Genomic DNA, 115,343 nt, shown 5'->3' with positions numbered 1-115,343 from the left:
TCCGGGGTGCATCACGACCGCATCGGGTCGCGCCAGACGCAGGCGCTGAGGCGTGATCGCGTACAGCCGATGATATTCCGAAAGCGACGGCACGTACCCGCCCGCGGCCCGTTCCATCTGCATCCGCAGCGGCATCACGACGTCCGCCTCGCATAGGGCGTCTTCCAATCGGTGGGTGACCTCGACCCCCGGCCCTGCCAGATTCGGTGGGACGAGCGTCGACGGACCGCACAGCACGACGCTGGCCCCCAGGGTCGTCAGCCCGTACGTCGCGGAGCGGGCCACACGGCTGTGGGCGACGTCGCCCACGATCGCGACCCGCAATCCTCCGACGCCGCCCTTGGCCTCGCGGATCGTCAGCAGGTCGAGCAGCGCCTGCGTGGGGTGTTCGTGCATGCCGTCGCCCGCATTGACGACCGCGCACCGGACGTGGCGCGCGGCGAGGTGCGGAGCGCCCGAGTGGGGGTGGCGGATCACGATCGCGTCGGCTCCCATCGCCTCCAGCGTGCGGACCGTGTCGACCAGACACTCGCCCTTCTGGACCGCGCTTGTGGCGACGTCGAAGTTTACGACCGCAGCCCCAAGACGTCTGGCCGCGAGCTCGAAGGAGATACGCGTACGTGTGCTGGGCTCATAGAAGACGTTGACGACGGTACGCCCGCGCAACGCATCCCGGGGGATCTGGGCGTCGGTGGCAGCTAGGTCCAGCAGGGCATAGATCTGGGCTTCGGACATCCCGTGCAGGCCGAGCAGGTGCTTGCGGAGGATGCTCATCCGACACCTCCGAGGAAGGGATGAGGCGCCGGCCACGGGCGGCAGGCATCAAGAAAGCCTTCCTGCCGCCGGCAAGAAGGCTGGTCGCAGTCGTCGCGCCCCTTGCCGGCCTCTCCGGACCGACTTAAAGGTGCACCCATCAGGTCATTGCTACCACGGATCGCACGCCTTCGTCAAACGAGCCCCACGTCCCGTTCGGCTCCGTCGTTTCAGCAGGGCCGGTGAGTGGCGCCGCAAATACGACGGCCCCCGGTCTCCCGGGGGCCGTCGTGGGTCTAAGTGCTCTGGTTGCGGAGCGAGGCTCCGTCTACCAGCTGGTCGAGACGAACGCGCCCCAGTGGGTCAAGGTGGTGGCCCCCAGGGTCTGGCTGCCGTAGAACAGCCAGAGGTTCGAGCGCGCGGCGAAGGCCCAGCGGGCACCCACTTCCCATCCGGAGTACGCCAGGTTGGTGCTCTTCTGGTTACCCGTCTCGTACATGCCCCACATGGCGACGTTCTCGAACAGCGTCAGATCAAGCTGTCCGCCGAACGCCTGGATGTCCCCCACGAAGGACGGCGTGAGGCCGAGGATCGTGTCCACCGTCCGCGGGTTGGGCCGCGGCGCGCCAGCAGGGAACACGCCGGTCACAGGGTCGAGGTTCTTGTACCAGACCGTGAGCCTCGGTGCCAGCATCTCGATCCCGGCCAGCCGGCCGAGGTCGAGCGCGGCGCTGGCGAAGATGTAGTTCCGCGCGAAGGTGCCCGTCGGCGTGTAGCTCGCGTACTCGGCCGTCAGCGTCACCCCGGCCAGGACCGAAGCGCGCAGGTCGACGCTGAAGCCCAGTCCGCCGTAGGCGGCGACCCACGGGTCCGTGTCGCTGCGCACGTTCACGCCCAGCGTCCAGCCCGGGATCGGGTCGAACGAAGCGCGCGCAACCGCCATGTACGCCGTGGTGTTCTGGGCGAGAGTCGCCCACTGCACGGCCCCGAGTAGCGCAACCGGTCCGACCGTCCAGCGCGCCTGCAATCCCTCGCGCCGTTCGTTCCAGTAGACGGCGTCCAGCAGCAGACCGATCGGCCCCAGCGCGACCGCGTCGCGGCCCAGACGGAGGCTCAGACCGCTGACGCCGAGCGCGTTGCGCCAGTCGAGGTAGGCACGATCGAAGAAGATCGTGCCAGTGGTCGCAAGAACCGGCGGAACCGGCGTGCCAGGATCGCCGGTCGTGCCGGTGCCGGTGTTCGGGTTGCCGGCGGTCTGGTGGCGGACCCGCAGCGTGGCGCTCAGATCCGGCGTGATCGTCCCAGCGTAGGTCAACTGAACCCGATTCAGACCGTGCCGCGGAGCCTGAGCGGGCTCCTGCAGGCCCCAGTACAGGTACTGGAAGACGCCCGTGATGCGGGTGTTGTCCAGCCTGGCCCGCAGGGCGGCGAGTTCCTCCTCGAGTGCGGTAACCCGCACACCGAGGGCCTGCAGTTCGGCCCGGAACTCGTTGATCAGCCGCTGCAGCGTCTCGATGTCGCGCCGCGTGACCTGCGGCGGCGGCGGAGCCGGCGGCGGCGTGGGAGCAGGGATGGCCTCGATCCGCGCGATGATCCGCGCGACCACCATAGCCATCTCGTAGCGCGTCAGAGGCTGGTTGCCCTTGAACGTCCCGTCCGGATAGCCCTCGATCAGGCCCTTGGCGGCCAGCTCCGCGATCGCGTCGTACGCCCAGTGGTCGGTGGGCACGTCCGCGAAGGGCTGGGCAAAGACCGGGGCAACCAGAGCGAGGACGAGGGCCGCGACGATGCTTACTGCGACCTTCTTCGTCTGCAAGGTTGGATCCCCCTCTTGTCAGAGATGGGTTGCGAGCGTCCGACCTGGGGGATCGGCAGCAGAGTATCCTCGTTGCCTCCTCTACCTTCCCTTCGGCCTTCCGCTCTCTCGCGCGTTCCATCGTCTAGAACAGCCTTTGGCGGCTTGGGGGACACACCTCCTTTCCGCCCCGTCGGCCCTGTGTTGCGAGACGATGGCCGCCACGCCTTAGACGTGCAACTATGACAGAGTCCGCTCTTGCAGGATCGATTCTATGGATCCGCGGACCTCGTGTCAACGAAAAATACCATGAAATCGGCGCTTCTAGCCTCCCCGACCTGACGCGACCGTCGGGAGTCCAAGCAAGCGCCCGTGCTTGTTAGATACGCCGTACGGGCCACAAGTCCTGCCGGAGATCCGACCGGTACGCACCTACCCCCATTTGCCCTGGTGTTCCAGATACCGCTCGGCTAGCCAGACAGCCACGTAGTCGTCGTAGGGGACCGGGGGGACACGCATCCCGGGCGGCAACAATCGGGCGATGCCGCGGGGCGGGTGGTCCTGGAAGTAACGGCGCCGAGCCGCCAGCGTCGAGCCGCGCTCGGCCACGACCCTCACAGGCTTGCCGAGTCCCGACAGCGCAGCCACGACGGGCTCCGAGCCCGTCTGGTCGCCCACCAGGATCGCGTCGACCCCGTGGTGGCTGACCAACGAGCGCACGCGCTCGACCAGCTCTCCGGTCGGCAGGACCTCGCGGTGCAACACTTGTTCGGTGGTGCAGACCGCCAGCCCGCACTTGTCGCGGCCCGGATCGACGGCGAGCACCACCCGGGCCCGGCCGTCGACGGACCGTCCAGTACTGTCACGGATTCGACGTTCCCGGTCTTGGATCTCCATCCCCGCCCCGGCAGGCTATCGCCCGTCCTCCACGCGGAAGGTGACCCACACCAGGTAGTAGGCGTCGATCGGCACCCCGTCGCGGGTCGCGGGCGCAAACCGCCAGACCGCGAGAGCCGCGGCGGCGGCGCGGTCGAGCTCACCGTACCCCGACGAGACCACGATGTCCACCGCGCCGACGCTGCCGTCGGACAACACGAGCAACCGCAGGCGTACCCGGCCCTCCCGGACCGCCACCGCCGCACCCGTGCCCAGCTCGCCCCGCCGCACGACCACGGTGGCTGGGTCCGGATGGTCCGGTGAGAGGTGGAAGAGCGGACGCGGTGGCGTCAGGACAGGGGTGGGGTCCTGGCTTGCATCGACTGTCTGCTCCGTGTGAGGGGTGGTTTCCTCCCGGCTGGGGGGGGACGGGGGAGGGAGCTGCGGGTCGTCTTCTTCGGGCGCGGGCACCTTTCGGGCTTGCACCGGGCCTACCGTCCTGTCCCCGTCGGGAGGAAGAACCGAAGCGGGCGAGTTTGGGACAGACGGCATCCGACCACCCGCGGGCCGGGCGGACGGCGACGGCCGAGCGGTAACCGCGGCGGCCGATGGGGCCGATCCGACCGCCCCCGAAGACCGCGTGTGACCGGCGCGTCGCTCCTGTGGTGGTCGTGGGCTGCGCTGCATCCGTGGGGTGGAACCCGCGGCTGCCGGCTGTGGGGTCCGGATCTCGTCCGTCGTCCTCCGGCCCCACCACGGATCCCCTTCGTCCTCTGCGGTCGGCGCTCCGGTGCCGACCGGCGGCACCGTCGATCCGGCGTGCGGTGCCTGCACACGGTGGAAATGCGCCCATGCGAAGACGACCGCCAGACCGACCAGCACGACAACGAGCCGCCCCAGTCGGTGACCGGACACCTGCTTCGCGTTTCCTGCCGAAGGGTGCATGCCTCCCTCAAAACGACGACGATACGTACACGAAGTACGTACGCCCGGCAGCGGGATAGCCGCGCAGCGTCTCGTACCTCGCGTCGAACAGGTTGTCCACGCCCAGCCGCAGCGTCCACCCGGACCAGGAGTGCTCGTACCGCGCTCCGAACGTCCAGTAGCCGCCGAGCGTCACGCGCTTGGCCGGGAAGGTCGAGAAGTCAAGGTCGTCTCGCTCGCCGACATAGTGCGTGAGCAGGGACACCGCCGCGCCGCGGTCGATCTCGTAGCGCGCGATCAAGCTCGCCGTCCACCGGGGGAGCCGCAGCAGCGCCAGCCCGGTCTGCCGGTCGATGGCGTCGGACCAGGTCGCGTTCGCGCGGACCATCCATCGTTCGTCGATCCGGCCCACGACTTCGGCCGACAAACCCGCCACGCGCGCAGAGCCCACGTTGTGCGGGTCGCAGCCTCCAACGATGAGGTTCTGCGCGTCGGTGTAGAAGCCGTTCAGGCGGACCACCGCGCCCCATCCCGCCGGAGCGTACTCCAACCCGAGGTCCGCCGACCACGCCGTCTCAGGCTTGAGGTTCGGGTTGCTGCATCCGGGAAAGGTCAGCTCCCCGAACGTCGGGCCTCGGAAGGTGCGACCGATCCCGCCCCGCAGCCGCAGGTCGGCACCGAGGAAGTGGACGAACCCCAGGCGCGGGTTGAGTTGGGGCCCGTACAAGGAGTGCAGGTCGTACCGCAACCCGACGCCGACCAGGGTACGCCCATCCCACGGGAAGTCGTACTGCGCATAGGCCGTCCCGTTGTGCGACTCGGCGGCGAACCCGCCGAAGGTGCTGTCGAACCTGTACCGCGCCCACTGCCACTCCACACCCAAGGTGAGGATGCCCCCGCCTTCCAGGCGCGCCACCCGCTGCCACTGCGCACCGTGCGCGCTGCCCTCGCTGTCCGATGCATATCCGGGCGACGTGTAGCCTAATCTTTCATTAAACCACCAGACCCGCGCCTGCTGCTCAACCTCGCCGCCCCCAGCGTGCGTCCAGGTCAGCGTCACCACCGTGCGCCCGTCGGCCAACCGGTCGTCCGCGCTCGGGAAGTAGGTCGTGCCCGGCAGCCCGGCGCGGCCGGCCGTGTGGTGCACCGACAGGGTGAGGGTGCTGGGGCCGCTGTAGTTCAGCACGAACCGGCCCGCGGCAGTCCACCGGATGGCGTCGGAGTTGGGGCGATCGCCCGCGGTGGACAGGTACTCGGCACCGGCAGTGTACAGCAGGACCGGTCCGCCACCCCCCAACGTCAGCCCAGCGTGCGCGGTGCCGTGCGCGCCGAATGCACCGTAGGCGACGCGCTCCGCGCGGCGGCGCGTGACGATCTGGATCACCCCGCCCAGCGCGCCGCTGCCGTGGATCGCGGAGTACGGACCGCGCAGAACCTCGATCCGTTCGACTTCGGCCAGGGAGATCGTCGCGAGGTTCACGCCGAACTGCGCGGTGGCGTTCAGCAGCACCCCGTCCAGCAGCACGAGTACCTGCTGGGGCGTCGTCCCGCGTATCGAGGCCTGCTGCAATCCGCCGGGGCCCGCCACACTCGTCCGCACGTACACCTCGGCGAGAAACTCAAGTGCGTCTGCCACGGTGACGAACCCGAGGCGGCGCAGCTCGGTGCCGTCGATCACGGTCACGTACGCGGGGCTGGTGATCACCGGCTGCGGGCGCCGGCCGACGACGGTGACCTCGTCGCCCTCGAAGGCCGGTGGCGTGGGGGTTGGCTGTGGGGACTGAGCTGCTGCGGGGAGGGCCGGTCCGAGGAGGGCGGCCAACAGCAAAATGCCTCGGCAGAACCGAGGCAGATAAGACGGCATGATTTCCCACCTCCGCTTTCCACCCGAAGGGGTGTGGGATCTGCACAGGCAGGTCTTCTGGCTTCCGGGTCCTCACCGGCCTCCTCCCTTCCCAGGCCGCCGGCTGCGGACCTCTGCGGCCCAGTGGGTGATCCGAAGATCTGCGGAGGCAGGCTCGCCGGTTACAGCGGCGGGAACCGCGCCGGAGTCGCACCGGCTTCCCTGACGCCTGCGCGAGCACCAGTATAGCAGCGTCAGGCAAAGACCGACATCCGGATCCCGGCGCGCCACTGTCGGGGTTCGGCCTCCGACGGTATGCTGGAATCACATGGACATCGGCTTCATACTCGTCCCCATCCTGCTGGTCGTCAGCGGCCTGATCGCGTTCGTCGGAAACCTCGTCGGCCGCCGCGCGGGCAAGCAGCGACTCAGCCTGTTCGGCCTGCGGCCGCGGACCACCGCGCAGATCGTGACCGTACTGGCGGGGATCCTGATCAACGTCGTCACCGTAGGCGCCGTGCTCGCGTTCTCGCGCGACGCACGCATCGCGCTGTTCGAGCTGCGGGAAACGCTCGATGCCCTCGAGCGCCGTGCGGACGCCCTGCGGCGCGAGATCCGCGCGCTCGAGCAGGGTGACATCGCGGTGCTGCGTGGCCAAGAAGTCGCCCGCGGCATCGTGGACGGACGGGCTCCGCTGTCGACGATACGCAACGTCTTCTTCCGGGTGCGCCAGGAAGCGGTCGAGTTCGCCTCCAGCCAGGGTGCCGGGCCGGACGGCGCGGGCAACGTCATCCTGCCGGATCCGCCCGGGCAGACATGGGAAGCGTGGGAGCGGATCATCGGCCAGCGCAACCGTGAGGTCGTGGTGCGCCTGGTCAGTACGAAGAACGTCCTCGCCGGCACGCCGGTCCCGGTCGAGGTGATCCTGGTGAACAACGAGCTTGTCTATCCGCGCGGGAGGACGATCGCAGAGGGAACGGTGCGCCGCGGCTCACGGGAGGACATCCAGCACGCCCTGCTGGAACTTGCCGCGACCGCTGTTCGTGCCGCGGAGGGCAAGATCCTCTCCGCCCCGCGGCAGCGGGTCGGCGGACCGCCGTTCTTCGTGCTCGACCTCGACTCCGGCCGCCGGGTCACCGATCAGATCGCCGCCGGCCCCGCGCGCCAACACCGGGTGCGCGTCATCGCGCTGGCCGATACCTACACGAACGGGCCGCTGATCCTGGGGTTCGAGGCGCCGTGAGGGTCAAAGGGATCCCCGCTCCTTCCTCAGGCGCCACAGCAGCCGAAGGTAGTTGCACACCTCTGCCGGTCCCAGCTTGCTCGCCCCGCCCCGCCGATCGGTGAACGTGTACGGCACCTCGACGATGCGCGCGCCCCTGGCATGCGCGAGGACCTCCACGAGGATCTTGAAACCCAGCCCCCGCAGCCGCCTGTGTGCCAGGCACCGTCGGCGCGCGGCGAAGAAACCGGAGACCGGATCCCGCGTGGGCTCCCGCAGGATCGTCCTGGCCAGCCACACCGCAACCCGGCTCATCAGCCGGCGCCGCATCGGCCAATCCCGCACGGATCCGCCCGGGACGTAGCGCGAGCCGACCGCGATGTCGGCGCCGGTCCCGATGGTCGCGATCAGCGCCGGGACGGTCTCCGGAGGGTGTGACAGGTCTGCGTCCATCACGACGAGGATCTCGCCCCGGCTCGCCGCGACGCCCGCCAGGACGGCTGTCGCGAGTCCTTGCTTGTGTGGCCTTCGCACGACCCGAACCGGAACACCCTCGCGCGCCAGCTGCTCGGCGACCTCTGCGGTCCCATCCGGCGAGGCGTCGTCCACGACCACGATCTCGATGCCCGGCCCGGCAGCCGCCTGCAGACGAGCGACCAGCTCGGGCAGTGTGTCGTGCTCGTTGTATGTGGGAACGATGATGGAGACGGTGGGCGCGGTCCCTTCACGGGTCGAGAGCTGGGGGCCGACGGCCAGCGGTTCGGATTTCGGCGTTCGGCCTGTGGTCATCGGGTGCCGGCGCCGGCTGGCCTCACATGGCCTGTTCGAAGCCGCAGCGCGCGCTGCGTCCGTACGGCTTGCGCAGGATCACGTGGTCGGCCACGACGCGTTCGACGACGAGCGCTCGGCCGGCCAGGGGCCGGATGGATTCCTCCCAGGCCCAAAGCGGCATGACGACCACCGCGGTCTGACGAGGATGGACACGGCACAGCAGCCGGCGAAACTCGTATACGTCCCAGGCATACCGCCACTCCATGTTCCCGTAGTAGATCAGGCTGTTCCACGTCCACAGGCTGATCCGCACCTCGCCCGCCCGCGCCGCCGCGGCCGCCGCGCGGGCGACCTCCCTATGGAACCGCTGGCGCTCGATCTCGGGGGCGACCCGCACGATCAGCAGCAGCAAGAACGCCACCACCGACGCTCCCAGCACGGGGATCGCCGCCCGCTGCGAGCCCCGCAGTCCCAACACCGCCGACGTCGCGCCCCCTACAAGCAGCGCGCCGACCGTCGGAACCAACGCGGGGGCGACGCGGCGGAACTCCTGCGGGTACAGCACCAACCCGTAGGCGGCGACCCCGACGATCAGCAGGACGAACACCACGCCCAGCAGGGCCCACCCGGACCGCAGGGCCTGCGGGCGGTCGTCTGTGATCGCGACCTCCCACGTGCGGCCAATGGCGATCGCGGCGATCGGGTACACGCTGAGGACGTAGTTCGGGAGTTTGGTCCCCGCCAGCGAAAAGAACACCACCACGAAGACGCACCACGTGACGACCAGGTCGCTCGCCGCATCGGATCGGTGGCGGACGTGGTGTGCCCACGCGGCGGGGAAGAATGCCGCCCACGGAAGGGCACCGAGCAGCAGCACCGGCACGTAGTACCAGAGGGGACCCGACTGCCCCTCGACCACGCCGACGTAGCGGTTCACCGTGTAGTAGCCGAACACCGTCCGCGCGAACGGCTCCCCGTGGAGCGCGTAGCTGGCGGCGTACCACCCCAGGCCGAGCACGGCGTACAGGGTAAGCCCACTGCCCCACGGGATCTCGCGCAGCCGATCCAGCTGGCCGCGCCGCCACAGGAAGACCAACAGGCCCAACCCCGGCAGGACGGCTGCGACCGGTCCCTTGGTCATCGTCCCCAGCGCCGCGCAGACGAATGCCCAGAGGTAGGCGGCCCGCCGTCCCCGGTAGCCCAGCCAGAAGGCGTAGACCACGCCGAGGATCCAGAACGCCAGCATGGAGTCGAAGACCGCGATGCGGGCTTGGGCGAACCACTGCAGCGTCGTGGCGAGCACGAACCCCGCGAGCAGACCCGTCCGAGGTGAGAACATCGCCCGCCCGAGCACGGCCGTCAGACCGACGCCGGCTGCGGCGAAGAACGCCGACCAGAAGCGCGCGACGAACTCGCTGAAGCCCACCAGCGCGCCGGTGGCTGCCACCAGCCACATGTACAGCGGAGGATGGACGAACCACGGCTCGCCGTTCCAGTGTAGCGTGAGCCAGTCGCCGGTTCGGAGCATCGCCTGCGCGACGCCGGTGTACTTGGACTCGTCCTGGTCCCACAGCGCGGCCGCGCCCAGGTCGTAGAAGAATAGCAATCCGACCAGCACGGTCAGTGCTGCGGCCCACAGGCGCTCGTGGGCGGCCGCGGCGTTCGTGCCTTCCCGCGCGAGCGCGTTGCCTTCCGTCCGGGCCACCCAGGAACTCATCGCCGCCGGCGGATCAGCCAGACGCCGACCCCTGCGGTGACGGCGTTGGGGAGCCAGGCGGCCACGATCGAAGGCAGCTGGCCCGCCTGCCCCATGACTGTGCTTCCGGTCATCAGAGCATAATAGCCGAGCAGCGCCACGACGGTGAGCCCAAAGCCGATGCCACGCCGGCCCGCACGGTGAGGGAGCAGCGCGAGCGGAATCCCCAGCACGACGAACGCCACCGACGCTGCGGGCAGCGCTAACTTGCCGTGCAGGTCCACGTGCAGCCCCCGTGTGGGCTGGCCGTCCCGTTCCCGGCGAGCGATCTCGCGGCGGATCTCGGCCGTACTCATCTCCGCCGGCGTCCGGATCGGCGGGGCGACCTCGCGCGGGCTGCGTTCCAGGCGCAACCGCATCGTCTGGAAGTCGCTCATGACCGCCCCGTCCTGCACCACGATCAACCGGCCCCGTTCGAAGACCCAGCCGTCGCGGTCCCACCGAGCGTGCTCGGCCTCGATGATCCGGCTGAGCCGCTCGGAGACGTGCTGCTGGACGACCACGTTGCGCAGCGTTCCCTCCTCGAGGTCGAGGACCTGCGCGGTGACGACCACCTCACTGCCGTCCGCGGCCCGGTCGCGGAACAGGACGTTCCACCGCTGCCCCCAGTTCACGGGCTGGCCGGCGAAGCGCCCCCACGCCTCTCGGTAGCGGATCTCCGACGCCGGGACGATCGTCTCGTTCACCGCGAAGGCCGCGACCGACACCGCCGCGGCCAGGACGACGGCCGGGAGTGCGATGCGGTGCAACCCGATGCCGCTGGTCTGCATCGCCTCGATCTCGCGGCCCTCCGACAGCCGGCCGAACGACAGGATCGTCGCCAGCAGCATCGCCATCGGCAGGCTGAACGAGAGCAACACGGGCAACTTGTACACCATCAACGGCAGCAGCTGGGAGCTCGGGAAGTTGTATTCGATGACGACGCGCGCCAGGTAGAAGAACTGATTGGCGACCAGCAACAACCCGAACACCGCCACGCCGAAGGCGAGCGCCCCGATGAGTTCACCCGCCACGTACCGGTCGAGCAGGGTCGCACCGGGCCATATGCGGCCGGCGTCCCGGGCGCGCGACGCCACACCGCGTTCGGCGGAAGTCAGCGGAGACCCGGCCATCTCACATCCGGAAGCGATCGCCCAGGTAGAAGCGTCGGGCTTCCTCGCTGCGCGCCAGCTCCTCCGAGGTGCCCTCGAAGAGGATCTGCCCCTCGTAGATGATCGCTGCACGGTCGGTGATCGCCAGAGTCTCGCGCACGTTGTGGTCGGAGATCATGATCCCGATCCCCTGGCCGCGCAGGTAGGCGATCACGTCCTGGATGTCCTGGATCGCCTTCGGATCCACGCCGGTGAATGGCTCGTCGAGCAGCAGAAAGCGCGGCCGGTTGGCCAGCGCGCGCGCGATCTCCACCCGCCGGCGCTCTCCCCCGGAGAGGGTATAGGCGGGCTGGTCGCGCAGGTGCAGCACGTGGAACTCCGCGAGCAACTCGTCCGTCCTCTCCCTCCGGCGCGCCCTCGGCATCCCCTGCTGTTCGAGGATCAGTTCGATGTTCTCCCCCGCCGTGAGCTTTCGGAACACCGACGGTTCCTGCGCCAAATAGTTGATGCCCGCGCGCGCGCGGAGGTGGACCGGCAGGTGCGTAATCCGTCGACCGCCCAGGTAGACCTCTCCCGCGTTGGGCCTCACCAGGCCGACGATAATGTAGAACGAAGTGGTCTTGCCCGCGCCGTTCGGCCCCAGCAAACCCATCACTTCGCCCGGGCGGAGTTCCAGGTTCACACCGTTGACGACCGTGCGGGACCCGTAGCGCTTGACCAACCCCTCGGCGCGCAGCGTCGGGGCGACCTCGCCGGCCGCTGGGGCCACCGGCGGTCGCATCTGGCCGGTCGGTTCAGGGATGGACGACAACCCGTGGCCTCCCCGTCGCCACCATTCTTCCGGTTGCGAACTCGTAGCGCACCGCGGCGGCGCGCAGCACGTCGGGGCCGTGCCGCGCGACCACGTCGCCGCGCAGCATGGCGACGCGCTCCCCCCAGCCGATCTCCAGTTCGTGGGCGGTGGCGACGAGCCGCGGATCGGCAACCCGCACCCCGCCCGTACCGTAGAGCACTTGAGGCACCAGATCCGCCTGCATCCGATCTGCCTCCACGCGGACTCCCTCCACGATCGCCACCGGGCCCCCGGTCGCGGTGACGGTCTGCGCGCGCAGATCCGCGGCGGCGCTCTCGCAGCGCAACTCCACCCGGCCCCAGGTCGCATGCACCCCGCCCCGGGCCAGCACCCGTCCGACGCGCAGGTCCGCGTCGGCCGCCGGCGCCCGCAGCACCGCCAGACCCTCGGCCGTCTGGTATTCCAGCACGACGTTGCCTTCCAGCGCGACCGCCTGCTGAACCATGTCTGCACGCGCCCGGTCCGCAGTGACCGTCTGGCCCTTGTGCCGGGCCCGCACCCCGTCCTGGGCGATGGCCAGGCGCTCCTTCTCCCGGTACAGGATTCGGGCCGCGGCGATCTCGAAGTCCCCTCGGCGCACCCGCACCGGCCGGCCTTCCAGCAGCCAGGTCGCCGTCCCGGCGTCGTACTGTGCGCTGCGCGCGTCGCGGACTTCGATCGGGCCGGCAGGTTGCGCCACGGACGGGGCGGCCGGTACCGCCAGCATCCCCGCGCAGGCCAGTGACGCCACCAGGCGTGCTGCGCCCCTCACGGTCGTTCTCCCTCGCGCACCGTGGCGCGCACCGCACCCGTCAACCGTGCGCGGCGCAGCGCGACGTCCGCGCGCAACTCGCTGCCTTGGACCGTCATGGTACCGTACCGGAACCGGACGTTGCCGCTGGCCACGACCCGGTTGTCCGCAGCTACGTAGATCACACGGTCGGCTGCGAACCAGCGGTCGTCCGCCGCGACCGTACGCACCGCGCCCTCCAGCCGGATGACGCGGTCGGGAACGCTGTAGCTGGCGCGTGCGGCCTCGAAGCGCACGGCCAGCCCGTCCTCGGCGAAGAAGTACCCGCTCAGACGCTGGAGCGTCACGTTCTGCTGCGCGTCGTCTACGACCACGCCTTCGGCCTGCAGCTCCCACACCTTTCGCCCCTGCGCGTCCGTGCCGACCAGCCGACTCCCGCTCATTTCGAGGAAGGGTACCGGTGTCGGGGACGCGGCAGCCGGCGGCGGGGGCGTCTGCGCCGGCGCACCGGGGCCCGCGCACGCCGCAGCCGTCAGGAAGACCAGCGCCACGGTCAGCAGGACGCAGTGCGCGCGCATCGCTGTCATCGTAGCAGAGGCCGCTCATCGCCGAGCGTGGATCGCGGCCAGGACCTCGACGGCCGCCCGATGCAGGGCTCCCGGCGGGCCGAGGGCACGCGTCGCCTCCTTCATATCACGGCGCATTCGCTCGGCGCGTTCGCGGTCGGTAAGCAAGCCGACGAGTTCCTCGCAGACGCGATCGGCGCGGCAGTCTTCCTGCAGCAGCTCGGGGACGATGTACCGACCCGCTAGGATGTTGGGCATCCCGATCCACGGCAGCGTCGCCACCCGACGGGCAATCCACTCCGTCGCGCGGGACACGCGGTAGGCGATGACCATCGGTACGCCCAGCAGCGCCGCCTCCAGCGTGGCCGTGCCGGAGGCCACGACGGCCGCATCGGAGGCGGCCAACAGGTCGTAGGTGCGACCCCTGACCACCGGTGCGTCCACCCGCGTTGACCGCAGCGCCCCCAAGACGTGGGGCTCCAGCCGCTCCGATGCCAGCGCAACCGAGGTCTGCACGCCGGGCAGGCGCGCCGCCGCAACCTCCGCGGCCCGCAGCATCACCGGCAGCAGCGCCTCGACCTCTTGGCGGCGGCTGCCCGGCAACAGCGCCACGAGCGGCCGGAGGGGGTCCAACCCGACCTGCCGGCAGAACTCTTCGCGGGGGACTCCCGGGTGCACCAGATCCACAGCAGGGTGACCCACGAACGTAACATCCGCCCCCGCCGCCCGGTATCTCTCGAACTCGAACGCGAACGGCGCCAGCACGCGCACCGGCAGGCGGGCCAGCACGGCGGCGCGGTTGCCGCGTCGGCCGTGGGCCATCGGCGGGAAGTGGTACACGGTGGGGATGCGACGGCTCAGGCGCCCGGCGACCCGCAGGTTGAACCCCGGGAAGTCCACGAGCACCAAGACGTCGGGCCGGCTGTCCACGATCCGGCGGAGGATGACCCGCAGACGGCGGGCGAACAGGGGGATGCGTAGGTACGCCTCGAGATACCCGACGATACCCCACTGGGCAGTGTCCTCGAGGATCTCGACACCCGCCTCGGCCATGCGCGGTCCCCCCGCACCGAACAGGCGCGCGTGTGGGGCGAGCCTGCCGATGGCCCGCGCCAGATGCGCGGCCTGCACGTCGCCGGAGACCTCGCCGGCCAGCAAGAAGATGGTTGGAGCTGGGCCCGTGCCTGGCACCGCCCGGTCAGGATCGGAGCCCGATGACCGCGAGCCCCGCCGCCTCCGCCGTTCGGGCCAACGCGGCGCGGTCCACGATGATCGTCCGGCCGGCTTCCACGCCCAGCGCCACCGCACGGGCGTCCCGCATCGCGGTGACGGTGTCCGGTCCGACGGCCGGCAGGTCAAACCGCGGGTCCTGATCGGGGCGGCTGACCTTCGCCACGACCGCACCGCCGCCGAAGGCCGCGCAGCGCCGGATCATCTCGTCGGTGCCTTCCGCGGCCTCGACCGCCAGCACCACCCCGTCGCGCACCGCCACCGCCTGCCCGATGTCCAGCTCTGCCACACGCCGGGCCAACGCGAAGGCCAGCGTCAGGTCGTCTCGCTCGGCCGCAGAGGGATCCCGGCCACCGATCAAACCGGCCGGCGCGATCATCTCGGGGGCGAAGTGGCTCTGCGGGAGGATCCGAAAGCCCTCCTCCTCCAGCAGCCCGGCCACCAGACGCCATAGGGTACCGTCCCGTCGGTCCGGGGCCTGGCGGAGGATGTGGCGCGCGACGTCGTCCAGCGCCCCGCCCAGCGCGGCCAACTTGTCCACCTTGCCGGCCAGCACCAGGTGCCGAACCCCGGTTTCCCGCAGGGCTGCCATCGCGCGCGCGGCGTCGCCCGGTGCGAGCGGGATGTGCGCATCGCACACATCGATCAGCGGCCCGGGATCTCCGGCCACCTGGACGCAGACGATCCTGTGGCCGGCGCGGCGAATGCCCTCGGCGATCGCGCGCGGCAGCGCTCCGGCGCCGGCCACCAGACCCACCGGCTCGGCACCGCCGAGGCCGGTAGGCGTCCACCCGTGGTCTGGGAGGGGCAGGGATCCAGACATCAACGTGCTTCCCGGTGGAAGCGCGTCAGCCCGCGGCGCGACGTCTCGTTTTCGCGCAAGAACGCCAGGAGTTCGCCAACCAAGCCCTCCTCGCCGATCTCCGCTGCGATGCGCTCAGCGGCGCGGCGGGGGGTCAGACCCATCCGGTACAGGATGCGGAACGCGCCGCGCAGGCGCTCGATCTCCTCTTGCGCGATGCCCGCCCGCTGGAGGCCGATGCGGTTCAGTCCCCGCACGCGGGCCGGCACCCCGCTGGCGAGTAGGAACGGGGGCAGGTCTTGGGTCAGCGCGGTCTTGCCCCCCACCATCGCAAGCCGCCCGATCCGCACGTGCTGGTGCACGCCGGTGATCCCGCCGACCTGGGCACCGTCACCGACCTGTACGTGTCCGGCCAGCCCGGTGCCGGTCACAATCACGATGTCCGACCCGAGCCGGCAGTTGTGGGCGACGTGCACCGTGGACATGATGTAGTTGCGGTCGCCGACGACCGTCGCCGCGCCCTCTCCGGTGGCACGGCTGATCTGTGCGTACTCGCGCACCACGTTGTCGTCACCGATCAGGACGTGGCTGCGCTCGCCGCGAAAGGTCTTGTCCTGCGGCTCGCACCCAATCACCGCGCCGGTGCAGATGCGGTTCCGCCGCCCGATCCGCACGTACCTTTCGACCACGACGTGCGGGCCCACGACGGTGTCCTCGCCGATCTCCACGTCGGGGCCGATCACCGCGTACGGACCGATGCGCACGCTGGGATGGACACGCGCGCGGGGATCCACCAGCGCCGTGGGATGCACCCGCTCGTCGTCGACCACCCTGTTCAAGCTTCTTCCTCGTCGTTGCTCAAGGAGAAGGTCAGCGTCCCTTCGGCCGCCAGCTGGCCGTCCACCCGCGCGCGCCCCTGGACCCTCACGAGCCGCCCGCGGATCCAGTCCAGCGTGACTTCCAGGCGCAGCTGGTCGCCCGGGAGCACCGGCCGGCGAAACCGAAGACCGTCCACAGCAGCGAAGTACGCGACCCGACCCGGCTGGCCCAGCCTGTGCAGCGCCAGAATGCCGGCCGTCTGCGCCAGCGCTTCGATGATAAGCACCCCGGGCATGACCGGCCTGCCGGGGAGGTGGCCGGTGAAGAACTCCTCGTTGATCGTCACGTTCTTCAGGGCAACGATCCGGCCCGCCTCGACGTCCATCTCGACGATCCGGTCGACGAGCAGGAACGGGTAGCGGTGCGGCAGATATCGAAGGATCTCACGGATCGACAGCTCCATCGCCACCTCCGGACGGCCCCACGGTCGTATGCTGCGTACTGGTTACGACGCCGGGGGGCCGACCGCCTCTCGGATCTTCCGGGCCAGCGCCAGATGGAGCCCGTGCCCGCCGCGCAGACAGACGACGTGCGCCTCCAGCCCGGCGGCGAGCAGCGCGAGGTCGCCGATCAGGTCGACGACCTTGTGGCGGACCGGCTCGTCGGAAAAACGCGGCGCGTTCCGGTATCCGCCGCCCTCGAGGATCAAGGTGTTGTGTGCGTCGGCCCCGGTGGCCAGTCCGGCCGCCCGCAGCCCGTCGGCTTCGTCCGCATACCCCCATGTCCGCGCAGGTGCCAGGTCGTGCATGAAGGTCTGGGGTGTGATGTCCCCATCCCACACCTGGAAGCCCGCGTCGCGCAGCGCGACGACGTACGTGACACGCAACGCGTCCGCGGGGAACGCCGCCGCCAGGGCGTCACCCCGGGCCACCCACACGGGGCAGACCACACGCAGTCGCGGCATCACCTCCGGGAGGTCGCGGATACCGGCGTCGGCAAGGGCGTCGGCGAAGGGCTTCGCGCTGCCGTCGGCGATCGGGACCTCGTCGCCGGCGACTTCGACCCGCAGCGCGGTGATGCCCAGCGCGAACGCCGCGGCCATGAGGTGTTCCACTGTGGCCACACCGGCCAGCACAGTGCGACGAGAGGTCTCGGTCACAGCATCCAGATCCGCGCGCGTCTCGACGTGGCCGCGTACCAGCACGATGCCGGGCCGCTGCGAGGGATGGATCCGTACGCGCGCAGGCCGGCCGCTGTGGATGCCAACGCCAGAGATCTCCACCGCCCGGCGGATGGTCCTGTGCGGAACCCCGCCCTGCACGGCGTTGCGCGTCACCTCGCCCTCAACGTGATCTTCAGCGGATAAGACGACGCCGCCTCCGGCATCGTCAGCAGCTCCACCGGGACCGACTGCCCGGGAGCCAATCGGACCGACACCAGCGCCACCTCACGGTGGGGCGCCAGATAGGACAGATCGACCAAGCGCCCGTCGACGACGAACGTCGCGTAGGCGGGACCGCCGGCCGCACGCAACCACAGATCCGCCTCCACCTCCGTCTCCCCGGGGTTGTGGAGCTCCAGGCGCAGCCGGTACAGCACCCCGTAGTCGCCCGCGAGGAGCCTGCCGGTGCGCAGATCCGCAAGGCGCCCGCTGGACCCGATTTCGACCACTTCGTCAGACCCGACCGCCAGCGTCTTGCGGATCTCGACCTCCGGCGTGCAGAAGATACCCCGCGGGTGGCTCAGCGGCGTCGGATCGACGTCGCGCGTGACGGTGCGCTCCAGCAGGTATGCGGCGCGGACCGCGACCGCGATCTCCAACGGTCCACCGGCGAGCAGCTGCGCCTGGAGCAGACCCGACACGACGAATGCGGGTGGCATCCGCTGGGCGGTGAACGTGTGCTCCCCGCCGGCGGGGATCTCCAGGACGTATCCTGCACCCGAGATCAGCATCTCCAAAAAGCGGCGGGCCGCGGCGTGGCCGACGGCCATCGTGTCGTGCCATGCCCTCGGTGTGGCCACCTGGAGGTGCACCCGCGCGGGCTGTCCGTTCGGGTTGCGGATGCGGACGGTGACGACCTTGTCTTTGTCGGACCCGTTCTTGTGGTGGTACAGCATGCGGATCGCCGTATCGGGCTCGATCGTCTCGCGGAACACAGTACCGTCCATGGCGAGCCGCTCGGGGTTGTTGCTGACGTACAGGCGCGAGGGTTGCGCGAGAGTCGCGCGCTCGTTGTCGACCACGATCCGTACGATCCCCTCGACCGGCAACGCGAACGGGCTGCGGACACGCACCGGCACAGCCGCGACGTGCCGCCGACCCTCCGCCAGCGGTCCGGCCAGTACCGCCGGGACTTCTACGAACGCGCCCGGGCCCAGGTGGGCCTCCTGCTCGAGCCTGCGGGCGACGGCCTCCTGCACGACGTCGGCGCCCGCCGGATTGCCGGTGACGACGACACGGACCGAGGCGGGCAGGCCGCCGGCCAGCGGCCGCACGGAGACGACGAGTTCACGCCGTATCCCCTCGTAGGAGATCGGGACGCGGACCGTCCCGGCCGACACGCCCCGCACGACCAACCGGTCGGTGCCGTCGGCACGCACCTCTGCCACCCCGCGGTCGTGATCGCCGATGTGGACCGCGCCGCGCGGGACGGTCAGCACCTCGACCGTCGCCTCGGCTCCCGGCGCCACCGCCACGGCAGACGGGCGCAGCCACATCTGCCGGAAGTCCAGCGCTCGCCGCAGCGCCTTTGCCCAGGCCAGGGCTAGAAAGTACGGAGAGGTGTTGTTTGCCCGCGCCTGAGCGGTGTCCGCGGTCACCGCCCGGTGGCCGTTCACGACCAGGTGGACGCCGGTCCGATCCGGCTGCACCTCGATGCGCACCGGCGCGACGGAAAGCACAGCGCGCAGACGGTGCGCCACCGCCTGGGCACGGGATTCCGCGTCGGGGCCGTGCAGCCGCATCACGTGCATCCCGTTGACGGTGATGGCGGCCGACGAGGCGGCCGGAACAACCACGACCGTGGGCAGCTGCGCGTGCGCCGGGGGCAACCCCAGCGCCATCGGGACAATCACCCACAACCACCACGCCGATTTCGCCACCATCAGGACTCCATCGCGCACGGGCGGCCCCACGGGTCAAGGGCGCCGGCGCTGCTGCAGCAGGCGCAGCAGCTCGGGCAGGCGCCGGCGCATGGCCTGTTCGTGGAGTTCCTCGCGGTGCGCCCGGGCGGGAAAGCCGGAGACGGTCGCCCCCGGCGGGACGTCCTTCGTCACGCCCGCCTTCCCCAGCACCACCGCGCCGGCGCCGATCCGCACGTGATCGGAGACCCCCGCCTGGCCGGCGAGGACGACCCCGTCTTCGATCACAGAGCTGCCCGCGATCCCGACCTGAGCGGCGATCAGACAGCGCCGCCCGATCTGGACGTTGTGCGCGATCTGGACCAAGTTGTCGATCTTCGTCCCCTCACCGATTCGCGTCTCCCCCAGCGTGGCCCGATCGACCGTGGTGTTGGCCCCGATCTCCACGTCGTCTTCGACCACCACGGTGCCGACCTGCGGGATCTTGCGATGGCCGTGCGGCCCCGCCACGAACCCGAACCCGTCCGCTCCCAGGACCACACCTGCATGCAGGATCACGCGGTCGCCCACCCGCACGCGCTCGCCCACCACGACGTGTGGGTAGAGCACGCACCGCTCGCCGACGGTCGCCTCGGGGCCGACGCAGACGTGGGCGTGGATGACCGTGCCCGCGCCGACCCGCGCACCCTCGCCGATGGCCGCGTGGGCGCCGATCGCGACCTGCGGCCCGAGCTGCGCGGTGGGCGCGACCACCGCCGTGGGATGCACACCTAGGGGACGGTGCGGAGCGGGCCCGAACATCTCCAGCAGCACGGCCAGCGCCAGCCGGGTGTCGGCGACCCGGACCGAGGGAACCGGCAGTTCCTCCCCAGAACGCACCACAACCGCGCCCGCCCCAGCCGCGATCGCCTCGTCCAGCGCGCGCGGCGTGGCGCAGACCGCGATCGCGTCCGGTCCGGCTCGGTCCGGCTGGGCGACCCGGACGATCTCAATGTCACCGTCGCCCCGGAGTTCGCCGCCGAGCCGGCCTGCGATCTCGCTCAGCCTCATCGCCGCCCCCAGATATGCGAAAGGGGCCGCCACGGCGACCCCACCCCCGCGGAGTGCGCTGGGCCCGCTACTTCAACCTCTCGATCACCCGATTCGTCAGGTCCCTCCCGCCGTAGACCGAAGGGCCCTTCGCGAGGACCACGCGGATCCTCTCTTCGCGCGCGACCTCCTGGACCACCTCCCGCAGCCTTCGGTTCAGCCGCTCCTCGAAGTCGGCGCGCATCTGCTCGAGTTCGCGCAGGTACAGCAACCGCTGCTCCTCCAGCGCCCTGCGGTCCAGGCGCTGGGCGGCGACGGCCAGGTCGGCCGCCATCAACTTCTCGCGGTCGTTGAGTTGCTTTTGCAGCGACAGCGCCAGCACGCTCTCCTCCAGGATGCGCTGCGTGTCCACGACACCGATCTGGGGCCGCTGGCAGCCCACCGACACGAGCGCGACGATCAGCGCCGCCAACCCTCCGACGGCGAACCGGAGGCGACGGGTCGCGCGCACAGAGGACCGACGACCGACCGCAAACACACGGCGTCCGACACACGACATCCAGAACTACCTCTTGTTCCTCAATCGACGCAGCACCTGGTCGGTGATGTCGACGCCACCGATGTGGGAGACGTAGCGCACCAGCACAACGTCCAGGTTCTGCTCCAGAGCGATCGCGGCCACCTCTATGCGGACCTCCGCGAGGATCGCGGTCTCCAGGTTCGCCTGCTGGGTGCGCAGGGCCACCAGCTGGCTCTGCAACTGCTCCTGGCGCGCGCGTTCTTCTGCCACATACTTCGCGCGGGCCTCCTCGACGATCCGCTCCAGCTCGCGCCGCGCAGCCGCCACCGCGTCCCGGGCCTCTCCCTGCGCACCACTGACGAGCTCGCGCTCCCTGGCGCGCATGACCTCCCGGAACTGGCGCTCTCGCGCCGCCGCCGCCTCGCGCAGACGGTTGCGCACGATGGCCTCGCGCTCTTCGATGCGCCGACGCGCCTCGGCTTCCAGCTCCGCGCGGTAGGCTTCCATCTGCGAGCGCGCCTGCTCCTCGCTTTCCTTGACGAACGCCTCGAACTCCTTTTGCTGCTCGGCCTGGAAGGCAGCGACCTTCGCCTCGCGCTCTCGCTGCAGCCTCTCGTACTCGGCCACCAGCCTCTCGAACTGCTGCCGATCGGTGTGCTGCACGGCCTCGAGTTTCAGGCGCAGGTTGAGCAGCGGGATCCGGTACTCCCGCGCGACCTCCCCCTCGTAGGCGCGGAGCTTGGGCTCCATCTCCTTGCGCTTGGCCTCCGCACGCGCGTGGAGTTCCGCCTGCAGCGCCTCCTGCCGCTGGGTGAGCTTTTCCTGCTGCTCGGCCTGGACCTGCCGGGCGAACCGCTCGACCTCCTCTTTGCCCTGCCGCTCGAGCACGCGGAGTTCTTCCTGGTATGTCCGGCGGAGCTCCGCCGCCTGCTGTTCGAGCAGTTCCCGGGTGCGGGCCTGCAGGCGCGGTCCGAGGTCGCGGATCTGCGGCTGCGCGATCTGGGGCGGCGCGAGCGGGATGCGCATTGCCACCTCGGTCTCGGCGACCCTGCGGCGCAGCGCCGCCAGCTCCTGCGCCCGGGGATGCTGCTCGGCGACGCGGTCCAGGTCGACCAGTCCCACGCGCGTGGCGCGCGGGGTCGCCGCCACCGGGCTCGGCGAGGGTACCGACCGCGGGGTGCCGGCGCAACCGGTCAGCAAGAGCGCCGCCGACAGCGCAGCGGCGAGCCGAAGCACGTGCATCCGGATCAGTTCCCCTTCAGTTCCCGAATCACGGGTTCCGTCAGGTCCGTGCCTCCGTACAGCACGACGGAACGATCCAGGACGATCATGACGCCCGCTTCACGCGCCACCTTTTCGACCGCGGCCCGGATGTCCTTGTCCAGGGCCGACAGCAGCTCGGTCCGCCGGCGGAGGATCTCCTGCTGCGCCTGCTGCATCAGGCGCGTCTGCTCCGCCTGCGACCTGCCGCGCGCCTGCTGCTGCGCCTGCGTCATGCGCGCGCGAGCGAACTGATTCAGAGCTTCCTCCGAACTGGCCTTCCTCGGATGGCTGTCCAGCGCCCGCTGCATGTCCACGTACCCGATCGTGAGCTGCTGGCCGATCGCCGTTCCGCCCGTCACCATCAGACCCCACACGGCGAGCGCCACGGCGACGAGTGCTCCGACCGCGATCATGAGGATCTTGGTCTTGCGGTCCACCTTCGTCCCCTCCTCAGCCGGCCCGACCGGCTGCCCCGTAGATCTCAAGCACGCGCCCAGCGAATGCTATCACTGCCCGCTGTCGTCTTCAAAACGGATGCCCGAAGTACAGCCATGTCTGCGTCCGGCCGTTGGGGCCGAACGCGTAGTCGACGCGGATGGGACCGATCGGGGATCGGATCAGCACCCCGACGCCGTACGAGAACTGCACGGTCTCGACGAAGCCGAACCCCGACGCGGAGATGCCACCGGCGTCCGCGAACAGGATCGCGGTGATGTCCCGCAGGTCGGGGAAGACGGCCGCCAGCGGCAGGCGGTACTCGAGGGTGGCCAACGCCATGCTGTTGCCGCGAAACGCGCCGCCGGGCAGGCCGCGGACGCTGTTCTGGCCGCCCAGGAAATACTGCTCCTGCAGGGGCAAGAATCCGGTGGACGCGGCCGCGCGGATTCGCCCGACCAGCGTACCCTCCCACAGCGGGAAGTAGTGGACGTACTCGGCCTGGTACTTGAGGAACTCGAAGTCCCCCCCCAGGAACCGGAAGGCGTACTCGACCGACCCGCTGGCTCGGAAGCCCCGCCGGGCATCGCGCGGGTCGTCGCGCAGGTCGAACAGCGCGTCCACCTTCAGCGCGTTCACCAGACCCGGTGTCAGCGGCACCGGAGAGGTACCCTCGAGCACCGCGAAGCTGGTCTGCTCGGTGCGCAACGTGAGCGCCCCGCTGAGCTCGTTCGTCCACCTGCGCGAAAGCGTCGCCGAGCCGCCCAGTAGCGTCTGCGCGTACTTCACGCCCAGCACCGGATCATCGACGGTCTGCGTCGTGTCGTGCAGCTCGAGGGCCAGCGACTGGCCCCGCTCCAAGAACCACGGGTCACGGTACTGGATCACGATGTTCTCTGCCGGCTGCCCTGTGATCGGCGACTCCCCGATCCCTCCGATCAGCGAGCTGACGTTGCGGTTGTAAGACAGGGTGATCGTGCGGCCCATCCCGTGCAGGTTGCGCTCCGTGAACTGGACGTTGCCCAGGAATCCCGCCTCCGGGCTGTACCCGACGCCGAAACCGAACTCGCGGCTCTGGCGCTCTTCGAACTCGATGACCAGCAGGACTTTGTCCGGGTCCGAGCCCGGCTGCGGGGTCGCCCGAACGTTCTCGAACACGCCAGTCTCGAACACCTCCTGGAGGTCGCGGTTGACCCGGTTGATGTTGAAGACCTCGCCTTCCCGAATCGCCAGCACGCGGTGCACAAGTGCCGGCCGGGTCCTGCGCAGTCCGCGCAGTTCGATCCTCTCCAGCACGCCCTCCCGGATCTCCACCCGCAGCGTGCCGTCCGGCCGGAACTCCAGGTCGGACACCCGCACCAGGACGTAGCCCCGGTCCTGGTAGACCCTCTCGACGTTCCGCGCCCCGGCACGCAGGTCCACGGTGTTGAGGACCTCACCTTCCCTCACGCCCAGCACCCGTCGGATGTCTTCCGTGGAGACGACGGTGTTGCCCGTGATCTCGACCCGCTCGACCACCGGGTTCTCGATGACGATGAAGACGATCTGCACGCCCTCGGCGGTGGCCTCGATGCGCACGACGACGTCCGCGAACAGGCCGAGGGCCAGGATCTGCTCGACGTCCTGGCGCACACGGTCCCGATCCAGGAACTCACCCACGCGCGACCCGATCGCACCGAACACGACCTCCGGGGAGACGCGTTCGGTACCGCGGACGAGGATCTCGGTGATCCGCACCGGGCGCTCCGGCGTCGGCGCCGGCGTGGGGGTGGTCGCGGGCGTGGGCGACGGCGACGGGGTGGGTGCGGGTGAAGGGGTGGGCGCGGGCGTCTGCGCGAGCGCACCCTGGGCCGCCGCCACTGCGGCGATCACCAACCACGCGAACACGACCCGACGACTACGCCGCCACACGCGCACCTCCGCCAACACAACAGGTCTGGCCGCGGGACCCCATCCTGAGACCTAGGGCGTCTCCGTCCCCCCAGGGTCGGGGAGCCACCAGGGGAGCGAGGGTTCCCCAAAGCCGCCCCGCTCCAGGGTCCACCCGTCGCTGCCGACCAGGAGGGGGGTCAAAACGCCGTCCCGCCCGCCCAGCGGCGCCGGGCGCGGGTCGGAGGACAGGGCGTCGCGCGCGGGAGCGACGAGTCGGAGGACAACGCCGGGCACGTACCCCAGCGACAGCATCCGCGCCTCAGTAGGACGGGCGATCACGCCGCGGGCGGTCCCGTCGGAGTCGTCCCACTGCATGCCCGACCAGACACCGGCTCCGAGGATCCCGACCAGGGCCGCACAGGCCGCCGCGACGGCCAGCCGCGCCGCGGAGGTCCGACGGGTGGGCAGCGGTGCCGACAGCGCCTCCTGCCGCGCGACGCGCACCTCCGCTTCCGCCAGCGAGAGGGTGAGCAGCGTCCGCGCGCGCGCGCCCCGTCGCCACTCCCTCCGGGCGCGGCGCAGCCACGCCTCGGCATCCACCATGTGGAGCAGCACGCGCCCGGCGGGATCGACGGGATTCACGGTTTCTAGTATCCAGCCCCTGTCAAACCTGTTGCGGCCCCGGCGACGGCGGCGGGAAGAGGATCTCGCGAACGCGCGCGATCGCCTGCTTCTGCAGCCGGTACATGTGCGAGACGCTGATCTGCATCTCCTGTGCGACCACCTGCGGCTCTTTGGACTCGAAGAAGAACGCGTAGAGGATCGCGCGCTCACGGGCCGGCAAGCGGCCGATGGCTTGCAGGACCTGCTCAAGGAACACCCCGTCTTCCACCGCGCCCAGCGCCTCCAGGGCAGCCGGGTCCGCGAGCCGCGTCGCCACGGGCAGATCGGTGTGCGCCATCAGTTCCTGTTCCAGCGACAGCACCCCGCCCTTTTCCCTGCGCAGTGCGTTGAGCACGTTTCCTCGGATGCGGTAGGTGGCGAACGTCGAGAACCGAAAACCGCGCGCCGGATCGAAGCGCTCCACCGCCTCGATCAGCCCCACGGTACCCTCTTGGATCATGTCCATGAGCACCGCGGGCGGAAGGCGCAGCGCCATGACCGTCTTGAACACCAGCGGCTGGTACGCCTCGATGAGCCGCCTCCGCGCGCGGAGGTCGCCCCGCAGCTTGTACCGCTCCCACAGCCGACGTTCCTGTGGAGCGGTTAGGGTGCGGACCTTACGAAGCTCTTTCAGGTAGTCGTCGAACACCGCGACCTCCGGACTGTGCTTCCTACCATGCGAACCGGGCACGCAGCAAGAGCAGCCACAGACCTCGCTGGTCGTACGTGAACGCCAACGCGACGCTGGGAGAGAACCGGTACTCCAGCGCCCAGATGAACCGTGTCTGCGCATCGAAGATCGTCGTCAGGGTCAGGTACAGGTTCTCAACCAGCAACTGACCCAGCCGCAGCCGCAGCGGACTCTCGAAATCATACTCGATCCGCAGCTCGCTCAACCCCAGCGCCTGACGCAACCGCGCTTCGAACTCGCCGAACAGCAGGCGCGTCAACTGCTGACGCAGCAGCGCCTCGACGTTCCCCTCCAGTGCCTGAGAGATTCCCGTCTGCGCTGCCAGCAACGCCACGATGCGATCGTGCGGCAGCGGCGGATCGCTCGACAGCGACAGCTGCATGTCGCCCGGTGTGCCTCGGATGTGCACGAAGACCGTGGTGTCCCCCACGCGCGTCCGCGCCCGCGCCGTGATCATCGGCTCTACGCCGCGGAACTCCTGGAACGTGGCCGTGCCTTCCTCCAGCACGAACGTGGTCCCGAACGCGTGGAACTCCCCCGCTCCTGCAGACACGGTCCCGGCGAGCGTGGGCCGCGCCAGCGTGCCGCCCAACCGCAGCTGGCCGCTCACACCCAGCCGGACGGGACCAGCGACCACGAACAGGTCGTCGCCGGCGACCAGGTCGAGGGCGAATGAGAGCGGAAAGGCGGCCCGGTTCGCACTCGTGGTGGCGGCAGGCAGAGCCAGCAGCAACTCGCCTGCACCCAGCGTGATGCGGCCGCTCAGGCGCAAGGCGGATAGGGGGCCGTCCAACCGGATCTCGCCGTCGACCCGGCCTCGGTAGACGGGCGGGACCTCGATCCGGATCCCAGTTGCACCCATCCGCAGGTCCGCTGCATCCGGACGCAGGTCTCGGAACGTCACCTGCCCGTTGGCCGCCAGCCGCCCGCCGCCGACGTCTGCGTGCAGGCGCTCCAAGACGGCGCGGCTTTGGTCGAAGCGCAGATCGAGCTGGAGGTCCTCGATCGGCTGGTTCAGCCCGCCGATCCGCAACCCGCCCGAGCGCACGCGCGCGAACCCTGCCATCGCAGGCTCGGCGGTCGTGCCGGTCACGTCCACCTGGAACTCTAGGGTGCCGGTTGCCTCCTCCACGGAAGGGGTCAGTAGCCGGAGCAGGCTCAGGTCCGTCCCGTCCGCGGACAGCCGCAGGGACAGCGGCCGTGTCGGATCCAGCGACAGTCTGTCGGCGCGCGCGGGAATCTGGCCTTCGATCCGGGCCCGCTGTCCGTGCGCTTCGAGCAGGATCTGCTGGATGTTGATCGTTCCCTCCCGGTAGAAGACCTGTCCCAGCACGCGATCGACGGCCGGGGCGCCCACACCGAACTCCGCAGCCTGCAGCGAGAGTCCGACGACGGGCTCGGACAGCGGACCGGACATCTGCAGCGTAAAGTCCATGGTGCCGGCCAGCGGGTGGCGCAGACGCAGCACGGGTCGCAGCGCGTCGACCTCCAGTCCCTCGCCGCCGATTTCGATCTCGCTTGCACCGTCCAGGTCCACGAACCCCTCGGCCCGCAGGCGCCCCTGCTTGGGCACCACCTCCAGATCGCGGATCGTGATCCTCCGGTCGCTCAGGACCAACCGCCCGATCGCCGATCGAATCGGGTACCGGTTGTAATGTCCGTCGCGCATCGACAGGTTCAACTCCGCGCGCGGATTGGCCAGCGGTCCGGACAGCGCCAGGCGGCCCTCCAGCAGGCCGTCCATGTCCAGCGGGCTGTCGGAGATGGCCAGCAGTGTGGCCAGCCGTCCATCGCGGACATCCAACGAGAGCTGCGCCGTCGGCGTGCCCACAGGCCTCAACCAGCCCTCGGCGACGTAGGTGGAACGGCCTTGGTGCAGACGCAGCGGCAGCAGCGACAGCACACCCGACCGCCACCGCGCGCGCCCGTCGACGCCGTCGAAGACCTGCCCGTTCAAGACGATGCGGCTGGAGTTCACCCGGGCGTCGATCACCGGGTCGCCGACGGTTCCGGTCAGCGATCCTTCCAGGCTCACGTCGCCCCGGACGCGTAAGTACGGGTTGGCCAGTGCGCCAATCTCCTCCAGCCGGATGCGGTCGGCTAGCAGCGACAGCCGCAGCCCGCCCCGCTCGTCGACCGTGCCGGCCAGCCGCAGCGTGGAACTGTTGGCGCGCCCGGTCGCCTCCTGCAGGTGTAGCCGGCCGGATTGCCAGACGAAACGCGCGCGCGCTTCGTCTACCCGCTGGCCGGCGACCGCCCCGCGCAGCAGGCGCACGTCGCCGTCCACCCGTGGGCGTTGCGGCGTCCCCGTGACCCGCAGCGCCCCCTCCACGCGTCCGTCCACCGGGACGGGCAGCAGTGCCAGTTCGGCCAGGCGCGACGCGCGCACACCCTCGGTCCGCATCGTGAGGGCAAGCCGCGGGTCAGCACCCCAGCGCGCCTGACCGGCGATGCCGTACAGATCGGTGCCGTCGCGCAGGGTCGACCACCGCACGTCCAGTTGTGCAAAAGACAGGGTCAGCTCCCCCACCCAGTCGTCGAACGCAAGCGGACCCACGAAACCGTCGGTGAGGAGTACGGTGCCGTCGAGCACCGGCATCTGAGAACTGCCACGGATGCGCCCCGCGTAGCCGAGCGTTCCGCCGAGCTGGTCGGCACTCCCGATGCGGTCCGTCACCAGCCGCAGCGGCACGCCGCGTGCAACGGCGAAGACGTCCAGATCGCCGCCCTCGAAGACGGTCCCCGACGCCGCCAGTGACATCGGACCGCGCCGTGCCACGGCGCTGTGCAGACGCAGGCGGCCACCGTCGTAGGCGAAACTGGCGCGCAGGGTGTCGATCGGAAACCCGAATGCCGAACCGCCCTCGCCGGCGAGGGCACCGACCACCCGTTGACCATCGGGGCCGCCGCCCACAATGAGAGAGCCGCTCGCCCGTGTCTGCACCGGCAGCACCAAGCCGAACCCCCCGGCCAGATCGGTCGGCAGGCGCTCGACGGTCGCCGCCGCGAAGTACCGCGCGTCCTCGGTGCCCAAGACGAGGTCGGCGCGAAGCATCCCACCGGCGGCGGCCGCGTGCAGGTTCGTCAGCGCCAGCATGCCGCCGGCATAGTGCAGATCCGTCGCCACGTTGTGGACAGCAACCTCCTCGATCACCGCCCGAGGTGAGCGCACGCTGCCCTGGATGCGCACCGCGTCCATCGGTCCGAAAAGACGCAGCCTGCCAGTCGCCTCTCCCCGCATCGCCACGGCGTTCGGGAAGAACAGGCGGCGCACCACCGCCAGGTCGAGGCGCTGTGCGTCCACCTCCAGATCCAGCTGCCCCCTGCCGGCCAGCAGCACCTCACCCCGCACCCGGGCGGAGCCGCGGCCGGCCTGGACCCGCAGCGCATCCGTCCGCAGCGCCGTCGTTTCGACCTGCATGCGACCCACCAGCCCGGTCAGCGAAATCCCCTCCGGCAGCAGTCGCACTGCGGCGCCGTGCAAATCCACCGTACCCTGGAAGTCCAGGGTCGGTCCGGCGGCGTGCGGGACGCTGTACAGATGCAGCGCCGCCGACGCGGCGCCGCGTTCCCAGCGCACGCGCGGGCTCGGCAGCAAGTAGTTCCCCCACGTGCTCACCGGAAACCCGTCGGCGCGCAGGTCCACATCGAGTGTGCCGTCTTCGATCTGCACCCAGCCGCGCACCTCGACGTCCGAGGGCCCACCGGCAGCGGCGCGGCCGCGCCCGGCGACGCGCAGCAACGGGTTGTCGCGCAGCGAGAACGTCGCCTCGACGTTGGTCAGCAGGGCCCGGAAGTCGAGGTGCGGGCTGGTGAACCGATCCAGATAGTGCACCACGCCTTGGGCGATGTGGATCTCACCGCGAAACGCAGGTGGTGGCGGCGTCGGCGGGGCTTCGGGCGGTGGCGGACGGAAGAGGTCTTCCACGTTCCACCGACCGTCCGCCCCGCGCACCAGGGCGAGGATGGGAGCGTCCACGGCCACACGCCGGATCGCGGGGATGGTGGTGCGGCTGCCCGACCACAGGTCAACGAGCAGCGCGCCGAAGTCGAACGTGATGGTCGCCGAACGGGCGCGCAGCAACGCCCCCTCGGCCAGGTGCTCGTGGCGCGCGATCCGGATGTCCTCCAGGACGATCCCCCTCCACGGGTCGCCCCGCAGCCGCCCCACGGACACATCGCGGCCGAGCGCGTCTTGCAGGGCGCGCATCATTTCGCCGCGGATGCGGTCGGCGACTGCCCCGGTGCGCAGCAGGTACAGCGCCGTGGCGGTCGCGAGCAAGAGTGCGACGAAGAGTGCGAGTGCTGCGATCGAAATGGCCCTTCGCATGCGCACACGGCATCTGGTCGGCCCCGCCGACGCATGCAACGTCGCCCGGCAGGGGCCCGGTCCTGCCTGGTCCTACGGACCCATACGGGGGAAAGGTTCGCCCGTCTGCGCCATTCAGTCCACGACGATCGGGATCACCACTTCGCCCTTGACGACCCAGGGTGTCCGCACGAGCCGTCCCGCGAACTGGTCGAAGTAGATGAAGCGTTTGGTCGGATCGTCGCTGGGCGGCACCCCGAACGGGATCAGCTGGATCAGGATGTCGGTGTTGCGTCCGAACTCCTGGAAGAACCGCAGGGCGTCGTCGAGTTTGTCGAACGGCGACGCCGGCGGCTCGCTGCGCAGCTTCTGCACGAACTGGACGTCCGGGGGCACGTCGTCGCGCATGCTGCCGGCGCCGCTGACGACCAGCAGCGTCGGCCCCTTCGGGAAGTTGCGAGGGATTGCGACCTCAACGACGCGCGACAGCTGATCCTCCTCCTGGTAGGGTCGCACGCGCAGCCGCACCCGCAGCTGGCCGCCCTGCGGCACCGTACGGCTCTCGACCTGGGCCTCGGCGATCGTCGCCGTGACCCGGCGGCGCGTGAGCGTCACCTCCACCCTCAGGTCGGTCGCCCTGATGGGTGCGTACTCGTTGTTGAACAGCAGCCTGATGGCGTCCGGGATGTCGAGGACCGAGGCGACGGCCACGTCGCGGCCGCTGTAGAAGAGATTGGTGCGTTCCACCGGACGCGGCAAGCCGCCACCGCGCAGCGTAAGTTTGACCTCGGCGGTGCCGGCGCCGACTGCGTCCCACGCGCGGTCCAGCGCCGCCAGGGCGACCTGCGGCGCCAGCAGCTGCGCCAGGTCCTCTCGCCGGATCATCTGCGCGCTCAGCTCGACCCGACGACCGGTTTCCTGGTCGTTCACCGTCACCATGACGTTGAACACGCGCGGCAGCCGACCGACCTCCCCTCCGATGGCGGCGATCCGGTCTTGCGAGACCACACCGACGACCGAACCGATGTCGCCCTCCTTGAAGGGCAGTCGCTGGGCGCGCACAACGGTGTGCACGTAGGCGGTCGTCAGCATGTAGTCGGACTCCCCGAATCCGAACATCGGGTGGCCGAAGGCCAAGAACTCGCGACCCCTCCGGTAGGACAGCGTGCCGATCGAGGCGACCGTCAGGTCGCCCCGAACGAGTGCCACGCCGACCGCGCTGCCGGGCACCAGCGGTGCTTCGGGAAACGTGCGGGTGCCCCCGTAGCTCTGGATCGGGACGACGTTGGCCGAACGCAAAGTCTCTTCCAGCATGCGGAAAGCGCGCGGGCTGGCCCCCGAGACCAGCAGCGGGACGGCGACCGGCGCCATCGCCGCGACGGGTCCGCGCCCCGCCTCGATGCGCTGTGCTTCTTCGGCGCTGGCGGTGAGAGCGATCGCATGCACGACGCGTCCGCCGATGCGCTGCGGGCGATCCAGCGCCACCACCCCCGACGGCCGACCGGCGCCGCGACCGCCGCGCAGGACGGCGAGCATTGCCTCGATCGGCGTGAACAGCCCCAAGTCGCTGTCCGGTCCGGCGAAGACGTACCCGTACGAGAGCGCGCCGGCCATCCGCCCGCCGATGTACATCGGGCTGCCGCTCATGCCCGCAGCCGTGCCTCCGCTGCGGCGGATCACCTCACCGCCGGCCCGGAACAAAACCAGCTTGCCCGGCGGTCCCTGGGTGACGCCGAGCACCTCGAACGGGAACTCCTCGATGCGTGTGCCGCGAATCACGGTGCGGCCCACGCCCCGCATCCCTGGCCGAATCGCGTCCACGGGCAGGATCGCGGGGTCGTCCTGCGCCACCGCTGCGCTCGCTGGGAGCACGAGCGCGATGATCAGGACAGCGTAGGAAACCTGGACCCAGGCCTTCCGATTCATACAAGACACCCCTGCTACCCAGACTCGAACTTCGGGGAGCACGCGGAAACATGCTATCACAAGCAGTGTGCGCGCACCGTAACGATGTCGCGTGGAGTCCTCCTTGCCGGGCAGGCAAAGCCGCATGCCCGCGGCCGGAAGCCAGGGTCGGACGGGCTGGAGGCGCTACGGAGCGGTCAGGCGGACGACGGGGTCGCCAACCCGAATGCGCTCGCCCACGCGGACCAGCACGTCTGCGACCTCGGCGTCCCGTGGAGCGCGGGCGGCGACCTCCCGAGGCTTGGTGGCGGTTCGGACGAACACCAGGGGGACGCCCTCCTCGACGGCGTCTCCGACGGCGACCGTCTGGACGACCACGCCGCCGATCGTGGCGCGCACGAGGTTGGGGTCGGGCGCAGGAGCCGCCAGGACGGCAGCCCCCAGCGCCAGCAGCACGACAGCGGCAAGCGGCCAGTGGCGTCGCATCCCTACCGTCATGCTACCGCTACGTGCGGGAGGGCTCAAAAGGTTCCGCGAGGGGCAGGGGGATCGAACGCCTCGGGCGGTCCGGATGCGAGGCCGAAGTGAAAACGGAGCGCCTGCACGATGCGCGCGCTCGCGCGCCCGTCCCCGTAGGGATTCACGGCGTTCGCCATCGCCCGATGGGCCTCGGCGTCGCTTAGGAGCCGGGAGGCCTCTCGCACCAGTACCTCCTCGTCCGTGCCGACCACGCGCACGACGCCGGCGGCGACACCCTCTGGTCTTTCGGTCGTCTCCCGCATGACGAGCACCGGAGTCCCCAGCCCGGGCGCTTCTTCCTGCACGCCGCCGGAATCGGTGAGGATCAAGTAGGAGCGCTTTTGCAGGTGCACGAAGGGCCCGTAGTCAGGTGGCTCGATCAGGTGCACGCGCTGCAAGCCACCCAGCGCCTCGTATACGACCTCACGTACGATCGGGTTGCGGTGCACCGAAAACACCACCTCGATGTCGGGGAAGCGCTCCACGAGCGTCCGCAAGGCCGCGCAGATGCGGCGCATCGGCTCGCCCCAGTTCTCTCGCCGGTGCGCGGTCACCAAAACGATCCGGCGGTCTGATGGAACCTCCGGCAGGGCGTCGGCGGCAATCGGCCGAGCGGAGATTTGATGCAGCGCGTCGATGACGGTGTTGCCGGTGACGAAGATGCGGTCCGCGGGGATGCCCTCGCGCAGCAGGTTCTCGCGTGCCGCCGCCGTCGGGGCGAAGTGCAGGTCAGCCAGCACGCCGGTCATGTGCCGGTACATCTCCTCCGGGAACGGATGGTACTTGTCGTAGGTGCGCAGCCCGGCCTCGACGTGCCCGATGGCGACGCGGTGGTAGAAAGCGACGAGGGCGCCGCAGAAGCTCGGCGCCGCGTCCCCCTGCACGAGAACCATTTCCGGACGGGTCCTTGCGAACACCTCGTCGAGGCGGTCCAGCGTCCGCGTGGTGATTTCCGTGAGGGTTTGATGCGGGCGCATCACGTCCAGGTCGACGTCCGGAGCGAGATCGAACAGAGGGAGCACCTGGTCCAGCATCTCCCGGTGCTGGGCGGTAGCGACGAGGATGGTACGAAAGGCCGGATCGCCTCGCAGCGCCTGGACGACCGGCGCCATCTTGACGGCGTCCGGACGCGTGCCCACGATGGCGAGCACGGGGATCGCAGCGCTGCGGGTCACGGAGACGGAGGGCCGCCGGCGAGCGGACCGCGTGCGGGCGCCATCAGTCCCAGGCGGCGGGCGAAGACCAGCAGCGTCACCGTGAGGATGACCGCCAGGCCGACTGAGATGTGCCGGTCCACGCTGTCGGCGACGATCAGGGCCAGCGTCCCCAGCAGCCCCGTGGCGCCATAGAGCAAAAAGACGGTCTGCCGCTGCGTCAGGCCTCGATCCAGCAGTCGGTGGTGCAGGTGCCCGCGGTCCGGGTGGAAGATCGGCAGGCCGCGCCGCGCCCGCCGCAGGATCGCAAACGCCGTGTCGAAGATCGGCACGCCCATCGCCAGCAGGGGCACGGCCAGCGATAGGGCCGTGATGGTCTTGAACACGCCCAGCACCGACATCGCGCCCAGCAGGTAACCCAGCAGCATCGCGCCGCCGTCCCCCATGATGATGCGCGCTGGGTTGAAGTTGTAGCGCAGGAAGCCGACGGCGCTGCCGACCACCGCCGCGCACAGGATCATCATCGGCAGGTTCGGCCTGGCCAAAGTCGCCGCGAACAGCGTGGCGCTCACGATGGCCGCGATGCCGGCTGCCAGACCGTCCACGCCGTCGATCAGGTTCATCGCGATCGCCACCGAGCCGATCCACAGCACGGTGAAGATCTGCCCGTACACGCCCAGCGGCAGCAGCTGGCCGCTGATCGGGTTGGTGACGAACGAGGCGCTCACCCCGAACAGCGTCGGGATCGCCGCCGCCAGATAGATGAGGGGGAACTTCACCGCGCCGGACAGCGGACGGACGTCGTCGTACAGCCCCAGCAAGCTGATCGCCACGGCGCCCAGCAGCACCCCGACGTACTCCGGCGCGATCGCGGCGTAGGGGACAGCCAGAACCAGGTAGCGGGGTTCGCGCACGACGGCGATGTCGCCCCGGATCGGCAGCGTGAGCAGCGCGGCCCCGAGGATGCCCGCAAACAGGGCGATGCCGCCCAGACGCGGCAGGGGCCTGCGGTTGATTCGCCGGCCGCCGGGGAAGTCCACTGCGCCCACGCGCCGCGCGACCCAACGCGCGGTGGGCGTCGTCCAGTAGGTGACGAACCACGCGAGGACCGCGGCCAAGACGTAAGGCGGAATGAACATGGCAAATGGCGGTCGGCGGGCGAGGGCCCACCGTCAGCCATTCTAGCATCCGTGGGGCCGGTCAGCCCTCGACGACCTCCGCCACCAGGCGCTCGGTCACCAGTTCGCTCACCGACGTCTTCGCGTGCATCCGCGCGATCGCGTCGGCCAGCAGCCGCGCCACCGAGATCACGCGGATCTTGTCCAGCCGCCGGGACGGACGCAGGGGGATCGAGTCGGTGACCACGAGCTCGCGGATCGCCGACGCGGCGATGCGCTCCACCGCCGGACCGGACAGCACGGCGTGCGAGCAGCATGCATAGACCTCGACGACCCCGCGGCGCACCAGCGCCTGCGCCGCCATGACCAGCGTGCCCGCGGTGTCCACGATGTCGTCCACCAAAATCGCCGTCCGACGGTAGACCTTGCCGATCACGTGCACGACCTCCGCGACCTGGTTGGGCCGGTCCCGCCGTTTGTCGATGATCGCCAGCGGTGCGCCCAGCGCCTGGGCGAACTCGCGGGCCCTTCGGACGCCGCCGATGTCCGGCGAGACCACGACGGGGTTGTGCAGCTCCTTGTGCGCGAAGTAGTCGGCCAGCAGCATGCGGGCGCTGAGGTGGTCCAGTGGGATGTCAAAGAAGCCGGAGATCTGGCCAGCGTGCAGGTCCATGGCCAGGAGGTGGTCCACACCGGCACGCGTCAGGAGGTTGGCCACGAGCTTGGCGGTCACCGGCTCGCGCGGCCCGGCCTTGCGGTCCTGACGCGCGTACCCGAAGTAGGGGACGACCGCCGTGATGCTCGACGCCGACGCCCGGCGCAGCGCGTCGACGATCGCCAGCAGCTCGACCAGGTTCTCGTTCACCGGCGGGCAGGTGGGCTGCAGCACGAAGCAGTCCTGGCCGCGGACGCTCTCGTCCAGGCGCACCTCGATCTCGCCATCCGGATAGCGCGCGACGTGCGCCTCCGCCAGGGGGACGTCCAGGCACGCGGCCACCCTGCGCGCCAGCGGCGGGTTGGCGGTGCCGGCGAAGAGCTTGGGGGAGGTGTTCACGGCTGGCCCTCCCCATCCGGTTTGGCGGCGCGGATCACTCGGGCCGGCACCCCGACGGCGACCTTGCCGGCCGGTACGTCTTTGGTCACCACTGACCCTGCGCCCGTCACCGCGCCCGCGCCGATCCGCACCGGTGCCTGGAGCATCGTGTCGCTGCCGATGAACGCTCCGTCCTCGATCACCGTCGGTTGCTTGCCGCGCACCCCGTAGCGCAGGTTGCAGGTGATCGTGCCCGCGCCGATGTTGACCTCTCGGCCGACGGTCGCGTCGCCCAGATACGACACGTGGTGGATGCGGGTTCCGTCGCCCACCTGGGAGTTCTTGATCTCCGCGAAGTTTCCGACCTCTACCCTCCGACCCAGGCGAGTGCCGGGCCGCAGGTGAGCGTACGGGCCCACGTAGGAGCCTTCCCCGATCTCGCTGTGCTCGACGACCGACCACCGAATCTGCACGCCGTCGGCGACGCGCGCGCCGACAAGATGGGCGCCGGGCCCGATCGCGCACCCCCGGCCGATGGTGGTCTCCCCTTCGATCACGGTGAACGGGTGGAGCACGGTGTCGGGTTCGATCCGCGCTGCCGCATCCACGAACGTCGTGTCGGGATCGACGACCGTGACCCCTTCGTCCATCAGCCGCTGGAGGGTGCGCCGCCGCATCGCTGCTTCGGCGGAGGCGAGGTCGCGCCGCGAGTTGATGCCCATGATCTCCGTCACCTCCGTTGCGGACACAGTCCCGATGCGCGCGCCCGCCTGTTGCAGCAGGCGGAAGACGTCGGTCAGGTAGTATTCGCCCTGCGCGTTGTCCGGCCGCACGCGCGCCAGCGCGTTGTGCAGCATGTCGGCCCGGAAGCAGGCGATGCCCGTGTTGATCTCCTGGATGGCACGCTCGCGCTCGTCGCAGTCGGGCTCCTCGACGATGCGCACGAACGCTCCCGCCCCGTCCCGCACGATCCGGCCGTAGCCGTGGGGGTCGTGCAGCCGAGCGGTAACCAGCGTCGCGGCGTTGCCCTGATCTAGGTGCGCGGCGACGAGGGCCCGAAAGGTCTGCGCGCTGACCAGCGGCGTGTCCCCGAAGGCGACGACCACCGCGCCCTGAAAACCCTCCAGCAGCGGCATGGCCGCGCGGACGGCGTCCGCAGTCCCGCGCGGCTCGCCCTGGACCGCGACCTGGACATCCGCGGGCAACACGGCCCGTACCGCCTCCGCCCCGTGACCCACCACCACGATCGGCGAGCGCGTGGCGACGGCGCGCACGGCGTCGAGGACGTACAGGAGCATCGGGCGGCCCCCGACGGGATGCACGACCTTGGGGCGGGCCGATCGCATGCGCTTGCCCAGGCCTGCGGCGAGTACGACGGCCGCGACACTCATGGCCCGCGCCCCTCCCGTTTGACCGCACCGCCCGGTGCTGCTATGGTGGTGTCCGTCCCGGCCGCACCGGGACCGAGGGGAGTAACTGGCAGCCGACGACAGGCTGCGGGCAGGTCGTCAGTACGGTGAGCCGCACGAAGGGTGTGGCGACCCGGCCTGTCCTGAGGCACAGCCCCACGGTGAGACCTCCGAGCCACCACGCGCTGTGGGCGGGGGTCTTTTGTTGTGTCCGCCCAGGCCGATGCAAAGGGGTCAGGCACGATGGGCACCGAGGTCTGGCTGTGGATCGGCTTCCACGTTCTGGTCGCGGGCATGCTGGCGATCGACCTGGGGATCTTCCAGCGCCACGCGCACCGGATCTCCATCCGGGAGGCCGCGGTCTGGAGCGTGGTGTGGGTGGGCACGGCCCTGGTCTTCAACGCCGGCGTGTGGTGGCTGCGCGGGTCGCAGGCCGGACTGGAGTGGCTCACCGGCTACCTCATCGAGAAGGCGCTCAGCGTCGATAACCTCTTCGTTTTCCTGGTCATCTTCACCTACTTCGCCGTCCCGGCCCACCTGCAGCCGCGGGTGCTCAAGTGGGGGATCCTGGGCGCCGTGCTGATGCGGGCGAGCCTGATCGCGATTGGGGCTGTGCTGGTGCACCGGTTCCACTGGATCCTCTACCTGTTCGGTGCCTTCCTCGTCTACACGGGGTTCAAACTCCTGCGTCACACCCACGAGACGGTGGATCCGTCCAGAAACCGGGCCCTGCTGTTCGTCCGGCGCTTCTGGCCGGTAACCGAGGACTACGGGCGCGGCGCGTTCTTCGAGCAGCGGGGCGGGCGGCTTTGGGTGACTCCCCTGGTGCTGGTGCTGGTGGCCATCGAGACCACCGACCTGGTGTTCGCCCTGGACTCGATCCCCGCGATCTTCGCAATCACACGCGACCCGTTCATCGTCTACACCTCGAACATCTTCGCGATCTTGGGTCTGCGGGCGATGTTCTTCCTGCTGGCCGGGATCCTGGACATGTTCCGGTTCCTCAAGTACGGCCTGTCGGTCGTGCTGATGTTCATCGGAGCGAAGATGTTGATCTCCGACGTCTACAAGATCCACGTCGGCGTCTCGCTGGGCGTGGTGGCGCTGATCCTCGCGGTCAGCGTGCTCGCTTCGATCTTCGTCCCCAAACCGGCGGAGGCGACGCTCAACGTCCCGGAATCCGCGGACGCTCCCAAGACGGGTGGTTGAACGCGGCGTCGGCGCGTAACATACAAATGGGATGAACCGCATCCGGGCGACGCTTGAGATCACCGATACCGGAGAGGATTTGGACGCACTGCCCTGCCTCTTTGCCCTCGAAATCGACGGCAACCCCTTCTTGCTGCTGGGGGAGAGCGCGCGGCCGCTGGGGATCCCGTCCCATGATGCCTCCTACTCGGCGTACGCGCTGTTCGAAGGAGTCCAGGCAATGGTGCTCACGCTGCTGGCCGACCACCGGGAGCTGACCGACCCCGATGATCCTCACGCGGCCCCGCTGTTCGTCGCCGACTGCGGGATGGACTGCTGCGGCTTCCACGACTTCAGCGTCCAGCACCGCGACGGTCGGGTCGTCCTGCACACGCTGCAGGGCGCCAAACACTACGTGCTCGATCCGGCGAACTACGCCGAGGCCGTCACGTCCGCGGTGGGCGGATTCCTGAAGTTGGCGACGTCGGAGCAGCGCCTAAGGGACGACGACGCGTGGCACCTGTACGACCACCTCGCGTGGCTGCTGCGAAAGGCTGCTCACGACGGCATCCCCGGCGCCCGATCGGTGTGCCGCCGGTTTCTGGACGAGGCCGAAGAGCAGATCCAGCGGGCGACCCACCCCGTACCGGAAGCCCAGGGAACGCACTAGCGGGCGGACTACCGCCGATCCCAGATGGCCTGCGGTCGCAAAGTGCGAGACACGCCCAGCTGGGTGGCCATGCGGTTGGTCCAGGCGACGAAACCGTCGATGATTGCCAGGCACTCCTCTTCGACTTCGTCGGGCCCCAGGGGCCCGTACTGGAGCCGGGCCACCATGTCTCCGATCGCCACGCAGAACGCGCTCACGTCGTCCAGCAGCTCGCGACCGACCCGCATCCCGTGGGGGGTCACCCCCACGGGGCGCCGACCGCTGCGTGCGGCCAGTCGCCGCCGCTGCTGGGACGCCCACTCGTTGAGTTCGTCCAAGACGAAGAACGCGTCCTCGGGACCGCGCTCCATGACTACGGTGACGAACCCCTGGCAGGCGCGCCAGACCTGGTGGATGATCCCCGCCAGATAGCGCTTATCAGCCGCCTCGAGCCCCTTGCCTGCCGGCATCGCAACCCTCCTCGGTGACATTTCGACGCGCAACCCATCCTTCCCTCGTGCGGCGGCGCTACAATGAAATCGCGCAGGCGGTCGCGACTCGCCGGGGAGGTGGAGGGATGACGTGCCGGGAGCGTCTGGAGGCGTACTTCCGTGAGAACCACGTTCCGTTCCAGGTGACGTGGCACCCGATTGCCTACACCGCCCAAGAGGTGGCGGCGGCCGAGCACGTCTCGGGCTACCTCGTGGCCAAGCCCGTCATGGCGTGGGCGGGAGACCAGATGGTCATGGTCGTGCTGACCGCGCCGCAGCGGCTGGATCTGGCCAAGCTCCAACAGGCCACCGGCAAACCGACCCGCTTGGCCGAGGAGGCGGAGTTCGCGCCGGCCTTCCCGGACTGTGAGGTCGGCGCCCAGCCCCCTTTTGGCAACCTCTACGGCATCCCGGTCTACGCCGACCGCGCGCTGGAGGCCGACCCGGAGATCGTCTTCCGGTGCGGATCGCACCGCGAGACGATGCGGATCCCCTACACTGACTTCAAGCGGCTGGTCCAGCCGACCATCGGCGACTTCGCGCAGACGTAGCACACGCCCACCGCCGCGTTCATTTCGTCCGGCACACGAGCTGCCCGGGGCGGCCGGTGTCTTGGGGCACGGTTCTAGCTCAATCCCTTCGGTCGCGACTACCGGGTCGCCGCCTTGCCGGCGCAGGCCGCGATGGCCGAGCGCACGACGCGGGCAAGATCGGGATCCCGAATAGGATCCTCAACAAGGTCGGCCCCCTGACCGAGGAGGAGTACGCGGTCGTGCAGCAACACCCCGTCCAGGGTTACCAGATCGTCCGGGAGATCGCATCCCTGCGCGACGAGTTGCCCGGCGTACTGCACCACTACGAGTGGTACGACGGCGGCGGCTATCCGGCCGGCCTGTCCGGTACGCAGATCCCACTGCAGGCGCGGATCCTCGCGGTAGCTGACGTGTACGACGCGCTCACCTCGGACCGACCCTATCGCAGGCCCTCAGCCACCGGGAGGCCCTAGACCACATCCGCGCGATGGCGGGCACGCAGTTCGACCCCCTGTGCGTCGACGCCTTCCTGACGGTCGCCGACCGCTGGTTCGCCCGGTTGGCGAACGACGCCCCCGTCACCTCGAGTAGCGGGCGACCAACCGATCCACGGCTGGCAGGTACGCTTCGCCGAACAGGTTGAGGTGCACGAGCAGCGGATAGAGCTGATATAGCGGCCTGCGTTCCTCGTAGCCCGCCTCCAGCGGCCACGCCTCGCGGTAGGCGCGGTAGAAGGCATGCGGGAATGCGCCGAACAGTTCGGTGAAGGCAACTTCGACCTCCCGGTCGCCGTAGTAGACGGCCGGATCGAAAACCACCGGTTCGCCGCCGGAGGCCATCCAGTTCCCGCCCCACAGGTCGCCGTGCAGCAGCGACGGACCGCCTGCGGGCTCCGGTATCCATTCGTCGAGACGGTCGCAGATCCGCTACAGCCTGCGCAGCCGCCCGGCGTCCATCCGTCCGGACCGATGCGCCAGGTCGATCTGGAAGCGCAGGCGCGGCCTTCGGTAGAACTCGACCCAGGAAGGCGACGGCGCGTTGGGCTGGGGGAGCCGCCCGATGAAGTTGTCGTGGTCCAGACCGTAGGCGGGCGCGCGGACGGCGTGCAGCCGCGCCAGGCCGCGCCCCAGGCGCTCGGCGACCGCCGCCGTCGGGCGATCGGGTTGGATCCACTCCATGGCCACTGCGGCCCACCGCTCAGTCCGCACGACGCCCAACGGCTCGGGGATCCGCAGCGCGTCTGCCGACCGCAGCTTGTGCAGCCCCCGGACCTCACAGTCGAACATCGGCGCGGCATCGGACGCGTTCCACTTTACGAACACCGGGCCGCGGTCCGTTTCGACCCTCGCCGCCCGGTGGGTGTCGCCACCTGCCACCTCTTGGGCACCGTCGATGCACGCCGCGCCCAGCCGGTCGCGCAGCAGCACGAGGATGGGAGGCAGCAGGTCTGGGGGCAGGGTGGGCAAGGGTCCGCGGGATCAGTCTTGCGGACGCGCAGTCTGCCGGGCCAGGTGGCGGAGCAGACCGCGGCAGCAGGCTTCGATGTAGGGATATACCTGAGCGTGACTGCCGTCGTAGTACGGATCGGGTATGTCGACCGGGGTTGCGGGAGGGCCGAAGTCGGACAGCAGGCGGATCTTCGACTCCGTCCCCGGCGGTGCGATGGCGCGCAGCGCCGCCCGGTGGGAGCGGTCGAGCGCGACGACCAGGTCGAAGTCGGCCAGGTCTTCGGGACGGACCGCGCGCGCGCGGCGCGACAGTCGAATCCCTCGCTCGGCGAGCACGCGGAGGGTGCCGGGGTGCGGCGGCTCACCCAAGTGGTACCGGGAGGTGCCGGCCGAGTCGACCTCCACCGCGACGCCCTCCGCCTCGGCCATGTGCCGGAGGACGGCCTCCGCCATCGGAGAACGGCAGATGTTTCCCGTGCACACGAAGAGCACCCGCACGGGGGCGTTGGGGGGTCTGGGCATGGCGACGCACTGCCTCCGTCGGAACACTCACCCGCTGTTGGAACTCGGGGGTTACGTCACAGAACGACGACCCGGTCGGCGACCATGGCACCGAACAGCAGCGCGAGGTACAGGAGGGAGTAGCGGTAGACTCCCATCGCGCTCGCCGCCGGCTGCCCGCGCCACAGCCCCCAGACCCTGCGCAAGAATACCGTCCCCAGCGCCGCCGCCGCCACCGCGTACACCACACCCATCCGCGCCACCGGCACGAGCGCGATCGTGAGGGCCACCGTCACGAGCGCATACCAGAACATCTGCCGGTGTGTCTGTGCGGCGCCGCTGACCACCGGCAGCATCGGGATCCCCGCCGCCGCGTAGTCGTCCCGCAGGTTGAGGGCCAGCGCCCAGAAGTGCGGCGGCGTCCAAAAGAACACGATCGCAAACAGCAACACCGCCGGCCACTCCACCCGACCGGTGACCGCGGCCCAAGCGACCAGCGGCGGCACCGCGCCGGCCGCCCCGCCGATCACGATGTTCTGCGGCGTGGTGCGCTTCAACCACATCGTGTAGACGAAGACGTAGAACGCGATCCCGGCAAGGGCCAGCCAGGCACTCAGGGGATTCACCGCCCGGCTCAGCACCGCGAACGAAGCCGCAGCCAGCACCACCCCGAACAGCAGGGCCGACCGGACCGAGACGCGGCCGGCGGGGATGGGGCGGCGGCGGCGCGTCCTGCGCATGACCGCGTCGATGTCGCGGTCCAGCACGCAGTTGATCGCGTTGGCCGCCGCCGCTGCGAGCGCGCCGCCGAAGATGGTCGCCGCCACCAGTACGGCCGACGGCCGTCCGCCGGCGGCGACGAACATCGTGGCGGCCGTCGTGACGAGCAGCAACACGATGATCCGTGGCTTGGTGAGCGACACATAGTCGAACACCGTCTGCCGCACGCCGCGCTTGGGGGCTTCCGGTGCTGAGATCCGTTCGTTCACGGCCAGGGGCATGCCCGCGCCGACGTAGGCGGCGATGAGCAGGCCCCAGATCAGCGCCGCCAGGCCTAGGTGGGCGGAGACCACCGCCGGGTGGAGGAACGTGACGACGTTGAGCAGACCGACCAGGATCTGCAGTCCATACAGTCCGGCTGCCGCGTGCACCAGACTCCGCACATCGGGCCGGTCGCGTCGGGCGCGCACCACCACGATCCCCAGCAGCGCAGCCAGCAGCACCGCCCACAGGCGGTGCGCGTAGTGCACCGGCACCCCCGGCTCCAGAGGCGGGAAGACCTCACCGCGACACAGCGGCCAGTCGGGGCAGGCCAGCCCAGCACCCGACGCGCCCACGTACCCGCCGAGCAGGATCAAGGCGTACAGAGCGATCAGTGTGGTCAGCACCAGACTGCGGAACGCACGTTGCCGGCCGCCCGCGACGCCCTCCAGCACGGTCGGCTTCGTTCGGAAGTGCAAGGCCACCAACGCGGCGAAGAACAACAGGGCCGCCCCGAGGTGGGCGACGACCAGCCACGCCTGCAGTGACCGCAGGACGACGGCACCGCCCAACATCCCTTGGAACACGACCAGCCCCAGGGCCGTCCACGCCACGGGCCGCAGCGCGGCCCCGGCCGGCCCCAGCCGGTGCGTCCAGACCACTGCGCCGATCGTCAGCGCACCCACCCCGGCGGCCAACAACCGGTGGGACCACTCCACCCAGACCAGCGGGTCGGGCGGCGGGATCCAACGGCCGTGGCACAGCGGCCAGTCCGGGCAGGCGTCGCCCGCACCCGTCGTGCGCACGACGCCGCCGAGCACGATGAGCGCGAACGTCAGCACGATCAGCAACGAGACGTAACGCGAAAAGCGGCTCATGGTCCGCCGTGCGGCCTGCGCACGATCAGCCTCCCGTGCATGCCCAAGATCCGGTGGCCGGGGACGTTGCACCAGAACTCGAACACGCCGGGGTGCGCGGCCACGAAGGTGAACTCGTACGTCCCGCCCGGACGGACCAGCGGCGTGGCGAGCGCATACGGCCCCCCGATCTTGAGGTCGTGGGGCAGTCTCCCACGGTTGTGCAGCCGCACCGCGACACGAACGCCCTGGGGCAGGTCGACCACCTGCGGGCGGATGGTCCAGGGGCTGCCTGCTTCCTCACGGAGCACGATCTCGATGCGGTGCACGGCGGGCGCCGCCGCAACCACCGCGCCCCAAACGATCAACCCCACCGCGAGCAGGAGAGCGGCGGTTGCGACGCGAGAGGTCGGGCGGGCTGGGGTTAAGGTGTTCGGCACTTCGCCTCCCGTACGGCTTGGGTCCTTGCGCGGTACGGTCCTTTCCGACAAACTCCAAAGGGGACCGTTCCCCGCGGCGGGAACGTCCCCAACATCCATTGTAACGTCCGATTCCACGCGACGACGGAGGCCGGCGTTGACCGCACCTGCTACGAGTCAGGTTCACACGACACGACACATCGTCGTCATGGGGCTGGCCGCCACCGTCGCGGCCCTGTTCGTCTCGCTGCTGGTCCTGGCGTGGGGTCTGGGGCGCGCCGCATCCAATCCCCAGGGGGCGGATTTCCTGACGCGGTGGTTCGCCGGGCTGTGGGACAACCTTGTCGTCGACCGCACGCGCGGTGCGCTGGTGTACAGCGGCCTTGCGTTCCTCGTCACCGGGGTGGGCTACGCGTACCTGTACGCGGTGGCCGTGGCTCCCGTGCTCTACCGGGTGGAGGCGCTGGCCGCCCGGCCCTGGCTGTGCGGCGCGCTGTACGCGTTCTTGCCCTGGTCGATCACCGTGTTCGCCGTCCTACCGATGGTTGGGGCCGGAGTTCTGGGTTCGGCGCTGGCCGCCGGCGGTTTCGCCTGGCTTGCCCTAGCCGCCCATCTCCTACATGGCATCCTCGTCGCGGCCTGGACAGGCTGACACGCGGTCTGCCTCCTCCAGCTTCTTTATCCTCCGCATCGGAGGCAGGGAAGCCAGAAAGACGCTCCCGTAACGGCGGCGCAGGATCCGCCCATCTAGGATGACCACCAGCCCTCGGTCGGTACTGTGACGGATCAGCCGGCCCACGCCCTGCCGCAACCGCAGCACCGCCTGGGGCAGCTGGAAGTCCCAGAACGCGTCGCCGCCTTCGCGCACCACCGCCTGCATCCGCGCCTGCGTGACCGGGTCGTCGGGGACGTCGAACGGCAGCCTGTCGATGACGACGCAAGAGAGGGACTCCCCGGGGACGTCGACGCCCTGCCAGAACGACTCCGTGCCCAGCAGCACCGAGTCTGTGCGCTCGGCGAACTCACGCAGCAGCCGATCGCGCGGCGCGTCCCCCTGGCGCAGGAGCGGATAGGGCACGCGGCCGGACAGCGCCAGGTATGCGGAGTCCAGGTTGCGGTAGGAGGTGAACAGCACCAAGGTGCGTCCGCCGACGAACCGCAGCACGCGCTCGATCTCGTCGACCGCCGCTGGCAGGAAGTCCTCCGAAGAGGGATCCGGTAAATGCGGCGGAACGTACAGCGCGGCTTGCTCGCCGAAGGCGAACGGCGAGGGCGCAACCAGGGTGTCGAACTCGTCCGGGCCCAACCCGATGCGGGAGGCGAAGTGGGCGAGCGTCCCGGCGACGGCGAGGGTCGCACTGGTGAACACGGCGGTCGGGACGTGGGAGGCCAGCAGCGAGGCGAACCGATCGCCCACCCACACCAAAGAGGCGCGCAGGGCGGGGTTGCGCTCGTCCGGTGCCACCCACACGACGTACGCGTCACCCGACCCCTCGCGGATCTGGCGCAACTCGCGCACGACCCGCTCGGTGCGGCCGGCGAGCTTCCTCACCTCCTCGGAAGTTGCCTCGTCGTCGCCGACAACGTCCTCCAGGGCGTCGCGCACCGCCTTCAGCGCTGCGACGAGCGCGTCCGCAGCGGCCTGCGGCAGCGACGGCAGGACCGCCGGCCGGTGGGTGCCGACCTGGGCGAAGAACGCCTGCGAGGCGCTCAGCAGGGCATCGGTGATCCGTGCGCTCACCCACCCCCGGCGGGCCGCCTCGGCGGCGATCCGCTGCACGCGGACGTGGCCGATCTCCAGCCCGAAGACCTGTGTGGCCGCCTCCTCCAGCATGTGCGCTTCGTCGAACACCATGACCGAGTACGCCGGAAGAATGCCCCCGTTCGGTCCCATGGTGTCCTTGAGCAGCAAGTCGGCGAGTACGAGGTGGTGGTTGGCGACAACCACGTGCGCGGACGCCGCCGCACGGCGCGCCTCGATCATAAAGCAGCGCGGGACCCGGCAACGGTCCAGCCCGATGCAGTGGTCGGGATCCGCGTTGACCTGGTGCCATCCGCGCGCGACGAACGGCAGCTCGGAGCGGTCGCCCGTCTGCGTCGTCTGCGCCCAACGCGCGATCGCGTCGACGAACTCGTCGCGCGCGAACCCGAACCGCTCGATCTCGCGATCCAGCCGCCACACGCACAGGTAGTTCGCCAACCCCTTGATCGCGGCGAAGACCAGGTCGCCCCCGAGGAGGTCGCGCACCACCGGCAGGTCCTTGCGCATCAGCTGCTCTTGCAGGTTGTGGGTTGCGGTCGAGACGACGGCAACTTCCCCTTCCTGCAGCGCGTGCAGCGCGGCGGGCACCAGGTAGGCGAGGCTCTTGCCGGTGCCGGTTCCGGCCTCGGCGATTAGGTGCTGTCGGCGTTCGATCGCCCGTGCGACGCGGCCGGCCATCTCCACCTGCGCCGGCCGGGGCTCGTAACCCGCCAGCCGGGTCGGCAGGGCGCTGCCGAAGATCCCTTCCACCCGAACTGCCAGGCCGCCTCCCATTCCCTATCGCCTTGCCCTCTGATCTCCGTCCTCCACCAGATCCAACGCCATCCGCATGACGTTTCCGGCGGTGAACCCCAGCTCGCGGGCGATGCGCGCATAGGGGGCCGAGGCGCCGAACCGGTCGATCCCGAACACGCGCCCCTCGCACCCCGTGTAGCGTTCCCACCCCAGCGGGCGTGCGGCCTCGACCGCCAGGCGCTTGCGGATGCCCGGCGGCAGGACCGCATCCCGGTAGTCGCGGGGCTGTGCTTCGAACAACTCCCACGACGGGAAACTCACCACACGCGCGCGCACGCCGACTGAGCCCAACTTCTCGTAGGCTTCGACGCACAGCGCGACCTCGGAGCCGGAGGCCATCAGCACGACGTCCGGCTCACCCTCTGGCGGATCGGCAAGGACGTACGCCCCGCGGCGCAGCCCCTCGGCCGGTGCGTACCGCGTCCGGTCGAGGGTCGGCACCGCCTGCCGCGTGAGGATCAGCGCGACCGGGCCGTGCGTGTGCTCCATCGCGACCCGCCACGCCACCGCGGTCTCGTTCGCGTCGGCCGGGCGGATGACGACCAGGTTGGGGATCGCGCGCAGGGACGGCAGGTGCTCGACCGGCTGGTGGGTCGGGCCGTCTTCGCCCAAGAACACCGAATCGTGCGTGAACACGTGGATCACCGGGAGCTCCGACAGTGCGGCGATGCGCAGTGCCGGCCGCTCGTAGTCGGAGAACTGAAGAAACGTCGCGGCGTACGGCCTCAGCCCGCCGTGGTAGGCGATGCCGTTGCACGCCGCGCCCATCGCGTGCTCGCGCACACCGAAGTGCAAGTTTCTGCCGGTGTAGTCCAGCGGACCGCCGCTGGTGCCCTGACGATCGGAGATCCGGCGCCGCGGGCTCAGAAAGTCGCCCGCCCCCTTCAGCGCGGTGTTGGTCGAGGGGTTGAGGTCCGCCGATCCGCCCACCAGCCACGACACCCGTGCGGCGATCGCGTTCAGCACCCTGCCCGAAGCGACGCGCGTGGCGATCCTCTCACCCGGCTCGAAGGTCGGAACGTCCGCGTCCCAGTCCGGCGGCAAGTCGTTCGACCACGCGCGCCGCCACGTCTCGGCCAGCTCGGGATGCTCGCGCGCGTAGACCTCAAAGCGCGCGTTCCACTCGGCTTCCAGTTGCGCCCCACGTTCTACGGCCCTCCGGAAGTGGCGCAGGGCGTCTTCGGGGATCGCAAACGGCTCCGAGTACGGCCAGCCCAGGCGCTCCTTGGTCAGCCGCACTTCCTCTTCGCCCAGCGGCGAGCCGTGGGCCTGGTAGGTGCCCTGCTTGTGGGGACTGCCGTAGGCGATCTCGGTGCGCACGAGGATCAACGAGGGGCGGTCGATCTCTTCCCGGGCCCGCCGTATGGCCTGCTCGATGGCGTCCAGATCATTTCCGTCGTCCACGTCCTGGGTGTGCCAGCCCAACGCCTCGAAGCGTCTTGCGACGTCCTCGGTGAACGTCACGTCGACACCGGCCGCCAGCGTAACCCGATTGCGGTCGTACAGGTAGATGAGCTTCCCCAGCTGCAGGTGACCGGCCATCGACGCGGCTTCGGAGGAAACGCCTTCCATCAGGTCGCCGTCGGAGACCATCGCGTAGGTGTAGTGGTCGACGATCTCGTGCCCGGGACGGTTGAACGTCGCGGCCAGGTGCCGCTCGGCGATCGCCATCCCCACGCCGTTGGCGAACCCCTGGCCTAGGGGCCCCGTGGTCGCCTCCACACCGGGAGTCAGGCCGAACTCAGGGTGGCCCGGCGTGCGGCTGCCCCATTGCCGAAAGTTGCGGATCTCCTCCAGGGACAGGTCGTAGCCGGTGAGGTGCAGCAGCGCGTACAGCAGCATCGAAGCGTGGCCGGCCGACAGCACGAACCGGTCGCGGTCCACCCAGCGTGGGTTGCGCGGGTTGTGCCGCAAAAAGCGGGTCCATAGGACGTAGGCCGCCGGCGCGAAACCCATCGGCGCCCCGGGATGGCCGGAGTCGGCGTGCTGCACCGCGTCCATCGCCAGCGTACGGATCGTGTTGATGCACAGCTGGTCCAAAGACGTAGACTCTCGGGCCATCGAACCCTCCGGGGCTGCCGGGCTGCCGGACGGCGCGCGGGACGGCGTGCTCGTTCGTGTCCACGATAGCAGGATCCCCGCATACGGTCCAAGAACGCCGAGGGCGTGGACGCACCGCAGATGCTGGAGGCATGGATGCGCGCCGCGCGCCAGGGGTGGGGCGTGTCCTTCCTTCAAGGATGTCCGCCGCCCGACGGGACACTGATCGAGGCGCTTAAGTCGGCCGTCGACGACCTCGCGCACACCGCTCCGTCGGAGGCGATCGATCGCGCCCGTGAACTCGTGGTGTACGCGGACCGCTCCCCAGACCCTGAGCACCGGGCCGTGGCGCGGATCTGTCTGGGCAACGCGCTGTTGTGGAACGAACGATACGAAGATGCCTTGGAAGTCTACGACCAGGCCGAGCGGATCGCGCGCGAAGCCTCAGACCCCGTGCTGGCCGCGCGCTGCGGGATCGGCAGGATCGGTGCACTCGTGCGACTTTCTCGTTACGCCCAAGCGCTGGCGCTCGCCGACGCCATCCAACCGGTGCTGGCCGCCGACGGCGCGTCGCGGCTGCTGGCCGCCCGCGTCGACGGCCAGGCGGCGGTGGCCCTCCGCCACCTGGGGGACTACCCGGGTGCGCTCGCTCGGTACGAGTGTGCCGCGGCAGTCCTGCGACAGATCGGCGAGGCGGGTGTTGCCGACCTGGCGACGGTCCTCACCAACCAGGGCTTTCTGCTGGCGACGGTCGGGCGCCACCGCGAGGCCGTCGCCGTACTGGAGGGTGCGCGCGACGCAGCGTTGCGCGCCGGCCGACCGCTGGTGGCCGCTCGGGCGGAAGGAGCCGCGGGCCACGCCTACCTACGCACCGGCCGGTACACGCGGGCGCTGCACCACTTCGACCGCGCCGCAGACCTGTTCGAGCGCGCCGGTCTGATGGGCGAGGGCGCCGTGTTCAGGACGTGTTCTGTGGAGTGCTGGCTGTACCTGGGGCACGCGCGGCGCGTCCAGTTCGAAGCGCCACGGATCCTCGAGCGCGCCGGCCCGCACCTGTCGGCTGCGGAGTCCGGCGTCCTCACCTACCTGTTGGGGCTGGCACACCGGCAGGCCGGCGACCTGGCTTGCGCGAGAGAGTGCCTGCAGGAAGCGCTGGAGAGGTTCGAGGAGTCCGGGCGGCGCGACTGGGCGATCCGGGCGCGACTTGCGCTCGTGTCGGTCCACGTCCGGTCCGGTCAGCCCACCGTCGCCGAGCGGCTGCTGGTTCAGGCACAGGGTGCGCTGGCAGCGACGGAGGACACCGTCGACGGAGGACGCGCCTGGCTGATCGCCTCGGATCTGCACCGGATGGCCGGGGTGCCCGATCGGGCCATGCGTGCGGCGCGCCGCGGTTGGCGGGTGGCGCGGCGGCTGGGTTTGGACTGGCTGGCCGCCGCCGCCCACCGCCGGATGGCCGACCTCAGCACGGGCCGGCGTCGTCTGTGCCACCTGTTGTGCGGGGTTCGCGCGGCAGACAGGAACCTGGACGCGATTCCCGCGGATCTGCGGTCCGGTTACTTCTCCGAAACCCGCGCCCTCTTCGAGGGCGCGGTGGCCGCGTTGTGCGAGGCGAAGGAGACCGCCCGGGCGTGGGAGGCTGTCCAGCGCGCGAAGGGCCGCGGCATGGCGGAGATCGTAGCCGGGGCGGCGGCTGTGCAGCTGTCGGCTCGGTCTGCGGCCGACGAACCCCTGGTGGAGGAGATCAACCGCCTGCTGGACGCACATCGCCGCACGGTCCACCGGTCGGAGTTCCATCCGGACGGCCCCGACGATGCCCCGGCGCACGTCGCCGCTGTCCTCCAGGACCGGATCTGGCAGCTGCAGGCGCACAACGCCGCCTACGCAGAAGAGGCGTCGCTGCTGGGCGCCCGCTGGAAGCCCCAGCGGCCCGCCCTCGACCCGGACACCGCGCTCGTCGAGTGGTTCTGCGTCGGCGACGAGGTCGTCGCGTTCGTACTGACCTCCGACGGCCTGTGTGTCTTCCGAGAGGTGGCCTCGCTCGACCGGATCCACACCCGAGTCGGGCTCCTGGCCCTGGGGATGCGGGCCTACGCCGCCGGGAGGTCGGTCCCCGGGCAGGCAGAGCGCGCGGCCAACCGCGCGCTCGAACACCTCGGCGCCGCCCTCCTCGAACCTCTGCGCGACGCGATCGCCCAGCGCCCCCGCCTGATCGTGGCGCCCCACGGAGCGCTGCACGGCGTCCCGTTCCATGCGCTGACAGTCGGCGGCGAACCGGTGTGGAGTTCGCACCAGGTCTGCTACGTGCCTTCCGGTGCCGTGCTGTCACTGTTGCACAGCCGGCGCCGGCACACCCCCGCCCGTGCCGTGGCCGTCGCCGACACGCTCGGTGGAAGGCTGCCGGAGGCCCAGTCGGAGGCCGAGGAGATCGGGGCCCTCGTGGGAGCGGAGGTCCTCGTGTCCCCCGGTCGAGATCGGTTCCTGGCGGCGCTCGCCGGCGCGGGGGTGGTGCACGTGGCGGCGCACTGCCGGTTTGACCGCGACGTGCCGCTGCTGTCGGCCATCCACCTGACGGACGGGCCGGTCAGCGCGGCCGATTTGCTGGACGCGCGCACGCCGGCCTCACTCGTCGTCTGCAGCGGCTGCGAGACCGGCGCCCACCGCGTGCTGCCGGGCGACGAGCTGATGGGGTTCGCACGGGCGTGGTTCCACGCCGGTGCCCGTTCGCTCGTGCTCTCCCTGTGGCCGGTGGCCGACGCGAGCGCGCGGCGGCTGATGCGCAGTTTCTACCGGCTGCTGCGTGCCGGCGAAGCCGTGCCGGCGGCGTTGCGGGGTGCGGCGCTGTCGGTGCGGGACGAGGGCTACGCACACCCATTGCACTGGGCGCCGTTCGTCTACGTGGGAGATCCGGACGTACGGCCCTTCCGCTCAGCCCGAAGTCCGGAGGCCGAGCGATGAACGCCACCCAGAACTGTCTGGTGGGCCACGTGTTGCTGTGCGGTCCGGTTGAAGTCCTCGATGCGCTCGAACGGCGACACCGCATCCGCTGCGCGCCGGTGCCCTCGCCGCCCCGGGAGGTCTTCGTCTCCTATCGCCACGGTTCGGCGTTCGGTTGGGACCGCATCAGCGTGCCCGCGCCGCGGCCCGGCGCGGAAAGGATGGCGGCTCGGCGCTTCGTGGTCGAGGGCAGGCCGTCCGCGCGACACTTCCTGCGCACCCTGCGCGGTCGGGCGGACAGCCTGGCCTACGCGCTCGACTACGAGGTCAGAGGCCAGGACTTCCGGGAAGGACTGCACGGAGGGCCGACGCCGGATCGCGCAGTCCGCCTGGAGGCGGCCGCAGACGAAGACTACCTGCGCCAGGCAGCCTTCGAGCGCATCGGGCTGACCGCGCGGCGCCGACACCACCCGCGCGGAGAGGGCGTCACGGTGGCAATCTTCGACAGCGCGCCGGACCTAGAAGACGGGACACCGCCGGTGGATCCTGCGCTGATCGACGTGTGGGCGGAGTGGCCGCGCATCCCAGAGGGGTTTCCTCTGCTCGAGCCGGTGCACGTACCCGATGAGGAACCGGAATGCGGGATGGTCCTGCGGCGTCGGTTGGTCACCGCGTCTGCGCTGGCTGCGGACGATCGACAGATGGCCGCCTACCGCGCACACCACGGGCCCATGATCGCGAGCCTGGTACGGCAGGTGGCACCGGGCGCCCACATCATCCTCGTCCGTGTCCTCAACGGCGCCTTGGGGGCGCTCACGTACGAGCTGATCGAGGCGATGCGCTGGGTGGATGGGCTGCGACGTACGGGGGTCACGAACCCGCGGACGGGACGCCCGCTCGTCGCGGGCCCGCTCGTCTACAACCTCAGCCTGGGCTTGGACCGCTCGCAGCCGGAGACCGTCCAGTCGTGCGTCCTGCTCGCCGCCGCCGACGGGCTCGCGCGCCAGGGCACCGTACTCGTCTGCGCCGCCGGCAACCTCTCCGAGGGGCGGCCGGAGAACTGCCTCGAACCCGCCGCGTACGGCTACTTCGGTGACACGCTGGCCGCCAGCACGCAGGTGATCCCGGTGGGTGCGGCCTCCTCAGCCGCTGCCGACCGGTACGCGTGGTTCAGCAACGAATCCCACGTCGCCGCGCCCGGCGAGGATCTGGTCCTGGACTGCGGGAGAATTCTGTTCGGGTCGCGCTACGTGCGGTGGTCCGGCACGTCGTTCGCCGCGCCCCTGGTGGCCGGTGTGGCCGCACTGTGGCTGAGCGCCGGCCTGCCGGCCGCCGAGGTCAAGCAGCGGCTGTGGAACACCGCGCTCCGCCCCTCCCGCTGGGACGGCGTCCACCTGCTGCAGGCGTCCTCGTGAATCGGCCCGGGTGCGGAGGGTGTGGTGCCTGGGGACGGAGTCGAACCGCCGACACGGGGATTTTCAGTCCCCTGCTCTACCACCTGAGCTACCCAGGCAACGAGCGCCGCCTTGTATGGCGGGAGCGACGGGATTTGAACCCGCGATCTCCTGCGTGACAGGCAGGTGTGTTGACCGGGCTACACCACGCCCCCACGGATTGGACGGCACTCCCGCCGGAGTCCTAGTGTACGGACGGCGTGTCGAAAAGTCAAAAGCGGCGCGGTACGATTCCTGCGGAGCACACGGCGAGGTCCGATCCCCAGGAGGCACGCAGATGGACGATCGGGGCATGGGATTCGTATCCGAGCAGACGATGGCGATGCTGGTGGACCTGTACGAACTGACGATGGCGCAGAGCTACTTCCGCGAGGGTCGCAACGAGACCGCCACCTTCGACCTGTTCATCCGCCCGCTGCCCGCCCGAAACTTCCTCGTGAGCGCCGGGCTGGAGTCGGTGCTGGTGTACCTGGAGCGCATGCGCTTCCCCGAAGAGGGCCTCGCGTACCTTGAACGGCTCGGCCTGTTCGACCGCGCGTTCCTCGACCACCTGCGGGCGTTGCGGTTCACGGGTAACGTCCGCGCCATCCCCGAAGGCGAGATCTTCTTCGCCACCGAGCCGGTGCTGGAGGTGACGGCGCCGCGGATCCAGGCGCAGATCGTCGAGACGTTCCTGCTCAACCAGATCAACTGCCAGGTCACGGTCGCCAGCAAGGCCGCGCGCGTGGCGCTGGCGGCGCAGGGGAGGCCGGTGATCGAGATGTCGCCCCGGCGGACCCACGGAACCGACGCCGCGATGAAGGCCGCGCGCTCGGCGTACCTGGCCGGGTGCGCCGGCACGTCCAACGTGCTGGCCGGCATGACATACGGGATCCCCATCTACGGCACGATGGCGCACTCCTACGTGATGTCGTTCGACGACGAGCTCACCGCGTTCCGGACCTACGCCCGGCACTTCCCCGACAACTGCGTCCTGCTGATCGACACCTACGACACCGTGCAGGGCGCGCGGCAGGCCGCGATCGTGGCGGGCGAACTGCGCGAACGCGGACACCGGCTGCGGGCGGTGCGCATCGACAGCGGGGACATCGCCGACCTCAGCCGTCGCGTGCGCGCCGTACTCGACGAGGCGGGGTTCCCCGAAGTCCAGATCCTGGCAAGCGGCGACCTCAACGAGCACCGCATCCGAGCCCTGCTCGCCGACGGCGCGCCGATCGATGCGTTCGGCGTCGGCACCGAGATCGGGGTGCCTTCTGACGCACCGACGCTGGGCGGCGTGTACAAGCTTGTCGAGGACGAATCCGGCTTCCGCATCAAACGCAGCGCCGGCAAGATTACGCTCCCCGGCCGCAAGCAGGTGTGGCGGGTGCTGAGCGGCGGTCGGTGGGTCGAGGACGTGATCGCACTGGACGAAGAGCCCGCACCCCCCAACGGCACGCCCCTGCTGGTGGAGGTGATGCGCGACGGGCGCCGTCTCGCGTCGGAAACCCTCGTGCAGGCGCGGGAGCGCTGCCTGTCGCGCCTACGCGAGTTGCCCGCACCGTTGCTCGTCCCGGACGGCGGCACCCACCCCGTGCGTCGCAGCCCCGGTTTGGACGCCGTCTTCCACAGCATGGCGAGCGCCGCCTCCCTTTGAACGCCCAGGAGGGGTTTGCTTCGAACGAGCATAAAAGATACGGAAGCGGGACGCACGCAGCGCGCTCGGCCCACCGCCACTGCGGATCCGCGGGAACCTCATCGTCCCGCCGGGTCTACGACGATCTTGACTCCTGATGCCGGCCATACCAGCGACCCACCTGCGACGACCCCGCTCGGCGGGGGTGGAGGGTTGACGCGGCGCCAGGTCGTCGCCGTCGCCTGGACCGCCGCGCTGCTGGCGCTGCTGTTCGCCGCGGGCCGCCAGGCCGCGCAGCTGGCACGCTTCTCCTGGGATCAGGCCGTCGGGTACACCAGCGCATACCTGCGGCCGCTGCCCCACGGGCCATCGACGCCTCCGATGGCCCGGCGCGTCGTGCTCGTCGTCGTCGACGGCCTGCGCGAGGACACCTCCCGCCGGCTGCCGACGCTGAACGCGCTGCGTGCCAGGGGCGCGGACCTCGTCGCAGTCACCGGCGAACCCTCCCTGTCGTATCCCGGCTGGACGATGATCCTTACCGGAGCACCTCCGGAGATCAGCGGCGTCGTCACCAACGCGTTCACCGGCCCCATCCGGGCCAGCAACCTGTTCTCGGTGGCCCGGGCGCAGGGCATGCGCACCGCGCTGGCCGGCAGCGCGGGCTGGCAAAACCTCGTGGGCCCCTGGGTCACCGACGGCCACTACGTGCCCGATCCGGAAGCCTACGCAGACCCCGCACGGTCCGATGCGCAGGACCGCGCGATCGCCGAGGCTGCGCGCGCGCTGCTCCGCTCGGCCTCCGCCCCCCTGGTCGTCGTGCACTTCGCGTCGGTGGACCACATGGGTCACGCGTTCGGTGCGGCTTCGGCACAGTACGGCAACGCCGCACTCGCCGCCGACGCTCATCTGGCTTCGCTGCTCGCGATGGTCGACCTGGACGAGGACGTCGTCTTCATCACTGCCGATCACGGACACACCGACCGCGGCGGCCACGCCGGCTGGGAGCCGGTCGTCAAGCACGTGCCGCTGGTGGTTGCTGGCAGGGGCGTACGACAGCGCGCGAGCCTGACCGTCTCGTTGGCCGACGTCGCGCCGACGGTGGCCGCGTGGCTCGGGCTGCCCACTCCCACGCACAACACCGGACGCGTGCTGGTCGAGATCGGGAACGTGCCCTGGCAGGCCCTCGCCGGGTGGGCCCGCCAGTTGCAGGCGTTCAACGAACTTTACCTGCACCGGGTCCAGCCCGGTCAAGCCGCCCAAGCCGGTCCGCCGCCGGTCGCCGCAGACGACGTCGCCGCTTGGCACCGCCAGCTGACCGCACAGCGCGACGCCGCGCGCGCCGCCCAGCTCCGACGGGAACGGTTGGCCCGGCTGCCGTTTGTGCTCTTGTTCGCGGCGGTGCCGGCGGTCCTGATCGCGGTGCTCGGGCGTCGAGCGTCCTGGCGCGCAGGGCTGGCCGGCGCGGCCGTCTACCTCGCCCTGTACGCGGTCGTCTACTTCGGGATCCGCGGCCACACGTGGTCTTTGAGCGTCATCAACACCGAGGACAACATCGGCCCGTTCTTCCGGGCGCGGGTCGTGGACGCGGTTGCGGTCGCCCTCCTGGCTGCGGCGGTCGCGGGCTGGCGGATGCGGGAGCGCTCCTGGGCCGGCGCCGTGCTCGCCTCCGCCCAGGCACTGTTGCTGTCCGCGTACGTGATCTTCGTGCAGGTGCTCGCCTTCTACGCACTGTGGGACGTGAAGTTCCCCTGGTACCTGCCCGACTTCGGATGGGGTTTCAAGTACTACCTGGACCTGCTGCAGCTGGCGGCCATCGGCCAGCCCATCACGCTGATTGGCGCACCGGCGGCCGCACTCGTGGCGTGGGCGGTGGCGAGGAAGGTGGTCGGGCAGCCGCCCGCGGAACGCTGAGCGCTATTCGAACGCGATCCGGATCCGGTCCCGGTCCTGCGGGTAGTAGCCCAGCGGGTTGGTCAGCTCCCGTCCGTTGACGAGGATCCGCACCCTGCCGGGCCGCCCGTCGGGGCAGGCATCGCCGTTCCTGTAGGTCTTGCCGTCGGGCAGCGTAATGGATTCGGGGGTGACCTCCATGCGCACCGACCGGAAGAAGGTCGCCAGCGTCGCCTGCCGCCCCTCTTCGTTGGTCTCCGGGTGCACGTGGATGACGTCGTCCCCGTGCGTGTGGACGTTGCCCGGGCTGGCCGGCAGAGGCGGCAGGCGCTGTCCGCAGATCTCGATCGAGAACGGCGCGTGCCAGTGCGCCCCCGCCCGGGGAAAGTTCGGCTGCGACCGGATGGCGTAGGTGACCACAGCGAGCCCCAGCACGACGATCCCACCGAACAGCCACGGCCACGTGCGGTCGAACAGAGTTTTGTGCTTGCGGGCCAAAGCGGGCTTCTTGCGCTTGCTCATGCTCCCCTCTCCTCACTTGCCAGGCGTGCGACGGCCCGTACCAGACGGTTCATCGCCTCGCCGTGCGGGATCACCGCGTCGCATCCCGCGGCCAAGCCAGCCTCGCGCCGGGGGTGGTCCGCATGCCCGCAGAAGCCCACGACCACCGCTTCGGCCCAACGTGCGCGCACCGAAGCCACCGCCCCCGGTGACACCCTCGCCAGGTTGACGATCACGACGTCCGGGCGCCCGCGATCGTCGGCCGGCGTCCACCCGGCCCGCCGGATCTGGTCCCGGAGACGGGTCGAGGACAGTAGGTCCGGGTCAAGCACGTGGACACGCATCGCCACCGCTAGACGGGATACCCCATGCTCTGCAATACGAGCCGGCCCTCTTCCGTCAGACGCTCGGGTGTCCACGGCGGGGTGAACACGATCTCCACGTCCACGCCGGTGACACCTTTGAGCCGGCCGACCTTGCTCTTGATCTCCTCCGCGAGCATCGGACCGACTGGGCAGCCCAGCGCAGTGAGCGTCATCTTGATTGCGACCTGTCCGTCGTCCTGCCTGAGGTCGTAGATCAGGCCCAGGTCCCAGATGTTGACTGGGATCTCGGGATCGTAGCAGGTCTTCAGCGTTTGGATGATCTCTTCGCGCGTGGCCACCGCGCCGCCTCCGCAACGCGTTCTCCCCGGGGCCGAATGCACCCCGCGAACGGGTCACACCAGTAGATGATACACGAGCCACCGGTCGTGCCGTGCAAACTCCCGTAGTATATTGCAGACAAGTGGTGCGCGGGGAGGGACGAATGACCAAGGAAGCGATGACGCGACCCGAGTTCGTGGAGTTCCGCTGCCCGGAGTGCACCCAGATCACACGGTTCACGATCGGCATCCGCGAGGGCGTGCCCTCCGACCGCCCGGGCGCGCTCGACTACTTCCCTCGATGCCGGCACTGCGGAGCGCAGCTGCGCATCACAGTCTTCGACCAGCCGCGCTGGACCGCGTCGCCGCTGGGCGTCCTCGCGGTGCTGGGCGGCCTGTCCGTCCTGCTGCTGGTGTGGGCTGCAAGGCGCTCCGGCGCACACCAGCCTTGAGCGCGGATTCGGGGCGCGTCCTTTTCCTGCCTGCCGAGTCCCATGCGGCATTTCCACCGACCCGACGAAATCGTCATCGGCTACGACGAGAAGACCTTCCCGAAGGAGGCGGTGGCGGCCGTCCGCACGGCCTGGCAAACCGTCGGGCGGGCGCGGACCATGCCGTTTCTGCGTGCCGATCCGCGCGCGCCGGCCGGAGTCCTGGTCACGTTCGGAACATTTGCCGACGAGGAAGCGATGTCGGCCTTGCTGGCGGCCGTGGCCGCAGAGAAATGGAAAGCGGCCCGATGCGCGCTCGTCGACCTCTTCCGCGCGGCGGCGCAAGCGCCCGTGGAGTTCCAGTTCCGGTACGACTGGGACGGGCTCATCGTGCGCGGACGCTTCTGCCCGCGTTCGCCGGCCGACCTGGACCTCGCCCTGTGCGAGCTGGCCCCACTGGCGGAACGGATCCGCGCCGACCGCCGAGCGGGGCTCCTGCCCGCCGGAGCGGGGCTCGTGACCGCGACGTTCGACGGCAGGTGGCGACCGCTGGAGGGCCACGGCTACGACGCCCGGCGCGGAGGGCCCGTGCGCAGGGTCTGGCGCGGAACATGGGGGCGAGCGGACGTGCCCGAACCGTAGCCGGCGCGGCGGACATCCGCAGATGAGCATCGTCCGCGCCGTCCTGCTGCTCGCGCTCGTCGGCCTGCTCGTCGTCTGGCCGACGCTGGCGCTGTGGTATACCGACTGGCTGTGGTTCCTCGAACTCGGGTACCCCTCGGTCTTCTGGGTCCCCACGCTCTCCCGCGCCGGTCTCGCCCTCTTTGTCGCGGCCGTGGTCTTCGTGATCCTCTACGCCAACGTGCGCCCGGTGCTGCGCGCCCACCCACGAGCGCGGGTCATTCAGATGCGGGCGGAAGGCGATGGCTTCCGGCCCCTGGGCCGTCGCAGGCGCCTGCCCCTCGTCGCCGCGGGGGTCTGCGCCGCGGTCGCCGTGCTGGCGGGTGTGGCCAACACGGGCCAGTGGGTCGCCTTCCAGCAGTTCCTCCACGCAGCATCCACCGGCACCACCGACCCGGTGTTCGGGTTGGACGTCTCGTTCTACCTGTTCCGGCTGCCCTTTTGGCGGTTCCTGCAGCACCTGCTGTGGGGCTGGCTGCTGTTCGCCCTCGCCGCCGTGGTCGTCGGCTACGCGATGGACACGGCCGCGCTGGCGATGCGCGGCGTGTGGTCGATCGCTCCCTCGGTCCGGGCGCACCTGTCAGCACTGGGTGGGATGCTCCTGTTGGTGCGCGCTGTGGGCTTCCGCCTGGACGCCTACGAGCTGCTCACCTCCCAGCGCGGTTTGATCTTCGGCCCGACGTACGCCGACATGCACGCGCGCCTGCCCGCCCTGAACGCACTCGCCGTGCTCGCTGCGCTTTGCGCGGTGCTCCTGTTCGCCAACGTGTGGCTGCGCACGCTGCGGCTGGCCGCGGGCGTGGTGATGTTGATGGGCGCGGCGTGGATCGTGGGGCTGGGCATCGTGCCGGCCGCCGTCCAGCAGCTGGTCGTCGCCCCCAACGAACTCAGCCGTGAGATGCCGTACATCCAGCACCACATCGATGCGACGCGGCGCGCGTTCGGGCTGGATCGGGCGCGGGAGCAGACGTTTGCGGTCACCGAGCGGTTGGGCAGAGAAGCTCTGGACCGAAATCGCACGACGCTGGACAACATCCGGCTGTGGGACTACCGGCCGCTGCTGGAAACCTACCGCCAGCTGCAGGGGTTGCGTGCCTACTACGTGTTCGCCGACGTCGACATCGACCGATACCGCATCGGCGCGCGGCAGCAGCAGGTGATGCTGGCCGCGCGGGAGATGGACGTCTTGCGCCTGCCCGCCCCCGCGCGCACCTGGGTCAACGAACACCTCGTCTTCACGCACGGCTACGGCGCCGTCGTCTCGCCGGTCAACCGCGTCTCCGAAGAGGGCCTGCCCGACCTGTGGGTTCGGGACATCCCCCCACGCAGCGACGTCGCGGAACTGCAGATCGCCCGACCGGAGATCTACTTCGGGGAGGCGACGCGCAACTACGCGATCGTCGGCGCACGGATCGACGAGTTCAACTACCCGCGCGGCGAGGAGAACGTGACGACGCGCTACACCGGGCGTGCGGGGATCGCGCTGTCTAACCCCCTGCGCCGCGCCGCCTTCGCCACGCGGTTCGCCAACGCCAAGATCCTGCTCTCGACCGACCTCACCGCCCGCAGCCGCATCCTGTTCGCGCGCACCGTTCAGGAGCGCACGCGCCGCCTGGCCCCGTTTCTGGCCTTCGACCGCGATCCGTACATGGTGATCGCCGACGGCCGCCTGTACTGGATCGTCGACGCCTACACGACCTCGGACCGCTACCCCTACGCGCAGCCGCTGCGCGGCCTCAACTACATCCGCAACTCCATAAAGGCCGTCGTCGACGCCTACCACGGCACTACGACGTTCTACCTAGTGGATCCCCAAGACCCCCTCGCCCGCGTGTACGCGCGGATCTTCCCGGGCCTGTTCCGCCCCGCTTCGGAACTGCCCGATGCTCTGCGGGCGCACCTTCGGTATCCGGTGGATCTGTTCGAGACGCAGGCGTTCGTCTACGCCACTTACCACATGCGCGACCCGCGCGTGTTCTACAACCGCGAGGACGTGTGGTCGTGGCCCAACGAACTGTTCGGCGACCAGACGCAGCGCGTGGAACCCTACTACGTGACGATGCGCCTGCCCGGCAGCCGGGCGCCGGAGTTCGTGCTGATCCTGCCGATGACCCCGCAGCGCCGCGACAACATGGTCGCCTGGATCGCGGCCCGCAACGACCCACCACACTACGGCGAGCTGCTCGTGTTCCGGTTCCCCAAGGACAGGACGGTGTTCGGGCCGATGCAGGTCGAGTCGCGGATCAACCAGGACACCTTCATCAGCCAGCAACTCACGCTGTGGAACCAGCAGGGATCCCGGGTCATCCGCGGCAACCTGCTCGTCGTACCGATCGAGGACTCGCTGCTGTACATCGAGCCGATCTTCCTGCAGGCCGCCACCAGCCAGCTGCCGGAGCTCAAGCGCGTCATCGCCGCGCACGGGCCGCGGATCGCCATGGAGGAGACGCTGGAGGGGGTGCTGGCACGGGTGTTCGGCCCCGCGCCCGCACCTCCCCCCACCATGCCGCCCAGTTCGGCCGCGCCGGACGCCCGCTCCGCCGAACTGGTTGCGGAGGCGGCGCGGCGGTACGAGCGCGCGCAGGAGTTGCTGCGCGCAGGCGATCTCGGAGCCTATCAGCGCGAAGTCGACGCCATCGGTCGGATCCTGCAGGAGCTGCAGCGCCGACAACGGCCATAAGCCCGCTGCGCGTCAGCGCAGGGGACCCGGAGGCAAAAACGGCTGCTGGAACAGGATCCCGGTCTGGCCCAGACCGACGGCGCCGCGCGCCCGCGGGAATGCGGTCAACCAGACCTCCAACCACAGTTCCTGCCGGGAACCGAGGTACGTCAGGCTGGCGGCCCAGCAGTCCTGGTAGTAGGTGGCCTGCACGAAGTCGTGCAGCAGCGTGCCGGTGGTGGGCACGTAGATCGCCCGGTAGGCGACCTCCCACTGCTCGCTCAGCCGCGCCCGCAGACTCCCCTCGACGGAACCGACGGTCCAGGTGTTGGGGTCTACGGAGCTGGCGAAGTTCACGATCCAGTTGGGCTGCGGCAGCCATTCCACCCGCAGAGTCAGTGCGTCGGCGCGGCCGGCGAGGAAGTTGTAGCCGCCCGTCAGCTCGGCGGCCAGCGTCGCCTCGCGGTAGGACAGCCCGAACTGCACGTTGTGCAGACGCGTGACGTCGCGGTCGAACAGAAAGGGCGTCCGGCCGAAGTTGTCCTGGTAGTTGTAGGTCAGGCGGGCGGTCAGGCTGTCGGTGAAGCCGTGGGAGACGCCGACCGTCCCGCCGAAGATCCCCCGCAGGTCGCCGGTGGAGTAGTAGGACAGCCGTCCGTTCAGGCGCACATCCGTGGTGGTGCGGTCGGCGATCCGGTGTGTGCCGGCCACGATGACCTGTCCGTCCAGGCGCACGGCCGAGACCGTGCCGAGTGCGCCCCCGGGCAGCGGCACGTTGTGCTCCTGGAACAGACCCAGCCCCGCGTTGAACTGCGCCAGCAGGCTGACGTCGCCCAGACGCAGGGGTTGGGCGAAGGGGCTGTACACGATCTCTGGAAGCCGCGACAGGGAGTAGAAGTTGTCGCCCGCATAGGCGGGGCCGTCCAGGTCGAAGCGGTGCTCCGCCGTCAGGCGCAGCGTGTACCCGGGGCCGAAGTAAACCAGGTCCAGCCGCGGGATCGACTCCTGGTCGGCCGGACTGTCGGGAATGCGAAGCTGGGAGTACGGAACATCGATCCGGCCGCGCAACCCGGGCAGGATCTGACGGTCGTAGGTCAGGCGGGCGGCAAACGCCTCGTTGGGCTCGGTGCCGAAGTCGTCGGCTCCGTAGCTAACGAACAGGTTCGCCGTCTGCACGGCGTCGGCATAGACAGCGTCCAAGCTGCCGAAGAACGCCGACGCCGACCTTCCCCCGCCGAAGTTGCGCTGAAAGTAGTCCAAGAAGATCCCGGCCGCGAACCCCCCCCCGAAGTTGTGCCGGTGCTGGAGACGGGCGCGATGGTCCGTCCCGCCGGTCTGGCGATTCGGCAGCAGGTACAGGAAGTAGTTTCCGTCACCCTCCGCGTAGCGCCAGATGTGTTCGACTCCCGCGCCGAATCCGATCCGCTCCATCCAGTCGGTGTAGATGAAACCGTAGTGGCTGTCGTTGACGAAGTAGGTGGTCGTCATCTTCACGAACCACCCCTCGGCCTCGTTGTACCCGACCACCGGGAAGACCCGCTGCTGGCGTGGCTCGCGCAGGAAGATCACGATCACCGGCAGCGTGAACACCTTCCAGCCGAATAGGTGCAGCGAGGCGCCGCGCAGCACGAGTTTGTCTTGCGGGATGAGCTCGACGTGGTCGGCGGTGATCTTGTAGGGGGTCTGCGGGTCGTCGAGATCGCAGGTGCTGACTTCGGCATTCGTGATGCAAATGCGCTGGTTGATGTTGCCCTCGATGCGTCCCGCCCGGATGTGGATGGGGTCGAGCACGAGCGGATCGCGCCACCGGGTCTCTGCTGCGTCCATGCTGCCGAACCGCGTGCGGAAGTTGTACGTCAGCTGCTCGGCGGTGACGACCTGGCCGCTCTCCTCGAGCACCACGTTGCCGCGGGCGACGAGTTCGAGCTCGTTGAGGTCCAGCAGCACCTCGTCGGCCCGGAGGATCACGTCCTGATAGGTGATGACGACGCCCCCGCGCGCGTACACGAGCCCCCGCGCCTCGTCGTAGCGCACGTACTCGGCGCGCACCTGGACCGGGATCTCTTCCTGGGCGTAGGCCCCCAGCAGGGGCGTGGCGAGCAGGGCCGCAACCAGCATCGCCAGGACTCGGACCCGGCCCGGCGCGAGACGCACGCCGATCACGGCCTGACCTTGAACACCGTGTCTACGGTTCCGAACGCCTCGAAGGTGTCTTCGCGCAGCGACACGACGACCTTTTCGGCCTCCAGCCACGACCCGTCGTCACGTTCCAGTCGCACCCGACGGCCCGTGAGAACGATCTTGCCGTTGAGATCGTCGTACTCGCCCCGATCACCGGTTGCGGATCGGCCGGCCTGGGTAACCCTGACGTTTCCAGTGGCGACGCTGTCGCGCGTGCTGATCGTGATGACGAGGCGTTCGGAGGTGAGCGTGGCGGGGCTTTCCAGCGCCTTTCTCTCCTCGTCGGTCCTGGGGGGATTGGCGAGCCTCTCGCGCACCAGCCACTGGCCGCTGACCTGGTCGAGCCGCACGCCCCCCACCAGCTCGATCTGATCCTTGGCTTCTGAGTAGACGGCCTTTTCCGCGCGTGCCTTCTTGTCGACCTGCTCGATGCGGACGTCGCCCTCGGCGGTGGCCTCGTTGGTCTTCTGCCACTCGAAGGTCATCAGCTTCTGGGCCGTGATCGTCGTGTCTTCCTTGGCCAGCGCCGCCAGCACTCTGTCGGTTTCCCGTCCCCGCGGGGGCGGTCCGCCCTTGCGGACGAGCCGGGCAGGGCCGGGCACGCGCGCCCGCTTGGCGGCGAGGTCCGCCCACAGCGAGGGGCCGGCCAGCGTCGATCCCTCGGTCACCAGCTCCACCTGCCCCTCGGCGAACGCCACCTGCTCACGGGAGCGGTACTTGAGGGTCTGCGAGCGCAGCGTGAGGTTCGGTTGGGTAACCACGACGCCTCCGGAGGCGTGGACGACCTGCGGGTCCGCCTCGTACTTGACTGTCGGCGCCGCGAGGGTCGTGTGTGGCTGAACGACCTTCGCGCCGCCCTCGGCCCAAGCGATGCGCGTGCGCTCGTGATAGACGAGCACCTGGCAGGTGATCGTCGTGTCGCCGATCTGAAGCGTCACGTTCCCCCGCGCCTCGAACACGCGATTTCTGGCGTCGTAGCGGATGCGGTCAGCGCGCAGCCGGCCCTGCTCGCCCTGCGGCGGCGCGATCGGCTGCTGTCCCAACGCCGGTGCGGCTAGCGCCAGCGCCGCGGCCACGGCCACCAGCCACCCACCGGAGAAATTCGACCAGCGTCCGTTCATGGCCTCGGCGTGGGCAGCGAGCGGATGTCCAGTGTGACGTCCACCCCGCCCTCCATCTCCACGGTCTGCTGCAGAATGAAAAAGCGCAGACTCTTCGCCTGCGCGCGGTTGTTGCCCAACTGGAAGGCCACGCCCCTCGGGAACGCCAGTACGGCTCGCTCGTTGATGTACACCATGTACGGGGCGCGCAGCCAGTCCCCGTCGGGGGAGGTGACTTCGACCCCGCCGGTGGCGACGAAGTTCTGGCTTTGACGGTTCAGCACGATGCGCTGTGCGCGGATGTAGAGGAACTCGCGCCCCTCGCGGAAGACCGTGGCGCGGTCGACGCCTTCGAAGGTCGCACGCTGCAGGTCGGCTGACACCTCGACCTGTCGGCTGCGCAGATCCACCTGGGGATCGCCGCGGTGCCGGATGACGATCCGCGCCTGCTCGGCCCGCAGCTGCACCGGAGGGGCCGGCGTGGGTTGTGCGGCCGGTTCCGTGGCCGACCGATACGCCCAGTACCAGCCGACTGCGAGCAAGCCGACCGCAGCAGCGACGACGGCAACGGCGGCCGATCGGGGCATCGTCACACCGCCGCGGGCTGCGTGCGCCGGGCCCCGACGCCGCGGGGCCTGCGCAGCGTCAGGATGCCCTCCGCGCGCAGACAGAGCAGCACGCCCGCCGCCAGAAAGACGAGGTTGGCCATCCAGGCCGCGAGGAACGGATGCAGCGCGCCGGCCCGCCCCCACGCGCGCGACGTCGACATGATCACGTAGTAGACGAAGATGAGCACGATCGCGGCGGCGACGCCGGTGAACCGGCCCCCGCGCGTGGCCTGCAGGGCCAGCGGCGCGGCGAAGAACGCGAAGATCAAGGCCGCCATCGGCGCGGCGAACTTGAAGTAGTAGTCGACCGCGATGGGCTGCGTGTCAACCCCGCTGTGCCGCAGCTGCGCCATGTGCGTCTGCAGTTCCGCCGCCGACATCTGGTCGGGCGTCTTCTGCTGCAGGAAGAACCCCTGTTCGTCGGGATCCACCCGGATGTCGAATCGCCGAAAGCCGGCCTCGTAGTTCGTGTACCCATCGGCGTCAAAGCTGCGCACCACTCCGTCCTCCAGGTGCCAGAACCCGTCGCCGTACGTCGCGCGCCTGGCGGTGATCAGACGCGGGAAGTCCCCTCCGAGTTCGTAGACCATGACGCCCAGCAGCACCCGGTTCGTATAGTCCACCTCCCGGATATAGAAGTAGCGGTCATTCGGCCCTCGGAAGAAGACGTTCTGCTTGATGTTCGGGAACACTTCCCGAAAGACCGTCTCGCGGATCAGGCGGTCGGCCTGCTGGTTCGCCCACGGGGTGAGGTACTCGTTGACCCCAAACGACATCATGGTCACGCCGAACGCGAACACAAGGATCGGTGCGAAGATGCGGGTCAGCGACAGCCCGGCCATGCGCAGCGCGGTGATCTCGCTGTCCTTGGCCAGCCGCCCGACGCCCAGCAGCGACGCGAACAGCATCGACACCGGGAAGGTCAGGACGAGGATGTGCGGCATCTTGTAGAACAGCAGCCGCAGCAGGTTGCCCAGCCCCACCTGGCCGCGCGCGAGGTAGTCGGCCAGCACGTACAGGATGTCCCCGATCAGGATGACGATGAAGCCCGACACGCCCATGAGGAACGGGGGGACGAGCTCGCGGACCATGTAGCGGTCGAGCAGCCGGATCATGATGCCGCAGCCGGTGATCGGGGACGCACAGTTTTCGACCCGAGGCCCAGGATCGATTCTCGATCCGTGACCCCTCCCACGCTCATCGCCGCCGGTTGCTCCACTGTGCCCGAAGCTGGTCGACGTTGGCGCTGGCGAGCGCGTTCTGGACGAACCGTGCCAGGTTGACCTCGCCGCGTTCCAGCGCCACCAGCTGCTCGGCGAAGTGGCGCACGAGGATCAGTCCCTGGGCGAAGGCCGTGTCCAGGTACTGCGTGCGCTCTTCGGGGTTGCCCAGCATCAGGCGGGCTTCGACGGCGTGCACCAGGCTCTCCAGCGCCACGCGATCCCACGTACCCCACCCGCGCGCTTCGGCCTGTTCCCTCACCAGCGCGAACAGGTCCCGGGAGCGCTCCAGCAGGTCCCCGTAGCTCGCCAGCACCGGCCGCACGACGGCACGGACGAACGAGCGGACGACAGCCCGCGTGTTCGGCCCCGCCGCCGGGCCGGCGACGACGTAGATCGTTCCGTTCAGCGCCACGTCCTCGACGGAGTCGCGCGGGGCCAGCAGGTTGGGGATCACCACGAACTTCTGGAACGGCAGCGCGTTCAACCGCAAGAACGTCGCCGCCTGACGGAGGCGGTCCTCCACGGCGTTGCGGTACTGCGCGGCCTGCGCCGCATGCTCCTGCTGTGCCCGCTGCCACAGCTCCTTCCCGTTCGCCGCCTCGTACAGCTCGCGCACCAGGACGTCGAATCCCCTCAGGTCGGCCGCGGGGCTGGCCTGCGGTGCCGGTGTCGCGCGCGGGGCCGGTGTGGCTCGGGCCGTCGGGGTCGGTGAGGGCACGGGGCTGGCCGTCTGAGCGGCCGGCGCGGCGCCATTGCCCTCGCGCAGGTCCGGGCTCAGGCGCAGCGCGTACTCCGTCAGCCGGAAGTTCGTCACCTGTCGGTCCGCCAGGAACTCCCGCACCTTGCGCACCGCCTCCGGCGCGGTCCGGCCGACGCTGTCGCGCAGCTGCCGTTGCTCTTCGGGCATGCCCTGCAGCATCCGTTCAGGGGACGCCGCCACCCAGGCCACGAAGACCGCGTACAGGCGCACGTCGGCGGCCGTTTCGAAGCGGTTGGCCAGCAGGTTCTCGATCACTGCGGCGGTCTGGACCACCGACCCGGTGCGGAACCGCAGGACGAAAGGCTGGCTCATCACGTTGTTGGCGCGGTCGCGACCCAGGATGTGGACCTCGTAGTTCGTGTTCGGCCGCATGTCCGAGGGGATGACCGTCAGCGTGCGGTCGCCGTTCGACCAGGTGGGGTCACCCCACGTCAGCGTCGGGGTGGCCCGCAGCGAGACCGAACCCGCCGACATCGGCTCGCTGAACGTGATCGCGATGCGCGCGTCGCTGACGTTCTCGGCGCCGTTGGCGGGCTCGGTCGCGGTGACCGTCGGCGGCGTCGTGTCCGTCGCCGGTGTGCGCACCAGGTTGGACTCCGCGCACCCCGCCAGCAGCGCGGTCACGACCAACAGGGGCAGAAAGCGGCTCACGGCGGCTGCCTCCTAGGGGATCTCCACGGTGGCCGTCAACTCCACGATATCGTAGTCCGCCGGCGCCCGGCCCCGCGGCTGCTCCCAGCGCCGGAACAGATCACGCGTAAGGTCGAACGTCACGAATCCGAAAGGATCGTCCGGGCCCCGGCCCAAAGCGTCGTAGGGCCGGTTGGTCGGGTCGGTGGTGACGGCGTTGATCTTGATCTGCTCAAGCGTCCCCCCGCCCGGCGGGGCCAGGAGGTTCAGCGGCAGCTCCACCCGGATCGTCTTCTGGTCGGGCCCGACCGCCGCCCGCGTGTAGGGCTGGGGGGGCAGGGTGGTTCGGAACAGGAACGGCGGCTGGTCGATCGTGCGGATGGCCGCGAAGAAGAACCGGCCCCGCTGGAACAGGACGTAGTGTGTCCACCCGCGTCCGGTCGGCTCCGGTCCGACGAGCAGGCCCGGCTGGGTACTGAACGCGATGTAGTAGTTGCCGGCGTCCGGCCCCTGCTGGATCGTCCCCGCCACCGCCAGGCCCACGACGAAGACGCGCGACGGCTGTGCCACAGCGGAACCGACCGCCACGGCCAGAAGTATGATGCAGAGGAAAAAGCAGGTCGACCGCATGCGCCCCGAAAACGCCGCCCGCCGCGTCATTCTACCAAACGAACGCGACCGCCGCTTTGATGGTTCCGCCTGCGTGCCGGGACCGGTCTCAGCCAGTATCCGGGTTGGCCCGATACAATGGTGGCGTGAGGGCCGTCGTGACCGGTGCCACCGGATTCATCGGGGGGGGCGCCTTGCGTCCGTGCTGCGGGAGCGGGGCTGGGACGTCCGGGCGGTGGTGCAGCCGGGGCGGGACCCCACGCGCCTGGTGGCTCTGGGCGCCGAACCCGTCGTCGCCACCCTCGACGACCGACAGGCCCTGTCTGAGGCGTGCCGGGACTGCGACCTGGTCTTCCACGTCGCCGCGGCGCTGGGCCCCGATGGGTCGCCCCCAGAGATGTTCCGCGTGAACGTCGAGGGCGCCGGACACGTGCTGGAGGCCGCGGTGGACGCGGGGGTGCGGCGGTTCGTGTACACGAGTTCGGTGGCCGTCTACGGAGAGCAGGCACCCGAGGGGGCTGACGAGGACACGCCCCAGCGCCCCAGCGGACCGTACGGGGAGTCCAAAGCGGCCGCCGAGTCTTTGTGCTTCGACCGTTCCGCCCGCACCGGGATCTAGGTCGTCGTGCTGCGCCCCTGCTTCGTCTACGGCCCGGGCGACAGACACTTCACGCCGACCGCCGCGTCGATCCTCCGCGGCAGCTGGTTTCCGCTAGTCGACGGAGGGCGCGCGCCGTTGGATGTCGTCCACGTCGACGACGTCGCCCACGCCCACCTGCTGGCCGCGACCGTGCCCCATGCAGCCGGCCGCACCTACAACGTCACCGACGGGGCGCGTCGGTCGATGCGCGACCTGGTGGAGATTGGGGCGCGCGCCATGGGCGTGGCGGTGCGGACGATCCCGATTCCGTATTGGTCGTGCGAACTCGCGGCGGCTTTGCGTGTGATCGCGAGGCTGCTGCGCACGCCGGGTCGCGATCTGCTGACCGGGGACAACCTGCGCGCGGTGGCCGCCCCCCCACCACTTCAGCATCGCGCGCCCGCGCCGAACTCGGATACGAACCTGCCCACCCAGCCCAAGAAGTGCTGCCGGAGGTGCTGCGCCCGCACGTCGCGCCGCGCTTCCCAGACGGCTGAAGTGCGGCTCGCCCAAGACGAGGGGAGCCATCGACGGGCGGCGCGTTCGGCTGGCTGGGGGGCCAGGATTCGAACCTGGGTTCCCGGATCCAAAGTCCGGTGTCCTACCGCTGGACGACCCCCCAGCACAAGGGGATTGTACTAGAGCTGGGCGCTGCGATCCGAGCCGCTCAGGCCAGTGCGATCGCCTCGATCTCGACCGCGGCGTCGCGGGGCAACCGGCCGACCTGCACCGTGGCCCGCGCCGGGCGCGCGTCGCGGAAGAACGTCGTGTACTCCTCGTTCATCGCGCCGAAGTCGTTGAGGTCGGTGAGGTAGACGGTCGTCTTGACGACCTTGTCCAGCGAAGAGCCGGCCGCCTCGAGAATGGCCTGCACGTTCTGCAGCGCCCTGCGCGTCTGCAGCCGGACATCTCCGACGATCAGTTGGCCGGTGCCCGGGTCGAGCGCCACCTGCCCGGACACGAACACGAACCCGCCGGCCCGGATCGCCTGCGAGTAGGGACCGATCGCCTGCGGGGCATCGTCGGTGTAGACGATCTCCTTGTCTGCGGGGACCACGTTCCTCACCTCCGGTCGTGGTGTGGCGTCATCCGCTAGGGTACAACCAGAGCGCAGTCCGCAGACCCTCGCGCCTCTCAGCGGCCGGATGCGGGGCCCGTCACAGCGTCCCGCCGACCGCAAGGAGGAGCTGGATGCGAGCGAGGTTCTGACCGAAGCGTGCCTGGGCCAGGCCGAGCTCGGCCTGCGCGGCCGCCGCCTGCGCCGACGTGAGTTCCAGCGAGGTCCCTACACCCGCGTCGAAGCGCACGCGCGCGATGCGCGAGGCTTCCTGCGCCTGGTCTGCGGCCTTCTGTGCGGCGACCAGCTCGGCGGCCGACTGCTCCAGCGCGAACCACGCCTGGCGGACCTCCAGTTCGATGCGCTGGCGGATGTGCGCCTCGACGACCTTCAGCTGTTCCAGACGGAGTTCCGCCTCGCGGATGCGCTCGCGCGTGATCCCGCCGTCGTACAGCGAAAGCGTCACCGCGATCGTCACGGACCACAGCCCGCTGAGGCTGCCACCGCCGGTGACGTCGTAGTTCACGCCCAGCACGACGCTGGGACGCCCCCCGCTGGCCGCCAGTTCGATGCTCGCCTGCGCGGCGTCCATCCTCGCCCGCACCTCCGCGAGTTCGGGGCGTTCGCGCAGCCCGCGCGCGATCGCATCCGCCATCGTCCCCGCGACCGGGCGCGGCTCGAGGCTGTCCGTCAGGTGGAGTGGGGCATCCAAGGGAAGTCCCACGAGCGCGTTGAGGCTCACGTGCGTGCTGCGAACCTGCGAGGTGGCACGCGCGACGGCCTGCTGCGCGTTGGCCACCGCCACCTCCGCCTGAAGGACGTCGAAGGCCGGCGCCACCCCGGCCCGCAGGCGCGCCTGCGCCACCCGCAGGTTCTCGTCGGCCTGTTCTGCGGCATGCCGCGCCGCGGTCAGGCTCTCCTGCGCCAGCAGCGCCTGCAGATACGCCTGCTGCACCGAGAAGACCACCTGCTGTCTGGTCCGCTCCAGCACCGCGCGCGCGCCCCGCAGGTTCGCCTCGGCGAGGGCGATCTGCGCCTCCGCCCGCCCGCCGCTGTACAGCGGGTACTGGGCGGCCAGCCGGAGCGCCAGCAGGTTGGGATCGGGAGGGGCCAGGGTGACGGTGATCACAGGAGGCGTGGGGCCGAAGGGGTTGGGGAAGGTGAGCGTCTGGCCCGGCTGCTCCTGCGTCCGCGTGTACGAAGCCGACAGCGAGATCTGCGGGTTCTTGGCCGCGCGCGCCTGGGCCAGCTGGACTTCCGCGACCGCGACGTCGAACGCCGCGGCGCGTAGCGTCAGGTTGGCGCGCAGCGCCGCCGCCGCCGCGTCAGCGAACGACAGCCTTCGCGGCGCGGGCTGGGAAGCGACGGCGGGAACCACCGACCCTCCGATCAGCACACCGACCAAAAACGCGACACACAGCCGCATCTGGGCAACCCTCCTCTGGAAGTTCAGGGGGCCGGAACCCACAAGATCGTACCGCACGCCGGTCGCGACCCGACGATCGATCCTGCGCAGGCGACAGAAAACCCCGGCCCTCAGGGGATTTGCGACACGGCGTCGCTTAGCCGAACGACCGGCGTGCCTCGTTCGTCGGCGCCGTCGAAGACCAACAGGGCGAAGAGGTCGTCGACGAGCTTCTGCCGTGGCTCGCCGGACACGATGAACGTCCCCACGCCGACGACTTCGGCCCGGAACTCGCGCATCAGGTCGTACATGCCGCGCACCGTGCCCCCGCCTCGCACGAAGTCGTCGACGAACAGTACCCGCTGTCCCTCCCGGACGGCCCGAAGCGGCAGGGTCATCTGCTGCACCAGGCGCGACGACCCGGAGATGTAGTTCACCGTCACCGCCGGCCCCTCGGTCACGCGACCGGCGCGGCGGATCGTCACCAACGGCACGTTGAACGCGCGGGCGGTCATCAACGCGATCGGGATGCCCTTGACCTCCATCGCCAGCACCGCGTCCGGCCGGCGGTCGGCGAAGTACGTCGCGAAGGCCTCACCGATCCGCTCCACGATCGACGGGGTGGACAGCAGATCCGTGGTGTACAGGAATCCGCCGGGCAGCAGGCGGCTGGGGGCCCGCAGCCGTGCAGCCAGGTCCTCGGCGACGGCGCGGATCCGCCGCGGGTCCCGCCGCGGCACGAACCGGACACCACCCGCCGCGCCCGGCAGCGTCTCGATGTGCCCCAGGCCGAAGCGGTCGAACGCCCGGCGCAGACTGGCGACGTCCTCGCTCACCGTCGACTTCGCGGTGCCCAGCAGTTGTGCGAAGGCGCTGAGAGGGTGGACACGATAGGGCGCCGAACGCAACGCGTCGGCGATGGCGATCATCCGCTCGCCCCTGCGCAGACGCCCCGTCCGAGCAACAGAGGACCTCATCCTAGCCATCCCCTATCCCCTGCCACCTGCTGCGAGGACGCTCTCTGCCACCGCCAGGTTGTCCGGCTTTCCGACGTCGACGTCGAGTGCGATCTCGGGGTAAGCGCAGACCACCGCGTGGCCGCGCAACCCGGTCAGCTCGTGCAGCCGTCGTTCGACGTCGGCGACGCTCAGCTGGCCCATCGCATACTTCATCACGTACTTCGCGCCGAACAGGCTCGCCAGTTTGGCCGGGTTCTTGCGGGCCTCGATCGCCTGCTCGATCAGCGGACGGATCCGCGTCACCGCCGAGGGCCGCACGACAATGAGGCTGCCCCCGGTGAAGCTGCCCTCCCGCACGCGGACGAACGTCTTCCGCGCGCCGGGGAACTTCGACTCCACTTCCTCCCGCCGCACGATCCCATAGCCGAAGTCGCCGCCGCGGTCGAGGGCGGCGGCGACGAACGCGGAGACGGCCGCGGGGGTCAGCAGCGGCAGGTCGCCGCCGCACAACAGGATCCACTCCGCCTCCGGAAACGCTGCCAGGCCCTCGACCACGTTGTGGATGAGCTCTCCGCGCTCGGGGATCCACCGGTCGCACAGGGAGGCGACCGCGTCCGGGAGCGGCGCCGGCGCCACCAGCCCGATGCGTCGGACTTCAGGTGCCGCGCGCAGCGCGCGCAGCACCCACTCCACCATGGGACGGCTGCCCACCGGCAGGAACGCCTTGTTGGCTACCCCCTCCGGCAGCGCATCTTCGCGACCGCCGCCGGCCATCACCACGGCGTCGAGGGCGCTAAGCGCCCGTTCGTCCTGTGCTTGGGGCTGCGGCATCTGGAAGCTCATCGCTCCAGCTCGGCGAACGTCCGCGTCACGACGACGTCGCCGTCGAAGTCTTGCCCGATCTCTGCGGCCGCCCTGCGGGCGTCGCCCTCGCGGGCGAACAGACCGAAGACGACCGGTCCGGTGCCCGTGAGCGAGGCACCCAGGGCGCCTGAGGCCAGCAGGCGCGACTTCGCCTCCGCGACCTGCGGATACCGGGAGCTGACCAGCGGCTCGAAGACGTTGCCGAGGTGCGCGGCGACCTGCGCGACGTCCTCCCTGCGCAGCGCGGCGATCAGCGCCTGCGTGTCGGGCCGCCGCTGGATGCCGGCCAGGTCGAGTTCCCGGTATGCCCACGCCGTCGAGATCTCGAAACTCGGACAGGCCAGTACGACCCATGTGGTCGGCAGGGTGTGCAGGAACTGAAGCCTCTCCCCGCGCCCGGTAGCCAGCGCGGCGCCGCCGACCAAAAAGAACGGCACGTCGGATCCGATCTGGCCGGCCAGCGACAGCAGCTCCCGGTTGTCCAGTCGCAGCTTCCACATGTGCGCCAGGCCGAGCAGCGTGACGGCCGCGTCCGAAGACCCGCCGCCCAGGCCGGAAGCCGGCGGGATCCGCTTTTGGATCTCGATCTGGATGTCGCGGTCAACGCCGTAGGTCTCGCGGAGGAGTTGGGCAGTGCGGAAGACGAGGTTCTGCACGTCCGTCGGCACGGCGCGGTGGTCGCACAGCACGGTGATCCCGCGGTCGGCTTCTCGCAGGATGACGGTGTCGTGCAGTTCCAGCGTGTGCAGCACCGTCTCGATGTCGTGGTATCCGTCGTCGCGCCTGCCCAGCACGTCCAGCGTGAGATTGACCTTCGCGTAGGCGTTGAGCCGCAGCTCCTTCAAGGCGACCACCCCCTTCGGTCAAGACAGCACGACCCCGACTCCCACCCCAGCCGACCGCCGCCCCCCTTCCGGGAGCGGGTGGGGGCGAGGGTACCAAAGACGACGGCTTCCCGCGCAGTTGGAGCGTCGGGAAGCCGTCGATCGTAGACCTGCCGCGCGGTGCGCGGCGGTTCGGCGTCCAAAGCCGCTGTCCTCCTCGCGATCCCCCCGAGCAGGACTTGGACGGGTACGCCGCCGATTCCTACCGAACGGTTGGTCGCGGCCGGACCTGGCGCCCCGGGGGTGCTTTCGCTATGCTTACAAGTTGCGGCCCTGCGCCGCACGGAGGCACCACAGGTGACCGTACCCCCAGAAGACGCACCCAGACCCACCCCGCCACCCACGCCGCGCTGGACACGCGCGGCATCTTGGGCGGTGCGCGCGGCGTTCGCCGTCTTCGCCGGCTTCCTCGTCGGAGCCCTCGGCGCCGCGCTGGTGGGGATGGCCCACAATCCCGAAGACGCAGTGCTCGGCCGGCAGGCTGCCGGGCGCATCGCCTTCCCGCTGAGGCTGGCTGACCGCGTGAACGTGCTGATCATGGGCGTCGACGTCACGCTGGACAACCGCCGTCAGCCCACGGGGCTGGCCCGCGCCGACACGCTGATCCTGGCGACGTTCGACCCCCACACCCAACGGGTCGCGTTCCTGTCGATCCCACGCGACACGCGCGCCCACATCCCCGGGCGGGGCGGCTGGTGGAAGATCAACGCCGCGTACGCCTTCGGCGGGCCGGCGCTGACGATCCGAACCGTGGAGAACCTGCTGGACGTACCGATCCACTACTACGTGAAGCTCGGGCCGCAGTCGTTCGCCAAGCTGATCGACGCCGTCGGCGGCGTGTGGGTCGACGTCGAGCAGGACATGAAGTACCAGGACTGGTGGGGCGACCTCTACATCGACCTCAAGCGCGGCCGCCAGCTGCTGGCGGGTCAGCAGGCGATGGGTTACGTGCGCTTCCGGCACGACGCGCTGGGCGACATCGGGCGCACCGAACGCCAGCAGAAGGTCATCCAGGCGCTGTTCGCGCGGCTGAAGGAGCCCGAGGTGCTGCTGCGGGCTCCGCAGATCCTGCGGGCGGCGGCCGAGAACACCGAGACGAACCTCCGGCCCCACGACATGGCGACACTGGGGTGGTTCCTCAAGCGTTTGGGCGGCGACCGCATCGCGATGGCGACGCTGCCGGGCCGCTTCGCCCCGCTGTTCTGGGAGCCCGACTGGGCCAGGGCCCGCCCGCTCGTGCTTGACATGTTCTACGGGCTGGACGCCGAAACCGTGGGCGGGGCGACGGTCGAGGTCCTCAACGGGAGCGGCGTCCCCGGGTTGGCCCGCGAAGTGGCAGCCCGGCTCAGCGAGGTCGGATTCCGCGTCGTGCGCGTGGACACCGCACCCGAACTCCAGGACCAGACCGCCGTGATCGCCAACGACGGTCGCGCGCAACTCGCCCGGGCGGTGCGCGAGATGATCGGCGTGGGCGCCATCGCCACGCGCCCGCGCCCCCATGCGCAAGCCAGCCTCACCGTCGTCGTGGCACGCGACTACGCCAACCGGCGGACCGCGCGCCTGGGCGGCCCGTAGCGTCCTTTTATCGCTTCAGGCGCGGGCCCTGGTCCTCGTGGATGAGGATCCACGCCACGACTTCACCGATCTCGAACGTATCGCGGGGCTGCCAGGTCCGCGGATCGACGAAGCGGCGGTCGAACCAGGAGGACCCCGAGGCGTCGGCCGCGCTCTCGCGCGCCGCCTCGTCGCGGATCGTGCCCAGCCACCTCTGCCACCGCGCCATGTGACGCGGGGTGAGATCGATCCATCCGTCGTCGGCGGTCTGAGCCTTCAGTTGCGGGCCGCGCAACATCCGGTCTCCGTCGGGCAGCAGCACGGCCAACCCGATCGACAGGATCCGGCGGCGCATGTCGGCATCTTCGCGGACGTGTTGCCACAGCCGCGCCGACAGCGCCTCCGGCCCCGCGGCCAGGATCGAGTCGATCGTCTCGCAGCAACGGCGCAGCAGGTACGCCTCGTACAGCAGCTTGGAGACCCGCGGCGGTCCGAGCAGCTCGAACGCGACGCTGTCCGTGCCGTGCTCGCGCTCCAGCGCGCGCAGCCGATCGATGGCCCTCTGCCGCAACACGCCGGCACGGTACGTCGGCCCCATCGTAGACGCGTCGAGCGCGGCGATCACGTCCAGGCCTGTGTTGCCGCCCCGGATCTCCTCCACGACCGCCGCCGCGATCTCCTCCGGCGTCACGTACTCCATCTGCCGCAGCGCCGTGAGCGTCTCGAACTCACCGGCGGAGAACAGCCCGTTCTCGCCGGTGTCGATGAACACCGACTCCAGAACGCCCCCGACGGCGACGCCGAACTCGCCCCGATCCGCCACGGCGTCGGCGACCGGCACGGCCCTGTCGGGCGGGCAGTCGACCAGCGGGATCGGTTGCCCGGCGCGGCGGATGGGGCCGTAGCCGATGGCCTTCCAAGCGATCGCCGCTGTCGGCTTGATCTCCTTGACCATCGGTGCCCCGGGCGTCCGCGCCATCAAGAACAGCAGCAGCGTGTGCGCGCCGGCAACCGCCGATTTCGACAGCAGCTTGCGCGAGGGCCGTTCCTCGCCGTGGGTATAGGGGATGTTCAACCCCATGCCGCCGGTGCCGCTGGTGCCCACCTTCACGTAGGCGCGCACGCCGCCGTAGCCGCCTGCCGGATCGGGTTTGCTCGCCTCGTGCAGGATCTGGATGTGGCGGACCAGATGGGGGATGTCCAGCTTGCACAGGTGCTGCTCGAGCCCGCGCCGCAGCGCCTCCGCCGAGCCGCTGTGTTCGAGCTGGCGCAGTTCGCGCGCGCTCTGGTAGATGTCGCGGTAGGCGAAGGCGGTCGCGGTGTTGATGCAGTCGACGACGATGTCGGGGCGGTGGCGGGCGAGCATGCGAACGAGCGTGGATGCCTGGAGGATCTGTTGCTTGCGGGGACCGGTCATCTCCTCAAAGAGGTCGTGCAGGAGCAGCTCGCGCGCACGGTCGTCGTCGAGGATGCGGTCCCACGACCAGTCCTTGAACTCCCAGCGCACGAAGACGTTCCCCCAGTCCGGCTCGAGCGCCGTCGGCGCGGATGGGAACTCCTCGCGCAGCTGCGCGACCGCCTCACGGGCGGAAGCCTCGTCGACCGAGGCGACGACGAGTGCCGAGGGCGCCTGCTCAAGGAGCGCGCGGCACACGGCGCGGCCCACCAACCCGGCCCCGCCCAGAACCAGCACGCGCCTTCCGGTGATCTCCACGGGATCCGTCCGCGGCTGTGACGTCGGTCGTCAGACACAACATCGCGGCGGGTTTCCGCCGCGCCCTGGATGGTTTCTGCAATCCCGCAATCGAATCCTTGCCGGCACCCCAAACCGGACATCGGACCCCGTGTCGGCGAGCGCAACACACCTACTCTCCCGTGCAGGTGTCCCGTATGCGCGCGATCGCATCCGCGACAGCCACGAACTCCGCCAGCCCAACGGCCTCGCCGCGTCGGCGCAGGTCGATGCCGGCCTGCCGGGCGGCCCGCTCGAGCTGTTCTGCCGGCGCGAGCTGCCTCCAGGCGTTGCGCAGCTGCTTGCGGCGCTGGGCGAAGGCGGCGCGCATCAGGGTGCGCAGAAGCACAGGGTCTGCGACTGCGGGCGGGGTGCGCGGGCGCAGCACGACGACGGCCGACTCGACTCGAGGAGGGGGGACGAACGCGCCGGGCGGGATGCGCCCTGCGATCCGTGCGTGCGCGCGGTAGGCCACCAGCAGCGTCAGCAGCCCGTAGGCCCGGGTACCCGGTTCGGCGACGATGCGCTCGGCGACCTCCCGCTGAACCGTCAGGACCAGGCGCTCCAGTTCCGAGACCTCGTCCAGCATGCGCACGATCAGCGTCGAGGCGATCTGGTAGGGGAGGTTGCTGACGACCTTGCGTGCGAAGCCCTGGGGGAACTGAGCGGCCAGATCGAGGGTCATCGCATCTGTGGCGACCACGCGCACGTTGGGGTGGCCTGCGACGGCCTCGCGCAGCGCCGGCAGCAACGCCGGATCCACCTCGACGGCGGTCACCGCACCGGCGCGCTCGGCCAGGCGCACCGTGAGCGTGCCGATCCCGGCGCCCACCTCCAACACCGCGTCGCGCTCGGACAGGTCTGCCAGACCCACGATGCGGTCCAGATGCGTCGGGTCGGCCAAAAAGTGCTGGCCCAGCCCCTTCTTCGGGCGCAGGCCGTGACGGCGGAGGACCTGGAGGATCCTGGAGCGCTCCCCGGGCTCGGTCGCGCGGCTGGGCGGCGTCGTGGGGTCCACGTCTGGGCGGGACACGCGGCGTCTGCGCGGCGCCATCCGACCTGCGCGCGGCCGGCGCCTATCGCGGCATCGGCACCAGGGCGCCGCCCGAGACGCCCAGGATCTCGCCGGTGATGTGACGCGACGCGTCAGAGGCCAAGAACAGGACTGCCTGCGCGACGTCCTCCGGTTCGGCAATCCGCCGCAGCGGGATCCCGGCGACGATCCGGGCGCCGCGCTCGGCGAGCGCCGTCCGGGTCATCGGCGTCCGGACCCACCCGGGCGCGACGACGTTTACGCGCGTGCGCGGGGCGAGCTCTTCGGCCAGCGACAGCGCCAGCGCGTGCAGTCCGCCCTTGCTCGCGGCGTAGTGCGCATGCCCGGCTTCTCCCCTCTGCCCGGCGGTCGAACCCACCAGCACGATGCTGCTGCGCTCGCCCAGGTGCGGCAGCGATTCACGGATCAAAAAAATCGCGCTGAACAGGTTGATCCGGAACATCCGCTCGAGCTGGTCCGCGCCGATGGTCGCCACCGGCGCCGCCTCCCAGATGCCGGCGCTGCACACCAGGACGTCGAGTCCACCTAGGGCCGCAGCGGCGGCGTCGGCGACGATGATGCATCCTTCCTCACCGGAAAGGTCGCCCCGCACGGGGAGGCCGCGGTCCGGAAAGGACGCCGCGAGTTCGGCCACCGAGCCGGTGTGGTGGTGCAGCGCGACTCGGCTGCCCTGCAGCAGGAACGCCCGTGCGCAGGCGGCCCCGATGCCGCTGCTGGCCCCGGTCACCAGGACGCGCCGGTCCCGCAGATCGCGGTAGACCGCACTTTGCATCGGGGTCTGTTTCCACCGACCTTCGGTCAGACCCTCCGGAAATCGGAGTCAGGGGTCGGTCCTCAGGGACCGAGGATGTAGATGCGCACCCGCCGCCGACCCCACTGGTAGGCTTCCCGCGGGGTGTCGAAACACAGGTCGACGCGCCGTCCGCGGATGGCGCCGCCGGTGTCGGCGGCGATGGCGGTCCCATAGCCCTCCACGTAGACGATCGTGCCGAGGGGGATGACGCGGGGGTCGACGGCGATGACGCCCCGCTGGGCCCGCATGCCGGTAGCAGTCGTGCCGTCGACGCCGCGGCCGTGGAAGGGTGCGTAGCCCGTGGCCTCGACGACCATCGTCGGGCGCCGGGCGAGTTCGCCGCGGGACGGGACGTAGCCGCGGCCAAGGTGGACGATCCGCGGCCTGGACGGCCGCAGCACCCTCCGGTCGATGCGGACGCGGTCCACGGGCTGACCGTCCGCGAACCGCACGCGGTAGACGAGTTCGACCAGACCCGGGCTGCCCGCGGACCCGACCCGGTACCGTGCCGGGAACACCGAGGGGTTCAGTCGCTGGACCGTCGGAGGCGGGACGGTCTGCCGTTCGGTCACGATCCGTTCGCGGATGCGGATCACCCGCACCCGATCACCGGGCTCCACCTCGTCGTCCAGGCCCGGGAAGACCTTGTCCCGGGGCCCCACCTCGATGCCCAGGCGGCCGAGAATCTCGCGCGGCGTGCGGGCCGGTGTGTGGATCTCGGTCTCCCGGCCGTCGGCGATCAGCCTCACGGGGATGGCGCGGCGGATCTCGATGCGCAGTCCCTGGGTGATCTCGGTGTCCAGAGGAGGACTGATCTCGTCGAACGGAGCCAGCAGGATGCCCCGCTCCACGAGCAGCGCCCGCACGGTGAGACTCTTGGTGATCAGCGACTCCGCCCGCCCATCGTCCACCAGCTCGACCTGATGTCCCTCTTCGGCCTGTACGCGCGGGGCGCCCAGCACACCCACGAGCAGTGCGACGACCGCCAAGACGATCCAGCGGGCGCCGCACGCGCGCACCATCACCATGCGGCTCCTCCCTCGTGGTGGTGTGGACGGGGGCGCGGAGGTAGGCTGCGATCCGTCCTATTTACGTGTCCAACGGCGGAAATGCTAACAGATAAAGCGACATCAATGCAAGGCCGGCTCGGTTTCCCGAAGCGGTGTGCTGGAGACGGTCAGCGCCCAGAGACGTCTGGGGGCAGCGGCTGGACGAGTTCGATCAGTGCGCCGGCGGTGTCCTTGGGGTGCAGGAAGGCCACCAGCGTCGAGTGCGATCCGGGGCGGGGGGCTTTTCCGACGGTACGCAGCCCGCTTCGGGCGGCGCGCTCCAACGCTCGGTGGATGTCGGGGACCTGCAACGCGATGTGGTGAACCCCTTCCCCGCGCGTCTGGAGGAACCGCGCGACCGGCCCGTCGGGCGAGGTGGGTTCCAGGAGTTCGATCGCGCCGGCGGCCAGCGGGAGGAACGCGACGCGCACCCCTTCGGAGGGCACTTCCTCGATCCACGCGGCGGCCAGGCCGAGTCCGCCGTAGCGCCGCAGAGCGTCGTCCAGGCTGCGGACCGCGATCCCGATGTGGTGGAAAGACAGAGTCACCGCACCACCGCCGATGTATCCGCCGACAGGATCTCGTCGACGGCTTCGTCGGGGCTCATCTCGCCCGCGGCGACCCTGCCCGCCAGTTCGTCCAGACGTCCGGCGAGCCTGGCGAGCACCTCCTCGCGCAGTCGGGCTTCCAGAAGTCTGAGGACCTCGGCTCTGCCGCGGCGCAGGCGGCGCTGCCGCAGCCCGCCTTCGGCCTCCAGGTGCGCGCGGTGGCGCGCGAGCGCCTGCGCGAGGTCGGAGATCCCCTCGCCGGCGGTGGCGACGGTCTTCACCACGGGTGGTTCCCAACCGCGTGAAGGCAATAGGCGCACCATCGAACGGATCTCGGTGACCGCGCGGTCGGCGTCGGCTCGGTCGGCCTTGTTGACCACGAAGACGTCGGCGATCTCCATGATTCCGGCCTTGAGGGCCTGCACCGCGTCCCCCAGCCCGGGGACCGTCACGACGACGACGCTGTCGGCGGCCTCGACCACGTCCACCTCGGCCTGACCGGCACCGACGGTCTCCACGAACACAATGTCGAAGCCCATCGCATCCAGCACGCGGACGGCGTCGGCGGTCGCGCGGCTCAACCCCCCCAAGCTCCCGCGGGTCGCCATGGAGCGTACGAAGACCCCGGGGTCCTGGCTGTGGTCGGTCATCCGGATCCGGTCGCCGAGGATCGCCCCTCCGGTGAACGGGCTGGTGGGGTCCACGGCCACGATGCCCACGGTGCGGCCCTGCCGGCGCAGGTGTCGCGTGAGAGCGTCCACCAAAGTCGACTTGCCCGACCCCGGCGGCCCGGTGACCCCGACCACGTACGCCCGGCCGGTGTGAGGGTGCAGGCGGCGCAGCGCCTCGCGCGCGCCATCCGATCCGTTCTCGACCATCGTGATCAGGCGCGCCGCGGCCTGGTGGTCTCCGCGAAGGACGGCTTCGACGAGGGCGTCGAGGTTGTCGGCCGGCATGCGGGCTCCCTCACACCACCAGCGGCGTACGGTACACGCCGAAGACTTCCCGGAGCACATCGCAGATCTCGCCCACCGTCGCGTAGGCGCGCACGCACCGGTACACGTGCGGCATCAGGTTGTCCCCGCCCTGCGCGGCGCGCCGCAGAGCGTCGAGGGCAGCGGATACCTCCGCGCCGTCGCGGGAAGCCCGGACCCTCGCGAGCCGGGCTCGCTGGTGGTCGAGGACGGCCGGGTCGACCCTGAGGATCTCCGACGGTGCGTGGTCGGCGTCCGAGACGAACCGGTTCACGCCGACGATCACCCGCTCGCCGGTCTCCACCTTGATCTGCTCGCGGTAGGCGGCGTCGGCGATTTCGCGCTGCACGTACCCGCTCTCGATCGCCTTCAGCATGCCACCCATCGCGTCGATCCGTTCCAGATAGGCCATGGCCTCCTGCTCGATGCGGTCGGTCAGCCACTCGACGTAGTACGCCCCTCCCAGCGGGTCCACCACGTCGCCCGCACCGGTCTCGTAGGCGATCACCTGCTGGGTCCGCAGCGCCAGCAACGCCGCCTCCTCGGTGGGCAGGGCGAGCGCCTCGTCCTTGGCGTTGGTGTGCAGGGACTGCGTCCCCCCCAGCACCGCCGAAAGGGCCTGCAGGGCGACGCGCACGACGTTGTTGTCCACCTGCTGCGCGGTCAGAGCCACCCCGGCGGTCTGTGTGTGGAAGCGGAGCATTTGGGAGCGGGGATCGCGCGCACCGAAACGATCCCGCATGATGCGCGCCCACAGTCGCCGCGCCGCCCGGAACTTGGCGACTTCCTCGAAGAAGCAGATGTGGGCGTTGAAGAAGAACGACAGGTTGGGGGCGAATCGGTCGACGTCCAGCCCGGAGCGGACCGCGGCCTCCACGTAGGCGATCGCGTCCGCCAGCGTGAAGGCGACCTCCTGCGCGGCCGTGCTGCCGGCCTCCCGGATGTGGTAGCCGCTGATCGAGATCGGGTTCCACTTCGGCAGGTGGGCGGCGCAGAACGCGAACATGTCGGTGACGATCCGCAGTGAGGGTTCGGGCGGATAGATGTAGGTCCCCCGGGCGATGTACTCCTTGAGGATGTCGTTCTGCGTCGTGCCGTCCAACCGTTCCCAGGGCACCCCCTGGCGTTCGGCCACCGCCATGACCATGGCCAGCAGGATGCTGGCGGTGGCGTTGATCGTCATCGAGATCGAGACCCGGTCCAGCGGGATGCCTTCGAGCAGCACCTCCATGTCGGCAAGCGAGTCGATCGCGACCCCGACCTTGCCCACCTCCGGCGCGGCCACGGGGTGGTCGGAGTCGTACCCCATCTGCGTGGGCAGGTCGAACGCGACGCTGAGCCCGGTCTGGCCCTGCGAGAGCAGGTAGCGGTAGCGGCGGTTCGACTCCTCCGCGGTCGCGTAGCCGGCGTACTGGCGCATCGTCCATAGGCGGCCGCGGTACATCGTTGGGTAGATCCCTCGCGTGAACGGGAACTCGCCGGGAAGCGCCAGGTCGCGCTCGTAGTCCGCTCCCGCGACGTGCTCGGGCGTGTACACCGGCTCCAGCGGGATGCCCCCCGCCGTCGTGAACGCGCTCTTGCGCTCACCGGTCACACGCTCGGCCAGCCAGCGGCGGTGCAGTTCCCGAATCCTTTCGATCGCCTTGGGGTCAAACACCGATCCCGGTCCTCATCGCCCCGGTGTTCACCGCGCGATCTCCACGAGCGCCTGGCCGCCGGCGACGTCCTGGCCCGGACGGGCGTGCACCCGGCGGACGACTCCGGCGTGGGGCGCGCGGATCTCCATCTGCATCTTCATCGCCTCCAGCGTGACCAGGGGCTGGTCTGACTCTATCGTATCTCCGGCCGCCACGTGGACGGCTACCACCAGGCCCGGCATGGGGGAAGCGACCGTCTCCGCCGCACGCGCGGCGGTCGCGCGGCGCCGGAATGGCAGGTGCTGTCGGACCTCCACCGCGTGGATCTCCGACCCCACCACGACCCGCACACTCTCGGTCTCGCCGGACAGTTCGACCTCCAGGCGGCGGTCGTCCAGTTGGAGCACGTAGCGGTCGCCCACCACCCGGACGAGGTCCACGTGCACCGATCGCCCGTCGCACGTCGCCTCCCACCCGTTGGGCGGCTCACGGATCTCGATGATCCGCCGGTGGTCGCCCGATCGGACCTCGAACTTCACGACCGATCCCGCACGACGGCACGCCAGGCATCGAGGGTGCTGGGTTCGTGGCGCGCCACACCCGTCCGCCGCCGCTGGGCGAACGCGTACGCCGCGGCGGCCAGCATCGCCTCTTCGAGGTGGTCTGCGGGCCGGCGGCGGTGGGTCCAGCGCTCCTCGACGAACCGGACGTCGTACCGACCGCTTCGAAACGACGCGTCCTGCAGGGTCCACAGGTGAAACGGGATCGTCGTCTGCACCCCGGATACGACCGTCTCCGCCAGCGCCCGCGTCATGCGGGCGATCGCCGTGGGCCGGTCTGGGGCCCACACGACCACCTTCGCGAGCATCGGGTCGTAGTGTCGGGTGACCTCCATCCCGACGTACCAGCCGGCATCGGTCCGCACCCACGGACCCGCCGGCTCCCGCAGGGCCGTGATCCGGCCGAGGGAGGGCAGGAAGTGCGCCTCGACGTCTTCGGCCGCGATGCGGCACTCGATCGCCGCACCGCGCGTCGCAACGCTTCCTTCCTCGGACGCCTGGACCCCCATGGGGGCACCGGCGGCGATGCGGATCTGCTCGGCCACCAGGTCCAGCCCCGTGACCATCTCGGTGACCGGGTGTTCGACCTGGAGGCGGGCGTTGATCTCCAGGAAGAAGAACGCCTCGCGCGAGGGATCGTACAGGAACTCCACGGTACCGGCGTTCGTGTAGCCGACCGCGCGCACCGCGCGCACCGCCGCATCGAACAGGCGCCTGCGGGTCTGCTGTGCGAGCACCGGACAGGGTGTTTCCTCGATGACCTTCTGGTGTCGCCGCTGGATGGAGCAGTCGCGCTCGCCCAGCGCCACCACATTGCCGTGCGCATCGGCGAGGATCTGCACCTCGACGTGGCGGGCGCGCTCGAGGCAGCGCTCCAAGTACACGCGGTCGTCGCCGAAGGCGGACAGCGCCTCGCCGCGCGCCAGCCGCAAGGCGCTGGCCAGTTCCTCCGGGGCGCGCACGACGTGGATCCCCTTGCCGCCCCCGCCGGCGGCCGCCTTGATCAGCACGGGGTAACCGAGCCGTTCGGCGGCCGCGGCCGCCTCGGCGTCCCCGACGGGGTCGGTCCCCTCCAGCAGGGGCACGCCCGCCGCCCGTGCGCGCTCGCGTGCGGCCGCCTTGTCGCCGCACAACCGCAACGTCGGCGCGCCGGGACCGATGAAGACCAGCCCGGCCGCGGCGCAGGCCTCCGCCAGCAGCGGGTTCTCGGCCAGAAACCCGTACCCCGGGTGCACCGCGTCCGCACCGCTGCGACGGGCGGCCTCGACGATCGCGTCGATCCGCAGGTAGCTGTCGGCAGCCGGCGGCGGTCCGATGCGGCAGGCGGCGTCGGCCATGTGGACGTGCGGGGCGCGTGCGTCCGCGTCGGAGTAGATCGCCACCGTCCCGATCCCGAGTTCCCGGCACGTGCGGATCACGCGCACGGCGATCTCGCCGCGGTTGGCGACCAGAACCCTGCCGATCCTACGGGTTGGCACCGCATCCCTCCCGTCTGCCGATGCTGTCGCGTCGTCGTGCCGACGGGCCGACGCGCCGCCGGCTACAGTGGAATGTTCCCGTGCTTGCGGCGCGGGTTGACGTCGCGCTTGGTGCGCAGGACCTCCAGCGCGGAGATCAGCCGTGGCCGCGTCTCCCGCGGCTCGATCACGTCGTCCAAATACCCGCGCGAGGCCGCCACGTAGGGGTTTGCGAACGTCTGCCTGTAGTCGGCAACCAGCCGCTGCTTGGTCGCCTCCGGATCGGCGGCCCGCTCGATCTCCCGGCGGAAGATCACCTCGATCGCGCCTTCCGGTCCCATGACCGCGATCTCCGCCGTCGGCCACGCCAGGTTCAGATCCCCGCGGATGTGCTTGCTGGCCATCACGTCGTAGGCGCCGCCGTACGCCTTACGCGTGATGACCGTCAGCTTAGGCACCGTCGCCTCACAGTACGCGTACAGGAGCATCGCGCCGTGCTTGATGATGCCGCCATGTTCCTGCGCCACGCCCGGCAGAAACCCCGGGACGTCCACGAACGTCACCAGGGGGATGTTGAAACAGTCGCAGAACCGCACGAAGCGCGCGCCCTTCACCGACGCGTCGATGTCCAGCACGCCCGCCAGGACCGAGGGCTGCTGCGCGACGACGCCGACCGACCGGCCGTTGAGGCGTGCAAACCCGACGAGCAGGTTGGGGGCGTAGTGCTGGTGCACCTCGAGGAACTCGCCTTCGTCGACGACCCGCCGGATCACCTCGTGCATGTCGTACGGCCGCACGGGATCCTCCGGCACGATCCGGTCCAGCTCGGGGTCCATCCGGTCAGGGTCGTCGCGGGGCGCGATCCGCGGGGGGTCTTCCATGTTGTTCTGCGGCAGGTAGGACAGCAGCCGGCGGACGAGGTCCAGACAGTGCGCGTCGTCTTCGGCGACGAAGTGTGCGACGCCGCTGCGTGAGGCGTGGACGTCAGCCCCACCCAGCTCCTCGAAGGACACATCCTCGCGCGTGACGGCGCGCACGACCTGGGGCCCTGTCACGAACATGTACGACGTCCCCCGCACCATCAACACGAAGTCCGTGATCGCCGGTGAATACACCGCGCCTCCCGCGCACGGCCCCATCACGGCGCTGATCTGCGGGATCACGCCGCTGGCCAGCGTGTTGCGCAGGAAGATCTCCGCGTACCCTCCCAGCGCCGCCACGCCTTCCTGGATGCGCGCGCCGCCGCTGTCGTTGAGGCCGATCACCGGAGCACCCACCTTCATCGCCTGGTCCATGACCTTGCAGATCTTCTGGGCGTGCGCCTCGCCCAACGATCCGCCCAGCACCGTGAAGTCCTGGGAGAAGACGTACACCGGGCGCCCGTCGATCGTCCCGTAGCCGGTGACGACGCCGTCTGCGGGTGCTTCCAGGCGGTCCAACCCGAAGTCGCGGCCTCGGTGCGTCACGTGGAGCTCGTACTCGACGAACGACCCGGGGTCGAGCAGTAGGTCGAGCCGCTCGCGGGCGGTCAGCTTGCCCGCCTCGTGCTGGCGGCGAATGCGCGCCTCGCCGCCCATGCGGCGCAGCCGCGCCCGTCGTTCCCGCAGATCGTCGATGGGATCCATCGCGCTACCGGACTCCTCTCCCTGCCTCCGGCTTGGTCTCACGCGCCCGCCCCCCTGCTGCGCCGTCGCATTCTCACCCCGTGCGCACCCGGCCGGTCAGAAGTCCGGGGCGCGGGGCGGGCGGCGCACCGGGACGTCGATCAGCACGCCTTCGCCGCCCAGCGTCTCGCGCGGTTGGCCTTCGATCAGGATCCGCACCTCCTCGACGCCCCGGAAGTGCGTCGCCGTGTACACGATCTGGTACAGGCGCGACAGCATGCTGGCGCTGCCGCCGCCGGTGGCGAGTTCCTCGGAGAAGTCCAAGTAGGCCGTCTGACCCTGGATCCGCACGCCGCGCAGCCGGGTGCCCGACGGGATCTCGCTCGCATACCCCAGCGCGCGCTCCTCGGCTGTGGGCCCGGCCAGCAGCGCGCCGATCGCCTGCATGACGAAGTCCCGCCGCGTGCGGCCCCGCACCATGCGCAGCCCCTGCGCCAGCCTGCCCGCGTTGCGCTCGGCGTCCCACTGCACGAAGTAGACCAGCGCGGGTTCCTCGCGCGGCCGCGAGACCCATAGACCCACCACGACAAAGGCCAGCAGCGCCGCCAGAAGCAACCAGACGACACGCTTCATCGGCGGCCCACGAGGTCCAAAAACGCGCGCCGGTCCAGAATCCGCACCCCGAGTTTGCGCGCCCTCTCCGCCTTGGAGCCGGGGTCGGTGCCCACGACGACGTAATCGGTCTTGGCGCTCACCGAACCGCTGACCACCCCGCCCGCTGCGCGCACCATCTCCTCGGCCTGGCGACGGGGAATCCCGTCCAGCGTACCGGTGAACACGAATGTCTTGCCGGCCAGCGGCCCGGTCCCGACCGCCTCAGGCGACTCCGGCCGGACACCCGCCCGCAGCAGCCGCTCCACCAGGCCGCGGTTCTCCCGACGGTCGAAGAAGTCCCGGACGCTGCGGGCGACGACCGGGCCCACCCCGGGGACGTCGCGGATCTCCTCGAACGAGGCCCGCATCAGTCGGCGGATGTCACCGAACTGCCGCGCCAGCGCCTGTGCGGTGCTGGCGCCGACGTGGCGGATTCCCAGCGCGTACACCAGCCGCCCGAGGGTGGTCTGCTTGGAGCGCTCGATGGCGTCCAAAACGTTCTGCGCGGACCTGTCAGCCATCCGTTCGAGGGTCAACACCTGGTCTTTGGTCAGGCGGTACAGGTCCGCCGGGTCGCGCACCAGTCCGCGGTCGAGCATCTGCTGCAACAGTTTGGGGCCCACCCCTTCGATGTTCATCGCATCGCGCGAGGCGAAGTGGATCAGACGCTCGAGCACCTGCGCGGGGCACGACGCGCCGCCGGTGCAGCGGGCGACGGCCTGGCCGGGCGGCCGGACGATCGGCGATCCGCACACCGGGCACACCTTGGGCATCTGCCACGCACGTTCGGCCCCCGTCCGCCGCTCGGCCAGGACGCGAACGACCTCCGGGATCACCTCGCCGGCGCGCTGTACGACGACGAAGTCCCCGATCCGGACGTCCTTGCGCCGGACTTCGTCCTCGTTGTGCAGCGTCGCGTGCTGCACCGTGACACCGGAGACGCGCACGGGCTCCAGGATCGCCACCGGCGTGACCGCGCCGGTACGCCCCACGTAGGCGACGATGTCCTTGACCCGGGTCACCGCCTGCTGGGCGGGGAACTTGTAGGCGATCGCCCAACGCGGCGAGGCGGCGGTCGCGCCGAGTTCGTGCTGTTGGTCGAACGAATTGACCTTGACGACGACGCCGTCGGTGTCGTAGTCGAGCTCCCTGTGCCGGTGCGTCCACTCCTCGACGAAAGCCAAAACCGCTTCGAGGTCGTCGCACAGGCGCGAGGCCGGGTGCGTCCGCAGGCCGGCCTCGCGCATCCACCGCAGCGCCTCCCAGTGGGTGTCCAGGCGGAGTCCCTCCACGTGGCCCACGCCGTAGCAGAAGATCTGCAGGGGCCGCGACGCCGTCACCGCCGGGTCGAGCTGGCGCAGGGAGCCAGCTGCAGCGTTGCGCGGGTTGGCGAACAGAGACAGCCCCTGCCTTTCGCGTTCACGGTTGACGGCCTCGAAGGCCTGCCGCGAAAGGTACACTTCGCCGCGGACCTCAACGAAGGAGGGGATCGGCGCCTCAGCGCGCAGCCGCAGCGGCACGCTGCGAACCGTCCGCAGATTCGCGGTCACGTCCTCACCCCGGAACCCATCTCCGCGTGTGGCGCCCCGCACCAGTTGGCCGCCCTCGTAGACGAGGTTGACGGCCACGCCGTCGATCTTCAGCTCGCAGACGTACTCCACCCGCTGTCCGCGCAGTCCGCCGCGGACCCGCCTGTCCCAGGCGCGGAGTTCGTCCTCGGTGAAGGCGTTGGCCAGGCTGAGCATGGGCACGCGGTGGCGCACCTCGGCGAACGCCGCACTGGGTGGGGCGCCGACGCGCTGCGTGGGCGAGTCCGGGGTCACGAGTTCGGGGTAGCGTGCCTCCAGTTCCCGCAGCTCGCCGACCAGCGCGTCGTAGGCCTCGTCGCTGATCTCCGGATCGTCGAGCACGTAGTACCGGTAGTTGTGGTGGTCGATCTGGCGCCGCAATTCCTCGATGCGCCGCCGGACCTTCTCGGGGACTGCCATGATGGCTCCTTTGTTGCGCTTGGGTCTGAATCCTCCGACCCGTCCGTCCCGTGCTGCCCGGGCGAGGGCAAACCGGCTGGCGGCGGCTCGCAGCGGCTCCAACCGCCGATCCTCACCCCTGCCCAGCGTAGTACAATATGAGCGTACCGGAACAAGCTCACCATCCCGTTCGCTCCGCCATCGCAGCTGCATCCTCTGCTCGGCAAGGGGGGTGGGATACCCGAACGGCGACGCCCTCACCGATCGTCCCGCTGGTGCGGTTTCGCGTTGTACGGATCCCGGATCTGCACCGGGAATCCTCCGACCGGACCCGAAACGGAAGGAGGTGGCGTTTCGTGAACGTGACGATGACGATCAACGGCAAGACCTACACCCGCGACGTCGAGCCCCGCACCCTGCTCGTGCACTTCCTGCGCGACGACCTGCGGCTGACCGGCACCCACATCGGTTGTGACACGACGACCTGCGGCGCCTGCACGGTGCTGCTGGACGGCAGGGCCGTCAAGTCCTGCACGGTTCTGGCGGTCCAGGCCGACGGTGCCGCGATCACGACGGTCGAGGGACTCGCGCAGAACGGCCAACTCCACCCCATCCAGCAGGCGTTCTGGGACGAGCACGGGCTGCAGTGCGGATTCTGCACGCCGGGCATGATGATGACCGCCGTCGACCTGCTGGCGCGGAACCCGAACCCGACAGATGACGAGATCCGCCACGCGCTGGAGGGCAACCTCTGCCGCTGCACCGGCTACCAACACATCGTCAACGCTGTCCGCACGGCCGCCAGTCGGATGCGCGAGCCGGCGATGGCGGCGGGGGGGTGAGTAGCGATGGCCGTCACCCAGGTGTTCGGCGCGAGGGTCCGGCGGCGCGAAGACCCACGGCTCGTGACCGGGACGGCGAGTTACACCGACGACCTGACGCTGCCGGATCTGTGCTACGCGGTCTTCGTCCGCAGCCCACATGCCCACGCGCGGATCCGCCGCGTGGACACCGCCCGGGCGGCTTCGGTCCCGGGTGTCGTCTCGATCCTGACGGGCGCGGACATCGAAGGCAAGGTCAACCCGATCCCCTGCGCCTGGCTGGTCCCCAACGCCGACCTCAAGACGCCTGCCCACCCCGCGATCGCCAAAGATCGGGTGCGTTACGTCGGCGACCCCGTCGCCGTGGTGGTCGCGCAGACGCGCGCGGCGGCGTACGACGCGGCGGCCCTGGTCGAGGTGGACTATGAGCCGCTGCCCCCGGTCGTCGACCTCGAGGAGGCCCTCGCCGGCAAGGTGCTGGTGCACGACGACGTGCCCAACAACACCGCCCTTCGGTGGGCGGTGAACGGCGGAGACTACGACGCCGCGGTTGGCCAGCCAGAGGTGCGCACGCTGCGCCAGCGGCTGGTCAACCAGCGCCTGATCCCCAACGCGATGGAGACGCGGGCGACGATGGCGCAGTACAACTCCGGTTCGGGCGAGCTGACGATCTGGAGCACCACGCAGAACCCGCACATCGCCCGCGTGCTGCTGTCGGGGACCGTGGGCGTGCCGGAGCACAAGCTGCGCGTCGTCGCACCCGAAGTCGGCGGCGGCTTCGGGAGCAAGATCCCGCACTACCCGGAGGAGGCCGTCGTCGGGCACCTCGCGATGCGGCTGGGCCGACCCGTGAAGTGGACGGAGGACCGGCGTGAGAACTACCAGGCGACGACCCATGGTCGCGACCACATCGAGGACGTCGAGATCGCGTTCCGGCCAGACGGCACGATCGTCGGCATCAAGGTCAGGACGCTGGCGAACCTCGGCGCCTACCTGTCGACCGCGGCGCCGGGCGTCCCGACGATCCTGTACGGGCTGATGCTGTCGGGGCCCTACAGGATCCCCAACATCTCGTGCGAGGTGGTGGGGCTGTTCACCAACACCACGCCGGTGGACGCGTACCGGGGAGCGGGCCGTCCGGAGGCCACCTACATCCTCGAACGCATGATGGACCTCGTCGCCCGGGAGTTGGGCGTGGATCCCGTCGACATCCGCCGCCGCAACTTCATCCGCCGAGACGAGTTCCCCTACACCGTCGCCACCGGGATCACTTACGACAGCGGCGACTACGAGCGGGCGCTGGACCGCGCGCTGGAGATCCTGGACTACCCGAAGGCGCGCGCCGAACAGGAACAGGCCCGGAGGCAGGGACGCCACCTGGGCATCGGGTTTTCCTCCTACGTAGAGATCTGCGGGCTGGGACCGTCCAAGGTCGCCGGCGCCGTTGGGTTCCAGGGGGGGCTGTGGGAGAGCGCGGTGGTGCGCGTGCACCCCACGGGCAAGGTGACGGTGTTCACGGGTGCGTCCCCGCACGGTCAGGGTGAGGAGACGACCTTCGCGCAGATCGTCGCTCACGAACTCGGGATCCCGCTGGACGACATCGATGTCGTGCACGGCGACACGGATGCGATCCCGATGGGCTGGGGGACGTACGGGAGCCGCACCACCGCGGTGGGCGGCACCTCGGTGCACCTGGCGGCGCAGCGCGTGAAGGAGAAGGCCGCCAGGCTTGCGGCGCACCAGCTGGAGGTGAGCGTAGACGACTTGGTGTTCGAGGGCGGGCGCTTTCACGTGAAGGGCGCACCGGACCGCGGGATGACCATCCAGGAGGTGGCCCTGCAGGCTTACCTGGCTTGGAACCTGCCCGAGGGGTTCGAGCCGTCGCTGGAGGCGAACGCGTTCTACGACCCGTCCAACTTCGTCTACCCGTTCGGCACGCACATCTGCGTCGTCGAAGTCGACTCGGACACCGGCCACACCCGGATCCTGCGCTACGTCGCGGTGGACGACTGCGGCAGGGTGATCAACCCTCTGATCGTCGACGGCCAGGTGCACGGCGGTATCGCCCAGGGTATCGCGCAGGCGCTGTGGGAGTTCGCCGCCTACGACGGGGCGGGCAACCTGCTCACCGGCTCGATGGCCGAATACGCGGTGCCCAGGGCCGGATGGCTCCCTACGATCGAAACCGACCGCACCGAGACGCCGACTCCGGTCAACCCGATGGGCGTCAAGGGGGTGGGCGAGACCGGGACGATCGCGAGCACGCCGGCGGTGGTCAACGCGGTGATGGACGCGCTCGCGCCGATGGGCGTGCGGCACATCGACATGCCGCTGCTGCCCGAGACGGTGTGGCGAGCGATGCGCTCGGCGAAAGGAGGTGGCAGGCCGTGATCCCGGCACCGTTCGAGTACGCGCGCGCCGCCAGCGTCCGGGAAGCGATCGCGCTGCTGCAGCGGCACGGAGACCGCGCGAAGTTGCTGGCTGGCGGCCACAGCCTGCTGCCGCTGATGAAGCTGCGGTTGAGTCAGCCCGAAGTCCTCGTCGACATCGGCCGGGTCGACGAGCTGCGCGGCGTACGCGAGGAGGGCCAGTCCGTGCTGGTCGGGGCGCTTACCACCCACGACGAGATCGCCACCAGTCCGGTCGTCCGGGCGAAGGTGCCGCTGCTGGCCGAAGCCGCCGAGCAGATCGGGGATCTGCAGGTCCGCAACCGCGGCACGATCGGCGGCGCGCTCGCGCACGCCGATCCCGCGGCCGACTACCCCGCGGTGGTCCTGGCCCTGGACGCACAGATGGAATGCGAGGGTTCTGCGGGCACCCGCACCATCCGGGCCGCCGACTGGTTCGTGGACATGCTGACTACGGCGCTGCGGCCGGACGAGATCCTTTGCTGGGTGCGCTTTCCGGTCCAGACCCCGGGCCAGGGTTCGTGCTACGTCAAGCTGCCCCACCCGGCCTCTGGCTACTCCCTGGTGGGTGTGGCGTGTCTGGTGACGATAGACGGGAGCACGTGCAGGCAGGCGCGCCTGGCGATCACCGGTGTCGGCCCGAAGGCCCAGCGCCTCGCCAAGGTCGAGCAGGCACTGGCGGGCAAGCCGTTGGACGACGGCACGGTGGCCGGCGCGGCAAGGCTTGCCGCCGACGGGCTGGAAGCGACGGACGACCTGCACGCCTCGGCCGAGTACAAGCGTCACCTCGCGACCGTGTACGTCCAGCGCGCGATCCTCAAGGCCGCACGGCGCGCCGGCGGGTAGCCGTCGGCCGCAGGACCGCAGAGGGCACCGGGCTCCAGCCGGTGCCCTCTGTTTGCGTGCGTGACCGTACCCTTGGGGGCCGCGGGCTCACCGGACGCTCCCTCCTTCATCGGCGCCCGACGAACTCCACCCGGGTGAGGAGCAGCACGCCCAGCAGGCAGAGTGCGGCGGCGGCCCCGAATGCGACCGAGGCACCGGCCGTCTGCCAGAGCAGCCCGATCAGGACGCTGGACACCAGGTCGCCCAGGCCGTTGACGGCAGCCAGCGCACCGAAGCCGAAGGCGCGGTGGCTGTCGGGAAGCAGGTCGGCCGCGGTCGAGCGCTCAAGGGCTTCCTCGATGCCGACATAGATGCCCGATCCGACGAAGACCGCGACGAGGATTGGCAGGGAGCGCACGTCGAATGCCATGAGCAGGCCCACCGCGGCCGCGACGGCGTACCCGAACAGCAGCAGGGGCCGTCTGCCCAGTCGGTCGCTCCAGTCGCCGCTGACGTAGGAGCTGGCCGCGCTCACCGCGTTGTAGCCCGCGTACAGGAGAACCGGGACGGTGAGTTCTCCCCCGCCCTCTATGTGCACCCCGACTCCCAACGCCCAGAGGATGAGCAACGTCCGGGAGAAGTCCCCCGCGCCGAAGACGCCGACGGCGAGGAGGAATCGGCGGAAGTTGGGGGGCAAGGAGGCGGCCATGGACCGAAACGACCGTCCGGGGCGCACGCCGCCCCTTTCCCGCACCGTCAAGAAGAGCACGGCGGCCAGCGCGCCGGGGACGAGGGTCACCAACAGGATCGTCCGCAGCGGCGCGGCTACAGACAGCAACGCCAGCGCGAACAGCGGCCCCAGAATGGCCCCCACGGTGTCCATCGCGCGCTCGAAACCAAACGCCCGTCCGTAGCCCGACGGGTGCGTCTGTTCGGCGAGGAGGGTATCGCGCAGGGGACCGCGGAAGCCTCGCCCCAGCCAGGCGGCGGTCCGCCCCAGCAGGACGTGCAGCCAGTGCGCGGCCAAGCCGATCGATGCGGTCGCCACGGCCGTGAGGAAGTATGCACCCGCCGCCGGGACCTTGCGCCGCGCCAGACGGCCCCCCAAGTGACCCGCCCACAGCTTGGCCGCGCTGGACGCGAAATCGGCGACCCCTTCGACCAGACCCAGAGTCAGCGGCGAGCCGCCGATGGCCATGAGAAACAACGGCAGCACCGCGGTCGCGGTCTCGTGGCCGAGGTCGCTCAACAGGCTGGCCAGGCCAATGGCGATGACGCCCGGGCCCAGCCGACGGGCGCTGTCGGAGATCGTACCGTCGTGTGCCATCCCCTCCGCGCGCCCTCCCCCCGCGGAAGCCGTCATCGGCAGGATCAGCAGGTCCCCAGCCCGAAGGCTCCTGCTGTGAGGCTTGCCGAAGACGGACTGCTGCTGCGCGTCTTCATCGGCGAATCCGATCGCTGGCAGGGGCAGCCTCTGTACGAAGCGATCCTCCTCAAGGCCCGCGAGAGGGGGCTGGCCGGGGCAACCGTCGTCCGCGGGCTGGCGGGTTTCGGGGCCCACAGCCGCATCCACACCGCGAAGATCCTGCGGCTGTCCGAAGACCTCCCCATCGTGATCGAGATCGCCGACAGCGCCGAGCGGATCGAGTCGTTTCTCCCCGTGCTCGACGAGATGGTGAGCGAGGGACTGGTCACGCTTGAGAAGGTGCGCGTGATCCTGTACCGGCACCGTCCGGTCCCGATCGCCGCCGAAGACCGCTAGAGGGCACGGCCGATCAGGACCCCCACAACCAGGGCCGCAAAGCCCAACACCAAGCTTCCTCCCAGGTTCACGACCGCCAGCGGCCAACTCCCCGATTCGATCAGACGCCAACTCTCGTACTGCCAGGTGGAGAAGGTTGTGTAGGCCCCAAGCAGACCCACCCCCACGAACAGGCGCGCTTCGGGACTCAAAAGCAGCCGCTCGATGGTGAAGACGGACAGCAGACCCAAAGCGAAGCTCCCCGTCACGTTCACGACGAGGGTGCCGTAGGGGAAGGAGATCCCCGTCCGCCCGGCAAACCAGCCCTCGACCGCGTAGCGGAGCAGCGCACCGATCGCTCCCCCCACGACTACCAGCACGATGCGCATGCAGACCTCCGGGCGATAGGTCCCCCCAAAAAAGCAAGCTCCCACCGACAACGAGAGCAGTCAGGAGAAGTCGTCGGTCTACGTGCGGCGCCCTTGCGGCGGACTCCGTCGCCGTCGGGTTGCACGTTCGATCCTTGTTCGGCCGTCCCCTGCCCGCATCAGGCGCGGATCCGCAACTCCCCCTGCAGGTGGGCAGCCGCGTCGGAGTCGGCGTTTGTACGGCGTCCCGAGGCGTCGACGATCTCGAAGGAGATCCACTCGACTTCGGTCTGCGCGGGCAGCCTCCGCCGGCGCAAGACGAATCTGCGCCCCAGCTCCGCCAGAGCGGATTCGGTGCGAAACACCGGGTGCACCCCGCCGACTTCCCACGTCAGCCGCACGGCTCCGTCGCCGGAGATCTCGACCGGCTCCCTGGGCTCCAAAGAGGCGAAGATCTTATGCAGCGCGCCCGGGTTCCAGCGCGCCGGATCCGCCGTCCCCCACTCTACGTCCACCAGCCGCCGCAACCGGCGGAAGTCGTCCTGTAGGATCTCCCCCAGTCCACTGCTGCGCAGCGCCGCCGCGGGGTGATAGGTGGCGAAGAACCAGCGGCCGGCCTCGCGGATCGCCCTGCCGCGGATGCGACCGATCTTCCGGTCTGCGCCCAGCAGCGCGGCGGTCGCGGTGCCCCCCAGCAGGCAGACGACCCTCGGCCGCAGCACGGCCATCTGGCGGATCAGGTAGGGCAGGCAGGCCGCAACCTCGTCGGGCGTGGGCGTCCGGTTGCCCGGCGGCCGGCAGCGCACGGTGTTCGTGATGAAGACCTTGGTGCGCGGCATTCGGATGCCTGACAGGAGCTTGTCGAGCAGGCGACCCGCAGCACCCACGAACGGCCGCCCCTGGGCGTCTTCTTCCGATCCGGGCCCCTCGCCGACGAACAACACCGGCGCGTCGGGAGGGCCCTCACCGGGCACCGCCTGCGAGCGGCTGTGAGACAAAGGACAGATCGTACAGGATCGGATCTGTTCGGCGATGCGTTCCAGAACCTCGGCGGGAGACGGCGCAGCGCTCACGGCGACCGGGCCAGAGCGAGGCGGAAGTGGACGCCCGACTCGTCGCGGCCGGTCTCCCGGAACCCGCGCGACCGATACAGGCGCTGGGCCTGCTGCATCCACGCCGCGGTGTCGAGTTCGACTTCCCGGTAACCGAGAACGCGGCAGTAGACGAGCGCAGCGTCCAGCAGCTTGGCGCCGATGCCCTTGCGCCGGTAGTCCGCGTGCACGTACTGGTGCTTGAGGATCGCCTTGCCCTCGCCGGCCTCCTTCACGCCGGTGGTTCCGATGATCCGACCGTCCATGCGGGCGACGAAGAAGACCGACCGCGGCGGCCGGTACTGCTCCTCGATGCCGGTGAGCTCGGCCGCGGTGGCCGTGTCGTACGGCAGCCCGAACTCCGCCAGCACCGACCTGATCAGGCGCTGGATCTCCGGTTCGTCGTGGGGTTTGGCCGGTTCGATCACCAGGCTCACGCGACACCCCCTGCCCGCAGCGTGGGACGGCCCGCACGCCCTCCGGCTGTGTCTTCTCGGTTCGCTTTCCTTTCCCTGTCGTCTCAGACGGCCGCCAGCACCTGCCGTTCGAACTCGCGTAGCGACGCGCGGACGCGGATTGTCGGCGGCAACCCCGAGGCGACCGCGTCCACCGTCTTCAGCCCGCCTCCGGTGACGAATGCGACCACTGTGTCGTCCGGCGCGAACACCCCGGACTCCGCGAGCCTCTTCACAACGGCCACGGTCACCCCGCCCGCCGTCTCGGCGAAGATCCCCTCCGTCTCGGCGAGCAGCCGGATGCCTCCTACGATCTCCTCGTCGGTGACCGACTCGACGACGCCCCCGGTGCGGCGAACGGCCTGCAGGGCGTATGCCCCGTCGGCGGGATTGCCGATCGCCAGCGACTTCGCGATCGTGTTGGGCCGCACGGGCCGGACGTGTTCTGCGCCCTGGCGAAACGCCGTCGCCACCGGCGCGCACCCGGCCGCCTGGGCACCATGCAGGTGCGGCATCGCCCCCTCGACGAGGCCAAGGCGGATCCACTCGCCGAATGCCTTCTCCGTCTTCACCAGCAGGTTGCCGGAGGCCACGGGGACGACGACGTGATCCGGCAGGCGCCAACCCAGTTGCTCGACCACCTCGAACGCCAGCGTCTTGCACCCCTCGGAGTAGAACGGGCGGACGTTGACGTTGGCGAACGCCCACGGATGCTCTCCCGCGATCTCGGTGCACAGGCGGTTGACGTCGTCGTAGGTCCCCTCCACCTCGACGATCGTCGCGCCGTACGCCGCGCTGGCCGCCACCTTGCCCGCCTCCAATCCCTGCGGAACGAAGACCACGGCACGCAGACCGGCCCGCGCCGCGTGCGCGGCCACGGCGTTGGCCAGGTTGCCCGTGGACGCGCAGGCCAGGACGCCGAAACCGAAACGGCGTGCGGCGGCCACCGCGAGCGCGACGACGCGGTCTTTGAACGACCAGGTCGGGTTGATGGTGTCGTTCTTGATGAACAGGCCCCGCAACCCCAGACGTTCCCCGAGCCGGCGCGCCGGCAGCAGCGGCGTGAAGCCCACACGGATGTCGTCGTCGGGCGGCTCGGCGGGCAGCAGCGCACGGTAGCGCCACAGGGTCGGAGGGCCCGACACAATCCGCTCTCGCGTGGCCTCGCGCGCCACCCGGCTGGGGTCGTAGGCGACCTCCAGTGGCCCGAAACACTCCGAGCAGACGTAGTCCGGACCCACTTCGTACCCCGCGCCGCACGCTCGACATCGCAGGTGCGTGACGCTCCCCATCGGCTACCTCCAGGTGAAAGATCAAGCTTCGGAGATCAGCGGTCGGTAGACGCCGTCGGCTTCCACCGCCGTGCCGCCCAGGTCGATCTCGGTGAAGACGGCGCGGGCCGCCACCCCGTGGCGGACGAAGACGTCGACCATCGCGTCACCGACCGCACGTATTGCGCTCTGCGGTGCCAACCCGATGACCGCGGACCCGGCGCCGCTGAGCGCAGCACCGAACGCGCCGGCCTGGCGCGCCGCCTCCAGCACCTCGTCCAGACCGGGGATGAGATGCGCGCGATACGGCTGGTGGATGCGGTCCTCCATCGCGACGTCCAGCAGATCCCACCTCCCAGCCGACAGCGCGGCGACGAGCAGCGCGGCGCGGGACACGTTGAACACCGCGTCCGGCAGGGCCACCGCGGACGGCAGGCAAGCGCGCGCGTGTGCCGTGTCGACCGGCAGATCGGGGACCGCGACGACCACCCCGGGGAGCGCGGCCGGGATCAGCCGGATCCACCGCAGCCCCTCGGCCCGTCGCGCGACGACCGCCAGCCCGCCCGTGATCGCCGCCATGACGTTGTCCGGGTGCCCCTCCAGGTCGCACGCGAGCTGTGCGATCCCGCGTACGTCCAGCGGCCCGCCCAGCAGGCGGTTGGCGCCCACGATCCCCGCGATCCGGGCGGCGGCGCTGCTGCCCAGGCCGCGCCTCAGCGGGATGCCGTTGCGGCACCGCAGGGCGAATCGAACGTCCGGGCGTCCGGCCCGGCGCGCGACCTCCTGCGCGGCCGCGTAGACCAGGTTCGTGGCGTCGGTGGGCAGCTGCTCGGAACCCTCGCCCATGACGATGACCTCCGCACGGTCGGCGGCCGACACCTCGACGGTGTTGTACAGGCGAAGCGCTAGACCTACGGCGTCGAACCCAGGCCCGAGGTTGGCCACCGTCGCAGGAACCCGCACGCGCACGAAGTCGTTCACCCGCCGTCCTCCAACCCGCGTCGCGCATACCCAAAACAAAAGCCCCCCAATTCCTCGGAGGGCTCCACCTCGCCCTTATCTCTCGGAATTGCGTTCCGCGGGAGTTGGCACCTTGCCGCGCCAGCGCGGCGCCGCAGGTTGCCGGGGGTCGTCGGGCCCGTCCCTCGCCCACTCTGGATAAGGTCGCTATTCGATTGTTGACACCGAACGTAGCATCTGCCCCACCGCGTGTCAAGCGCACGACGGCCGCGGCGCGGTACGATAGGAGCCGTGCAGCCGGTGATCGTCGAGATCGGGCCGCTCGCCATCCGCTGGTACGGATTGATGATGGCGCTGTCGATCCTCACAGGCATCTGGCTGTCACAACGGATGGGCCCGCGCCTCGGCGTCCCATCCGATCTCGTCGACCGCATCGCCGTCCCCCTCATCGTCTGGCTGTTCGTCGGGGCGCGGCTGGGGTACGTCCTGTCGCATCCCGGGCCATACGTCGCCGACCCCCTCGAGATCCTCCGCGTGGACCGGGGCGGCCTCTCCTCGCACGGAGCGATCGCGGCGGGACTGCTGTACCTGTGGCGGGTGGGTCGGCAAAGTGGGATGTCGCCGTGGACGCTGGCGGACATGTGCGCGACGTGGATCCCCGCGGCCAATGTCTTCGTGCGCTTCGGCAACCTGATGAACGGCGAACTGTACGGGGATCCCACCTCTCTGCCCTGGGGTCTGCTCTTCCCGGGCGTGCCCGGCGGACCGCGCCACCCGCTGCAGCTGTACGAGATGGTGACGTCGGCGGTTTTGTTCTTCGTGGTACAGCACTGGGTGGGCGTGCGCCGCTTTTCCGGTCAAATCTTCTGGCAGACGATCGTGTGGATGTCCGTCGTCCGCTTCCTGCTGGACCTGCTGCGTTCCGAAGAGCGCACCGTCGGCTTTCTGGCGCTGGGGCAGATCGCGGCGCTTGCGCTGATCGCCGTCGGCGCGTGGTTCCTGTGGAGGGGGCGCCACCAACTATAATCGAAGTGTGAGCGGCGTGATCCGGCCGGCCAAAGACGTCCCCCCGCGCCCGGTGGAGCGGGCCGACGGTGCGGTGATGCGGGTCCTCATCGGACCCGACGACCACGCACCCCACTTCGTCACGCGGAAGTTCACGATCCAGCCAGGCGGCCGCATCCCCAAGCACCGCCATCCGACGATCGAGCACGAGCAGTACGTCCTCTCCGGTCGGATGCGCCTGGGGATCGGCGGCGAGGTGCGCGAGGTGTCCGCGGGTGACGCGGTGTTCATCCCTGCCGGGACCCCGCACTGGTACGAGAACCACGGCACCGAGCCAGTCGAGTTCCTCTGCGTGGTGCCGCGCACGCCCAGCTACCCGACGGAGTGGCTGGAGTAGCTACGCCCGGACTTCCTGCCGCTGGAAGACGACGTAGCTGGCCGCGAACAGCAGGATCACCGCGGAGACCAGCGCCACCAGCTGCGGCCAGGCGATCAACAGACTCTGGACAAGCGGCAGCGGCGTGCCGAGGATCGCGCCCTCCAGTTGCGTGATCAGCACAGGCCCCAGGGCGCGCACCGCGGGGTTCAACAGCGCCAGCACCGACTCGGCGTACAGTGTGTTGGGCGACAGGCGGGACAGCCACAGGCGGATCTGTACCTGCGCCAGTTCGTCGGCCGTGCCCGCGAACTCCACGGGCCGCACGATCTGGGCCACCAGCTGGGCGAGCATGTCCCAGAACACCGCGAACAGCATCCACACCGCGATCGCGGTGAGCGCCGACGTCGCGGTCTGCCGGAACACGGTGGACAGCAGCATCGCCAGCGCGAGCCACACCCCCGCGTAGGCGAGCGTGGCCAGCAGGAACAGCAGCCCGCGGGCCACCTCCTCCCCGCCCGGCGGGACACCCAGGATGAACAACCCCATCCCCGTCACGACCAACCACAGCCCCGCCAGCGTGATCCCCAGCGTGAACAGCGCGCCCAAGAACTTGCCCAGCAGCAGCGCGTCGCGGTAGATCGGCTGCGACAGCACGCGGCTGAGCGTTCGGCGGTTGTACTCACCGTTGATCGCGTCAAAGCCCATCGCGATGGCGGCCAGGGGAACCAAAAAGCTCAAGAACCCGAGGAACGACGGCAGGGGTTCGCGCGCGGTCGTGAACAGGCGCAAGAACAAAAACGGGTCTTCGCCCACCGTCTGTCGGATGCTCTGGCTGGCGGCGTACACCGTCCCGACAGCGGTCAGCAGCATCAACGTCTCGAGGATCTGCATCCGGGCGCTGGACAGGTGGTCGGCCATCTCCTTGTAGACGACCGCCCACAGGCCGGTCCACGGAGATCCCTCCCGTCTGGCCGGGGCAGCCTGCGAGACGGGTTGGGCGTCGACCGTCACGCCTGGACCTCCTGCGCGTGCCCGGCGGCCTCGTGACGCTGGGCGAAGTACCGCGCGTAGACCTCGTCCAGCCCCGGCCGCTCCAGCGCGAGCCCGAGCAGGCTGCCGCGGTGCACCACGCGCCGGGCGATCTCGGGACGGCAGTCCGAGCGCGCCTCGACGTGCAGCACACCGTCGCCGTCGGGGTAGACGCGCACCACGTCGGGGATCGAGGACAGCGCCGGGACGAGGTCGTCGCCGCGCGCTTCGACTCGGATTCGGTACGAACCGCCCAGCACACGCTCGGCCAGCTCGTCCACGCGGCCCTCGAGGACCATGCGCCCCTGGTGAAACAGCCCGACCCGGTCGCAAACTGCCTGCACCTGGTGCAGCAGGTGCGACGCCAGCAGGACAACCATCCCGTCGCTGCGCAACGCGCGGATCATGTGCAAAAACTCCAGTGCCGCCTCGGGATCCAGCCCCAGCGTCGGTTCGTCGAGGATCGCGCCGCGCGGCCGTTTCAGCAGCACGTCCGCGAGCCCGAGCCGCTGCTTCATCCCGCGCGAGAACGTGCCGACCTTGCGGTGGGCGACGTCGGCCAGCCCCATGCGGTCGAGCACCTCGTCGATCCGGCCGGCCGCTTCGGCCGACGACAGTCCGTTGAGGGTGGCGGTGTAGCGCAGGTTCTCCCAAGCGGTCATCTCGTCGTAGAAGCCGACGGAGTCCGGTAGGTACCCGACGATCCGCTTCACGCGCAAAGGCTCGCGGCGGGGATCGTGGCCGAAGACGCGGGCCGAACCCGCCGTCGGCTCGGTGAGACCCAACAGCATCAGGATCGTCGTGGTCTTGCCCGATCCGTTGGGACCGAGCAGCCCGAAGACCTCGCCGGGCCGCAGCGACAGGTTGAGATCTTCGACGGCGGTGATGTCCCCGTAGCGTTTGGTCAGGCCTTCGGTCTGGATGGCGATGTCCATGGGTCCCTGTGGGCCGTGATCCTAAAGGTTACCGCCGCCCATAGCGCGCGACCGCCTGCCCGACGACCAGCAACGCGGCGGCGATGAGCACGACGCCGACGATCCCCCAGACCGTCCGGGTGAGGACCGTGATGCGGAAGTCGGCGGACGCCGAAGCCTCGCCCCCGCTGGCCGTGATCGTCACCATGTAGTCGCCGGAGATCGCGCGGGGCGACGGCCGCATCCGCGCGGTGACCTCCACCTCCTGGCGCGGCGCGACCTCGTCGATCCTCTCCGGATCGAACCTCACGTCCCATCCCGACGGTGCCGACGACGTCAGGGTCAGGTTGCGGACCGGCGCGCTGCCGTTGTTCCTCACGATGATCTTCAGCGGCGTCTCCTGGCCGGCGTACGCCCGCCCGGACAGCCGGCCCTCCGGTGCGGTGATCTGCAGGTCCGGCCGCCCGGTCACCTCAGCCGCCAGCCGTACCGAGGCCAGCGTATCGCCGGCCGATGCCCGCACCTCGATGTGGTAGGTGTTGGCCGGCGTCTCCTGTGGCATGCTCACCTCGACGTCGATGTCCCGCGACTCACCGGCCCGGACCGGCACACTCGTGACCTGCTGGCCCAGCGCCGTGAACGTCACCTGAAACCGCTGCGGGGCCTGCGCGCTCAACTGGACGAGAAGGTCCTGGTCGGACTCGTTGCGCATCTGGACGCGATAGCGGAACGTCGCCGTCGCCGGCCCGCGCACCGCGGGCTGTTCGGCCTCCAGCGCGAGCCTCACCGGCAACACCTGACCCAGCGTGAGCCGCAGCGGCAACTCCGCGCTCGCCTGCTGGCCGGTGGCCACCACCCGGAACGTGTGTGTCCCCGTGCGCAGCCCCGAGGGGGGATCCAGCCGCAGCGTCACCGAGGCTTCCTGGTCCGGGAGCACGTACACCGCGCTGACCACCCGACCTCCAGCCAAAAACGTCGCGCGCCAGCCGGGCGCGAGCGCGGCCATCCGCAGGCTGACCACCTGCGGGGGCAGGCCGAAGTTGCGCACCGTCAGGTTGATCACGACCGGCTCGCCTCCCCGCACGGTCTGCGACGGATAGGGGGTCGAAATCGCCAGCCCGCGGAACGCAGGCGCCCCCGCCACCCCCGCGGTACCCACGAGCACCATCCCCACGGCCAGGGCCGTGGCCAGAAGTCGCATCTTGCTCCACCTCCGTTGGTGATGGGACCAGGCCCAGCGAAGCGATCCGTACGCAGCAATTCTAGCGGTGATCCCGGTGGCGGTGCATCACCCCTCGCCGTCGTCGGACCCCAAGACGCGGATGTGCACGACCGCGCCGTTCGCTACGGACTGTTTCGGTGACCAGCGCGCCGATCCCTCCGCGGGCCAGCGCGCAACACCCGGTGGGCCGACCGTCGGCCGGGGGAGGACCTGTAGGGAATCCGCCCGGTGCCCGCGAAGAAATGCTCCCATGAGCGCAAGCCAGCCCGTGCCGCAGACACCGGCGCCGCCCGCGCAGGAGCCGGAGCCGATGACGTTCGGCCTCGTCGGCGCGTACGACGAGCCGATCCTCGCGGAGTTCGCCGGCGGATTGCGCAGGGTCTTCGAACGCCACGGACACCGCTACGAAGAAGGGCCCGAGGCCGATTGGCGGCTGGTGTTCCACTTCGTGGACCCGCAGCGGCCGCGCGCGTTCCGCCGCAAGGCCAAGGCGACGTTCGTCGTCGCGGTCGCCCTGGCCCCCCAACCACCGACAGACGTGTTGCGGGCCGCCTACCCGCTGCTGGTGCGTTCGCTCGCCAACCTGTGCATCTACCTCGTGCGCGGCGACGAAGGGCTGCGCGTGTACTTCGTCACGCTTGAGCAGGGGCATTTCCCCATAGACGGCGGACGCGGCGACGAGCGGTTCGAGCGGATCTACGAGAAGCTCCAGCCGCTGGCCTCCAGCCAGCTCGTGATCGACAACGAGTTTCACCCCGACCTGCCCGAGGACCTGTGGGAGGGGGACGATCGGACGCGCGAACTCGCCGCCGCCGGACGACGGCTGGATGCACTCGGGCTGTTGCCGGCGCCGTTCCCCATCCACGAGCTGCTGGAAGAGCGCGACCTCAGGCACATCGAGCTGCTGTACGGCATCGGCGGTCTGAGCTACGGGAACCTCAGCACGCGCAAGGACACCGGCCGGTTCTGGATGAGCGCCAGCGGTGTCGACAAGGCCAACATGCGGGTCATCGGGCGTGACATCCTGCTCGTGAAGGGCTACGACCCGCAACGCCAGGTGATCCTCCTCAGCGTCCCGCCCCACGTCAAGCCCCGGCGCGTGTCCGTCGACGCCATCGAGCACTGGATGATCTACGCCGAGCACCCCTCCGTGCATGCGATCGTGCACGTGCACGCGTGGATGGAGGGCGTACGGTCGACGACGGTCAACTACCCGTGCGGGACGTTGCAGCTCGCACAGGCCGTCGCCGAACTCGTCCGCCGGGCGCCCGACCCCGGCCGGGCGGTCGTCGGGCTCAAGAACCACGGCCTGACGATCACCGGCCCCACGCTCTCGGACATCCTCGATCGCCTGGAGGCGGGGTTCATCCGGCAGGTACCGATGACCTGAAGCCCCGTCGGGTCGTCTCGTGCGCGCGCTCGTCTTCCACCCCACGATCCCGCGCTACCTGGCCGCGAAGGCGCTGGGAGCGGTCTACCGGGACGGCTACTGGAGCCGCCTGTCGCCCCTCGCATACCGTCAGACGCCGGAGCCGCCGCTGCCACGTCCGGACTGGGTGCGCGTGCGCGTGCGCCTGGGCGGCATCTGCGGCAGCGACCTCCACATGCTCCACCTGGACGCGAGTCCCGCCGCGTCGGCTCTGACGTCGTTCCCGTTCGTCCCGGGCCACGAGAACGTGGGCGAGATCGCAGAGACAGGACCCGCGGTCTCGGGTTTGCGCCCTGGCGAACGTGTCGTCGTCGACCCCATCCTGCCGTGCGCCGTCCGCGGGATCTCGCCGCCGTGCAGGTTCTGTGCGGCCGGCGAGTACAACCTATGCGAACGCACGACCGACGGCCACCTCAGCCCCGGGCTGATCATCGGCGCCTGTCGCGACACCGGCGGCAGCTGGGCCGAGACGTTCGTCGCGCACCGTTCCCAGGTGCTGCCGGTGCCCGACGCGATCTGCGACGCCAACGCCCTGATGGTGGAGCCCTGCGCGGTGGCCTTGCATCCGCTGCTGCGGCACCGACCCCACGACGGCGACACGGTGCTCGTCGTGGGCGGCGGTACGATCGGGCAGTGCGTGATCGCTTCGCTGCGGGCGCTGGGTTCGCGCGCGCGTGTGATCGCCCTCGTGAAGTACCCGTTCCAGGGCGAGGCGGCCCGGCGCTTCGGTGCCGACGCCGTCGTGGCACTCGGACGCCGGGACGAGCACTACGACGCGATCGCCGAACTCACCGGCGCGCGGCTGCGCCGACCGTTGATGGGCAAGCGCGTCGTCATCGGAGGGGCGGACCTGACCGTGGAATGCGTCGGGTCGGGTCGGGCCCTCGACGACGCGCTAAGGCTGACGCGCTCGGGTGGCCGCGTCGTTCTGCTCGGCCTGGCCGCCCTCCCGCGCGGCGTCGACTGGACGCCGGTCTGGCTGAACGAGTTGCACCTGACCGGCAGCTACGTCTACGGCTGGGAGTCGGTGGACGGCACGCGCAGGCGGACGATGGAGATCGTGCTGGACTGGATGGGCCGCGGCACCCTCGACGTTTCGTCGCTGGTGACGCACACGTTTGCCCTACGGGACTTCGCACGGGCCTTCCGCACCGCCACCGGCAAATCCGACACCTCCGCCTTCAAGGTCGCGTTCAGGCCCGACTGACCGCCGGCGTCAGCACTTCGATGGCCGCGGCCTGCAGGGAGAACGTGGCCGGTGTGCGGCCGATCGGTTCGCCGTCGGCGTGGACCGGCTGAGGGGGGTCGGTCGTCACGGTGACGCTGCGAGCCCGCGCGGTCGCGACCTTGGGATGAGTGAGGTGTCCGCCGGAGTAGATACGCGGCAGCAGGGCGAAGACCTCGGTCTTGTGGATGTCGCCGATCGTCACGACGTCCAGCCAGCCGTCGTCCGGCCGGGCGTGCGGGCAGATGCGCAGCCCGCCTCCGTAGGCGGCGTTGTTGCCCACGGCCGCCATGAACACCCTGCCCTCGAGGGGTGCGCCGTCCAGTTCGAGCCGCATCCACACCGGGTTGAAGACGGCCAGCGTCCGGAAAATGCCGACCACGTACATGACGGTGCCGCCGAACAGCTTCCAGCGGCTGTTGACCCACTCGGCGACGGTGGCGTCGAAGCCCACGCCCGCGACGTTGATGAAGTAGCGGTCTCCCACGCGCCCCAGGTCGATCCGCCGGCGTTGCCCGGCGAGCAGCGTCCGCGTCGCCTCCTCGACCTTCGCGGGGATCCCCAGGCAGGTGGCGAAGTCGTTTGCGGTCCCCATCGGGACGACGCCCACGGGGACGGGTGCGGCGCCGTCTTCGAGCAGCCCGTTGACGACTTCGTTGGCCGTGCCGTCGCCGCCGACGGCCACGACGACGTCGCAGCGGTTGCGCGCCGCCGCCGCCAGGTCGGTGGCGTGCCCCGGCCTCTCGGAGACGTGCTCCGCGACGGCCCAGCCTGCCTGATGGAGCCGTTCGCGGACCGCAGGCCACCACCGCAGCGTTCTGCCGCGGCCAGCCACGGGGTTGATGATGGCGGTCGCTCTGGTCTCGGGCACCGATATTCACTTTTCGCACCGCGTGGGAAATCCTCTTCGGACCGGGACGTCCTGGGCCGAGGGCAGCGGTCTGCTCGGCGCTAACCGAACCTGTACTGGATCCCGAACCCGCCCCGCGGCAACCGCCAGTCGATCACGCGATACGGACAGCCGGTCAAGCACGTGGTGCACTCGACGCAGTTTTCGTGGTAGATCACGATCCGGCCCTGCTGGGCGTTCCACTCGTAGACCTTGGCCGGACAGAAGGTCGTGCAGGGCCGCTTCCACTCGTCTCCGCATCGGTCCCGGCAGATGGTGCGGTCGGTGATGTCGATGTGGCTGTGCCGGTCGTGCTTCCACCGCAGCGTGAAGAGCTTGTCCTCGACCTTTGTCGGCTGTTCGGCAAAGTGCTCCGTCATCGCGCGGAGACCTCCGTATCTACCGGATGGCCTTCCAGGTCTGGTAGATGTCCTGCAACATCTGCCAGGGACGCCGGTGCCGCGTGATCGTCTTCCAGATCCGGCGCTGCTTCTCCCGCTTGGGGATCCCGTCGACCGTCAGCATCTCGTGGGCGGCGAGGTTCGCCAGCTCCGGGTAGATCTGGAACAGATCCGGCCGGCGGTCGGCGAGGTCCGGGAGGTGGCGGTACTTCTTGAGGTCTTGCAGCACGAACGACTCCGCCAGCCGGGTCTCGTACAGGCCGAGGGTGCGCGCGCTGAAGTCGCCCCGCGCCTTCGCCTCGATCACGGTCTCCCCCGCCATGCGCCCGGCGGCGATCGCCAGGTTGCTGCCCTCGCGGTGCAGTCCGTTGATCATCATCGCGGCATCCCCCGCGATCAGGACGCCGTCCCCGTACAACCGGGGCATGGCGTCGTAGCCGCCCTCGGGGATCGCGTGCGCCGAATACTCCAGGGTCTCCCCCCCGGCGATCAGGGGTCGGACGAGCGGGTGGCGCTTCATCTGTTCGAGCAGGTCGTAGGGTGTGCGGCGTGTCTTCATCAAATGGGAGACCAGCACGCCTACGCCCACGGACAGGGATTCCCGGTTGGTGTAGACGAACCCGTACCCGGACATGCCCTGGGTCGGCGCGCCGTAGATCTCGATCGTCGCCCCCTGGCCGCTCTCGAGGTTGAAGCGGGCCTCGATGACCTCGGGGGGTAGGCCGATGACCTCCTTGACACCCAGCGCCAGGTGGTGCGGCTCGATGGGGCGGTCCTGCAGGCGGGCGCGCTGAGCCAAGAAGGAGTTGACGCCGTCGCAGATCACCACCGCGTCGGCGTACAGTTCGCCTTCTTCGCGTCCGGTGCGCACCCCGACCACGCGTCCGTCGCGCCAGATGACGTCCTCGACGGTCGTCGCCGGCACGAGGAAGGCGCCGGCCTCCTCGGCCCTCGCAGCGAACCAGCGATCCCACCGGGCCCGCAGGACCGTGAACGCGTTCGGGCAACCGTCGGCGTGGTGGGCCATCTGGGGGCTCTTGTGGCCGATGCTCACCGCACCGTCGTCGGTCGCCAGCCACACCCGCTCCTCGACGATCACGCGCTCGACCGGAGGATCCTGCGCCCAGAACTCCGGCACGACGTCGGCGACCATGCGCCCGTACATCACGCCGCCCATCACATTCTTGGCGCCCGGGTATTCGCCCCGCTCAATCAGCACGACGCTGAGCCCCGCCCGTGCCATCGTCGCCGCCGCGGCCGCCCCCGCGGGTCCGGCGCCCACCACGATCGCATCGAACTTCTCTGCTTCGGCCATCGGTCACCTCGCCAAGCCGGCCGTCGGTGCCTCACCGGCCGCCGAAGACGGTCGTGAGCTGCACCGCCCAGGCGGTCATCGGCCCCGGCAGCACGCCGAGCAGCACGACTGCCCCCGCCGCCAACGCCACACCCGCCGCCGTCCAACTGCCGCGGAGGGTGCGGACCGTCGCACGCGCCTCGCCGGTGTAGGCGGCGTAGGCTGCGCGCAGGTAGTAGCCGACGGAGACGACGCTCGTCACCACGCCGACGATCGCCAGCCACATGTATCCCGCGTCGATCGCGGCCGCGAACAGGTAGAACTTCGCAAGGAACCCGGCCGTGGGCGGCAGCCCGGTGAGCGACGCCATGAACAGTGCGAAGGCGGCGGCCAGTGCCGGGGCGCGGTCGCCCAGGCCGTGCAGGTCTGCGATCTCGTCGGCTTCGGCGCCGGCCCGCTCGAGCAGCAGCAGCACGCCAAACGCGCCCAGCTGCATGAAGGTGTAGACGAGAAGGTAGTAGACAGCGGCCCACCCGCCGTCGGGCGTGCCGGAGGCGACGCCGATCAGCACGTAGCCGGCGTGCGCGACACTGGAGTAGGCCAGCATGCGCTTGACGCTGGTCTGGCGCAGCGCGGCCAGGTTAGCGACGGCCATCGTCGCCGCCGCGATCGCCGCTGTCAGCGGCTGCCACAGGTCGGCCAGCGCCGGCAGCGAAAGCGGGAGCACTCGCAGCATCGCGGCCACCGCCCCCACCTTGGCGACGACGGACATGTAGGCGGCTGCCGGCATGGGGGATCCCTCGTAGACGTCCGGCGCCCAGACGTGAAACGGCACCGCCGCCACCTTGAAGGCGAGCCCGACCAGCACGAGCCCCAGCCCCAGCGACAGCATCCACCCCGGGGCGACATCCGCCAGGGCGATCAGATCCGTCGTACCCGCCGCGCCGTAGATCATGGCCAGCCCGTAGAGGAACAGCGCCGCGGCGAACGATCCGAGCAGGAAATACTTCAGTCCCGCCTCCTGCGACCGACGCTGGGGGCGCGCGAAGGCCGCCAGGATGTACAGCGGGACGGACAGGATCTCCACGGCGACGAACAGCATCAACAGATCCCGCGTCGCCGCCATCAGCATCGCGCCCAGCGCCGCAAACAGCGCCAGCGCGTAGTACTCCCCGCGTTCCAGTCCTGTCCGGACCAGGTAGTCGCGAGCCAGCAGGACCGCCAGGGCCGCGGCGACCAGGATCACGGTCTGTGCGAGGTCGGCCAGGCCGTCGCGGAGGTACATGCCACCGAACACCACGACGGCTTCCTGCCGCACCGCGCCGATCGCCACCCCGGCCGCGCCCAGCCCGACCAGGCAGAGCCACACCAACGCCACCCGGCTGCGCGCGCCGCGCAGCGGCAGGTCGGCGAACAGCACGACGATCGCCGTGCCGGCGACGATCAACTCCGGGAGCAGCGGCCGCAACTCGATCATGGGGACCCGTCCGACGACATGGAACGCGTCGTCGCCTCGACCCGTTCCAACACGCCCGCCGCCGCCGGCTCGCTGACGTTGAGCAACGGTGCCGGGTACAGCCCGATCCAAAGGATCGCGGCGACGAGGACCACCAGGGCGAGGGTTTCCCCCCATCGCAGGGTCACGAACCGAGCGGCCTCCACGCGCACCGGACCGAAGTAGATCTTCTGCACCATCCACAGCAGGTAGACGGCCGACAACACCACACCCACTGCCGCCACCGCCGCGAACCGCCAGTCAGCCCGCAGCGCCCCCAGCAGGATCAAAAACTCGCCGACGAACCCGGCGGTGCCCGGCAGGGCCGCCGACGAGAAGACCACGATCAACGACAGCGCGGCAAACGTCGGCATGACCTTGGCCACCCCGCCATAGCCCTCCATGCTCCGGGTGTGAGCGCGTTCGTAGAGGATGCCGACGATCAAAAACAGCGCGCCGGTGGACAGGCCGTGGTTGACCATCTGGAGCAAAGCGCCCTGCAGGCCCTGCAGCGTGAACACAAACGTGCCCAGGACCACGAACCCCAGGTGGCTCACCGACGAGTAGGCAACCAGCCGCTTGACGTCCGCCTGCGCGAAGGCGACGGCGGCCCCGTAGACGATGCCCACGAGTCCCAGCGCCACCATCCACGGCGCCGCCGCCTCCGCAGCCTCGGGGAACAGCGGCAGGCAGAACCGCACCAGACCATAGGTACCCATCTTCAGCAGCACGCCGGCGAGGATCACCGACCCCGCCGTCGGCGCTTCGGTGTGCGCGTCTGGCAGCCAGGTGTGCAGTGGGAACACCGGCACCTTGATCGCGAAGGCGAGCGCGAACGCGGCGAACAGCAGCGGCTGGCGCGCACTCGGCACGCCCAGCTCGTACAGCCGCACCAGGTCGAAGGTACCCGTTTCCCGATACAGACCGATGATCGCCAGCAGCATGAAGACGCTGCCGGCCATCGTGAACAGGAAGAACTTGATCGCCGCGTACGAGCGGCGCTCGGCGCCCCAGATCCCGATCAGAAAGTACATCGGGATGAGGACCGCTTCCCAGAAGACGTAAAACAAGACGAGGTCCAGCGCCAGAAACGTCCCGAGGATCGCGCCCTCCAGCAACAGAAGCAGGGCCAAATACTCCTTGAGCCTGTGGCGCACGGCGTCCCACGTCCCCACCAGCGCGGCGAAAAACAGCAGTGCCGTCAGCAGGACCAACAACAACGAGATGCCGTCGATGCCCAGGTGGTACCCGATCCCCAGGGCCGGGATCCATGGGGCGCGCTCGACGAAGGCGAAACCGGCTGCGCCGGTCGGAAACCGCGAGAACACCGCGCCAGCGACCAGCAGCGTCGCGAACACGAACACCAACGCCGTCCCGCGCAGCACCCCTTCCCGGCGCGGCATCAGCGCCACGACGCACGCCCCGGCGACGGGCAGGAAGACGAGAAGGCTGAGCACCGGCACGTTCATCGCAGCAACCAATACCCGGCGACGACGAGTGCACCGATCAGGATGCCGGCGGCGTACTGGCGAACGTATCCGGTCTGCCAGGTCCGGATCGCCGCACCGGCCCGCGAAGCCGCCGCACCGATCCCGTTCGCGATGCCGTCGATCCACACGGGATCGGCCACCTCCGCCAAAAACCGCGCGAGCCGCCGGGCCGGACGGACGAGGACGGCCTCGTAGGCCTCCTCAACCATCCACTGCCGCGCGAGCAGGACACCCACCGCCCCGAACTCAGCGATCCGCCTTCCCCGGAAGACCGCCCAGCCCGCGGCGACCCCGGCCAGCGCAGCGGCCACGGAGAGCGCGATCAGCGCCGCCTCGCTCAGTCCGCCGCGTGGGGTCGCGTGGGGGATGCCGGTCACGAACAGCGGCTCGAGGTAACGGTCGAACGGCGCGCCGACGAACTTCGCACCCAAAAGGCCACCGACCGCCGACAAGCCGGCGAGGACGACCATCGGCCACGCCATGGACGGCGGCGCCTCGTGGGGATGGGCGCGTGGGTCAAAGGGGTGGCCGCCGAACGCCAGCACCGTCGCGCGGGTGATGTAGAAGGCGGTGACCAGCGCGGTGACCACGCCCACCAGCCACAGCCCGACGAACCCGTGCTCGTAGGCGGCGGCGAGGATGTGGTCCTTGCTCCAGAAGCCCGCCAGCGGGGGGATGCCGGCCAGCGCCAGCGCGCCGATCGAAAAGCCCGCGAACGTCAGCGGCATGGCGCGGGCCAAACCTCCCAGGCGCCGGACGTCGACGAGGCCGTGCATCGCGTGCATCACGCTGCCGGCAGCCAAAAACAGCAGCGCCTTGAAGAACGCGTGGGTGGTCAGGTGGAACATCCCGGCGGTCGCCGCCCCCACGCCGAGCGCGAGGAACATGTATCCGAGCTGGCTGATCGTCGAGTAGGCGAGCACGCGCTTGAGGTCGTTTTGCGCCACAGCCACGGTGGCGGCGAACAGGGCGGTGGCGGCTCCGATGACGGCGACGACGTTCGCCAGCACCCAGTCCGCCGCGGCGAACAGCGGCCACAGCCGCGCGATCATGTACACGCCCGCGGTGACCATCGTGGCCGCGTGGATCAGCGCGGAGACGGGGGTCGGCCCTTCCATCGCGTCCGGCAGCCAGACATACAGCGGCAGCTGCGCGGACTTCCCGGTCGCGCCCGCGAACAGCAGCAGCGCGATCGGTGTGAGCAGGGCGTGTCGTTCGGGCGGCAGATCCGCCTGCGCCGTCTGCGCGGCCCGCCCGACCTCCTCGAAGTCCAGCGTGCCGAGCGTGGCGAACAGCAGGCAGATGCCCAGCAAAAAGGCCGCATCGCCGATCCGGTTTACGACGAACGCCTTCCGACCTGCCGCGGCGGCCGCCTCGCGTTCGAACCAGAAACCGATCAACAGATACGAGCACAGGCCGACCAGCTCCCAGCCCACGAACAGCACGAGCACGTTCGCCGCCAGCACCAACAGCAACATCGAAGCGGTGAACAGATTCAGGTAGGTGAAGTACCGGCTGTAAGCGGGGTCCCCGGCCATGTAGCCGACCGAGTAGACGTGGATCAAAAACCCCACGCCCGCGACGACCACCACCATCAGCGCTGAGAGGCGATCCAGCTGCAGCGCCGCCGCGACTCGCAGGTCGCCGGCGGGGATCCACTCGAACAGCCAGACCTTGACGACGGCCTGCTCGGGCATCCCCGCCAGCTGGCGCAGCCCGATGACGCCGAGCGCGAACGCACCCAGCACGGACAGGCACGCGACGGCGGAGACCGCACGGTGTCCCAGACGGCCACCGACGAGCCCGTTGACCACGCAGCCCGCCAGCGGAAGCCCCACGATCCAGGGAATGTAGGTCATGGTCCGGTCGGCCGCGCCGCCTACCCTCTCAGCAGATCGATCTCGTCCACGTCCACGGTGTCGCGGCTGCGGAAGATGTCGACGATGATCGCCAATCCGACGACGACCTCGACCGCCGCGACCACCAGCACGAAGAACACGATGAGCTGCCCGCCCATGTGCGCGTGCAGACGGGCGAACGCCACCAGCGCCAGGTTGACGGCGTTGAGCATCAGCTCGATCGACATGAACAGCACCAGGGCGGTGCGCCGGATGAGCACCCCGACCGTCCCTAGCGCGAACAGCACAGCGCTCACCAGCACGTAGGCGGCGACCGGGACCGTCACGGCTCCCCTCGCTCTCCGTCGGATCGGCGCGCCGGAGCCTTGCCGAGCACGACGCCGGCGACGATGCCGATGAGCAGGAGGATCCCCGCCGCCTCGAACGGCAGGACGAAGCGCGTGAACAACTCCCGGCCCACCGCCTCGGTGGTGCCGAATCCCTCCGGGGGGCTCGCCGCGACCGCACCACCGAGGTCGCGCAGCACGGCGATGGAGATGGCCGCCACCAGCAGCACCCCGAAGACCGCCGCCGGGATCGCCAGCGGCCCGGCCCGCGCAGGTCGCTGCTGCTCCGGGGAACGAGCGTGCAGCAGCATGATGACGAACAGGAACAACACGACGATCGCGCCCGCGTAGAGGATGACCTGCAGCACGGCGACGAACTCCGCGGCCAGCGTCAGGTACAGCGCCGCCAGGGAGCCGAGCACGAGCAGCAGCGCCAGCG

The 115,343-nt window shown here is 70.0% G+C and carries 102 protein-coding genes, 3 tRNA genes, 2 pseudogenes and 2 riboswitches (2 of these 109 cut by a window edge); of the genes and pseudogenes, 23 read left to right on the top strand and 84 right to left on the bottom strand.

Annotation, left to right across the window (positions count from 1 at the left end; genetic code table 11):
* From QN163_02855 to QN163_02835, 5 genes are all read right to left on the bottom strand, one after another.
* On the bottom strand, nt 1–774 hold the 5' portion of the coding sequence (locus QN163_02855; protein ID MDR5682953.1) for an aspartate carbamoyltransferase catalytic subunit. The gene continues 204 nt to the left of window position 1, outside the view; the window shows 774 of its 978 coding nt (coding positions 1–774); its start codon is at nt 772–774; its stop codon lies beyond the left edge, outside the window.
* Nucleotides 775–1,081: 307 nt separating this feature from the next.
* Nucleotides 1,082–2,569: an S-layer homology domain-containing protein gene (locus tag QN163_02850; protein MDR5682952.1), complete on the bottom strand. Its 1,488-nt coding sequence runs from the start codon at nt 2,567–2,569 to the stop codon at nt 1,082–1,084.
* Between the two features lie 411 nt (nt 2,570–2,980).
* Nucleotides 2,981–3,445: a hypothetical protein gene (locus QN163_02845; GenBank protein ID MDR5682951.1), complete on the bottom strand. Its 465-nt coding sequence runs from the start codon at nt 3,443–3,445 to the stop codon at nt 2,981–2,983.
* Between the two features lie 15 nt (nt 3,446–3,460).
* Nucleotides 3,461–3,721 (bottom strand): energy transducer TonB, encoded by a 261-nt coding sequence (locus tag QN163_02840; GenBank protein ID MDR5682950.1) that lies wholly within the window; start codon nt 3,719–3,721, stop codon nt 3,461–3,463.
* Nucleotides 3,722–4,376: 655 nt separating this feature from the next.
* Nucleotides 4,377–6,212 (bottom strand): TonB-dependent receptor, encoded by a 1,836-nt coding sequence (locus QN163_02835; GenBank protein ID MDR5682949.1) that lies wholly within the window; start codon nt 6,210–6,212, stop codon nt 4,377–4,379.
* Nucleotides 6,213–6,241: 29 nt separating this feature from the next.
* Nucleotides 6,242–6,451: riboswitch (cobalamin riboswitch) on the bottom strand.
* A gap of 68 nt (nt 6,452–6,519) precedes the next feature.
* On the opposite strand from QN163_02835, the gene QN163_02830 reads away from it, so the two are divergent.
* Nucleotides 6,520–7,434: a DUF3084 domain-containing protein gene (locus tag QN163_02830; GenBank protein MDR5682948.1), complete on the top strand. Its 915-nt coding sequence runs from the start codon at nt 6,520–6,522 to the stop codon at nt 7,432–7,434.
* 3 nt (nt 7,435–7,437) lie between these two features.
* Here QN163_02830 and QN163_02825 read toward each other — a convergent pair whose 3' ends face one another.
* The 26 genes from QN163_02825 to glmU all read right to left on the bottom strand — a co-directional run bounded on the left by QN163_02825 (nt 7,438) and on the right by glmU (nt 37,014).
* Nucleotides 7,438–8,202 carry a polyprenol monophosphomannose synthase gene (locus QN163_02825; GenBank protein ID MDR5682947.1) on the bottom strand — a complete coding sequence of 255 codons (765 nt, stop codon included), beginning with the start codon at nt 8,200–8,202 and terminating at the stop codon, nt 7,438–7,440.
* Nucleotides 8,203–8,224: 22 nt separating this feature from the next.
* Complete coding sequence (locus tag QN163_02820; GenBank protein MDR5682946.1) at nt 8,225–9,889, bottom strand: glycosyltransferase family 39 protein; 1,665 nt, start codon at nt 9,887–9,889, stop codon at nt 8,225–8,227.
* Nucleotides 9,890–9,897: 8 nt separating this feature from the next.
* On the bottom strand, nt 9,898–11,052 hold the full coding sequence (locus tag QN163_02815) for an LptF/LptG family permease (protein MDR5682945.1): 1,155 nt from the start codon (nt 11,050–11,052) through the stop codon (nt 9,898–9,900).
* A 1-nt stretch (nt 11,053) separates the two neighbouring features.
* Nucleotides 11,054–11,812 carry an LPS export ABC transporter ATP-binding protein gene (lptB, locus tag QN163_02810; GenBank protein MDR5682944.1) on the bottom strand — a complete coding sequence of 253 codons (759 nt, stop codon included), beginning with the start codon at nt 11,810–11,812 and terminating at the stop codon, nt 11,054–11,056.
* A gap of 13 nt (nt 11,813–11,825) precedes the next feature.
* Nucleotides 11,826–12,635, bottom strand: coding sequence for a hypothetical protein (locus QN163_02805; GenBank protein ID MDR5682943.1), 810 nt, complete (start codon nt 12,633–12,635; stop codon nt 11,826–11,828).
* Nucleotides 12,632–13,192 (bottom strand): LPS export ABC transporter periplasmic protein LptC, encoded by a 561-nt coding sequence (gene lptC, locus QN163_02800; GenBank protein ID MDR5682942.1) that lies wholly within the window; start codon nt 13,190–13,192, stop codon nt 12,632–12,634. Before lptC (QN163_02800) ends, QN163_02805 begins: the two co-directional genes overlap by 4 nt.
* 24 nt (nt 13,193–13,216) lie before the next feature.
* Nucleotides 13,217–14,371, bottom strand: a complete 1,155-nt coding sequence (gene lpxB, locus QN163_02795) for a lipid-A-disaccharide synthase (GenBank protein ID MDR5682941.1) — start codon at nt 14,369–14,371, stop codon at nt 13,217–13,219.
* A gap of 7 nt (nt 14,372–14,378) precedes the next feature.
* Nucleotides 14,379–15,233, bottom strand: coding sequence for a UDP-2,3-diacylglucosamine diphosphatase LpxI (gene lpxI, locus QN163_02790; protein MDR5682940.1), 855 nt, complete (start codon nt 15,231–15,233; stop codon nt 14,379–14,381).
* The gene (gene lpxA / locus QN163_02785; protein ID MDR5682939.1) at nt 15,233–16,042 is read right to left on the bottom strand and encodes an acyl-ACP--UDP-N-acetylglucosamine O-acyltransferase; all 810 of its coding nucleotides are present in this window, start codon (nt 16,040–16,042) and stop codon (nt 15,233–15,235) included. Before lpxA ends, lpxI begins: the two co-directional genes overlap by 1 nt.
* Nucleotides 16,043–16,047: 5 nt before the next feature.
* Complete coding sequence (fabZ, locus tag QN163_02780; GenBank protein MDR5682938.1) at nt 16,048–16,494, bottom strand: 3-hydroxyacyl-ACP dehydratase FabZ; 447 nt, start codon at nt 16,492–16,494, stop codon at nt 16,048–16,050.
* A 42-nt stretch (nt 16,495–16,536) separates the two neighbouring features.
* Nucleotides 16,537–17,367, bottom strand: a complete 831-nt coding sequence (locus QN163_02775) for a UDP-3-O-acyl-N-acetylglucosamine deacetylase (GenBank protein MDR5682937.1) — start codon at nt 17,365–17,367, stop codon at nt 16,537–16,539.
* Complete coding sequence (locus tag QN163_02770; GenBank protein MDR5682936.1) at nt 17,364–19,106, bottom strand: hypothetical protein; 1,743 nt, start codon at nt 19,104–19,106, stop codon at nt 17,364–17,366. Before QN163_02770 ends, QN163_02775 begins: the two co-directional genes overlap by 4 nt.
* A gap of 63 nt (nt 19,107–19,169) precedes the next feature.
* On the bottom strand, nt 19,170–20,162 hold the full coding sequence (lpxD, locus tag QN163_02765; protein MDR5682935.1) for a UDP-3-O-(3-hydroxymyristoyl)glucosamine N-acyltransferase: 993 nt from the start codon (nt 20,160–20,162) through the stop codon (nt 19,170–19,172).
* Between the two features lie 67 nt (nt 20,163–20,229).
* Nucleotides 20,230–20,700 carry an OmpH family outer membrane protein gene (locus QN163_02760; protein ID MDR5682934.1) on the bottom strand — a complete coding sequence of 157 codons (471 nt, stop codon included), beginning with the start codon at nt 20,698–20,700 and terminating at the stop codon, nt 20,230–20,232.
* A gap of 6 nt (nt 20,701–20,706) precedes the next feature.
* Complete coding sequence (locus QN163_02755) at nt 20,707–21,903, bottom strand: hypothetical protein (GenBank protein MDR5682933.1); 1,197 nt, start codon at nt 21,901–21,903, stop codon at nt 20,707–20,709.
* A gap of 5 nt (nt 21,904–21,908) precedes the next feature.
* The gene (locus QN163_02750) at nt 21,909–22,361 is read right to left on the bottom strand and encodes an OmpH family outer membrane protein (GenBank protein MDR5682932.1); all 453 of its coding nucleotides are present in this window, start codon (nt 22,359–22,361) and stop codon (nt 21,909–21,911) included.
* Nucleotides 22,362–22,449: 88 nt separating this feature from the next.
* Nucleotides 22,450–24,270: a BamA/TamA family outer membrane protein gene (locus QN163_02745; protein ID MDR5682931.1), complete on the bottom strand. Its 1,821-nt coding sequence runs from the start codon at nt 24,268–24,270 to the stop codon at nt 22,450–22,452.
* 51 nt (nt 24,271–24,321) lie between these two features.
* Nucleotides 24,322–24,873: a hypothetical protein gene (locus tag QN163_02740; GenBank protein MDR5682930.1), complete on the bottom strand. Its 552-nt coding sequence runs from the start codon at nt 24,871–24,873 to the stop codon at nt 24,322–24,324.
* Between the two features lie 22 nt (nt 24,874–24,895).
* Nucleotides 24,896–25,543: a sigma-70 family RNA polymerase sigma factor gene (locus QN163_02735; GenBank protein ID MDR5682929.1), complete on the bottom strand. Its 648-nt coding sequence runs from the start codon at nt 25,541–25,543 to the stop codon at nt 24,896–24,898.
* Between the two features lie 22 nt (nt 25,544–25,565).
* Nucleotides 25,566–29,915, bottom strand: coding sequence for a translocation/assembly module TamB domain-containing protein (locus QN163_02730; GenBank protein ID MDR5682928.1), 4,350 nt, complete (start codon nt 29,913–29,915; stop codon nt 25,566–25,568).
* A gap of 114 nt (nt 29,916–30,029) precedes the next feature.
* Nucleotides 30,030–31,820: a hypothetical protein gene (locus QN163_02725; protein MDR5682927.1), complete on the bottom strand. Its 1,791-nt coding sequence runs from the start codon at nt 31,818–31,820 to the stop codon at nt 30,030–30,032.
* A 165-nt stretch (nt 31,821–31,985) separates the two neighbouring features.
* Complete coding sequence (locus QN163_02720; protein ID MDR5682926.1) at nt 31,986–32,285, bottom strand: hypothetical protein; 300 nt, start codon at nt 32,283–32,285, stop codon at nt 31,986–31,988.
* Nucleotides 32,286–32,320: 35 nt separating this feature from the next.
* Nucleotides 32,321–33,493, bottom strand: a complete 1,173-nt coding sequence (gene wecB / locus QN163_02715; GenBank protein ID MDR5682925.1) for a UDP-N-acetylglucosamine 2-epimerase (non-hydrolyzing) — start codon at nt 33,491–33,493, stop codon at nt 32,321–32,323.
* On the bottom strand, nt 33,490–34,611 hold the full coding sequence (locus QN163_02710) for an MraY family glycosyltransferase (protein MDR5682924.1): 1,122 nt from the start codon (nt 34,609–34,611) through the stop codon (nt 33,490–33,492). The genes wecB and QN163_02710 overlap by 4 nt, the downstream gene beginning before the upstream one ends.
* Before the next feature lie 61 nt (nt 34,612–34,672).
* Nucleotides 34,673–35,644: a ribose-phosphate pyrophosphokinase gene (locus QN163_02705; GenBank protein MDR5682923.1), complete on the bottom strand. Its 972-nt coding sequence runs from the start codon at nt 35,642–35,644 to the stop codon at nt 34,673–34,675.
* Nucleotides 35,641–37,014: a bifunctional UDP-N-acetylglucosamine diphosphorylase/glucosamine-1-phosphate N-acetyltransferase GlmU gene (glmU, locus tag QN163_02700; protein MDR5682922.1), complete on the bottom strand. Its 1,374-nt coding sequence runs from the start codon at nt 37,012–37,014 to the stop codon at nt 35,641–35,643. The genes QN163_02705 and glmU overlap by 4 nt, the downstream gene beginning before the upstream one ends.
* 261 nt (nt 37,015–37,275) lie before the next feature.
* On the opposite strand from glmU, the gene QN163_02695 reads away from it, so the two are divergent.
* Both QN163_02695 and QN163_02690 read left to right on the top strand, forming a co-directional pair.
* Nucleotides 37,276–38,241: a TerC family protein gene (locus tag QN163_02695; protein MDR5682921.1), complete on the top strand. Its 966-nt coding sequence runs from the start codon at nt 37,276–37,278 to the stop codon at nt 38,239–38,241.
* Between the two features lie 31 nt (nt 38,242–38,272).
* Nucleotides 38,273–38,890, top strand: a complete 618-nt coding sequence (locus tag QN163_02690) for a hypothetical protein (GenBank protein ID MDR5682920.1) — start codon at nt 38,273–38,275, stop codon at nt 38,888–38,890.
* 8 nt (nt 38,891–38,898) lie between these two features.
* Here QN163_02690 and QN163_02685 read toward each other — a convergent pair whose 3' ends face one another.
* Nucleotides 38,899–39,339 (bottom strand): hypothetical protein, encoded by a 441-nt coding sequence (locus QN163_02685; protein ID MDR5682919.1) that lies wholly within the window; start codon nt 39,337–39,339, stop codon nt 38,899–38,901.
* A gap of 107 nt (nt 39,340–39,446) precedes the next feature.
* Here QN163_02685 and QN163_02680 point away from each other — a divergent pair, with 107 nt between their 5' ends.
* Both QN163_02680 and QN163_02675 read left to right on the top strand, forming a co-directional pair.
* Nucleotides 39,447–39,911 (top strand): YbaK/EbsC family protein, encoded by a 465-nt coding sequence (locus QN163_02680; protein ID MDR5682918.1) that lies wholly within the window; start codon nt 39,447–39,449, stop codon nt 39,909–39,911.
* A gap of 56 nt (nt 39,912–39,967) precedes the next feature.
* On the top strand, nt 39,968–40,366 hold the full coding sequence (locus QN163_02675; protein MDR5682917.1) for an HD domain-containing phosphohydrolase: 399 nt from the start codon (nt 39,968–39,970) through the stop codon (nt 40,364–40,366).
* A 105-nt stretch (nt 40,367–40,471) separates the two neighbouring features.
* Here the strand turns inward: QN163_02675 and QN163_02670 are convergent.
* The 4 genes and pseudogenes from QN163_02670 to QN163_02655 all read right to left on the bottom strand — a co-directional run bounded on the left by QN163_02670 (nt 40,472) and on the right by QN163_02655 (nt 44,120).
* Nucleotides 40,472–41,320: pseudogene (locus QN163_02670) on the bottom strand (fructosamine kinase family protein).
* A 51-nt stretch (nt 41,321–41,371) separates the two neighbouring features.
* Nucleotides 41,372–41,863, bottom strand: a complete 492-nt coding sequence (locus QN163_02665; protein ID MDR5682916.1) for a low molecular weight protein-tyrosine-phosphatase — start codon at nt 41,861–41,863, stop codon at nt 41,372–41,374.
* Between the two features lie 56 nt (nt 41,864–41,919).
* Nucleotides 41,920–43,701, bottom strand: coding sequence for a heme o synthase (locus tag QN163_02660; GenBank protein ID MDR5682915.1), 1,782 nt, complete (start codon nt 43,699–43,701; stop codon nt 41,920–41,922).
* On the bottom strand, nt 43,698–44,120 hold the full coding sequence (locus QN163_02655; protein ID MDR5682914.1) for a cupredoxin domain-containing protein: 423 nt from the start codon (nt 44,118–44,120) through the stop codon (nt 43,698–43,700). Before QN163_02655 ends, QN163_02660 begins: the two co-directional genes overlap by 4 nt.
* A 136-nt stretch (nt 44,121–44,256) precedes the next feature.
* On the opposite strand from QN163_02655, the gene QN163_02650 reads away from it, so the two are divergent.
* Nucleotides 44,257–44,751 (top strand): hypothetical protein, encoded by a 495-nt coding sequence (locus tag QN163_02650; protein MDR5682913.1) that lies wholly within the window; start codon nt 44,257–44,259, stop codon nt 44,749–44,751.
* On the opposite strand, the gene QN163_02645 is transcribed toward QN163_02650, so the two are convergent.
* Entirely contained in the window at nt 44,716–46,635 is a 1,920-nt protein-coding gene (locus QN163_02645; GenBank protein ID MDR5682912.1) for an ATP-dependent DNA helicase, read from the bottom strand. The genes QN163_02650 and QN163_02645 overlap by 36 nt on opposite strands.
* Before the next feature lie 3 nt (nt 46,636–46,638).
* Nucleotides 46,639–48,717 (bottom strand): transketolase, encoded by a 2,079-nt coding sequence (gene tkt / locus QN163_02640; protein MDR5682911.1) that lies wholly within the window; start codon nt 48,715–48,717, stop codon nt 46,639–46,641.
* A gap of 120 nt (nt 48,718–48,837) precedes the next feature.
* Here tkt and QN163_02635 point away from each other — a divergent pair, with 120 nt between their 5' ends.
* Nucleotides 48,838–51,651 (top strand): CHAT domain-containing protein, encoded by a 2,814-nt coding sequence (locus tag QN163_02635; protein ID MDR5682910.1) that lies wholly within the window; start codon nt 48,838–48,840, stop codon nt 51,649–51,651.
* Nucleotides 51,648–53,045 (top strand): S8/S53 family peptidase, encoded by a 1,398-nt coding sequence (locus QN163_02630; protein MDR5682909.1) that lies wholly within the window; start codon nt 51,648–51,650, stop codon nt 53,043–53,045. Before QN163_02635 ends, QN163_02630 begins: the two co-directional genes overlap by 4 nt.
* A gap of 22 nt (nt 53,046–53,067) precedes the next feature.
* Here QN163_02630 and QN163_02625 read toward each other — a convergent pair.
* A tRNA-Phe gene (locus tag QN163_02625) sits at nt 53,068–53,143 on the bottom strand.
* A gap of 18 nt (nt 53,144–53,161) precedes the next feature.
* Nucleotides 53,162–53,239: transfer RNA gene (locus QN163_02620), tRNA-Asp, on the bottom strand.
* 122 nt (nt 53,240–53,361) lie between these two features.
* Between QN163_02620 and QN163_02615 the strand changes: the two genes are divergently transcribed.
* Both QN163_02615 and QN163_02610 read left to right on the top strand, forming a co-directional pair.
* On the top strand, nt 53,362–54,720 hold the full coding sequence (locus QN163_02615) for a nicotinate phosphoribosyltransferase (protein ID MDR5682908.1): 1,359 nt from the start codon (nt 53,362–53,364) through the stop codon (nt 54,718–54,720).
* Between the two features lie 192 nt (nt 54,721–54,912).
* Entirely contained in the window at nt 54,913–56,610 is a 1,698-nt protein-coding gene (locus QN163_02610) for an alkaline phosphatase family protein (protein MDR5682907.1), read from the top strand.
* Between the two features lie 3 nt (nt 56,611–56,613).
* On the opposite strand, the gene QN163_02605 is transcribed toward QN163_02610, so the two are convergent.
* The 3 genes from QN163_02605 to QN163_02595 are packed head-to-tail and all read right to left on the bottom strand — an operon-like array spanning nt 56,614 to nt 57,754.
* Complete coding sequence (locus QN163_02605; GenBank protein ID MDR5682906.1) at nt 56,614–57,111, bottom strand: hypothetical protein; 498 nt, start codon at nt 57,109–57,111, stop codon at nt 56,614–56,616.
* Nucleotides 57,108–57,434 carry a hypothetical protein gene (locus QN163_02600; protein MDR5682905.1) on the bottom strand — a complete coding sequence of 109 codons (327 nt, stop codon included), beginning with the start codon at nt 57,432–57,434 and terminating at the stop codon, nt 57,108–57,110. Before QN163_02600 ends, QN163_02605 begins: the two co-directional genes overlap by 4 nt.
* An 8-nt stretch (nt 57,435–57,442) precedes the next feature.
* Entirely contained in the window at nt 57,443–57,754 is a 312-nt protein-coding gene (locus QN163_02595; GenBank protein ID MDR5682904.1) for an iron-sulfur cluster assembly protein, read from the bottom strand.
* 143 nt (nt 57,755–57,897) lie between these two features.
* Here QN163_02595 and QN163_02590 point away from each other — a divergent pair, with 143 nt between their 5' ends.
* From QN163_02590 to QN163_02580, 3 genes are read left to right on the top strand one after another with little or no spacing between them, the layout of a single operon-like run.
* Nucleotides 57,898–58,185 carry a hypothetical protein gene (locus QN163_02590; protein MDR5682903.1) on the top strand — a complete coding sequence of 96 codons (288 nt, stop codon included), beginning with the start codon at nt 57,898–57,900 and terminating at the stop codon, nt 58,183–58,185.
* A 42-nt stretch (nt 58,186–58,227) separates the two neighbouring features.
* The gene (locus QN163_02585; GenBank protein ID MDR5682902.1) at nt 58,228–58,806 is read left to right on the top strand and encodes a hypothetical protein; all 579 of its coding nucleotides are present in this window, start codon (nt 58,228–58,230) and stop codon (nt 58,804–58,806) included.
* A gap of 22 nt (nt 58,807–58,828) precedes the next feature.
* Nucleotides 58,829–61,525 carry a UPF0182 family protein gene (locus QN163_02580; GenBank protein MDR5682901.1) on the top strand — a complete coding sequence of 899 codons (2,697 nt, stop codon included), beginning with the start codon at nt 58,829–58,831 and terminating at the stop codon, nt 61,523–61,525.
* A 12-nt stretch (nt 61,526–61,537) separates the two neighbouring features.
* On the opposite strand, the gene QN163_02575 is transcribed toward QN163_02580, so the two are convergent.
* The 6 genes from QN163_02575 to QN163_02550 form a co-directional block, all read right to left on the bottom strand.
* Nucleotides 61,538–63,667, bottom strand: a complete 2,130-nt coding sequence (locus tag QN163_02575) for a hypothetical protein (GenBank protein ID MDR5682900.1) — start codon at nt 63,665–63,667, stop codon at nt 61,538–61,540.
* Nucleotides 63,664–64,806 carry an LptA/OstA family protein gene (locus tag QN163_02570; protein MDR5682899.1) on the bottom strand — a complete coding sequence of 381 codons (1,143 nt, stop codon included), beginning with the start codon at nt 64,804–64,806 and terminating at the stop codon, nt 63,664–63,666. The genes QN163_02575 and QN163_02570 overlap by 4 nt, the downstream gene beginning before the upstream one ends.
* Nucleotides 64,803–65,372, bottom strand: a complete 570-nt coding sequence (lptC, locus tag QN163_02565; protein ID MDR5682898.1) for an LPS export ABC transporter periplasmic protein LptC — start codon at nt 65,370–65,372, stop codon at nt 64,803–64,805. The genes QN163_02570 and lptC (QN163_02565) overlap by 4 nt, the downstream gene beginning before the upstream one ends.
* Nucleotides 65,373–65,374: 2 nt before the next feature.
* The gene (locus QN163_02560; protein ID MDR5682897.1) at nt 65,375–66,508 is read right to left on the bottom strand and encodes an LptF/LptG family permease; all 1,134 of its coding nucleotides are present in this window, start codon (nt 66,506–66,508) and stop codon (nt 65,375–65,377) included.
* Nucleotides 66,509–66,590: 82 nt separating this feature from the next.
* Nucleotides 66,591–68,027: an Ig-like domain-containing protein gene (locus tag QN163_02555; protein ID MDR5682896.1), complete on the bottom strand. Its 1,437-nt coding sequence runs from the start codon at nt 68,025–68,027 to the stop codon at nt 66,591–66,593.
* A 12-nt stretch (nt 68,028–68,039) separates the two neighbouring features.
* On the bottom strand, nt 68,040–68,666 hold the full coding sequence (locus QN163_02550) for a hypothetical protein (protein MDR5682895.1): 627 nt from the start codon (nt 68,664–68,666) through the stop codon (nt 68,040–68,042).
* Here QN163_02550 and QN163_02545 point away from each other — a divergent pair.
* Nucleotides 68,605–69,435, top strand: a pseudogene (locus tag QN163_02545) (NAD-dependent epimerase/dehydratase family protein). The gene QN163_02550 and the pseudogene QN163_02545 overlap by 62 nt on opposite strands.
* Before the next feature lie 368 nt (nt 69,436–69,803).
* On the opposite strand, the gene QN163_02540 reads toward QN163_02545, so the two are convergent.
* The 6 genes from QN163_02540 to ispE form a co-directional block, all read right to left on the bottom strand.
* Nucleotides 69,804–69,877, bottom strand: a tRNA-Gln gene (locus QN163_02540).
* Between the two features lie 45 nt (nt 69,878–69,922).
* The gene (locus QN163_02535; GenBank protein ID MDR5682894.1) at nt 69,923–70,312 is read right to left on the bottom strand and encodes a RidA family protein; all 390 of its coding nucleotides are present in this window, start codon (nt 70,310–70,312) and stop codon (nt 69,923–69,925) included.
* Nucleotides 70,313–70,412: 100 nt separating this feature from the next.
* A complete protein-coding gene (locus QN163_02530) occupies nt 70,413–71,738 on the bottom strand; it encodes a TolC family protein (GenBank protein ID MDR5682893.1) in 1,326 nt (441 codons plus the stop codon).
* A 110-nt stretch (nt 71,739–71,848) separates the two neighbouring features.
* Nucleotides 71,849–72,694, bottom strand: coding sequence for a pur operon repressor (gene purR / locus QN163_02525; GenBank protein ID MDR5682892.1), 846 nt, complete (start codon nt 72,692–72,694; stop codon nt 71,849–71,851).
* Nucleotides 72,695–72,706: 12 nt separating this feature from the next.
* The gene (locus QN163_02520; protein ID MDR5682891.1) at nt 72,707–73,519 is read right to left on the bottom strand and encodes a nucleotidyltransferase family protein; all 813 of its coding nucleotides are present in this window, start codon (nt 73,517–73,519) and stop codon (nt 72,707–72,709) included.
* Nucleotides 73,516–74,385, bottom strand: a complete 870-nt coding sequence (gene ispE / locus QN163_02515) for a 4-(cytidine 5'-diphospho)-2-C-methyl-D-erythritol kinase (protein MDR5682890.1) — start codon at nt 74,383–74,385, stop codon at nt 73,516–73,518. Before ispE ends, QN163_02520 begins: the two co-directional genes overlap by 4 nt.
* 336 nt (nt 74,386–74,721) lie before the next feature.
* On the opposite strand from ispE, the gene QN163_02510 reads away from it, so the two are divergent.
* On the top strand, nt 74,722–75,999 hold the full coding sequence (locus QN163_02510) for an LCP family protein (protein MDR5682889.1): 1,278 nt from the start codon (nt 74,722–74,724) through the stop codon (nt 75,997–75,999).
* A 7-nt stretch (nt 76,000–76,006) separates the two neighbouring features.
* On the opposite strand, the gene QN163_02505 is transcribed toward QN163_02510, so the two are convergent.
* The 12 genes from QN163_02505 to ligA all read right to left on the bottom strand — a co-directional run bounded on the left by QN163_02505 (nt 76,007) and on the right by ligA (nt 90,028).
* A complete protein-coding gene (locus QN163_02505) occupies nt 76,007–77,692 on the bottom strand; it encodes a short-chain dehydrogenase (protein MDR5682888.1) in 1,686 nt (561 codons plus the stop codon).
* Between the two features lie 151 nt (nt 77,693–77,843).
* Nucleotides 77,844–78,764: a 16S rRNA (adenine(1518)-N(6)/adenine(1519)-N(6))-dimethyltransferase RsmA gene (rsmA, locus tag QN163_02500; GenBank protein MDR5682887.1), complete on the bottom strand. Its 921-nt coding sequence runs from the start codon at nt 78,762–78,764 to the stop codon at nt 77,844–77,846.
* A 22-nt stretch (nt 78,765–78,786) separates the two neighbouring features.
* Nucleotides 78,787–79,536 carry an SDR family NAD(P)-dependent oxidoreductase gene (locus QN163_02495; GenBank protein ID MDR5682886.1) on the bottom strand — a complete coding sequence of 250 codons (750 nt, stop codon included), beginning with the start codon at nt 79,534–79,536 and terminating at the stop codon, nt 78,787–78,789.
* 62 nt (nt 79,537–79,598) lie between these two features.
* Nucleotides 79,599–80,585, bottom strand: coding sequence for a 3D domain-containing protein (locus tag QN163_02490; protein ID MDR5682885.1), 987 nt, complete (start codon nt 80,583–80,585; stop codon nt 79,599–79,601).
* A 149-nt stretch (nt 80,586–80,734) separates the two neighbouring features.
* Nucleotides 80,735–81,154: a methylmalonyl-CoA epimerase gene (mce, locus tag QN163_02485; protein MDR5682884.1), complete on the bottom strand. Its 420-nt coding sequence runs from the start codon at nt 81,152–81,154 to the stop codon at nt 80,735–80,737.
* Entirely contained in the window at nt 81,151–82,110 is a 960-nt protein-coding gene (meaB, locus tag QN163_02480) for a methylmalonyl Co-A mutase-associated GTPase MeaB (protein ID MDR5682883.1), read from the bottom strand. The genes mce and meaB overlap by 4 nt, the downstream gene beginning before the upstream one ends.
* Before the next feature lie 10 nt (nt 82,111–82,120).
* Nucleotides 82,121–83,734, bottom strand: coding sequence for a methylmalonyl-CoA mutase family protein (locus QN163_02475; GenBank protein MDR5682882.1), 1,614 nt, complete (start codon nt 83,732–83,734; stop codon nt 82,121–82,123).
* Nucleotides 83,735–83,812: 78 nt separating this feature from the next.
* The gene (locus tag QN163_02470; GenBank protein MDR5682881.1) at nt 83,813–84,304 is read right to left on the bottom strand and encodes a biotin/lipoyl-containing protein; all 492 of its coding nucleotides are present in this window, start codon (nt 84,302–84,304) and stop codon (nt 83,813–83,815) included.
* Nucleotides 84,301–85,803 (bottom strand): biotin carboxylase N-terminal domain-containing protein, encoded by a 1,503-nt coding sequence (locus tag QN163_02465; protein MDR5682880.1) that lies wholly within the window; start codon nt 85,801–85,803, stop codon nt 84,301–84,303. The genes QN163_02470 and QN163_02465 overlap by 4 nt, the downstream gene beginning before the upstream one ends.
* Before the next feature lie 62 nt (nt 85,804–85,865).
* A complete protein-coding gene (locus QN163_02460) occupies nt 85,866–87,407 on the bottom strand; it encodes a carboxyl transferase domain-containing protein (protein ID MDR5682879.1) in 1,542 nt (513 codons plus the stop codon).
* Between the two features lie 96 nt (nt 87,408–87,503).
* Nucleotides 87,504–88,019, bottom strand: coding sequence for a GerMN domain-containing protein (locus tag QN163_02455; protein MDR5682878.1), 516 nt, complete (start codon nt 88,017–88,019; stop codon nt 87,504–87,506).
* On the bottom strand, nt 88,016–90,028 hold the full coding sequence (ligA, locus tag QN163_02450; GenBank protein ID MDR5682877.1) for an NAD-dependent DNA ligase LigA: 2,013 nt from the start codon (nt 90,026–90,028) through the stop codon (nt 88,016–88,018). The genes QN163_02455 and ligA overlap by 4 nt, the downstream gene beginning before the upstream one ends.
* Nucleotides 90,029–90,375: 347 nt before the next feature.
* Between ligA and QN163_02445 the strand changes: the two genes are divergently transcribed.
* The 3 genes from QN163_02445 to QN163_02435 are packed head-to-tail and all read left to right on the top strand — an operon-like array spanning nt 90,376 to nt 94,082.
* Nucleotides 90,376–90,849: a (2Fe-2S)-binding protein gene (locus QN163_02445; GenBank protein MDR5682876.1), complete on the top strand. Its 474-nt coding sequence runs from the start codon at nt 90,376–90,378 to the stop codon at nt 90,847–90,849.
* A 6-nt stretch (nt 90,850–90,855) separates the two neighbouring features.
* Nucleotides 90,856–93,219, top strand: a complete 2,364-nt coding sequence (locus QN163_02440; GenBank protein MDR5682875.1) for a xanthine dehydrogenase family protein molybdopterin-binding subunit — start codon at nt 90,856–90,858, stop codon at nt 93,217–93,219.
* Entirely contained in the window at nt 93,216–94,082 is an 867-nt protein-coding gene (locus QN163_02435; GenBank protein ID MDR5682874.1) for a xanthine dehydrogenase family protein subunit M, read from the top strand. Before QN163_02440 ends, QN163_02435 begins: the two co-directional genes overlap by 4 nt.
* A 106-nt stretch (nt 94,083–94,188) precedes the next feature.
* Here the strand turns inward: QN163_02435 and QN163_02430 are convergent, their stop codons facing one another.
* Complete coding sequence (locus QN163_02430) at nt 94,189–95,388, bottom strand: MFS transporter (GenBank protein MDR5682873.1); 1,200 nt, start codon at nt 95,386–95,388, stop codon at nt 94,189–94,191.
* Nucleotides 95,389–95,463: 75 nt separating this feature from the next.
* On the opposite strand from QN163_02430, the gene QN163_02425 reads away from it, so the two are divergent.
* Nucleotides 95,464–95,823, top strand: coding sequence for a DUF190 domain-containing protein (locus QN163_02425; GenBank protein MDR5682872.1), 360 nt, complete (start codon nt 95,464–95,466; stop codon nt 95,821–95,823).
* On the opposite strand, the gene crcB is transcribed toward QN163_02425, so the two are convergent.
* The 5 genes from crcB to thrB all read right to left on the bottom strand — a co-directional run bounded on the left by crcB (nt 95,820) and on the right by thrB (nt 99,968).
* Nucleotides 95,820–96,191: a fluoride efflux transporter CrcB gene (gene crcB / locus QN163_02420; protein ID MDR5682871.1), complete on the bottom strand. Its 372-nt coding sequence runs from the start codon at nt 96,189–96,191 to the stop codon at nt 95,820–95,822. The two genes, QN163_02425 and crcB, sit on opposite strands and share 4 nt — an antisense overlap.
* A gap of 158 nt (nt 96,192–96,349) precedes the next feature.
* The gene (locus QN163_02415; protein MDR5682870.1) at nt 96,350–97,243 is read right to left on the bottom strand and encodes a uracil-DNA glycosylase; all 894 of its coding nucleotides are present in this window, start codon (nt 97,241–97,243) and stop codon (nt 96,350–96,352) included.
* Nucleotides 97,240–97,698 (bottom strand): GNAT family N-acetyltransferase, encoded by a 459-nt coding sequence (locus QN163_02410; GenBank protein MDR5682869.1) that lies wholly within the window; start codon nt 97,696–97,698, stop codon nt 97,240–97,242. The genes QN163_02415 and QN163_02410 overlap by 4 nt, the downstream gene beginning before the upstream one ends.
* A gap of 83 nt (nt 97,699–97,781) precedes the next feature.
* Nucleotides 97,782–99,008, bottom strand: a complete 1,227-nt coding sequence (gene thrC, locus QN163_02405) for a threonine synthase (GenBank protein MDR5682868.1) — start codon at nt 99,006–99,008, stop codon at nt 97,782–97,784.
* A 21-nt stretch (nt 99,009–99,029) separates the two neighbouring features.
* Nucleotides 99,030–99,968 (bottom strand): homoserine kinase, encoded by a 939-nt coding sequence (gene thrB / locus QN163_02400; GenBank protein MDR5682867.1) that lies wholly within the window; start codon nt 99,966–99,968, stop codon nt 99,030–99,032.
* A 72-nt stretch (nt 99,969–100,040) separates the two neighbouring features.
* A riboswitch (SAM riboswitch) is annotated at nt 100,041–100,152 on the bottom strand.
* A gap of 95 nt (nt 100,153–100,247) precedes the next feature.
* Between thrB and lgt the strand changes: the two genes are divergently transcribed.
* Both lgt and QN163_02390 read left to right on the top strand, forming a co-directional pair.
* Nucleotides 100,248–100,973, top strand: a complete 726-nt coding sequence (gene lgt, locus QN163_02395) for a prolipoprotein diacylglyceryl transferase (GenBank protein ID MDR5682866.1) — start codon at nt 100,248–100,250, stop codon at nt 100,971–100,973.
* 7 nt (nt 100,974–100,980) lie between these two features.
* Nucleotides 100,981–101,349, top strand: coding sequence for a cupin domain-containing protein (locus QN163_02390; protein ID MDR5682865.1), 369 nt, complete (start codon nt 100,981–100,983; stop codon nt 101,347–101,349).
* Here the strand turns inward: QN163_02390 and QN163_02385 are convergent, their stop codons facing one another.
* Genes QN163_02385 through QN163_02375 form a run of 3 tightly spaced genes read right to left on the bottom strand, consistent with a single transcriptional unit; the run spans nt 101,350 to nt 104,475 of the window.
* Nucleotides 101,350–102,342 carry an ABC transporter permease gene (locus QN163_02385; GenBank protein MDR5682864.1) on the bottom strand — a complete coding sequence of 331 codons (993 nt, stop codon included), beginning with the start codon at nt 102,340–102,342 and terminating at the stop codon, nt 101,350–101,352. It abuts the gene before it with no gap.
* The gene (locus tag QN163_02380) at nt 102,339–103,295 is read right to left on the bottom strand and encodes an ATP-binding cassette domain-containing protein (protein ID MDR5682863.1); all 957 of its coding nucleotides are present in this window, start codon (nt 103,293–103,295) and stop codon (nt 102,339–102,341) included. The genes QN163_02385 and QN163_02380 overlap by 4 nt, the downstream gene beginning before the upstream one ends.
* Before the next feature lie 28 nt (nt 103,296–103,323).
* Nucleotides 103,324–104,475, bottom strand: coding sequence for an NEW3 domain-containing protein (locus QN163_02375; protein ID MDR5682862.1), 1,152 nt, complete (start codon nt 104,473–104,475; stop codon nt 103,324–103,326).
* A 271-nt stretch (nt 104,476–104,746) separates the two neighbouring features.
* Here QN163_02375 and QN163_02370 point away from each other — a divergent pair, with 271 nt between their 5' ends.
* Nucleotides 104,747–105,886, top strand: coding sequence for a class II aldolase/adducin family protein (locus tag QN163_02370; protein MDR5682861.1), 1,140 nt, complete (start codon nt 104,747–104,749; stop codon nt 105,884–105,886).
* 19 nt (nt 105,887–105,905) lie between these two features.
* Nucleotides 105,906–107,132 (top strand): alcohol dehydrogenase catalytic domain-containing protein, encoded by a 1,227-nt coding sequence (locus QN163_02365; GenBank protein ID MDR5682860.1) that lies wholly within the window; start codon nt 105,906–105,908, stop codon nt 107,130–107,132.
* On the opposite strand, the gene QN163_02360 is transcribed toward QN163_02365, so the two are convergent.
* From QN163_02360 to QN163_02325, 8 genes are all read right to left on the bottom strand, one after another.
* On the bottom strand, nt 107,119–108,021 hold the full coding sequence (locus tag QN163_02360; protein MDR5682859.1) for a diacylglycerol kinase family lipid kinase: 903 nt from the start codon (nt 108,019–108,021) through the stop codon (nt 107,119–107,121). The genes QN163_02365 and QN163_02360 overlap by 14 nt on opposite strands.
* Before the next feature lie 80 nt (nt 108,022–108,101).
* Nucleotides 108,102–108,419 carry a 4Fe-4S dicluster domain-containing protein gene (locus QN163_02355; GenBank protein ID MDR5682858.1) on the bottom strand — a complete coding sequence of 106 codons (318 nt, stop codon included), beginning with the start codon at nt 108,417–108,419 and terminating at the stop codon, nt 108,102–108,104.
* A gap of 19 nt (nt 108,420–108,438) precedes the next feature.
* Nucleotides 108,439–109,755, bottom strand: coding sequence for an FAD-dependent oxidoreductase (locus QN163_02350; GenBank protein MDR5682857.1), 1,317 nt, complete (start codon nt 109,753–109,755; stop codon nt 108,439–108,441).
* A 31-nt stretch (nt 109,756–109,786) separates the two neighbouring features.
* A complete protein-coding gene (locus QN163_02345) occupies nt 109,787–111,211 on the bottom strand; it encodes an NADH-quinone oxidoreductase subunit N (GenBank protein ID MDR5682856.1) in 1,425 nt (474 codons plus the stop codon).
* Nucleotides 111,208–112,698 (bottom strand): NADH-quinone oxidoreductase subunit M, encoded by a 1,491-nt coding sequence (locus QN163_02340; protein MDR5682855.1) that lies wholly within the window; start codon nt 112,696–112,698, stop codon nt 111,208–111,210. Before QN163_02340 ends, QN163_02345 begins: the two co-directional genes overlap by 4 nt.
* A complete protein-coding gene (gene nuoL, locus QN163_02335) occupies nt 112,695–114,578 on the bottom strand; it encodes an NADH-quinone oxidoreductase subunit L (GenBank protein ID MDR5682854.1) in 1,884 nt (627 codons plus the stop codon). The genes QN163_02340 and nuoL overlap by 4 nt, the downstream gene beginning before the upstream one ends.
* Before the next feature lie 20 nt (nt 114,579–114,598).
* Nucleotides 114,599–114,904: an NADH-quinone oxidoreductase subunit NuoK gene (gene nuoK, locus QN163_02330; protein ID MDR5682853.1), complete on the bottom strand. Its 306-nt coding sequence runs from the start codon at nt 114,902–114,904 to the stop codon at nt 114,599–114,601.
* Nucleotides 114,901–115,343 carry the 3' portion of an NADH-quinone oxidoreductase subunit J gene (locus tag QN163_02325; GenBank protein ID MDR5682852.1) on the bottom strand. The gene runs 88 nt beyond the window's last position, so only the last 443 of its 531 coding nucleotides appear in the window; the start codon falls outside the window, past its right edge; the stop codon is at nt 114,901–114,903. The genes nuoK and QN163_02325 overlap by 4 nt, the downstream gene beginning before the upstream one ends.

It is taken from the genome of Armatimonadota bacterium (assembly GCA_031432545.1).
GTDB lineage: Bacteria > Sysuimicrobiota > Sysuimicrobiia > Sysuimicrobiales > Sysuimicrobiaceae > Caldifonticola > Caldifonticola tengchongensis.
Note: the sequence above shows the minus strand (reverse complement) of the source record. Positions and strands in the feature narration are given on the sequence as shown.

Bases quoted from the DNA above. Each gene is read 5' to 3' on its own strand.
- QN163_02495 (MDR5682886.1), bottom strand. From the start codon at position 79,536: ATGCAAAGTGCGGTCTACCGCGATCTGCGGGACCGGCGCGTCCTGGTG.
- QN163_02590 (MDR5682903.1), top strand. From the start codon at position 57,898: ATGACCAAGGAAGCGATGACGCGACCCGAGTTCGTGGAGTTCCGCTGC.
- lpxD (MDR5682935.1), bottom strand. From the start codon at position 20,162: ATGAGGCTGAGCGAGATCGCAGGCCGGCTCGGCGGCGAACTCCGGGGC.
- glmU (MDR5682922.1), bottom strand. From the start codon at position 37,014: ATGAGTGTCGCGGCCGTCGTACTCGCCGCAGGCCTGGGCAAGCGCATG.
- QN163_02815 (MDR5682945.1), bottom strand. From the start codon at position 11,052: ATGGCCGGGTCTCCGCTGACTTCCGCCGAACGCGGTGTGGCGTCGCGC.
- QN163_02530 (MDR5682893.1), bottom strand. From the start codon at position 71,738: ATGCGGCTGTGTGTCGCGTTTTTGGTCGGTGTGCTGATCGGAGGGTCG.
- QN163_02835 (MDR5682949.1), bottom strand. From the start codon at position 6,212: ATGCCGTCTTATCTGCCTCGGTTCTGCCGAGGCATTTTGCTGTTGGCC.
- QN163_02455 (MDR5682878.1), bottom strand. From the start codon at position 88,019: ATGAAGCGTGTCGTCTGGTTGCTTCTGGCGGCGCTGCTGGCCTTTGTC.
- crcB (MDR5682871.1), bottom strand. From the start codon at position 96,191: ATGCGCATCGTGCTGGTAGTCGTGGGGGGAGCGATCGGTGCGCTGCTC.
- QN163_02585 (MDR5682902.1), top strand. From the start codon at position 58,228: ATGCGGCATTTCCACCGACCCGACGAAATCGTCATCGGCTACGACGAG.
- QN163_02695 (MDR5682921.1), top strand. From the start codon at position 37,276: ATGGGCACCGAGGTCTGGCTGTGGATCGGCTTCCACGTTCTGGTCGCG.
- QN163_02430 (MDR5682873.1), bottom strand. From the start codon at position 95,388: ATGGCACACGACGGTACGATCTCCGACAGCGCCCGTCGGCTGGGCCCG.
- QN163_02570 (MDR5682899.1), bottom strand. From the start codon at position 64,806: ATGAACGGACGCTGGTCGAATTTCTCCGGTGGGTGGCTGGTGGCCGTG.
- QN163_02580 (MDR5682901.1), top strand. From the start codon at position 58,829: ATGAGCATCGTCCGCGCCGTCCTGCTGCTCGCGCTCGTCGGCCTGCTC.
- QN163_02445 (MDR5682876.1), top strand. From the start codon at position 90,376: ATGACGATCAACGGCAAGACCTACACCCGCGACGTCGAGCCCCGCACC.
- fabZ (MDR5682938.1), bottom strand. From the start codon at position 16,494: ATGGAGCTGTCGATCCGTGAGATCCTTCGATATCTGCCGCACCGCTAC.
- ligA (MDR5682877.1), bottom strand. From the start codon at position 90,028: ATGGCAGTCCCCGAGAAGGTCCGGCGGCGCATCGAGGAATTGCGGCGC.
- QN163_02690 (MDR5682920.1), top strand. From the start codon at position 38,273: ATGAACCGCATCCGGGCGACGCTTGAGATCACCGATACCGGAGAGGAT.
- QN163_02380 (MDR5682863.1), bottom strand. From the start codon at position 103,295: ATGGACATCGCCATCCAGACCGAAGGCCTGACCAAACGCTACGGGGAC.
- QN163_02660 (MDR5682915.1), bottom strand. From the start codon at position 43,701: ATGAGCCGCTTTTCGCGTTACGTCTCGTTGCTGATCGTGCTGACGTTC.
- rsmA (MDR5682887.1), bottom strand. From the start codon at position 78,764: ATGGCGCCGCGCAGACGCCGCGTGTCCCGCCCAGACGTGGACCCCACG.
- QN163_02370 (MDR5682861.1), top strand. From the start codon at position 104,747: ATGAGCGCAAGCCAGCCCGTGCCGCAGACACCGGCGCCGCCCGCGCAG.
- QN163_02685 (MDR5682919.1), bottom strand. From the start codon at position 39,339: ATGCCGGCAGGCAAGGGGCTCGAGGCGGCTGATAAGCGCTATCTGGCG.
- QN163_02630 (MDR5682909.1), top strand. From the start codon at position 51,648: ATGAACGCCACCCAGAACTGTCTGGTGGGCCACGTGTTGCTGTGCGGT.
- lptC (MDR5682898.1), bottom strand. From the start codon at position 65,372: ATGCCCCGATCGGCCGCCGTTGCCGTCGTCGCTGCTGCGGTCGGCTTG.
- QN163_02830 (MDR5682948.1), top strand. From the start codon at position 6,520: ATGGACATCGGCTTCATACTCGTCCCCATCCTGCTGGTCGTCAGCGGC.
- QN163_02605 (MDR5682906.1), bottom strand. From the start codon at position 57,111: ATGAGCAAGCGCAAGAAGCCCGCTTTGGCCCGCAAGCACAAAACTCTG.
- QN163_02520 (MDR5682891.1), bottom strand. From the start codon at position 73,519: ATGAGCTTCCAGATGCCGCAGCCCCAAGCACAGGACGAACGGGCGCTT.
- meaB (MDR5682883.1), bottom strand. From the start codon at position 82,110: ATGCCGGCCGACAACCTCGACGCCCTCGTCGAAGCCGTCCTTCGCGGA.
- QN163_02710 (MDR5682924.1), bottom strand. From the start codon at position 34,611: ATGTTCATTCCGCCTTACGTCTTGGCCGCGGTCCTCGCGTGGTTCGTC.
- tkt (MDR5682911.1), bottom strand. From the start codon at position 48,717: ATGGCCCGAGAGTCTACGTCTTTGGACCAGCTGTGCATCAACACGATC.
- QN163_02635 (MDR5682910.1), top strand. From the start codon at position 48,838: ATGCTGGAGGCATGGATGCGCGCCGCGCGCCAGGGGTGGGGCGTGTCC.
- QN163_02460 (MDR5682879.1), bottom strand. From the start codon at position 87,407: ATGGATCCCATCGACGATCTGCGGGAACGACGGGCGCGGCTGCGCCGC.
- QN163_02680 (MDR5682918.1), top strand. From the start codon at position 39,447: ATGACGTGCCGGGAGCGTCTGGAGGCGTACTTCCGTGAGAACCACGTT.
- QN163_02760 (MDR5682934.1), bottom strand. From the start codon at position 20,700: ATGTCGTGTGTCGGACGCCGTGTGTTTGCGGTCGGTCGTCGGTCCTCT.
- QN163_02340 (MDR5682855.1), bottom strand. From the start codon at position 112,698: ATGAACGTGCCGGTGCTCAGCCTTCTCGTCTTCCTGCCCGTCGCCGGG.
- QN163_02755 (MDR5682933.1), bottom strand. From the start codon at position 21,903: ATGCACGTGCTTCGGCTCGCCGCTGCGCTGTCGGCGGCGCTCTTGCTG.
- lptC (MDR5682942.1), bottom strand. From the start codon at position 13,192: ATGCGCGCGCACTGCGTCCTGCTGACCGTGGCGCTGGTCTTCCTGACG.
- QN163_02550 (MDR5682895.1), bottom strand. From the start codon at position 68,666: ATGACGCGGCGGGCGGCGTTTTCGGGGCGCATGCGGTCGACCTGCTTT.
- QN163_02490 (MDR5682885.1), bottom strand. From the start codon at position 80,585: ATGGTGATGGTGCGCGCGTGCGGCGCCCGCTGGATCGTCTTGGCGGTC.
- QN163_02440 (MDR5682875.1), top strand. From the start codon at position 90,856: ATGGCCGTCACCCAGGTGTTCGGCGCGAGGGTCCGGCGGCGCGAAGAC.
- QN163_02665 (MDR5682916.1), bottom strand. From the start codon at position 41,863: ATGCCCAGACCCCCCAACGCCCCCGTGCGGGTGCTCTTCGTGTGCACG.
- QN163_02560 (MDR5682897.1), bottom strand. From the start codon at position 66,508: ATGATCCGGCTGCTCGACCGCTACATGGTCCGCGAGCTCGTCCCCCCG.
- QN163_02845 (MDR5682951.1), bottom strand. From the start codon at position 3,445: ATGGAGATCCAAGACCGGGAACGTCGAATCCGTGACAGTACTGGACGG.
- QN163_02350 (MDR5682857.1), bottom strand. From the start codon at position 109,755: ATGGCCGAAGCAGAGAAGTTCGATGCGATCGTGGTGGGCGCCGGACCC.
- QN163_02730 (MDR5682928.1), bottom strand. From the start codon at position 29,915: ATGCGAAGGGCCATTTCGATCGCAGCACTCGCACTCTTCGTCGCACTC.
- lptB (MDR5682944.1), bottom strand. From the start codon at position 11,812: ATGCGACCGCCGGTGGCCCCAGCGGCCGGCGAGGTCGCCCCGACGCTG.
- purR (MDR5682892.1), bottom strand. From the start codon at position 72,694: ATGAGGTCCTCTGTTGCTCGGACGGGGCGTCTGCGCAGGGGCGAGCGG.
- QN163_02825 (MDR5682947.1), bottom strand. From the start codon at position 8,202: ATGACCACAGGCCGAACGCCGAAATCCGAACCGCTGGCCGTCGGCCCC.
- lpxI (MDR5682940.1), bottom strand. From the start codon at position 15,233: ATGTCTGGATCCCTGCCCCTCCCAGACCACGGGTGGACGCCTACCGGC.
- QN163_02720 (MDR5682926.1), bottom strand. From the start codon at position 32,285: ATGCGACGCCACTGGCCGCTTGCCGCTGTCGTGCTGCTGGCGCTGGGG.
- QN163_02725 (MDR5682927.1), bottom strand. From the start codon at position 31,820: ATGAATCGGAAGGCCTGGGTCCAGGTTTCCTACGCTGTCCTGATCATC.
- QN163_02645 (MDR5682912.1), bottom strand. From the start codon at position 46,635: ATGGGAGGCGGCCTGGCAGTTCGGGTGGAAGGGATCTTCGGCAGCGCC.
- nuoL (MDR5682854.1), bottom strand. From the start codon at position 114,578: ATGACCTACATTCCCTGGATCGTGGGGCTTCCGCTGGCGGGCTGCGTG.
- QN163_02615 (MDR5682908.1), top strand. From the start codon at position 53,362: ATGGACGATCGGGGCATGGGATTCGTATCCGAGCAGACGATGGCGATG.
- QN163_02355 (MDR5682858.1), bottom strand. From the start codon at position 108,419: ATGACGGAGCACTTTGCCGAACAGCCGACAAAGGTCGAGGACAAGCTC.
- thrC (MDR5682868.1), bottom strand. From the start codon at position 99,008: ATGGGGAGCGTCACGCACCTGCGATGTCGAGCGTGCGGCGCGGGGTAC.
- QN163_02375 (MDR5682862.1), bottom strand. From the start codon at position 104,475: ATGCGACTTCTGGCCACGGCCCTGGCCGTGGGGATGGTGCTCGTGGGT.
- QN163_02345 (MDR5682856.1), bottom strand. From the start codon at position 111,211: ATGATCGAGTTGCGGCCGCTGCTCCCGGAGTTGATCGTCGCCGGCACG.
- QN163_02600 (MDR5682905.1), bottom strand. From the start codon at position 57,434: ATGCGTGTCCACGTGCTTGACCCGGACCTACTGTCCTCGACCCGTCTC.